Below are 115,343 nucleotides of genomic sequence, written 5' to 3' on the forward strand. Positions count from 1 at the left end.
TAGTCGCCTTCCCACTTGGTCAGGGCGTCGTTTTCGAACCACAGGGTCAGGTTCTTGCGCTGGGTGGTGCCGAGGCGGTCGACGCGCTGGGTCGAGGTGTAGTCCCAGCGGTTCTGATGGAACGGGTCTTCGATCGACGGCGTGCCGATCAGCACCTGCACCTGCTGCTTGCTCATGCCGGTCTGGAGCTGGTCGACGGCGGTCTTCTCGAGCAGATTGCCCTGGTAGATCGGCTGCTTGTAGATGATGCCGCAGCCAGCGGTGAGCAGGGAGATCGAGAGAACGAGCAGGAGCTTACGCATCGTATGAGGGTCTGCGGCAGTCGAAGGCAACGGGGCCGATGATACACTGAAGCCAGACCTCACCAAGGGCGGATCGCAGCGTCGGCAACCCCCGCGCGTTCATCCGCCATTCCGGCCCGCCCGCTCCGTCCGCCCAGTGCGCAGCCCTCGCGGCGACGGCCAGCCGGTCAACACCTCCGGTCCGGCCCGTGCCGGGCCGCACAGCTCAAGGGAAGTACCCATGGAATCGCAGGACCTGCGCAACGTCGGCCTCAAGGTCACCCACCCGCGCATGCGGATTCTGGAACTGCTCGAGCAGGCCAAGCCGCGGCACATGACCGCCGAAGACATCTACCGGATGCTGCTGGAAAAAGGCGAGGACATCGGCCTGGCCACGGTGTACCGCGTGCTGACCCAGTTCGAGTCGGCGGGGCTGGTGCTCAAGCACAACTTCGAGGCCGGCCAGTCGGTGTACGAGCTCGATCGCGGCCATCACCACGATCACATGGTCGATATCGAAAGCGGCAAGATCATCGAGTTCGAAAGCCCGGAGATCGAGGAATTGCAGCGCAAGGTCGCGGCCAAGCACGGCTACGAGATCGAGGAGCATTCGTTGGTGTTGTATGTGCGCAAGAAGCGGTGAGATTTGGGATTTGAAAGCCGGGATTTGAAAGCTGGGATTTGAGATTCGGGATTCGGGATTTGGGATTTGGGATTGGTTGAGCCCGGGAGTCGCGATTCGGGATTTTGGGATTGGTTGAGGCCAAGAGTCGCGCTTCGGGATTGGTGAGAAGCCAGGATGGATCGCGGTTGCTGGTGGTTTGAAGTTGCCGGTGATTTGAATCGAAATGCACGAAGGCCCGCCAATGGCGGGCCTTTGCTTTTTTGTGGGGTGTGAAGAGCCTTTAGCGCCATCCCTCCAGGCCGTCATTCCCGCGAAGGCGGGGATCCAGAGGCTTCAGCGTCATCCCACCAGACCGTCATTCCCGCGAACATGGGAATCCAGTGACTTCAGCGTCGTCCCACTAGGACGTCATCCCCGCGAGGGCGAGGATCCAGAAGCTTCAGCGTCATCCCACCAGGACGTCATTCCCGCGAAAGCGGGCTCTGCTTTACTTCGGCGAAGCCGAACATCCAGAGACTTCAGCGTCGTCCCACCAGACCGTCATTCCCGCGAACGCGGGAATCCAGTGACTTCAAACGTTCTCGCACGAAAGGCCCTGGATGTTCGGCTTCGCCGAAGTAAAGCAGAGCCCGCCTTCGCGGGAATGACGGTAGGAAGGAGCGAGGCGGCTGGTGGGGCGCTGCTTCGGCTGCCTTGTGAAATATGCGTCTGTGGAAATGCATGGCCTGCGACGTAGGACAGCTAGCGGAGGGCCTTGCGCAGCGATGGAGCAGCGGAGTGCAGGGCTTGCGCAGCAGCGGAGCGGCAGGTCTTGCATAGCGGCAGAGCAAGAGCAGTAGCAGAGCTAGGCCGCTACGCTCTGACCGATTCCCGAATCCCGGCTCTCAACCCACATCCGCCAGCAACCGCTTGGCCGCCGCGCGCACTTCCTTGGTCAGTTCGACGCCGCCGAGCATGCGCGCCAGTTCCTCTTCGCGCTGCTTGGCCGCGAGCACCTGCACGGCGCTCTGGGTGACGCCTTCGCTGGCGGCCTTGCTGACCCGGTAGTGGGCGTGGCCCTGGGCGGCGACCTGGGCCAGGTGGGTCACGCACAGCACCTGGCGGCTGGCGCCGAGCGCGCGCAGTTTCTGGCCGACGATCTCGGCCACCGCGCCGCCGATGCCGGAGTCGACTTCGTCGAACACCATGGTCGGCACCGCGTCCATGCCGAACGCGGCCACTTCGATCGCCAGCGAGATGCGCGACAACTCGCCGCCGGAGGCGACCTTGCGCAGCGCGCGCGCGGGCTGACCGGGGTTGGCCGCGACCAAAAATTCGATGCGTTCGCCGCCGTTCGGATCGGGCCGGTCTTCGTCGAGCGGTTCGATCGCGACGTCGAAACGGCCGCCGCCCATGCCCAGTTCGCCGATCAGTTCGGTGGTCTTGGACGACAGTGATTTGGCCGCGTCGCGGCGGGCCTTGCCGAGCACGTCGGCGGCCTTGCGCCAGCCCTTGCGCGCGGTTTCGATTTCCAGGTCCAGCGTTTCCAGGCGCACGCCGGCGCCGCGCAGCATCTCCAGCTCGGCGGCGATGCCGTCGCGGGTCGCGGCCAGTTGTTCGGGGGCGATGCGGTGCTTGCGCGCCAGTTCGTGCAGGCGGCCGATCCGGCTTTCGATCTGTTCGAACGCGGACGGGTCCAGGTCGAGGTCGTCGCGGACCCGGTCTAGCAGGACCAGGGCTTCGTCGATCTGGATCGCGGCGTTGTCGAGCATGGCGTCGACCTCGCCCAGGCGCGGTTCGTGCTCGGTCACGCGCTGCAGTTCGCCGCGCACCTGCTGCAGGGTGCGGGTCAGCGAGGGGCCTTCGTCGCCGCCGATGCGCGCGAACGCGGCTTCGCAGGCGGCGATCAGGCCGGCGGCGTGGGCGTGGCGGCGATGGTCGGCGGTGAGCTTGGCCAGCGCCTCGGGGTCGAGCGCTTCGCGTTCGAGTTCGCGGTGCTGGTGTTCGAGCCAGCCGATCCGGTCGGACACGTCGCCTTGCGCCATCAGCGTGTCGCGCTCGCGCAGCAGCGCGCTCCAGGCGCGCGCGGCGGCCTCGACCGCGCCGCGCGCGGCGTCGGTGCGTCCGTAGGCGTCGAGCAGGGTCAGCTGGCTGGCCTTGGCCATCAGCGCCTGGTGTTCGTGCTGGCCGTGGATTTCGACCAGACGCCCGGCCAGTTCGCCGAGCTGGCCCAGGGTGACGGGACGGCCGTTGACCCAGGCGCGCGAACCGCCGTCGGCGCGGATCACCCGGCGGATCTGGCAGACCGGCGTATCGCCGTCGCCGGTTTCGTCGAGTTCGTTGTCGCGCAGCCAGTCGGCGGCTTGCGGGGCGTCGTCGAGGGTGAAGTCGGCGACCAGTTCGGCGCGGTCGGCGCCGTGGCGGACCACGCCGCTGTCGGCGCGCAGGCCCGACAACAGGCCAAGGGCGTCGACCAGCAGCGACTTGCCGGCGCCGGTTTCGCCGGAGATCACGGTGAGGCCGGGTCCGAAACTGAGTTCGGCGGCGCTGACGACGGCGAATTGCTTGAGCGAGAGGTGGGCGAGCATGCGGCGGCGATTGTGCCTTGAGCGAGCGGGGCTGGGAATGGGAGCGGCGGCGGGGGCGAGCGTAGGAGTGGGGTGGATCATGGGGTGAGACTGGGGCTGAGGGTGGGCTGGCTTGGGTTTGCGGGTCGGTCCTCGTTGGTTTTGTCAGTCAGGGCCTTGTTGGTTTTTGCTGGACGGGCCGCGTTGCTTTTGCTCGTCACTTCCGCGAATGACGAGCAAAAGCAAAAGGCGGGCCTCGTCAGATTGCAGACCGATCGCGTCATGCTCTTTACGATTCCCGATTCCCGATTCCCGATTCCCGATTCCCGAAGCTTTCCCCCAATCCCGAATCCCGAATCCCCAATCCCGGCTTCCAACCAACCCTTGCACCTTCCCCCACCGGCGCTTATATCCACACTCATGAACCGCCGCCCCGATCCCAGCCTTGACCCGCGCGCGCGCCAATTGCTGCGCACGCTGATCGGCCGCTACATCCACAGCGGCGAGCCGGTCGGGTCGCAGACTCTGGCCAAGCACGCCGGGCTGGACGTCAGCGCGGCGACCATCCGCAACATCCTTGGCGATCTGGAAGACGCCGGCCTGCTCAGCGCGCCGCATGCCTCGGCCGGGCGCATCCCGACCTCGCAGGGCTATCGCCTGTTCGTCGACTCGCTGCTGCAGGTGCGGCCGCTGCCGGAAGGCGATCTCGCGCGCCTGCGCAGCGAGCTGCCGTCGGGCACCGGCACCCAGGCCCTGCTCGGCAGCGCCTCGGAACTGCTGTCGGCGATGACCCACTTCGTCGGCGTGGTCAGCGTGCCCAAGCGCGAGCAGTTCGCGTTCCGGCGCATCGATTTCGTGCCGCTGGACGCGCAGCGGGTGCTGGCGATCCTGGTCTTCGCCGATCAGGACGTGCAGAACCGCATCATCCAGACCCGCCGTCCGTACGAGGCCGGCGAGCTGGAGCGGGTCGGCAACTACCTCAACGCACATTTCGCCGGCCGGCCGGTCTCGGAGATCCGCGACGTGCTGCTGCTGGAACTGCGCAACGCCCAGTCCGAAATGCAGACGCTGCTGGCGCAGTCGGTCGAACTGGCCGAGCAGGTGCTGATTCCGGACAACGACGACATGGTCCTGGCCGGGCAGACCCGGCTGATGGGCGTGCAGGAGCTGGCCGATCTGGACCGGCTGCGCGAGCTGTTCGAAGCCTTCGCGCGCAAGCGCGAGATACTGCAACTGCTCGAGCGCACCGTGCGCGCGCCGGGCGTGCGCATCTTCATCGGCGAGGAAACCGGGCTGGCGCCGCTGGAAGGGGTGTCGCTGGTGACCGCGCCGTACACCTCGGGCGGTCGCGTGCTCGGCGTGCTCGGGGTGATCGGGCCGACCCGGATGGCCTACGACCGGGTGATCCCGGTGGTGCAGGCGGCGGCCGACGCGCTGGGCAATGCGTTCGGGGCGCCCGACGCCGAATAAGGCCGGGCCTTCGCGTCTGTGGGGCGGGCCCGTGTAGGAGCGGCGCGAGCCGCGACCGCGAATCCCGTCTTCCCGCGCAGGATTGGTTACGTCGGGTAACCCTCACGGCATGCCCAGGCTGGCGCCGGGTTTGTCGTGGCGCGGTCGCGGCTCGCGCCGCTCCTACAGGGGGCGGCCCCACGATCGACGCAGCGGCTGGCATCGCCTTGGGCGCACCGCGATTGTCCCGAAACGCCCCCGCTCGCCGCAACTGAGCGCCGATCCCGCACGATCGCCGCAGATCCCGGCACTTGAATGGTCCGGCCGCGGCCCCATAGCTGGCCTGTCGCGGAAAAACCGCCAGGACCCAGCATGAGCCAAAACGACCCCAATCCCGAACTGAACCTCGACGACCAAGCCGCCCCGGCGAGCGCCGAGCCGACCGAGGTCGAGAGCCTGCGCGCCGAGTTGACCCGGCTGCGCGAAGACTCGCTGCGCGAACGCGCCGAACTCGACAACCAGCGCAAGCGCGTGGCCCGCGATATCGACATGGCCCGCAAGTTCGCCAACGAGCGCCTGCTCGGCGACCTGCTGCCGGTGATCGACAGCCTCGAAGCCGGGCTGAACCTGGCCGGCGGCGAGCCCAACGCGCTGCGCGAAGGCATGGAACTGACCCTGCGCCAGCTGCTCAAGGTCGCCGGCGACAACGGCCTGGTCGCGGTCGACCCGGTCGGCCAGCCGTTCAACCCCGAGCACCATCAGGCGATGAGCCTGGTGCCCGCGCCGGGCGTCGCGCCGAACCACGTGGTCCAGGTCTACCAGAAGGGCTGGCTGCTCAACGAGCGCCTGCTGCGTCCGGCCCTGGTCGTGGTCAGCCAGGACTGAGCGGAACCCCGTAATCGCAAGCGGCGGGACGGCCATCGGCCTGGCCCGCGAAGTTCACCAGACGTTAAAGGGCAGGGCACGGGCGCTTGAACTGCCCGGCACCGAGCCCCAGATATCGCACATCGGCGGCCTGCAGCAATCGCGCCGCCCCCAACATTGAAGCATTGAGAGAGGGAGCAACATCCATGGGCAAGATCATCGGCATCGACCTGGGCACGACCAATTCCTGCGTTTCGATCATGGAAGGCGGCAAGGCCAAGGTCATCGAAAACTCCGAAGGCGACCGCACCACCCCGTCGATCGTCGCGTTCACCAAGGACGGCGAAGTCCTGGTCGGCGCGTCGGCCAAGCGCCAGGCGGTCACCAACCCGAAGAACACCTTCTACGCGGTCAAGCGCCTGATCGGCCGCAAGATGACCGACGCCGAAGTGCAGAAGGACCTCGGCCTGGTGCCGTACGCGATCGTCCCGCACGACAACGGCGACGCCTGGGTCGCGACCCAGGACGGCAAGAAGATGGCGCCGCAGCAGATCTCGGCCGAAGTGCTCGGCAAGATGAAGAAGACCGCCGAAGCCTACCTGGGCGAGCCGGTCACCGAAGCGGTCATTACTGTGCCGGCCTACTTCAACGACAGCCAGCGCCAGGCGACCAAGGACGCGGGCAAGATCGCCGGCCTCGAGGTCAAGCGCATCATCAACGAACCCACCGCGGCCGCGCTGGCCTACGGCATGGACAAGAAGGGCGGCGACCGCAAGGTCGCGGTCTATGACCTCGGCGGCGGCACCTTCGACGTGTCGATCATCGAGATCGCTTCGGTCGACGGCGAAATGCAGGTCGAAGTGTTGTCGACCAACGGCGACACCTTCCTCGGCGGCGAAGACTTCGACAAGCGCGTCATCGACTACTTGGTCGAAGAGTTCCAGAAGGACCAGGGCATCGACCTGCGCAAGGATCCGCTGGCCCTGCAGCGCCTGAAGGACGCGGCCGAGCGCGCCAAGATCGAGCTGTCGTCCTCGCAGCAGACCGAAGTCAACCTGCCGTACGTCACCGCCGACGCGTCGGGCCCGAAGCACCTCAACATCAAGCTGACCCGCGCCAAGCTGGAGTCGCTGGTCGAGGATCTGGTCAAGAAGACGATCGAGCCGTGCCGCATCGCGCTCAACGACGCGGGCCTGCGCGCCAGCGACGTGGCCGAGGTGATCCTGGTCGGCGGTCAGACCCGCATGCCCAAGGTCAGCCAGGCCGTGGCCGAGTTCTTCGGCAAGGAACCGCGCAAGGACGTCAACCCGGATGAAGCCGTCGCCGTCGGCGCCGCGATCCAGGGCGGCGTGCTGGCCGGCGACGTCAAGGACGTGCTGCTGCTCGACGTGACCCCGCTGAGCCTGGGCATCGAAACCCTGGGCGGCGTATTCACCAAGATCATCGAGAAGAACACCACGGTGCCGACCAAGGCCTCGCAGACCTTCTCGACCGCCGAGGACAACCAGTCCGCGGTGACCGTGCACGTGCTGCAGGGCGAGCGCGATCAGGCCCGCTTCAACAAGTCGCTGGCCCGCTTCGATCTGTCCGGCATCGAGCCCTCGCCGCGCGGCATGCCGCAGGTCGAGGTGTCGTTCGACATTGACGCCAACGGCATCATCCACGTCAGCGCCAAGGACAAGAAGACCAACAAGGAACAGAAGGTCGAGATCAAGGGCGGCTCGGGCCTGTCCGAGGAAGAGATCGCCAAGATGGTCGCCGACGCGGAGGCCAATCGCGAGGAAGACCAGAAGTTCCAGGAACTGGTGCAGGCGCGCAACCACGCCGACGGCCTGATCCACATGACCCGCAGCACGATCAAGGAGCACGGCGAGAAGTTGCCGGGCGACCAGATCGGCCGCGCTGAAGCCGCCATCTCGGAGCTGGAAACGGCGATGAAGGGCGACGACAAGGGCCAGATCGAAGCCAAGTCGAAGGCGCTGGAAGAGGCCGCGCAGTCGCTGTTCGCGGCGGCCAACGCCGGTCAGCCGGGCGAAGGCGCCCCGGCTGGCGACAGCGGCGCATCGGCGAAGGCCGACGACGTGGTCGATGCGGAGTTCACTGAAGTGAAGGACGAGAAGAAGTAAGCCGAGAATCGGGAATGGGGAATCGGGAATGGCGGCGCGATCTGACGTGTGGTTCGCCCAGTACCCGGTTCCCCGTTCTTGTATCCGTAGCGGGCGACAGCCGTCCTGACGCGTCGCCCGTTTTTGATTTGACGATTCCCGACTCCCAATTCCCGATTCCCGAACCCAGCCCATGAGCAAACGCGACTACTACGAAGTGCTGGGCGTTGCGCGCAACGCCAGCGACGACGACCTCAAGAAGGCCTATCGCCGCTGCGCGATGAAACATCACCCGGACCGCAATCCGGGCGACGCGGCCGCCGAGGCCGCGTTCAAGGAGTGCAAGGAGGCCTACGAGATCCTGGCCGACGCCAACAAGCGCCGCGCCTACGATCAGCACGGCCATGCCGCGTTCGAGCACGGCAACGGCGGCGGCGCCGGCGGTCCGGGGTTCTCGGACATGGGCGACATTTTCGGCGACATCTTCGGCAATATCTTCGGAGGTGGCGGCGGCGGTGCGCGCGGTCCGCGTCGCGGCGCCGACATCGGCTACGTGATGGAGCTGTCGCTGGAGGAAGCGGTCGGCGGGGTCGAGAAGCAGATCGAAATCCCGACCCTCGACGCCTGCGACACCTGCAACGGCACAGGTTCGGCCGACGGCAAGGTCGAAACCTGCGGCACCTGCAAGGGCCACGGCCAGGTGCGCATCCAGCGCGGCATCTTCTCGATGCAGCAAAGCTGCCCGCACTGCAACGGCAGCGGCAAGACCATCGCCAACCCTTGCGCCGATTGCCACGGCCAGGGCCGGGTCGAACGCACCAAGACCTTGCAGGTCAAGATTCCGGCCGGCGTCGACAACGGCGACCGCATCCGCCTGACCGGCGAAGGCGAGGCCGGCCCGACCGGTTCGCCGCCGGGCGACCTGTACGTGGAAGTGCGCGTGCGCGAGCACGAGATCTTCCAGCGCGACGGCGACGACCTGCATTGCGACGTGCCGATCCGCATCTCGCAGGCCGCGCTCGGCGACACCATCCGGGTGCCGACCCTCGGCGGCGAAGTCGAGTTGCGCATTCCCTTCGAAACCCAGAGCGGCAAGCTGTTCCGCCTGCGCGACAAGGGCGTCAAGTCGGTGCGCAGCCGCAAGACCGGCGACCTGTACTGCCGCGTCGTGGTCGAGACGCCGGTCAATCTCACAACGGAACAACGCGAGCTTCTGGAGAAATTCGAAGCGACGTTCGTGGGTGAGGGGGCGCGAAAGCACTCGCCACGGTCCTCCACCTTTCTGGACGGGGTCAAGGGATTCTGGGATCGGATGACCTCCTGATCGCGGCGGCGCGCATCGCGCCCGACGCGTCGCGCGAGAGGCGCGACGCGTGTTCGGACAAGGGGGCTTCGGCCCCCTTTTTCGTGGGCGGCGCCTACGTTTTTTCGCGTCCGTCGACACCGCGCGTCGGCCGCCCGGTTCGCGGCCGCGCACCCGCGATCGGCGCGCCGCGACGCCCGGGTTTGCGCTCGCCGTGATCGCCAACTCCGGCACGCCGGGGATGTGGTAGAACGTTTGCGCGCCGACGCTCGGCGCGACGGCGCCGGTCCGCGATCGCGCGGCCGTCCACCACGCAGGGCTGTCCAACAGGAATGGGGGAAGAAAGGATGCGCATCGCGATGCAGCGGCTGTCGGCCGCGGTTTGTCTTGCACTCATCGGCGGCGCGGCGTTCGCGCAGAGCGCGCCGCCCGATCGCGCCGCCGCCGCGCCGGCGGCCAGCGCCACGCCCGCCGCGGCCGCCGTCTCGGACGACCCGATCCGCCGGGAGCGTTCGTATCTGAGCTACACCGTGCAGGCCGACGGCAGCTACGTCGAGCAGCACGAAACCGCGTTCAAGGTGCTCGATGAACGCGCGATCGAATACGCCAAGCACGAATCGATCGGCTACAGCGCCAGCATCCAGACCCTCGACGTGATCGAGGCCTACACCCGCAAGGCCGACGGCCGCCGCATCGACGTGCCCAAGTCGAACTTCCAGGTCGAGACCAACGACGGTCGCGAAGGCGGCGGACCGGCATTTTCGGATGTGGCCACCACCAGCCTCGTGTTCCCCGACGTCGCGGTCGGCGACACGGTGGTGCTGAATTACCGGCTGGTCGGCAAGAAGGCGATGTTCGACGGGCATTTTTCCGACATCACCAGTTTCTCCGACAACGCCTACATGGGCGATCTGCGGATCAAGATCGACCTGCCCGCCGGGCTGTGGACCCAGCAGCAGACCTTCGGCAAGCTCAAGCAGGTGCGCGACGAAACCGTCGGCGGCCGTCACATCGTCGAGTGGACCTACCAGAACCTGAGCCCGGTCAAGCGCGAATCCGACCCGGCCACGATCTTCGATCTCGAACGCTACAACGGCTACGCCCTGTCGACCTTCCGCAGCTACGGCGACATCGCCAAGGCCTACGGCGAACGCGCGCTGCCCAAGGCGGTGCCGACCGCGCGGGTGCGCAAGCTCGCCGACGAAATCGCCGCCGGCAAGACCGACCAGCGCGCGGTCGCGCAGGCGCTGTACGAATGGGTGTCGACCAACATCAACTATGCCGGCAACTGCATCGGCCTGGGCGCGGTGGTGCCGCGCGATCAGGAGTTCGTGCTCGACAATCGCATCGGCGACTGCAAGGACCACGCGACCTTGCTGCAGGCGCTGTTCGCGGCCAAGGGCATCGAGGCGACCCAGGCGCTGATCAACGCCGGCAACGTCTACACCCTGCCCAAGGTGCCGGTGGCGTCGAGCGTCAACCACGTGCTCAATTACCTGCCGGGTCTGGACCTGTACGTCGATGCGACCGCCAAGGGCATTCCGTTCGGCGAACTGCCGGCGCAGATCGCCGGCAAGCCGGTGCTGCGCGTGGACCGGCCCGAACTCAAGGCGTCCACGCCGGGCTTCGTCAAACTGCACAACCGCCAGCGCATGGAAACCCGCCTGACCGTGCTCGAGGACGGCTCGATGAAGGGCACGGTCGAGGTCGAACTCAGCGGCATGCCGGCCATCTCGATGCGCGCGAGCCTGCGCGAGCTCAGCGCCGACGACGCCAAGGACATGGTCAAGAACGTGTTCAAGCGCGGCGGCCTGCAGGCCGAAGGCAGCTTCACCCAGGACGATCCCAAGCCGCTGCGCGGCGAGCATCGTTACCGCGCGCAGTTCGAGGTCAAGCAGGCCTTGCCGGTGCCCGGCGCGTTCGCGCTCGGGCCGAGTTTCTTCAGCCCGATGCCGGTCAGCGCGCTGGTCGGCAGCGGCACCGCGGAAATCGACAAGGACGAAGGCGACGGCACCTGCGGCGGCGGACGTTCGGAGGAAACCTATCGGATCGAATTCCCGGCGACGATGAAGGTGATCGCGGTGCCGCCGAACCTGAGCCTGGAGTCCGGCGGTTCGCGCTACACCGCGACCTATACGCTCAAGGGCAACGTGCTCGAAGCCAGCCGGGTGATCGAGGACGCGACCCTGGGGCCGGTCTGCACCGCCGATTACAACCGCGCCTATCAGGCGTTCGCGAAGAAAGTGCTGCCCAATCTCAAGGCGCAGTTGGTGTATCAGTAAGCCATGGCGCGCAGTTACGAATCCTTGCGGCCGTTGCTGCAGCCCTGGGGCGAACTGCGCTCGCAGCCGGCGTCGCAGTGGCAGGGCGACATCGCCCTGCCGCCGACGCTGGAGGCGTTCTACCGCGAACTCGGCCCGTGGGGCGAAACCCTTCACGAGTCGGTCGGGCCGATCGGGCTGAGCCTCGACGCCGGCGGCAACCCGGTCGACATCCCGCCGCTGCACAAGCTGTGGTCGTTGCAGGCGGGGTATCGCTGGCATGGCCTGAGCGGTGAACGCTTGCCCGCGTGGAAGGACGAATGGCTGACGGTCGCGATGGAAGGCGGCAATCCCTTCATTCTCGACATGCGCAGCGGCCAGGTGCTGTTCGACCTCGTCGGCGGCCCGTGGTCGCCGCGACCGATCGCCGACGACCTGGCCACCGCGTTCGGCGCGATCGCCACGGTGGCCAATGCCTATACCGCGCTCGGGGACGAGGCATTGGACGAAGACGACGACCTGCGTCCGCAGGCGAGGGCGCGGGTGCGCGATGCGCTCGCCGATTTTCTCGATGGCCACCGGCGAGGTGCCGACGCCTTGCTCGCGGCCTGGCGCTGGTACGAATAAGGACGTTTCGATGCGCTGTGCGATGCCGTTGATAGCGCTCGTCGCCGCCGGCCTGCTGGCTGGCGCCGGCGATGCGCGCGCCGCCTGCCTGGGCGATACGCCGGTCGCGACGGCCGGCGCGTTTTACCGCGATCACTACACCTTCTGGAACGACCCGCTGCCGAGCTTGGAGCGGATCGTCTCGGCGCGATTGCTGCGCCTGCTGAAGCAAGACCGCGCCTGCGGCGACGGCGGCGAAGTCTGCGCGATCAATGCCGATCCCTGGCTGGACGCGCAGGACGGCGAGGCGCTCGATCCCCGGTTCGTCGCGCAGGGCCAGAACGTGGTGCAGGTGCGCTATCGGTTCGTGCTCGGGGACGCACAGCCGTCGCAGCCGCAAGTGGCGCGCCTGCGGCTCGCGCGCGAAGGCGGTTGCTGGCGGGTCGACGATCTGGTCGGTCCGAACGGCGGCTCGCTGCGCGACGCGCTTGCGCGTTTTCACGACGGCACGGGTAGCCACTAAGCGCGGCCGCGGCGAGCTTATCGGCATCGTCGATGCGCGAATCGCGCGCCATGCGCGCGCGGATATGTGAGCCGGGCGAAGTCCGAGCTTGTCGCCGCCGGATTGCGCCGCTAGCCTGATCGCATGAGCGAAATCACCCGACTGTTGATACACGGCGCCTCCGGCCGCATGGGCCAGGCCTTGCTGCGGCTCGCCGCCGAACGCCAGGACCTGCGCGTGGTCGCCGCCTATTCGCGTTCGCAGCCCGCGCAGCGGGTGATCGACGGCGTGCCGCACTTCGCCGTCTCCGAATTGAACGGCGCGCCCGAGTTCGACGTGGCGATCGATTTCAGCCTGCCCGACGGCTTCGACCCGGTGCTCGCGCTGTGCGCGCAGCGCGGCAAGGCCCTGGTCTCGGGCACCACCGGCCTGAGTTCGGCGCAGAACACCGCGATCAACGACGCCGCCGCGCGCATCGCGGTGGTGTGGGCGGCCAATTACAGCCTCGGCGTGGTGGTATTGACCGAACTGGTGCGCCGCGCCGCGGCCGCCTTACCGGGCTGGGACTGCGACGTGATCGAGGCCCACCACACCCGCAAGCTCGACGCGCCGTCGGGCACCGCGCTGCACCTGGGCGCGGCCGCCGCGATCGGTCGCGGCGACGAGCCGCATTACGCCAGCCTGCGCGCCGGCGACATCGTCGGCGAACACACCGTCCAGTTCGCCGCGGCCGGCGAGCGGCTGGAACTGATCCACCGCGCCAGCAACCGCGACATCTTCGCGCGCGGCGCGCTCGAGGCGGCGCTGCGCGTCGCCCATCAGGCGCCGGGGCGTTACGGGCTGGCGGAGCTGATGTTTCCGAATCTCTGAACGGGGCCGCGGGCGGTAGCGCGGCGGCAGAGCAAATCCCCTCGATCCCCCTCTACAAAAGGGGGAAGAACAGCAGGGCTGTCGCTAATTGGGGCTTGTTCGCCCACTGAAACGGCCCCGTTACCGCTCTGCTTAGAGCCACAACGCCCTGGCCGAAGCGATATTCCGGCCCATTTACCGAACCCCAAGACGCCTCCTCCCGTTGAAAAATGGGGGCAGGGAGGATTTGCTTCCAAGCCACCCCGACCTGAACACCCCCACCAAACCACCGCCCAAACCTGAAGCGCCGCCACGCCCCAACACCCGAATTGCCGCCTGCGGCCACATTGAGGCTGGCGCCCGAGGCCCATCGCCGCTAGAATTCCGGCTCGCCTGAATCCCGCACGCCGGACCGGTCCCGCACCGCGTCCGTGTTTTGCTGCAAGTCGGTTTTGCCGATGTCGCGCACGGGATCAGATCCTTTGGCAGCCAAGGCGATCCCCCCGTGACCCAACCCGCAATCCTCGCACTCGAAGACGGCACCGTGTTCGAGGGCGTTTCCGTAGGCGCGCCCGGCCTCAGCGTCGGCGAAGTCGTATTCAACACCGCGATCACCGGCTACCAGGAAATCCTCACCGATCCTTCCTACGCCCGTCAGCTGGTCACGCTGACCTACCCGCACGTCGGCAACACCGGCATCACCGCGCAGGACGACGAAGCGCATCAGGTCTGGGCCTCGGGCCTGATCGTGCGCGACGTGCCGCGCCGCCCCAGCAACTGGCGCAGCACGATCGCGCTGCCGCAGTGGCTGGCCGATCGCGGCGTGGTCGCGATCTCCGACATCGACACCCGCAAGCTGACCCGATTGCTGCGCGACACCGGCGCCCAGAACGGCGCGCTGATGGCCGGCGAGATCGACGTCGCCAAGGCGATCGAAGCCGCGCGCAAGTTTCCGGGCCTCAAGGGCATGGACCTGGCCAAGGAAGTCTGCACGCGCGAACGTTACGAGTGGACCGAAGGTCAGCTCGACCTCGACCGCAACGCGTTCGTGAATGCGCAATCGCGTTTTCATGTGGTTGCGTACGACTTCGGCGTCAAGCTCAACATCCTGCGCATGCTCGCCGAGCGCGGCTGCCGGGTGACCGTGGTGCCGGCGCAGACCTCGGCCGCCGAGGTGCTGGCGCTCAAGCCCGACGGCGTGTTCCTGTCCAACGGCCCCGGCGATCCGGAGCCTTGCGACTACGCGATCGCGGCGATCAAGGAATTCCTCGCGCAAAAGATCCCGACCTTCGGCATCTGCCTGGGCCATCAGCTGCTCGGCCTGGCCTCCGGGGCCAAGACTCTGAAGATGAAGTTCGGCCACCACGGCGCGAACCATCCGGTCCAGGACCTCGACAGCGGCCGGGTGATGATCACCTCGCAGAACCACGGCTTCGCGGTCGATGAAGCCAGCCTGCCGGCCAACGTGCGCGTGACCCACCGCTCGCTGTTCGACGGCAGCAACCAGGGCATCGCCCTGACCGACGCGCCGGCTTTCAGTTTCCAGGGCCACCCAGAAGCGAGCCCGGGCCCGCACGATGTGTCGCCGTTGTTCGACCAGTTCGTGGTGTCGATGGAACAGGCCAAGGCCGCCTGATGAGCGCGGCGCCGGCCACGCCGACGCGTCGACGCCGCTGGCGTTCGCGTGCATTGGCGTTGCTGGCGTTGCTCGGCGCGTATCCCGCCTTCGTGATGATCGCGGTCTACACGCAATGGTTCGCCGCCGATCTTCCCGGCGGACGCAACGGCCCGGCCGATGCTTACCGGCATAGCCTGGCCAGCGCGATCGTGGCCTACACCTTGTCGCCGCGGTGCGTCGACTGGGTGACCGCGGTGATGGAGCGGGGTGGACAAGGCAATGCGAGCCGGGCGATGGACGCCCACAACAACCGCATCGGCGCGCGCCTGGGCGCCGCCGCTGAAAACTGGACCGCGATGCAGCGCGAGGTTCGCGCCGCGGTCGACCACGGCGCGATCGATGCGCGATCGCCCGAGCAAATCACCTGGCGCGCGCCTTCATCCTGGCAGGACCGGCTGTACTGACATGACATCCCTACGATTGCCGCAACGTCGGATCGGAGCCATGCGGTGGGCCGGTCTGCTGATCGGCGCGCTGGCGATGAGCCAGGCTGCGGCCGCCGAGCCGTCGGCGGCGTCCGAGGCCGCCCGTAGCGATCGACTGGCCGACCTGATCGTCAGGATGATTCCGCTCGGCCCGCAGTTCGATGCCGCGGCCGCGGCCGATCCGCGTTGGCCCTTGCAATCGATCGCGGCCGAGGATCTCGAGCCGCAGTGGTTGAGCTGCGCTCGCGAGAAATTGTCGACGCGCGGCTACCGCGAATTCAGGCGCGCGGAAATGGCCGATTACGCGAAAACGTATCCGCAGTTGGTCGATGCCGACCTGGCGGTATTGTCGGCCGGCGCCGCCGATGTCTTCGCGAAGCTGTCCGATCTCGCGATCGAGGCAGGCAAGAAACATCCGGGTGCATCCGATTCGAAAGCGCTGTTGCAACAAGTGATCGCGACAACCGATCCGCGGCAACACGAGGCGGTCACCGCGTTCGTCTCGCGCGATGAACATCAGCTGCTGCGCCGTTTGACCGGCATCGAATCGGTCTACGGCAACTTCCCCAACGCGAAAGAACTGTTCGGCGATGGAATCGTGCAGGGCGTCATGCGCGAGGCGGTCGAAAGCTGCCAGATACCGAAATACTTATTTTCACGGCCCGCGAGCGGATGAGCGATGTGGCGCGCGCATGAAAGATGCCGCGACGAATGATTCTCCCGAGCGGTCGCTCCAACCAAATAGCCATTACGAGTAACTACCGATGCCCAAGCGTACCGACATCAAAACCGTCCTGATCATCGGCGCGGGTCCGATCGTGATCGGCCAGGCCTGCGAGTTCGACTACTCCGGCGCGCAAGCCTGCAAGGCGCTGCGCGACGAGGGCTACCGCGTGGTCCTGGTCAATTCGAATCCGGCCACGATCATGACCGACCCGAACATGGCCGACGCGGTCTACATCGAGCCGATCAACTGGCAGACGGTCGAGAAGATCATCGCCAAGGAAAAGCCCGACGCGCTGCTGCCGACCATGGGCGGGCAGACCGCGCTGAACTGCGCGCTGGACCTGGCCGATAACGGCGTGCTGGAGAAGTACAACGTCGAGCTGATCGGCGCCAAGCGCGAAGCGATCCGCATGGCCGAGGACCGCGAGCTGTTCCGCGTGGCGATGAAGGAGATCGGCCTGGAATGCCCGAAGGCCGAGGTCGCGCGCACCTTGGAAGAAGCGATCGACATCCAGACCCGCGTCGGCTACCCGACCATCATCCGCCCCAGCTTCACCCTGGGCGGCAGCGGCGGCGGCATCGCCTACAACCGCGAAGAGCTGATCGATATCGTCACTCGTGGTTTGGAGCTTTCGCCGACCACCGAAGTGCTGGTCGAGGAATCGGTGCTGGGCTGGAAGGAATTCGAGATGGAAGTGGTCCGCGACACCGCGGACAATTGCATCATCGTGTGCTCGATCGAAAACTTCGACGCGATGGGCGTGCACACCGGCGACTCGATCACCGTCGCTCCGGCGCAGACCCTCACCGACAAGGAATATCAGCGCCTGCGCGATGCCTCGATCGCGGTGCTGCGCAAGATCGGCGTCGACACCGGCGGCTCCAACGTGCAGTTCGGCATCAACGCCCAGAACGGCCGGGTGGTGGTGATCGAAATGAACCCGCGCGTGTCGCGTTCTTCGGCGCTGGCGTCGAAGGCCACCGGCTTCCCGATCGCCAAGATCGCGGCCAAGCTGGCGGTCGGCTACACCCTTGATGAGCTGCGCAACGAAATCACCGGTGGCGCGACCCCGGCCTCGTTCGAGCCGAGCATCGACTACGTCGTCACCAAGATCCCGCGCTTCGCGTTCGAGAAATTCCCGCAGGCCGACGCGCGCCTGACCACGCAGATGAAGTCGGTCGGCGAAGTCATGGCGATGGGCCGCACCTTCCAGGAATCGCTGCAGAAGGCGCTGCGCGGTCTGGAAACCGGCAAGGTCGGCCTCGACCCGACCGGCCTGGACCTGGGCAACGAACTCGACCTGGTCAAGCTGCGCCGCGAACTCAAGGAACCCGGTCCGGAGCGCATGTTCCACATCGGCGATGCGTTCCGCGCCGGCATGAGCGTCGAGGACGTGCATGCGCTGTCGTTCGTCGATCCGTGGTTCCTGGACCAGATCGAGGAATTGATCGCGACCGAGGGCGAGATCGCCGAGGCCGGCCTGGGCGCGCTCGACAAGCCGCGCATGCGCGCGCTCAAGCGCATGGGCTTTTCCGATGCGCGCATCGCCCAGCTCACCGGCACCGACGAAACCGCCGTGCGCACCCTGCGCCGCGCGTTCGGCGTGCGTCCGGTGTACAAGCGCGTGGACTCCTGCGCCGCCGAGTTCGCCACCACCACCGCCTACATGTACTCGACCTACGAGGACGAGTGCGAAGCCAACCCGAGCAACCGTGACAAGATCATCGTGCTCGGCGGCGGCCCCAACCGCATCGGCCAGGGCATCGAGTTCGACTACTGCTGCGTGCATGCCGCGCTCGCCCTGCGCGAGGACGGCTATGAAACCATCATGGTCAACTGCAATCCGGAAACCGTGTCGACCGACTACGACACCTCCGATCGCCTGTACTTCGAACCGCTGACGCTCGAGGACGTGCTGGAAATCGCCGACCTCGAAAAGCCCAAGGGCGTGATCGTGCAGTACGGCGGCCAGACCCCGCTCAAGCTGGCGCGCGCGCTGGAAGCCAACGGCGTGCCGATCATCGGCACCTCGCCCGACAGCATCGACCTGGCCGAAGACCGCGAGCGTTTCCAGAAGCTGGTGCAGGACCTGGGCCTGGCCCAGCCGATCAACCGCACCGCGCGCAATCCCGATGAAGCGCTGATGCTGGCCAACCAGATCGGTTATCCGATGGTGGTGCGTCCGAGCTACGTGCTCGGCGGCCGGGCGATGGAAATCGTCTATTCCGACGCCGACCTGACCCGTTACATCCGCGACGCGGTCAAGGTGTCGAACGATTCGCCGGTGCTGCTCGACCGCTTCCTCGACAACGCGGTCGAGGTCGACGTCGACATCATCGCCGACCGCGAAGGCCGGGTGCTGATCGGCGGCGTGATGGAGCACATCGAAGAGGCCGGCGTGCACTCGGGCGACTCCTCGTGCTCGCTGCCGCCGTATTCGCTCAGCGCCGGCACCCAGGAAAAACTGCGCGAGCAGGTCGTGGCGCTGGCCAAGGCGCTCAAGGTGGTCGGGCTGATGAACACCCAGTTCGCGATCCAGACCGATGCGCAGGGCAACGACACGATCTTCCTGATCGAAGTGAACCCGCGCGCCTCGCGCACGGTGCCGTTCGTGTCCAAGGCCACCGGCATGGCGCTGGCGAAGATCGCCGCGCGCTGCATGGTCGGCCAGACCCTGGCTTCGCAGGGCGCGCTGGAAGAAATCGTGCCGGACTACTATTCGGTCAAGGAAGCGATCTTCCCGTTCGCCAAGTTCCAGGGCGTCGACCCGATCCTCGGGCCGGAGATGCGCTCCACCGGCGAAGTGATGGGCGTGGGCAAGAACTTCGGCGCGGCGATGGCGCGCGCGCAGGAAGCCGGCGGCATCAAGGCGCCGCCGGTCGGCAAGGTGTTCATCTCGGTCCGCGACCCGGACAAGCTGCGGGTGCTGCCGGTGGCGCAGGAACTGCTGCGCCGCGGCTACAGCCTGGTCGCGACCAGCGGCACCCAGGCCTTCTTCGCCGAACACGGCGTGAGCTGCGAATCGGTCAACAAGGTCACCGAAGGCCGCCCGCACATCGTCGACCTGATCAAGAACGGCGAGATCGTCTACATCATCAACACCACCGAAGGCCGTCAGGCGATCTCGGACTCGTTCTCGATCCGCCGCGAGGCCCTGCAGCAGCGGGTGACGTACTCGACCACGGTGTCGGGCGCGCGCGCGCTGGTGGGCTCGCTGGACTATCGCGGCAAGGGCCCGGTGTGGTCGTTGCAGGAGCTGCATGCGCAGATTGGCGCGGCGTAAGGGGCCACGCGCGCGCTCAGACCGTCATTTGCGCGTTCGCGCGAATGACGGACTTGGGATGTCGCGCTGAAGTCTCTGGGTCCCCGCCTTCGCGGGGATGACGGTCTTGCTTCGCGAGGATGACCGCTTTAGATGGACGTGGTTATGGCATCCCATAACCGTTTCCACCGCGGCATGGACCGGCTCTGCAATTTAACTTGCCGCGTCGCCCCCAGACCGTCATTCCCGCGAAGGCGGGAATCCAGAGACTTCAGCGAGTTCTCTCCAGAACGTCATTCCCGCGAAGGCGGGAATCCAGTGCCTTTCGTGCGAGAACGCTCGAAGTCACTGGATTCCCGCCTTCGCGGGAATGACGGTCTGAAAGAGTGGGTTAGGTTTCAGCGATGCCTTGACATCCGCCCGAATCCCAGCGCCCGACCCAGCCCCATCCCTCCCGGGATGCCTTCCGCCCAGGTTCCCGGCACAATGGGGCCAACCCAGCATTCAACATGCCGGCGTCCGGCCGAAAAGGACGCGTTACCGAGGAAGCAAGGAATGAGACCACCCATCACGGCCCAGGGCGCGCAGCGTTTGCGCGCGGAGCTGGAAGAACTCAAGTCGGTCAAGCGGCCGGCGGTGATCAACGCGATCGCCGAAGCGCGCGCCCACGGCGATCTCAAGGAGAACGCCGAGTACCACGCCGCGCGCGAGCAGCAGGGCTTCATCGAAGGCCGGATCAAGCAGCTCGAAGCCGAGCTGTCGCACGCCCAGGTCATCGACATCAGCACGCTCAACGCCGGCTCCAAGGTCGTGTTCGGCGCCACCGTCGAGCTGATCGACGTGGACACCGAGGAAGAGCGCAAGTACCAGATCGTCGGCGACCTGGAAGCCGACATCAAACTCGGCCTGATCGCGATCTCCTCGCCGGTCGCGCGCGCGCTGATCGGCAAGAACGAGGGCGACAGCGTCGTCATCGACGCGCCGGGCGGCACCCACGAGTACGAAATCGTCGGCGTCAGCTACAGCGCCGGATGATCAGCCGGCGTTCGCGCATGAGCCGTCAGCCATGAACAGCGTCACCGTGCTGTTGCCCGAGCGCGCGCGCTTCGGCGGCCAGCGTCTGGGCGAAACCTTCGGGCTGCGGCTCGGCCGCGCCGACCGCAGCGTCGAGGCGGCCGATCAGGCTGCTCGCGTGTTCGACATCCTGCCGCGCGGCTGGCCGATCGCGGCGGTGTCGCGGCAGCGCGATGTCGGCGATGCCGCCTACGGCGCGTGGCTGCGCGCCGACCCGGCCTATGTGCGGCCCGACATCAACGGCGCGCGCCTGCTCGCCTACGGTCAGGCGCTGTCGTTGAGCGAGCGCGACAGCGCGGCGTTGCTGCCGGCATTGCGGCCTTTGTTCGGCGACGCCGGTTTTCCGATCGACGCGCCGCACCCGAGCCGCTGGTACCTCGCGTTGCCGCGCGAAAGCCGCTTGCCGAAATTCGCCTCGCCCGAACAGGCGCTGGGCGAGGACATGTTCCAGCACCTGCCGGGCATGGACAACGAAGGCAGCGAAGGCCGCCGCTGGCGTTCGCTGCTCAGCGAGGCGCAGATCGTCCTGCACAACCATCCGCACAACGCCCAGCGCATCGCCGCCGGGCTGGCGCCGATCAATTCGCTGTGGTTCTGGGGCGGCGGCGTGCTGCCCGATCACGTGCGCACGAATTACCAGCAGGTCTACAGCGACGACGAAGGCCTGACCGCGTTCGGCGCGCAGGCCGGCATCGCCGCCACCGCGCTGCCGCCGCAATGGCCGGCGGGCGAGGGCGAACGCCTGTTCGACCTGCGCGCCGCGCGCGACCTGACCGTGGTGCAGCGCGATTGGCTCGAGCCGATCGCGCGCGCGCTCGATGCGGGAACGCTGGAGCGCGCGGTGCTGGCGTTCGCCGACGGCGAGCGTTTCGAACTGGCGCGTTCGCAGCGCTGGCGTTTCTGGCGCAAGTCGCTGCGCTCGCTGCAAGCTTGAGCAAGCCATGACGTTGTTGCGCATCTATCCATCGGCTCCGCATTGGCCGAACGCGGGCCGTTTGCGTTCGGGCGGACGCCGATGAAACCGGTCGCGCGCCTGCGCCGCCGCGAAGTCGCCGATGCCGGGTTGTGGCCGGATTCGATCCCGCCGCTGCTGCGCCGGGTCTACGCCGCGCGCGGCGCGAATTGCGTCGAGCAGGCGCAGCCGCGGCTGGCGCAGTTGCTGCCGCCCGACGGCATGCTCGGGCTCGACGCCGCGACTGAATTGCTCGCCGATGCGATCGCCGCCGATCGCCACATCCTGGTGGTCGGCGATTTCGACTGCGACGGCGCCACCGCCTGCGCGGTCGGCGTGCGCGGCCTGCGTCTGCTCGGCGCCAGGCGGGTGTCGCATGCGGTGCCTAACCGGATCGTGCACGGCTACGGTCTGTCGCCGGCGTTGGTGGAGGAGTTGGCGAAGCTCGAACCGGATCTGTTGGTCACCGTCGATCACGGCATCGCCTGCCATGCCGGCATCGCCGCGGCGCGCGCGCGCGGCTGGAAAGTGCTGGTCACCGATCACCATCTGCCCGGCGAACACTTGCCGCCGGCCGATGCGATCGTCGATCCAAATCAGCCCGGCGATGGGTTTCCGAGCAAGATGCTCGCCGGCGTCGGGGTCATGTTCTACGTGCTGTTGGCCTTGCGCCGGCGGCTGCGCGAAGCCGGCGCGTTCGGCGCCGACAGCGTGCCGGATCTGAGCGTGCTGCTCGATCTGGTCGCGGTCGGCACCGTCGCCGATCTGGTGCCGCTGGACGCGAACAACCGCGCGCTGGTCGCCGCCGGCCTGCGCCGTCTGCGCGCGGGCCAGGGCGGCGCCGGATTGCGCGCCTTGATCGAAGTCTCGCAACGCGATTACCGGCGCTTGACCGCGGCCGATATCGGCTACGCGGTCGCGCCGCGCCTCAACGCCGCCGGGCGGTTGGAGGACATGGCGCTCGGCATCGAATGCCTGTTGACCGAAAACGCCGCGCAGGCGCGCGATATCGCCTCCACCCTCAACGAGATCAACGCCGAACGCCGCGCCGTGCAGCAGCAGATGACCGACGAAGCGCAGGCCGCGTTCGCGCGGGTGTCGATCGACACGCAGGCCGCGCCGATGGCGCTGTGTCTGTTCGACAACGACTGGCATCCCGGCGTGGTCGGTCTGGTCGCGTCGAAGATGAAGGAACGCCTGCACCGGCCGGTGATCGCGTTCGCCCCGGCCGAACCCGGTAGCCGGCAATTGCGCGGCTCGGCGCGTTCGATTCCCGGTTTTCATATCCGCGATGCGCTGGCCGACGTCGCCGCGCGTCATCCCGATCTGATCGAACGCTTCGGCGGCCACGCGATGGCCGCCGGTCTGTCGCTGCGCCTGGACGCGTTCGACGCCTTCCGCGATGCGTTCGAACACTGCGCGCGATTGGCGCTGACCCCGGAACTGCTGCAGGCCGACGTGCTCAGCGACGGCGAACTGCACGCGGCCGAGTTCGATCGCGCGCACGCCGAATCGCTGCGCGACGGCGGGCCGTGGGGCCAGGGCTTCGCCGAACCGCAGTTCGACGGCGAATTCGAAGTGCTGTCCTGGCGCGTGGTCGGCGAGCGCCATCTCAAGCTGGAACTGGGCCGCGACGGCCTGCGCCTCAACGCGATCGAGTTCGGCGGCTGGGACGGCAACACGCCGCCGCCGTGGGTGCGCATCGCCTATCGCCTGGAGCCCGACGACTATCGCGGCGGCACGGCGGTGCAACTGGTGGTCACGCATCGCGAAGCGTTGTAGGCGAGTTTCGGCGAGGGCGCCTGGATGCGCGCTGATCGGTACGCACGCGCGGATATCGCTGCGCGATTGAATGCACGGATTTGCGACCTGGGTCGGTTTTAACCGGCGCCATGGCCTCCGGCGTGGCCGAGGACGCGCGCTTTATGCGTTGGTTTGGGCGATTTCGTCGTGCCGCGCAGCGTGGCACGTCCTCAACCCAAGGAGCACGGGACGATGTCCGATCCGAATCCCAAAGTACCCAAGACCTCGATCTTCGACAGCATCGGCGGTGCCTTCAATCGATGGACCACGCGGTTCGAAGCGAGCGCGCGCGATCCCGATTCGATGCTCAGTTCGTTCACCCGTCACCATCGCGACGACGGCAATCAGTTCGAACCCGCGCACGGTGTCGAACGCAACAACGCCGCGCCGCTGGCGACGCCGTCCACCGCGCCGGGCGCCGTGGCGCCGCGCGCGGCGATGCCCTCGGCCGCGCCGCACACCATGCCGCCGATCGGGCCTCGCATGTATGCGCGAGTGGGCAATCCCTTCGACGAATCGTTTACCGCGCCCGAACACGATGCGCCCATCGCCACGTCGTCGACGACGCGCGATGCCGTACCCGATACGCGCGCGGCGTCGACCGCGTCGAGGGGATTCGCCATGGACGGCGTGAACGCGGTGTTTCCGCGCCACGACCTCGCGCCGCCCGGCGCGTCGTCCTCTTCGCCCGCGCCGCCGCGCGCGGCGAGCCTGGACCCCACCGTCGCCGCGGCGATCATGCGCGACGGATATGCCGACCGCAGCGAGGCCGATCTGAGCGGCTGGAAGCGCGTCGGCGACGCCGAACTGCTGGCGCATGGCCTGAATCCGAAAGATTTCCACGATACCGCCAGTGGCCTGCGCGCCGATCTGTACCGCAAGGACGATCAGTTCGTGCTGAATTTTCGCGGCACCGACAAGGGCAGCGACTGGATCACCAACGTCGGCCAGGGCGGCGGTTTCGGCAGCGCGCAGTACGACGGCGCCGTGCAGTTGACCCAGCAGGTGCAGAAGGCATTGCCCGATGGCCTGCACGCGGTGGTCGGCCATTCCAAGGGCGGTGGTCAGGCCTATCTGGCCGCGCAGGTGTGCAACGTCGAATGCGTGGTCGCCAATCCGGCATGGCCGAACCGCGCCACCTTGCTCAAGCACAGCCTCGCCGCCGACAAACTCGAGCAAGGTCCGGCGACCACCGAACTGGTGGTGAAGGGCGAGCCGCTGCACGGTCTGCAATCGCTGGGCTTCGTGCCGCTGTTGCGGCCGCACGGCGTCAAGATCGAACTGGACGGCCCTCCGTTCGCGCCCGGACCGCATCCGGTCCTGAGCCGGCACGTGCGCGGGTTGGAGCAGGATTTCGATCAGGCCGAGTTGATGCTCAAGGCCATGGATTTCGGCGGCCACCAACTGACTCAGCACGGCATGAAGTCGGTCGTCGACGCGACGCTCGATCGCCGAGCCGGCGAGTTGGCGGAACTGGCGCGGTCGAAAGGCCTCAAGCAGGTCGATCACATCGTCAAGGCCGAGGGCCCGGACGGCGGCGGTTTCCTGGTGCAGGGCGAATTGAAAAATCCGGCGTCGTTGCAGGTGAAGTTCAGTGGTTCGGTGCCGAGCGCGAGCGAAGTGAACGAGATGATGAGCCGGGTCAATCGTGAGATCGCGCCGGCGCCGGCGCAGGGCGCGCATGAAGCGGAGCAGGCGGTGAGGGTCGGGCGGCCGCCGGGGCTGTAGCGCATCCCGTCGGGACCGGCGGTCATCGGCGGTGCGTACCGGTTCGTGCACTCGCGCGCGTTTCATGGCCTGTGCCGGATCGGTTTCGCGCCGCGCGCGCTTGCGTACGCCGCACGCCGCCGCTAGCGTGTGGCCGGTCCGCGCTGCGCGCGCCAAGCACCGAAGACCGCCATGACCTCACGCCGCCGTTTCCTGCAAAGCTCTGTGCTGGCGGCGTCCGCCGCGGCCCTGCCATCGTTGGCCGCGTCCGCGCGTGACACGACACCGGGTGCGGTCAAGGGCGCGGACACCGCGCCCGAGTCGATCAAAAGCGCGAATACCGCGCCCGGTGCGATCAAAGGCGCGCGCGTGGTTTCGACCTGGGACTTCGGCGTCGGCGCCAACCAGGCCGCCTGGCCGGTGCTCGCGGCCGGCGGTTCCGCGCTCGACGCGGTCGAAGCCGGCGCGCGCTGGGCCGAGGCCGATCTGTGCAACAGCACGGTCGGGCGCTGCGGCAACCCCGATCGCGACGGTGTGCTGACTCTGGACGCGAGCATCATGGACGGCGACGGCCGCTGCGGCGCGGTCGCCGCGCTGGAGGACATCGCCCATCCGATCAGCGTCGCGCGCCGGGTCATGGAATGCACTCCGCACGTGTTGCTGGTCGGCGCGGGCGCGCAGCAGTTCGCGATCGAGCAGGGATTCCCCAAGCAGCCGCTGCTGACCGACAAGGCGCGCGCGGCCTGGAACGAATGGCGCAAGACCTCCAAGTACCAGCCGCAGATCAACGCCGAACGCCTCGATAACGCCAGGCCCGGCGACAAATCCAATCACGACACCTTGGGCATGCTCGCCATCGACGCCAGCGGCAAACTCGCCGGCGCCTGCACCACCAGCGGCATGGCCTGGAAAATGCACGGCCGGGTCGGCGACAGCCCGATCATCGGCGCCGGCCTGTACGTCGACAACGAAGTCGGCGCCGCCACCGCGTCGGGCGTCGGCGAAGAAATGCTGCGCAATGCCGCGAGCTTCCTGGTGGTCGAACTGATGCGCCAGGGCCGCAGTCCCGATGAAGCCTGCCGCGAAGCGATCGATCGCGTCGTGCGCAAGCGCCCGCAGGCCAGCAAGACCTTGCAGGTATGTTTCCTCGCGATCAACAAGCACGGCGAAGTCGGCGCGCACGCGCTGCATCGCGGCTTCGTCTACGCGGTGTGCGATGCGGGCCAGCGCGACGCGCTGCTCGACTCGCGTTCGGTCTACACGACCCAGCAGACGTGAGCGCGGCGATGAGCGCGCGCGTGCTGGAAATCTCGGCCAATTCCCTGGGTTCGGCGCTGGCCGCGCAGGCCGGCGGCGCGGATCGGGTCGAACTGTGCGAAAACCTCGGCGAGGGCGGCACCACGCCGTCCTACGGCAGCATCGCGGTCGCGCGCGATCGTTTGCGCATAGCGCTGTATGTGCTGATCCGGCCGCGCGCCGGCGATTTTCTGTTTGACGAATCCGAATGCGCAGTGATGCGCGCCGACATCGAAAACTGCGTGCGCCTGGGCTGCGACGGGGTCGTGATCGGCGCCCTTGATGCGCGCGGCGATATCGATACCGCGCTGTGCCGCGAACTGATCGCCGCGGCCGGGCCGCTCGGCGTGACCTTTCATCGCGCCTTCGATGCGGCGCGCGATCAGTCGACCGCGCTGGAAGCGGCGATCGGCCTGGGCTGCGAGCGCATCCTGACCTCCGGCGGCGCGAACGACGCCTGGAGCGGCGCCGACCGCATCGCCGCCCTGAGCGAACAGGCCGGTGGCCGCATCGCCTTGATGGCCGGCGCCGGCGTGACCGCGCACAACATCGTCGCGCTCGCGCAGCGCGCGAAAGTGCATGAGCTGCATGCCTCGGCGAAAGCGCCCCGACGCTCGGCGATGGCGTATCGCAACGAGGCCCTGGCCGGCCTGTCGCCCGACTGGGTGCAAAGCGACGCGCAACGGGTGGCCGAGCTGGTGGCCGCCTTACGCGGCTGATCGCGGTCGATTCGCGCAAGACGAGCGAGACGATGGGCTACGAATACGACGCGATCCCGAACGATGTCGATGACTATCGGCGGCGGCGCGACACGCTGCCGCTCGAATTCGAATCGTTGCCGACATTCAATCGTAGCGTCGGCGCCCATGAAGTCTGGCTCAGCGATCCGCAGCGGCCCGAGGGCGGCTGGGAGGAAGTGCAACTGGTGTTCGGCCAGGACGGCGTGCGCCTGACCTGCATGACCGCGTTGAGCGCGTCGGTACGCCAGGATTTGCGCGTCGTGCTGGCGTCGATCGGCGGCGCGGGCGGGGCGCGTTATGTCGACGACGACGGCGAGCCGGCTGCGTTCTGATTCGGGGTATCGGCGTTTGCGCCGTGTCCTGGCTTGGTCGATGGCGAGAGGTTGGGGCGGAGGTGGGGAAGGGCGCGGATCGTCCGCTCGAACCGCCAGGGCTGAAACCCCGCCAATTTGCGATCGATCCCCGCGCGATCGAGGCGCATCGCCAGCGGCGCCCGGCCGCGCCAGTCATCGCCCGCGCCATGCTGCGCCGCACTCACGGACCGGCCATGCATCACGAATCGGCGCGGGGCGGTCCCGATCGCGGACGCCGCGCGATCGGGACAGATCCCGGCCCGGGCCCTACGCCAGATTCGGCAAAACAATCACTTAGCGATTCTTCTCGCGCCTCGGGCGCTTTCGGGCCGGCTCGGGCCTGCCGCATAGCACAGGATCATTGCTGCGCCGCGTCATGCATCGGCCACCCCTCTGTGGTTAATTTAGATCGATCCAATTTGGGGATTGGATGTGCCAGGGCCGCTCATGATCGCGGTCCGGGCGTCACAACTTAGATCGAGTTAAAAGCTATTCGGGGCCAGGGACAGGTCGCTCGCAGTCAATTTTTAAAAGGGGAGCACCGCCAAGATGAGCCATTCCACTGTGCGACGCAGCGCGCTGACCTGCGCCTTGCTGTCGGTCCTGTTCGCGCCGCATGCGCGGGCCGCCGATGCGCAGCCCGATCCGTCCGCCGATCGATCCCTCGCCGAGCAATCCCAGGCTGAGCCGGCGCCGTCGTCCGATCAGGCCGGCAATGCGCGCAAGCCGACCGAGATCGACAAAGTCACCGTCACCGGTTCGCGGATCAAGCGCGCCGAAATCGAAGGCCCGGCGCCGGTATTCACCATCACCGCCGCGCAGATCGAGAAAGAAGGCTTCAACACCGTCTACGACGCGCTGACCACGCTGACCGAAGCGATGGGCACGGTCGAATCCGATATCGCCTGGGGCCAACACACGGTCAACGCCAGCCCGCTCAACCTGCGCAACATGGGCCCGGGCCGCAGCCTGCTGCTGATCAACGGCCGCCGCGTGGTCGATTACCCGCTGCCGTACCAGGGCAAGAGCAACTTCGCGAACTTCAACAACATCCCGACCGCGATCGTCGAGCGGATCGAAGTGCTGGCCAGCGGCGCTTCGGCGATCTACGGCTCCGACGCGGTCGCCGGTGTGATCAACGTCATTCTCAAGAAGGAATTCCAGGGCGATCAGGTCAAGATCCGCGGCGGCACCTCGACCCGCGGCGGCCGCGACGCGATGGACCTGTCTTGGGCCGGCGGCCGCAGCGGCGACAACTGGTCGGTGACTTACGCGCTGCAGTATTTCAAGCGCGAAGCGTTGCCGGCGGGCGAGCGTCCGTTCATGGATTCGGATTTCGATGCGCCGCCGCGTTCGCTCAATCCGCAGGACCGCACCACCGGCATCCTGCCGTCGACCGGCATCCGCATGCTCAACACCGACACCGGCATGCGCCTGGCGCCGCCGCCGGGCGCCTGCGACCAGTTCGGCGGCGAGTTCTTCCTGCAGAACCGCCGCACCTACAACCGCAACAGCAACACCATCAACAACACCGGCTGGCAGTGCGGGCAGAGCGCGGTGTTCCAGCACTGGACCTTGCGCAACGGCAGCGAGGACCGTTCCGGCTATCTGTACGCCAATTACGATTTCGAAAACGGCATGCAGGGCTGGGCGACCCTGGGCGTGTGGAGCTCGCGCGGCACCAACATGACCTTCATGCCGGCCTGGAGTTCCAGCGGCAGCTATTTCGATCGGGGCGTCGGCGCCAATCTGGACCTGGTGCGTTACTTCACGCCGCAGGAAATCGGCGGCGCCGAAAACGGCTACACCCATTCCGATGAGTTGTCCTGGGACGCGTCGGCCGGCCTGCGCGGCAAGTTCGGCGATCGCTTCGACTGGGATTTCAGCATCGGCCGCGCCGAATACCGCGTCGACGAAAAATTCCCGGCGGTGCTGACCGCCGAGGCCGACCGGTTCTTCCTCGGCGCCAATCGCGACCGGGTCGACCAGGGCCGCTTGTGGAACCCGATCTCGCCGCAGGATTACGCCTCGATCACCACCCGTGGCAAGAACCGCGCCGAATCGTGGCTGACCTCGGCCAACTTCATCGTCAGCGGCGATCTGTTCGAAGGCTGGGCCGGTCCGATCGGTTTCGCCGGCCAGCTCGAAGCGGCCAAGCAGGGCTATCGCCTCGCGCCGGACGCGAACACGCTCGGCGACGATCGCCGGTACGAGCAGACCGCCAACATCGATCTGGGCTCGGGCTCGCGTAATCACTACGCGGCCGGCGTCGAGTTCAAGATTCCGTTGTTGAAGTCGTTGACCGCTTCGGTGGCCGGTCGTTACGACAAGTACGACGCGGTTTCCGGGGATGCGGCCAGCACCTACAACGCCGGCCTGGAATGGCGGCCTTTCAGCAATCTGCTGGTGCGCGGCACCTACGCGACCAGTTTCCGCGCGCCGGACATGCATTTCGTCTACGCCACGCCGAGCACCTCGGTGTCGGACCAGACCGATTACCTCAACTGCCTGCGCGCCGGCCAACAGGGCAATTGCACCTGGGATTCGGGCTTCAAGGTCGAGGACGCGGAGATTTCGCGTCAGGGCACGCCGAACCTGAAGTACGAAACCGGCAATTCGTGGACCGCCGGTTTCGTCTGGGACATCGCCGAGGGTCTGTCGGTGTCGACCGACTACTGGCGGATCGAACTGGAAGACGAGATCGACGACATCGGCGCCGACGACGTGCTGCTCGACGAGGCCTACTGCCTGACCGGCAAGACGCCGACCGGCGAACGCCGGGTCAGCCCGCCCAGCTCGGATCGCTGCAAGCTGCAGCTCAGCCGCGTCACCCGCGGCGCCGATCCCGATGGCGCCGGTCCCTTGCTCGGCCCGGTCACCGAGATCCGCACCGGTCCGATCAATCGCGCCGCGCGCAACGTCGAGGGCATCGATGCCTCGCTCAAATACCGTTTCAGCACCGCGCGCTGGGGCGATTTCAGCGTCGGCCTGAACTACACCAACCTGCTCAAGCTGGAAACCCAGAGCGACGGCAGCGCCGAGATGGAAGACAAGCGCACCGACGAACCGCGCAGCAAGTTCCGCGGCAGCGTCAACTGGCAGCGCGACAAGTGGAATGCGACCGTCTACGCCGACCGCGTCGGCAGCGTGCCGAGCGTGCGTTTCGGCGGCTGCCGCGAATTCGCCGACGGCTACGTGCCCAGCTCGGACGATTGCGTGGACAACGACGCCGCCAGCCCGACCTTCGGCCAGAAGACCGGTAAGTACTACGGCCGCGTGGGACCTGCGATCACCTGGAACCTGAGCGCGGGCTATCAGATCACCGACAAGGCCAAGGTCAACGTCTACGTCAGCAACGTGTTCGACGAAGTCAACGAAGACAAGGACCCGTACAAGAAGGACTTCGCCTTCATCGCCGACCGCATCTTCAGCCCGGTCGGCCGCGAAGTCGCGATCGAGTACGTGCTCGACTTCAATTGATCGATCCGCCCGCTGCGATGCTTGCCATCGCAGCGGGCTTTCTCCTCTCACTGGCAGGGCAAAGGCAACGATGACTCGCAATCCGGCACGGCGCAGGCATGACTTGGTTTCGGTGATGGGCGCGCGCGCGCGGCCGCTCGGCGCGGCGTTGACGTTCGCGCTCACCGTGGCCCTGGCCGCGGCGAGCGCGCAGGCCGTCACGCCCGCGCGCGATCCGGTGCGCGAGGTCAACACCTTCATCGGCAGCAAGGACGACGGCAACACCTTTCCCGGCGCATCGGCGCCGTTCGGCCTGATCCAGGTCAGCCCGATCGGCGATCACTACACCGGCTGGCGCTACGACGATCCGAAGATCCGCGGCTTCGGCCATTCCTTCCTGTCCGGCGCCGGTTGCTGGGAGCAGGGCGGCCAGTTGTCGGTGTTGCCGACCACCGGCGAAATCGGGCCGGGCAAGCGTTTCGACACGAAGGAGTTCAAGTCCTTCGACCAGAAAAACTATGCATCGAGCTACAGCCACGACGGCGAAGTCGGCGAGGCGGGCTATTACAAGGTGCGTCTGACCGGCGAAGCCGGCGGCGACATCGAGGCCGAAGCGACCGCGCTGACGCGCGCGGCGGCCGAGCGCTACACGTTCCCCGCCGGAGCGAAGCAGGGCACGATCCTGGTCAACACCGGCCAGGCCAACGAGCGGCATATGGTGATCGGCAGCACGGTCCAGGTGATCGGCGATCGCGCGGTCGAAGGCAGCATCACCACCAAGAGTTTCTGCGGAGGCCAGCAGTACACGACCTGGTACCGCATGGAATTCGACCGGCCGTTCGCGAGCCACGGTACCTGGGACGAAACCGGCGGCCATCCCGGCGGCAGCAACAGCATGCAGGGCGACACGCGGCCGCACGGCGCGTGGTTCACTTTCGATACCGCCAAGGGGCGCGCGGTCACGGCGATCAGCGCGATCTCGCACGTCGACGCCGAAGGCGCGCGGCGTAATCTGCGCGACGAGGCGATGAAGAACGGCAAGGCGCTGAGCTTCGATGCGATGCGCAAGCAGGCGCAGGCGGTTTGGCGCAAGGAACTCGATTCGGTGCGCGTCACCGGCGGCAGCGGCGACGACCGCACCGTGTTCTACACCGCGCTGTACCACTCGCTGCTGCAGCCGTTGACCGGCAGCGACAGCGACGGCCGTTATCGCGGCTACGACACCCAGATCCACAAAGCCGAGGGCTGGACCTATTACGAGTATTTCTCGCTGTGGGACACCTACCGTTCGCAGAACCAGTTGCTGGCGATGCTGCGTCCGCAGCGCGCGCGCGACATCGCGAACTCGGTGCTGAAGATCCACGAGCAGAACGGTTGGCTGCCGCGCTGGGGCTATGCGAATTTCGACAGCAACGTGATGACCGGCGACCCGGTCACGCCGTTCCTGGTCGATCTGTGGCGTTTCGGCGCGCTCGAAGGCCGCGAGCAGTCGGCGTATGCGGCCTTGCGCGAGAATGCGTACGGCACGCCGCCGGCCTTGGTGCGCAGCCAGGGCCGCGCCGGCAATCCGAGTTATCTGAAGAACGGTTTCGTCCAGTACGACCGCGCGTTCCCGGCCAAGAGCATGGACGTGGACCCGCATCACGGCGGCTCGTCGACGCTCGAATACGCGCTGGCCGATTGCTCGCTGTCGCAGATGGCGCAGGCGCTGGGCCACAAGGACGACGCGGCGACCTTGCGCGCGCGCGGCGGCAACTGGCGCAAGGTCTGGGACAGCGACGCCGTCGACGCCGAGCTGGGTTTCAAGGGCTTTCCGCGTCCGCGCCTGGACGACGGCGGCTTCTATTCGGAAACCGACGGCCGCTACAGCCCGCGTTCGCATCACGGCTTCCACGAAGGCACGGCCTGGCAATACCAGTGGCTGACCCAACAGGACGTGCCCGGCGTGGTCGCGGCGATGGGCGGCGCGGAACAGACCGGCAAGCGCCTGGATGCGTTCTTCGCTTACGACGCGCTGGTCGCCGATCCGCTCAACGCGGCGCGCAAGCAGTGGGTGGTCGGGCCGTACAGCTATTACAACCAGTACCGCTACAACCCCAATAACGAACCCGATCTGCACAGCCCGTGGATGTACACGCTGATCGGCCAGCCGTGGAAGACCGCGACCGTGCTGCGTTCGGCCCAGGCCTTGTTCACCAACGCGCCCAACGGCGTGACCGGCAACGACGATCTGGGCACGATGTCGGCCTGGTATCTGTTCAGTGCGATCGGCCTGTACCCGGCGGTGCCGGGCAGCGGCGAATTGCTGCTGCACACGCCGCGGTTCGAGAAGGTCGAATTGGACCTGGGGCAGGGCAAGACCTTGATCATCGAAGCGCCGGGCGCGGATGGGCGCGCGCTGCAGTACGTGCAGGGCGTGAGTTTCGACGGCAAGGCGCAGGACAAGGTCTGGCTGGATTGGTCGGCCTTGCGCGATGGCGGGCGTTTGCATTTCGCGCTGGACAAGAAGCCGGCGGTGGGTGGGTGGGGTACGCAGGCGGCGAGTCTGCCGGTGTCGGCGTGTGCGTCGGTGCAGTGAGGCGATGACCATGACGGCGACCACAACCGCAACCACTAGCGTAACTATCTTGCCGATAGCGTCGAATCTCCCAGGTCGTCATTCCCGCGAACGCGGGAATCCAGCGACTTTCGTGCAGATCGCGTCAAAGACACTGGATGCTCGGCTGACGCCGAGTAAAAGCGGAGCCCGCGTTCGCGGGAATGACGGCAGGAAGTGGCGCGGCTTTCCGAGCGCGAACGCTTCGGACAACCGATGAAAATCACTCTGGCGAAGCTGCGACTTTCGAAGCTGCGACTGGCCGTAACCGGCCTGGTCGGCGCGGCGATCGGTTTCGCGCCGCTGGCTCATGCCGCTGGCGACGTCGCCGGTGCGCAAGCCTCCACCGGTGCAACGCAAGCAGCGAGCACGCCCGAGCTGGTGCCACGCCCCGCCCAAGTCCACCGCGCCGACGGCGAATTCGTTCTCGACGCCAGCACCACGCTCTACGCCAACAACGCCGAGGCGCGCGCGGTCGCCGCGCTGTTCCGCGATGAACTCGCCCGCGTCCAGGGCCTGGAACTGAACCTGCGCAGCGGCGCGCCGCGCGCGCGTAAGCATCAGGTCGATCCCAGCGGCTACGTGCAATTCGTCGCCGAGCCGGTCGCGGCCGGCGCCAATGCGAAGGCGAACGAACGCTACACGCTGGATGTCACCGCCAACGGCATTCGCCTCGCCGGATCGCCGGCGGGCCTGTTCTACGGTTACCAGACCTTGCGCCAGCTGCTGCCGGCGACATCCGGCGAACGCGCGTTGCGGGTGCCGGCGCTCAGCATCGACGACCAGCCACGCTTCGTCTATCGCGGCATGCACCTGGATGTCGGCCGTCATCTGTACCCGGTCGATTTCATCAAGCGCTATCTCGACCTGATGGCGCGCTACAAGCTCAACACCTTCCATTGGCACCTGACCGAGGACCAGGGCTGGCGCATCGAGATCAAGCGCTATCCCAAGCTCACCAGCGTCGGTTCCAAGCGCAAGGAAACCGTGCTCGGCCGCAACATCGATCCCTACGTCGGCGACGGCAAGCCCTACGGCGGCTTCTACACCCAGGACCAAGTACGCGACGTGGTCGCGTATGCGCGCGCCCGCCACATCATGGTGATCCCGGAAATCGAGATGCCGGGGCATTCGCTCGCCGCCTTGTCCGCGTATCCCGAACTGGCCTGCACGCCCGGGCCGTTCGAGGTCGGCACCAATTGGGGCGTGTACGACGACATCTATTGCCCGTCGGAGGCAACCTTCAAGTTCCTGGAGAACGTGCTCGACGAAGTGGTCGCGCTGTTCCCCGCGCCCTACCTGCACGTCGGCGGCGACGAAGCGCCGAAGACGCGCTGGAAGAGCAGCGAGGTCGCGCAGGCGGTGATGCGCCGCGAGGGGCTGAAGGACGAGCACGAGCTGCAGAGCTATTTCATCCAGCGCATGGAGAAGTTCTTGCATTCGCGCGGCAAACGCATCATCGGCTGGGACGAAATCCTCGAAGGCGGCCTCGCCGCCGATGCGACGGTGATGTCCTGGCGCGGCGAAGCCGGCGGGATCGCGGCCGCGCAGCAGGGCCACGACGTGATCATGACCCCGACCCAGTGCTGCTATTTCGATTACGGCCAGGGCCCGGCCGAGCACGAGCAGTGGAACCTCGGCGGCGAACTGAGCCTGGACAAGGTCTACGCCTACGACCCGGTGCCCCAGGTGCTCGATGCGGCGCAGGCGCGGCATGTGCTGGGCGTGCAGGGCAATGTCTGGAGCGAATACCTCAAGACCCCAGCGATGGTCGAGTACATGGTGGTTCCGCGCATGCTCGCGCTGGCCGAGGTCGCGTGGACGCCGCAGGCCGATCGCGACTACGCCGATTTCCAGCATCGCCTGCGCGCGCAGTTGCCGCATCTGGATCGCGAACAGGTCGGTTATCGGATTTCCAAGCCGCTCGGTCTGGACGATGTCGTGCAGGTGCAGGAAAACGGCGAGCCCGCGCATTACACCCATCGCTACATACTGACGGCCTCCGCACCCGGCGCGAGCATCCACTACACCGTCGACGGCAGCGAGCCCGACGAGCGCTCGCCGGTCTACCAAGGCCCGATCGAACTCGAGGTGCCGCTCGACGGCAGCCGCAGCCTGCGCACGATCACCGTGCTCGAAAACGGTCGCCGTAGTGGGGTGCACAGCGCCAGCGTGCGTTATCGCAGCTATCGGCCGGCGACCGCGAAACCGAAACGCGCGAGCATGGGACTGAGTTATCGCCTGTACGACGGCCTGTATTCGAGCCTGGACGAATTCGAACGGGCGGCCACGCCGCAGCAACGCGGCGCGGCCACCGACTTCGCGGTCGACCGCTTCGGCCGCAGCCGCCGCTTCGGCCTGCAGTACGAGGGCTATGTCGAAGTCCCGGCCGACGGCGTGTATCGCTTCGCGATCCAGGGCGACGACCGTTCGGCGCTGTACCTCGACGGCGAGCCGTTGATCCGCAACGACAGTTACGACCAGACCATGCAGGCCTCGGTGCCGCTGCGGCGCGGTTGGCATCGTCTGCGGGTGGCTTGGTATCAGCGCGAAGGCGGATTGAACCTGCGCGTGCAATCGGCGGCGCCAGGGCAGGCGCTGCGGGAACTCGATCTGCGCGGGGCGGTGCATTGAACGCGCTCGCGCGCGAGCGCAAATCGGAAGGAGTGGGCGGTATTTTTTTTATGTCGTAGTTTAGATCGATCCAAATCAATAACCACAAAAGCAACCTTGGCCGAGGGTTCGGCCGCGATCGGGAGGGGTCACAGGTGAACCAACAACACACGCATTCCAGCCGCCGGCAACGGGTCCGGCGCGACGCATTGACCGCGGCGATGCTCGCCGCCTTGTATCTGCCGTTCGCCGCGCAAGCGCAGGACGCGGCGCCCGCCGCGAGCGGCGAGGTCAAGGCGATCGACAAGATCACCGTCACCGGTTCGCGCATCAAGCGCGCCGAAATCGAAGGCCCCGCGCCGGTCACGGTGATCACCACCGAGCAGATCAAGCGCGAAGGCTTCGCCAACGTGTACGAGGCGCTGAGCTCGCTGACCGAAGTCACGGGCTCCGTCCAGGCCGACGTCAACAAGGGCCCCACGCCCAACGCCAGCCCGCTGAACCTGCGCAACCTCGGCCCCGGCCGCACCTTGCTGCTGATCGACGGCCGCCGCGTCGCCGACTACCCCTTGCCGTACGAGGGCCGCGGCAACTTCGCCAACTTCAACAACATCCCGATGTCGGCGGTGGAGCGGATCGAAGTGCTGGCCAGCGGCGGCTCGGCGATCTACGGCTCCGACGCGATGGCCGGCGTGATCAACATCATCATGAAGAAGAACTTCAACGGCGACGAAGTTCGGATCAAGGGCGGCACCACCACCCGCGGCGGCGGCGACTCCTACGACCTGTCGTGGACCGGCGGCCGCACCGGCGAGAAGTGGAGCGCGACTTACGGCGTGCAGTTGAGCGGTCGCGAAACCATCTTCGCCGGCCAGCGCGGCTTCCTCGCCTCCGATCTGGAGCCGGCCGCCACGGTCAAACCGCTGGTCAACGATCCCTGGCCGTGGGTGTGGGGCGTTGAGCTGATCGACACCGCCGCCAAGCGCCGAGTCACCCCGCCGGCCGGCGCCTGCGACCGCTTCCAGGATCTGCCGCTGCACAACTTCCTCGGCAACGACGGCAACGCGCCCGAGTTCCCCGGCTACAGCTGCTCGCAGTCGCGCGGCAATTCGCTGTGGAGCCTGCGCAACGGTTCGGACAATCGCTCGGGCTTCGGCAATTTCACTTACGACTTCGACAACGGCATGCAGGCCTGGGTCAGCGCGTCGCTGTGGGACAGCGACGGCGAGTCGCGCCAGGACGAAGCGCTGCGCTTCGAACTCAACCGCGGCGGTGCGTTCTACGATCAGAACACCGGCCGCAGCTATCAGGCGCGTCGCGCCTTCACCGTGCCCGAAGCCGGCAGCCGCGATCCGTTCCTGTTCAACACCAGCGAACGTTCCTGGGATCTCGCCGCGGGCCTGCGCGGCCGCTTCGGCGAACGCTTCAACTGGGACGCGACGGTCGGACGCACCGAGTACAAGGTCGACTTCAGCTTCCCGGGCATGCTGCAGGGCGCGGTCGACAACTATTTCCTCGGGCCGCAACTGGGCACCAATAACGGTTTGCCGGTGTACGCGCTGGATCAGAACAAGTTCTGGTCGCCGATGTCGCCGGACACCTTCCGTCAGCTCACCACGCGCGGCAAGAGCAGCGCCGAGTCGTGGATGAACCAGGCTCAGTTCGCGGTCACCGGCGATCTGTTCGAACTGCCGGCCGGCGCGGTCGGTTTCGCCGGCGTGATCGAAGCCGGTTCGCAGGGCTATCGCCTCAACCCCGATCCGCTGACCTTCGGTGCGAACAAGCTCTACGACCAGCCCGGCGGCACCAACCAGGGCGGCGGCGAACGCAAGCGCTACGCGGTGGGCGTCGAGTTCAAGCTGCCGGTGTTCAAGACCCTGGACCTGACCACGGCCGGCCGCTTCGACCGTTACGACGACGACGCGCGCGAGGAAAGCAATTTCACCTGGAACGCCGGCATCGAGTGGCGTCCGATCGAAAGCCTGCTGCTGCGCGGCGCGTACAACACCACCTTCCGCGCGCCGGACATGCATTACCTGTTCGCCACCAGCGGCACCGGCACCCAGGAAGACACCGACGTGAGCACCTGCGTCAACCGCGGGCTCGGCCCGGATTGCGGTTCGCAGGCCTTGTACTACCGCCACAACATCGCCCGCACCGGCAACCTCAAGCTCGACAGCGAAACCGGCAAGTCGTGGAGCGCCGGTCTGGTGTGGGACGCGAGCGACAACCTGTCGTTTAGCGCCGACTACTGGCGCATGACCATCGACAACCAGGTCCGCGATTTCGACATCGCCGACATCCTCGATCTGGAAAGCCAGTGCCGCAACGGCCGCACGCGCCGCGCCAGCGACCGCATGCAGGTCACTCCGGGTTCGTCGACCTGCGCCGATATCGTTTCGCGCGTTACCCGCAGCGCGCCGGGCACCAATTCCTTCGGCGTGGCCGATCCGAATTATCCGTTGGGGCAGGTGGTGTCGGTGTTCAGCGGCCCGATCAACATCGCCTACCGCGAAGTGGCCGGCGTCGATCTGACCGCGCGCTACAAGATTCCGGCGACCCGCTTCGGCGATTTCAGCTTCCAGTTCAACTACACCAACCAGCTCAAGAACAACGAACAGCGCGATCCGGGTTCGCCGATGCAGGAGAACCGCGACAAGGAAGTGCGCACCTTCGCCCGCGCCAGCGCCAGCTGGAGCCGCGGCCCGTGGAACGCGACCTTGTTCGCCAACCGCATCGGCCACGTCAACGGCGACAGCTACAACGAGTGCGCGCCGATCCTGCCGGGCCAGACCGACACCACCTGCCACAGGGTCGGCAAGCTCAAGGCGCCGGTGTATTTCAACCTGAGCGCGGGTTACCAGCTGACCGAACAGGCCCGGGTCAACCTGTACATCGACAACCTGTTCGACGAGGCCGATTACAAGGACCCGTACAAGAAGTTCTTCGCCTACGCCAACGAGCGGGTGTTCTCGCGAGTGGGGCGTGAAATCTCGGCGGAGTTCGTCTACAAGTTCGATTGAGCAATGGTTTGATTGAGGCAATGGTTCGATTGGGCCCGATGGTTCGATCGCGCCGTGTGGTTCGATCGGCCTGGGTGGATCGAACAGGTTGGATCGAACCGCCGCGATCGATCGGATGGGATCGATCGCGGCGACTTCTTCGTATCGAGCGAGCGGGCCGCCCGGGCCCGTTTGATCGGCGGCAAGCCCCGGGCCGCGGTCGTCGCATGCGCTCCCTCCACGCGCATGCGGCGGTCGCGGCGCGGACCTCCCGGGCAAGGCGGTGTTACCCCCGCGAGCGCGTTGCAATGCGCTTGCGGGGTTTTCCGAATCTCGGAGAGGGGGCGCGGGGATCGCGCTCCCGCTTTTTTGGTTTGCTCAGGTAGCGCGCGGTTGGGCGCCGGTTCTTGAGTACTTCGTGTTGTTGGTTTCCTAGTTTGTCGAAATTTTCGTCGTTGTCGTTATGGCGTTGTCGCGGCTTGCGCCGCTCCTACAGGTAGGCCATGTAGGAGCGGCGCAAGCCGCGACAACGAATCGTCAACGACCGTGCAACCCGTAATCACCGCGCAACCCGCAACATCCACTCTCACGGTACCCGCATGCCCATCGCCCGATCCTCATCCGATTCCGTCTCGCGCCTGCGCAGCCTGGCCGCGATCGCGTTGATGCTGATCGCCGCGCTGGCGGCCTACGGGGCGCAGGCCGCGCCGCTGCATTCGCAGCTCTTGCATCAAAACTGGCAATTCCGGCTGGTGCCGGGCGATCCGCAGGCAGCAAAGCAAAAGCCGGCGACCGACTGGCATCCGGCCCAGGTGCCCGGTCATGTCCACACCGATCTGCTGGCGGCGAAGCTGATCGAGGATCCTTACGTCGGCGCGCGCGAAGCGCAGCTGCAATGGATCGGCCTGTCGCAATGGGAATACCGCAGCCGCTTCGACGTGGACCGCGAGACCCTGGCGCGCAAGCACGTCGAGCTGGTGTTCGACGGCCTGGACACCTTCGCCAGCGTGCAGCTCAACGGCGTCGACCTGCTCAAGGCCGACAACAGTTTCCGCACCTGGCGCGTGCCGGTCGACGGCAAGCTGCGCGAGCGCGGCAACGAATTGCGGGTGGTGTTCGACTCGCCGATCCGGCGCCTGCTGCCGCAGGTGCAGGCGATGCGCAATAAGATCGCCGGCAACTATCCGTCGCCCTACGGCGACGAGCCGCGCGATGCGATGACCGCCAATTTCGTGCGCAAACCCGGTTATCACTACGGTTGGGACTGGGGCCCGCGCTATGTCACCGCCGGCATCTGGCGCGGCGTGCGGCTGGAGAGTTGGGATCGCCTGCGCGTGGCCGATCTGCATGTGCAGCCCAAGACGATCAGCCAGCAACGCGCCGATACGGCGGTCGAACTGGAGATCCACAGCGCCAGCGCCGCGGCGGCGACGGTCGAGATCGAATACGCCGGTCCCGACGGTCGCGCCGAAACGCTGAGTCAGCCGGCCCAGCTCAAGCGCGGTCGCAATCTGGTGTCGATCCCGTTGAGCATCGAACGCCCGCATCTGTGGTATCCGGTCGGCTACGGCGAGCAGGCGCTGTACTCGTTCAAGGCCACGGTGCGCGACGGCGACGGCGTACAGGCCGTCGCCCAGCGCCGCACCGGCCTGCGCAGCATCCAGCTGCGCCGCGACAAGGACGCGAACGGGCAGGGCTTCGCCTTCGTGGTCAACGGCATCGAGGTGTTCGCCAAGGGCGCCAATGCGATTCCGTTCGATGCGTTTCCGGCGCGGGTCACCCGCGAGCGGCTGCGCCGCGACCTGCAATCGGCGCGCGACGCCAACATGAACATGATCCGTAATTGGGGCGGCGGTTATTACGAATCCGACGATTTCTTCGAACTGACCGACGAGCTGGGCCTGATGGTCTGGCAGGACTTCATGTTCGGCGGCGGCATGCCGCCGGGGTACGACGCGACGTTCCGCGCCAACGTGGTCGAAGAGGCGCGCGATAACGTGCGCCGCCTGCGCAACCATCCCAGCATCGTGCTGTGGTGCGGCAACAACGAAGAAGAAACCGCGTGGAAGGATTGGGGCCACGGCAAGAAACTGATCGAGGCCGATCCCAAGTTCGCGCAGACGGTGTGGGACGGCTATGTCGCGCTGTTCGGCAAGGACCTGCGCGCGGTCGTGGCCGAACACGGCGCGGGCGTGCCGTACTGGTCGAGTTCGCCGAGCAACGATCTGGCCGAAAAGGCCAACGATTCCAACAACGGCGACAAGCATTACTGGGACGTGTGGGGCGGCCCGGCGCTGCCGGCGACCGCGTATCTCGACGAAACCCCGCGTTTCATGTCCGAGTACGGCCTGCAGGGTTGGCCGTCGCTGCGCACCATCGCCGCGTTCGCCAAGCCTCAGGAGCAGGGCATCGATGCGCCGGTGATCCGCGCGCATCAGAAATTCCTCGCCGGCGACGGCAATACGCGGTTGCTCAAATACATCCGCGGCGAGTACGGCGAGCCGCGCGACTTCGCCGATTTCGTCTACCTCAGCCAGCAGGTGCAGGCCGAAGGCATCGAACTGGCGGCGCTGCATCATCGCGCCTCGCGGCCGCGCACCATGGGCTCGCTGTATTGGCAATTGAACGATGTCTGGCCGGGCGCGTCGTGGTCCAGCCTGGATTACTTCGGCCGCTGGAAGCCACTGCATTTCCACGCCAAGCGCTTCTTCGCGCCGTTGACGATCGCGCCGCTGCGCAGGCCGGGTCGCGATGGCGGCCGCACCGAGTTGAGCCTGTTGAACGACAAGACCACCGCGGTGCAGGGCGAATGGCGCCTGCGGGTGATCGATTTCGACGGCCGCGTGCATCGCGACGAACGCAAGCCGGCGAGTCTGGCCGCGCTGGCTTCGACCCGGATCGGCGAATGGACCGACGCGCAACTGCTCGGCGACGCCGACCCGCGTCGCACCGCGGCGGTGTTCGATCTGATCGTCGACGGCCGTCCGGTGGCGCGGCGCGCGGTGTATTTCGGGGAGGCGCGGACCCTGGCGTGGCAGGATCCGAAGCTGCGTACCGAGCTGCGTCGCGAGGGCGATGGTTATCGTCTGAGCGTGCATGCCGATGCGCTGGCGCGCGCGGTGTGGGTCGATTTCGGCGATCAGGATGTGAGCCTGGACGACAATGCCTTGACCTTGCTGCCGGGAGAGACGGTGGAGATCGCGGTGCGATCGAAGGCGGATCTGGCCAGTCTGCGGCGGGCGTTGAATGTGCGGTCGTTGTATCGGCCGTGAGGCGAGCGCTTGGGGTTTCTTGAGGCGCAGTCTGGTGGCTGCGTCTTGCTTTGATCGATGGCGGCGCGATCGGGCTGCTTGAAGATGATGTGGCGTTGCGGGCGAGAGCAAATCCCCCGCGCTGGATAGTTCTGCCTTGACCTCGATGTTGCGTCGGGCGCTGGCCCCCTTTTTTAAAGGGGGCGAATTGGCGCGCTTGTTCTGAGGGAACGAGGGGACGCGCTTCGTTGCGGTGCTTGGGAGCCCGCGTCCCCACCGGTCCAATTCCCCCACAACGAAGTTCCCCCCCCCCCCTTTAAAAAAGGGGGGGCAGGGGGATTTGCTCTTACGCCCCGAGCCCACAACCCAAGCCCAAGCTTGCAAGCCCCAGGCCACTCCACCAATCTGCCCACTGCGGCATCCGCCCCCGCAAGGAAGCCCGCTCAACCCTTTTCGCGCCCCGGCGCGTTGAGAGTCTCAGCCCGCACTCACAAGGAAGAGGTCCCCGGTGAAATCACCGTTCTCGCTCGCCGCATTCGCCGGTGTGCTGCTCAGTCTGCCGCTGGGTCTGGTCGCGCTCGCGCAGGCCCAGGTCCATGGCCCGATCACCGCGCCGCGGCTGCCGCCGCTGCTGATCGTGCGCGACGCGGCAAAGCCGATCGAACTCGAGTCGGCCCGGGTCGACGGCGAAGTCGCCGGCGGACTGGCGCGCACCTCGATCGAACTGGTGTTCCGCAACCCCAACGCGCGCGTGCTCGAAGGCGAGCTGCAATTCCCGCTGCGCGACGGCCAGCAGGTCGCCGGATTCGCGCTCGACATCGACGGCGCGTTGCGCCCGGCGGTGCCGGTGCCCAAGGCCAAGGGCCGGCAGGTGTTCGAGACCATCGAACGCCGCGGCGTCGATCCGGCGCTGCTGGAACAGACCGCCGGCAATCAGTTCAAGCTGCGGATCTATCCGATTCCCGCCCAGGGCACGCGCCGGGTGCGGCTGGAACTGAGCGAGTCGCTGAGCCGTCACGACGGCGAATGGAAGTACGAATTGCCGCTGGCGTTCGCGGCGCAGGCGCGGCATTTCGATCTGGCGATCCGCGCCGCGCAGAAACCCAAGGTCGAGGGCTTGGCCAGCGGCGTGCAGATCAGTTCGCGCGGTGGCCGTTACACCGTCAGCTTGAACCAGCCGCCGGTCGGCAACGCCCTGAGCCTGAGCATCCCGGCCTCGGCCACGGCGCGCGCCTACACCCAGGATGTCGCGGGCGAGCGCTATTTCCTCGCCGAAGTGCCGGTGGAAGGCGCCCGTCAGGCGCGCGCGTTGCCGAAGTCGATCGGCCTGCTGTGGGACAGCTCGGCCTCGGGCCGCAAGCGCGACAACGCCAGCGAACTGGCCTTGCTTGATCGTTACTTCCGCGCCTCAGGCACGGTGCAGGTCAGCCTGATCCGTTTGCGCGATCGCGCCGAACCGGCGCGCAATTTCGCGGTCAGCGGCGGCGACTGGTCGGCGTTGCGGCGCGAATTGCAAAGCACGGTGTACGACGGCGCCACCGATCCGGGCGGTTGGGAAGCGCAGGCCGGGATCGAGGAGTACCTCGTGGTCAGCGATGGGCTGTTCAATTACGGCAAGCGGAGTTTCCCGAAACTGCTGCCGCGGCAGCGTCTGTATGCGCTGAACTCGGCCGGCGCCAGCGGCGATGGCGCGCGACTGAGCGCTCTGGCGCAGGCCAATGGCGGCCGCCTGATCAGCTGGCAGCGCGCCGGCGAACTCGATCGCGCCGCCGACGCCTTGCTCAACGAGGGGCCGCAGTTGCTCGGCGTGAGCGCGCTGGGCGCGAGCGAGGTGGTCGCCGATTCGCCGTTCGCCGATGGCGGACTGCTGCGGATCGCCGGCCGGCTGAGCGACGCGAAGGCGCAGCTGACCCTGCGTCTGCGCGATGGCCGCGGCGAGCGCGAACAGACCGTGGCGATCGATGCCGGCAGCGATGCGAGCGGCTTTCCGGCCGGGCTGTGGGCGCGTTATTCGATCGCCGCGCTGCAGGCCGATCCCGACCTCAACCGCGCCGCGATCGCGCGCCTGGGCCAGCGCTTCGGCATCGTCACCGCCGAGACCTCGCTGATCGTGCTCGACGATATCGCCGACTACGTGCGCTACGACATCGCTCCGCCGGACCGGCTCGACGAATTCAATCGTCTCAAGACCCGGCAGGCCGCCGAACTCGATGGCGCGCGCAAGGCCAACCTGGACCGGGTGGCCGAGATGTACCAGCAGCGCCTGGATTGGTGGCAGCGCGACTGGCCCAAGAACGCGCCGCCCAAGCCGGCCGAGGATCTCAAGCTCAGTCTCGCCCGGCGATCGCGCGAGGAACTTTCGCAGCGTGCGTCCGCCCCGGCGATGACGATGGCGCCGCCTCCGCCGCCCGCGCCGATGGCCGCCGAGGCCGCGCCGATCGCGGCGGATGCGGCCGCGGGAGCGCTGGAGCTCATCACCGTCACCGGCTCGCGGGTCAGCGATGAAGACCTCGCCAAAGTCGAGGCTGACGGTGGCGCAAGCTCCAGCACTCGCGCCAGCATCAACCTGCAACCGTGGCAGCCCGATTCGCCGTACGCGCGCCGCCTGCGCCAGGCCAGCGCCGACCAGGTCTATGCCATCTACCTGGACGAGCGCGATTCCAATGCCGGCAGTACCGCGTTCTATCTAGACGTCGCCGATGTGCTCAGCGAAAAGGGCGAGCGCGATCTGGCCTTGCGGGTGCTGTCGAATCTGGCCGAGATGGATCTGGAGAACCGCCACATCCTGCGCGTGCTCGGCTATCGGCTGATGCAGGCCGGCCAGCCCGCGCTGGCGGTGCCGGTGTTGCAGCAGGTGCTGCGCCTGGCCGAGGAAGAGCCGCAGAGCTTCCGCGACCTGGGCCTGGCCTATGCCGCGAACGGGCAGTACCAGCAGGCGGTCGACAGCCTGTACGAAGTGGCCTTGCGCGACTGGGACCAGCGCTTCCCGGGGATCGAGGAAATCGCCCTGGCCGAGCTCAATGCCATCGCCGCCGCGCACCCGGGCCAGGTCGACACGCGCCGCATCGATCCGCGCCTGAGCCGCAACCTGCCGTTGGACCTGCGCGTGGTGCTGAGCTGGGACAGCGACAATTCCGACATGGACCTGTGGGTGACCGACCCGAACGGCGAAAAGTGCTTCTACAGCCACAAGCTGACCTACCAGGGCGGGCGCATCACCAACGATTTCACCGGCGGCTACGGCCCGGAGGAGTTCTCGCTGCGCAAGGCCAAGCCCGGCAAGTACAAGGTCGAGGCCAATTTCTACGGCGACCGCCAGCAACTGGTGACCGGCGCGACCACGCTGAGCCTGTGGCTGAGCACCGGCTTCGGCGGTCAGCGCCAGAACGACCAGCGGGTGACCCTGCGGCTCAAGGACCAGAAGGAAGTGGTGCTGGTGGGCGAGTTCGAGGTCAAGTAACGACCGCCCCCGGTAGGAGCGGCGCGAGCCGCGACCGCGCCACGGCAGACCCCGGCACCGGCTTGGGCTTGCCGTGGCGGTCGATCGCCATGGCAAGCCTGCGCGGGCCCGCGGGGTTCGCGGTCGCGGCTTGCGCCGCTCCTACAGGTAGGCCATGGGGGTAGGGCGGCTACGCGAGCCGGTCGCGGCTGCTAGAATTAGCGGTTCTTCCGCATAGCAAGCACCGGACATGATCGAACTCAATCCCGTCCGCCAGCGCATCGCCGACCTCAAGGGCCGGCTGGATTCGCTCAGGGGGTATCTTTGACTACGACGCCAAGGTCGAACGTCTCGAAGAAGTAAACCGCGAGCTGGAAAGCCCGGATGTGTGGAACGACTCCGAGCGCGCCCAGGGCCTGGGCCGCGAGCGCGCCGCGCTGGAAAAGGTCGTCAACGGCATCCGTACCCTCACCGAGGGCCTGCTGGGCGGTCTGGAACTGCTCGAACTGGCCGAGATGGAGGACGACGAGTCCACCGCGCTGGCCGTGGTCGAGGACGTCGAACGCTACGCCAAGGAAGTCGAGAAACTCGAATTCCGCCGGATGTTCTCCGGGCAGATGGACTCGGCTTCGGCCTTCGTCGACATCCAGGCCGGCGCCGGCGGCACCGAGGCCCAGGACTGGGCGGAAATCCTGCTGCGCATGTACCTGCGCTGGGCCGAATCGCGCGGCTGGAAGGCCGAGCTGATGGAAGTCAGCGGCGGCGACGTCGCGGGCATCAAATCGGCCACGTTCCGGGTCGAGGGCGATTTCGCTTACGGCTGGCTCAAGACCGAGACCGGCGTGCATCGCCTGGTGCGCAAGTCGCCGTTCGACTCCGACAACCGCCGCCACACCAGTTTCACCTCGGTGTTCGTGTCGCCGGAAGTCGACGACAAGATCGTCATCGACATCAACCCGGCCGACCTGAAGACCGACGTCTACCGCTCCTCGGGCGCCGGCGGCCAGCACGTCAACAAGACCGAGTCGGCGGTGCGCATCACCCACGTGCCCAGCGGGATCGTGGTGGCCTGCCAGACCGAGCGCAGCCAGCACGCCAACCGCGACCGCGCGATGAAGATGCTCGCGGCGAAGTTGTACGAGCTGGAAATCCAGAAGCGCAACGCCGAGCGCGACGCGGTCGAGGCGACCAAGTCCGACATCGGCTGGGGCAGCCAGATCCGCAACTACGTGCTCGACCAGAGCCGGATCAAGGATCTGCGCACCGGCATCGAACGCAGCGACACCCAGAAGGTGCTCGACGGCGACCTGGACGAATTCGTCGAGGCCAGCCTCAAATCGGGCCTGGAAGCGGGTTCGAAACGCAACGACGCGGTGTAAGCCGCGTCGGTTCGGGTGGTGGGGCGGTCGCGGCGTCTTCGGCGCCGTGTCCGCGGCGGGGTGATTCCCACCGGCTCTGATCGGGCTCGCGGTGCATCGGCTTCGCGGCTCATCGGGTTCACAGCACATGGGTTCACAGCACGCCGGGCTCGCAGCAGGAACCGGTATGGGCATTGAGCGATTCGCCGCATCGCTCGCGGCACGAACGGTTCGGGCCACGAGTTCTGCACCCACCGGTTCGCCGCGCCCTCTCAAGTCGTCATCCCCGCGAAGGCGGGGATCCAGAGACTTCAGAGTCTTGCCGCGGTGAAGCCCTGGATCCCCGCCTTCGCAGGGATCACGGGCAGGCAGGGCGCGCGATGTGTTCGAAAGGCCGATCAGCACGACAACCCGCCCAGCAGCACCGCGGCGGTCAGCAGGAGAAAGCGCCAGCCAGCAGGACCGCGCCGCCCAGCGGCTCTCATCGCGCTGCAGTGGCATGAACCGGCTTGGCTGGCGAAGCCCCGAACAACCCGCGCGGCCTGAGCGAACCCATCACCGCAATCGCCCGACCGCTTGACCACCGCATCCGTCCCAGTTTCCGCACCACCGCCACCCGCCCGCGCAAGCGCGCACCGTGCGACTTCAGTAATCTTCCTTCCTCACGCTTTCTCAAGCCCCGGCCAGACCCCAAGACCATGACCGACGACAACCTTCCGCCCATCGACGAGAACCATCTGATCGCGGAGCGTCGCGCCAAACTCAAGGCCTTGCGCGGGGAGGGCATCGCGTTCCCGAACGACTTCCGCCGCGGCGACTACACCGGCGACCTGCAGGCGCAGTATGCCGACGCCGAGCACTGGAACCAGGAATCGCTGGACGCCGAGGCCCGACGCGCCGTTGTCGCCGGCCGGATCGTTGCCAAGCGGGTGATGGGCAAGGCCAGCTTCGTGCAGATCCAGGACGAATCCGGCCGCATCCAGTTATTCCTGCAAGCCAATGTGCTTGGCGCGGCTTACGACGCATTCAAGGGCTGGGATCTGGGCGATATTGTTGGCGCCGAGGGCCCGCTGACCCGAACCAAGACCGGCGAACTGTCGATCAAGGCCGATTCGCTGCGCCTGCTGACCAAGTCGCTGCGTCCGCTTCCTAGCAGTTGGTTCGGCCTGACCGACGTCGAACAGCGCTACCGCCAGCGCTATGTCGACCTGATCGTCTCGCCCGACGCGCGCGACGTGTTCGTCAAGCGCTCCAAGATCATCCGCGCGATGCGCGCCTGGCTCGACACCCGGCGCTTCCTGGAAGTGGAAACGCCGATGATGCATTACATCCCCGGCGGCGCCGCGGCCAAGCCCTTCGTCACCCACCACAACGCGCTCGACTTGGAGTTGTACCTGCGCGTCGCGCCGGAGCTGTACCTCAAGCGCCTGGTGGTCGGCGGCCTGGAGCGCGTCTACGAGATCAACCGCAACTTCCGCAACGAGGGCGTGTCGACCCGGCACAACCCCGAATTCACCATGCTCGAGCTGTACGAGGCCTACGCCACCTACACCGAGATCATGGACCTGACCGAATCGGTGATCCGCCACGCCGCGCAGGAAGTGCTCGGCAAGACCCAGGTCGAGTGGGACGGCAACGCGATCGACCTGGGGCCGGGCTTCCGCCGCTGGTCGATGACCGAGGCCGTGCTCGAGCACAACCCGGAGATCAAGCGTGAGGACCTGCGCAACCTGGACGCCATGCGCGCCCACGGCGCGCGCCTGAAGGTCGCGGTCAAGCCGTCCTACGGCTGGGGCAAGCTGCTGCTGGAAATCTTCGAAAAGACCGTCGAACACACCCTGATCCAGCCGACCTTCATCACCGACCATCCGGTCGAGGTGAGCCCGCTGGCGCGCGCCAACGACAACGATCCGGAGCTGACCGACCGCTTCGAGCTGTTCGTCGGCGGCAAGGAACTGGCCAACGGCTTCTCCGAGCTCAACGATCCCGAAGACCAGGCCGCGCGGTTCCTGGCCCAGGTCGAGCAGAAGGACGGCGGCGACGACGAGGCGATGCATTTCGACGCCGATTACATCCGCGCGCTCGAGGTCGGCTTGCCGCCCACCGGCGGCCTGGGCATCGGCATCGACCGGCTGGTGATGCTGCTGACCGGCTCGTCCTCGATCCGCGACGTGCTGCTGTTCCCGTACATGCGCCCGGAAGCCTGAGTGCAACGCCCGCGCCAGACGACGCGGCCCGATCGCCTGGGCCGCGCGGACGCCAGAGCGGCGCGCATCAACGTGGGTTAACCTGTACGCCGGCCAGCTCGCGCTGGCCGTTTTCGTTATATGTTTACGTGTAAACCGTGACGAGCTGCGCGCAATTGCGCGTCTGGCTCATACGCATCCCGACTCAGGCATGACCGGTCGGGACTTTCGGCGGCTGTCACAGGCATTGCGGCGGAGTATGCTCGCAGGCCGGTCGCCATAGGGGGTGGCCTCACTACGGGTATCGGTGTGAACGTCGTTATCGTCGATGACCAGACATCCGCGCGGACGATGCTGCGCCACATCATCGAGGACATCGCGTCCGAGCTGTCGGTGCACGATTTCGGCGAGCCCGAAGCCGCGCTGGCCTGGTGCGAAAGCCATCAGCCCGATCTGCTGCTGCTCGATTACCGCATGCCCGGCATCGACGGCCTGGAGTTCGCGCGGCGTTTCCGCCGCCTGCCGATGCACCGCGACATCCCGATCATCCTGGTCACCGTGGTCGGCGACGAACCCGTGCGCCAGGCCGCGCTCGAAGCCGGGGTGATCGATTTCCTGGTCAAGCCGGTGCGCCCGCGCGAACTGCGCGCGCGTTGCCGCAACCTGCTGCAGCTGCGCCAGCAGTCCGAGAACGTCAAGCAACGCGCGCTGTCGCTGGAGCAGCGGCTGCTGTCGAGCATGCACGAGGTCGAGGAGCGCGAACGCGAGACCCTCTCAAGGCTGGCGCGCGCGATCGAGTTCCGCGACGCCGGCACCAGCGCCTACCTGGAGCGCATGGCCCACATCGCCGGGCTGATCGCCGAGCAGCTGGGCATGTTCGAGGACGAGATCCGGGTCATCGAGATGGCCGCGCCGCTGCACGACATCGGCAAGATCGCCATCCCCGACGCGGTGCTGATGAAGCCCGGCCCGCTGACCGAGGAGGAGACGGCGATCATGCGCCGCCATCCCAAGATCGGCTACGAACTGCTCAGCGGCAGCCAGAACCGTTTCATCCAGGCCGGCGCCCTGATCGCTTTGCGCCACCACGAGCGCTACGACGGCAGCGGCTACCCGGACGGGCTGGTCGGGGACGAAATTCCGCTGGAAGCGCGGATCGTGGCGGTCGCGGACGTGTTCGACGCGCTTATTTCGCCGCGTCCGTACAAGAAAGCCTGGGACGTGGACGCCGCCCTGGGGTACATGTACGCCCAACGCGGGCGCTTGTTCGACCCGCGATGCGTGGACGCGCTGATTCGCAGCCGCGCCCGACTCGACGAAATCTGCCAACGCTATTCGACGAGTTCGACCCGCCCCGGCTTGGAGTAGCCGATGGATGCCGTCTGACGCTTGTTCAAGCAGCGCCTTTCGAATCGCCCGGACAGCGAGCACGGGCGGGCATCGATGCGGAAGCGGACTCGATCGGCACGTGGGCAGGGATGGACATGGCGGGCTCCTGGAAGGTTGAGTGCGGGCGGTGGACCTACGTCGCGATGCCGCGCCTGATCTGAAGAACGTCCAGACCAGGTTTTGCGCTTGAATCGAGGCGATCGTCGACGCACGAAAAAGGCCCTTTCGGGGCCTTTTCGCCAACGCTGGCTTACGCTCGATTATTGCGACGCGATTACTTGGGCGCGTCGCGCAGTTCGCGGCGCAGGATCTTGCCGACGTTGGTCTTGGGCAGTTCCTTGCGGAACTCCACGTACTTGGGATGCTTGTAGCCGGTCAGGTTGAGGCGCGCATGCGCCTTGACCTCTTCGGCGGTCAGGGCCTGGTCCTTCTTGACGATCACCACCTTGACCGCTTCGCCGGACTTGTCGTCGGGCACGCCGACCGCGGCGACTTCGAGCACGCCGGGCATCATCGCGATCACGTCCTCGATCTCGTTGGGGTACACGTTGAAGCCCGAGACCAGGATCATGTCCTTCTTGCGGTCGACGATATAGAAGTAGCCCTTCTCGTCCATCCGCGCCATGTCGCCGGTGTGCAGCCAGCCGTCCTTGTCGATGACGTCGTCGGTTTCCTTCGGCCGCTGCCAATAGCCCTTCATTACCTGGGGGCCCTTGATGCACAGCTCGCCGACTTCGCCCACGCCGAGGATGTTGAAGTTCTCGTCCTGCACGCAGGCGTCGGTCGAGGAAATCGGCAGGCCGATCGCGCCGTTGTAGGCCGGCAGGTCCATCGGGTTGATGCAGGCCGCGGGCGAGGTCTCGGTCAGGCCGTAGGCCTCGATCAGGGTCACGCCGGTGACTTCCTTCCAGCGGTCGGCGACCGAGCGCTGCACGGCCATGCCGCCGCCGAGGGTCAGGTGCAGCTTGGAGAAATCGACTTCGGCGAAACCGGGCGTGTTGAGCAGGCCGTTGAACAGGGTGTTGACGCCGGTGATCGCGGTGAACGGGGTGTTCTTGAGTTCCTTCACGAACGCCGGCATGTCGCGCGGGTTGGTGATCATGTGGTTGAGGCCGCCGAACTTCATGAACACCAAGCCGTTCGCCGTCAACGCGAAGATGTGGTACAGCGGCAGCGCGGTGATGATGATTTCTTGGCCGAGCTTGGCGTTGGCGCCGACCCAGGCCGAGGCCTGCTGCATGTTCGCGACCAGGTTGCGGTGCGTGAGCATCGCCCCCTTGGCGACACCCGTGGTACCGCCGGTGTATTGCAAAAACGCGATGTCGTCAGGCGAAATCTCCACCTGCGGCAGCTTGTGCATCTGCCCGAGGGTCAGCGTGTCGCGAAACCGCACCGCGCCCGGAATGTCGTACTCGGGCACCATCTTTTTCACGTACTTGAGCACGAAGTTCATGATCGGGCCCTTGAGCCCGCCGATCATGTCGCCCAGTCCGGTGGTGATGACCTGCTTGATCGGCGTATCGGCGACCACGCTCTGCACGGTGTCGCCGAAGTTGTCGAGCACGAAGATCACCGACGCGCCCGAGTCCACCAACTGGTGCTTGAGCTCGCGCGCGGTGTACATCGGATTGGTGTTGACCACGGTCAGCCCGGCGCGCAGCACGCCGAAGGTCGCGATCGGGTACTGCAGGCAGTTGGGCATCATGATCGCGACGCGATCGCCCTTCTTGAGCTTGAGCTCGCCGAGCAGGTAAGCGGCGAATTGCGCGCTGAGCCGGTCGATGTCGCCGTAGGTCAGGACCTTGCCGAAATTGGAGAAAGCGGGGCGGTCGCGGTATTTTTCGATCGCGTTTTCCAGCACCGACACCACCGACGGAAATTCCTCCACGTCGATCTGCGCGGGCACGCCTTGCGGATATTGGGCAAGCCACGGACGTTCCAAACTCATCGCGATCCCCTCTTTAAATCGCTTCGCCGATACTGGCCGCCGGCTTGCTGTGTGCGCCGCCGTACGGTGTTCGCTCGATTGGAGCATAGGCTCTACTGGCTGGCAAGGCGGTGGCGCGCGCGCGGCCGGGGATGCTGTCCGCGGCACCGCGAACCTGTCACGATGAGCGCCGATGCGGCGACCCGAACGGTCGTGCGAAGACAGGACGTCGGCCCGCTGGGGCCGGTACGCAGAGGGTTCCGATGGGGTATGCACAGACAATCGCCCGATTTTTCGCGCCGGCCGGCCCGCGAGGGACGTGGATGGGCGCGACCGGTCGATCGGCCGCTCGCCGGCCCGCGCCGCGCGCGCTGTGGCTGCTGGGCCTGCTCGCGCTGCTGCTGAGCGCCTGCGGCGAACAGGCGCCGCCCGAACAACGCCTGCGCGCGACCGTGCAGCAGATGCACGAGACCATCCAGCAACGTGATCCGAGCGCGCTCGAGGATTTGCTGGCCAAGGATTTCGTCGGCACCAACGGCCTCGACCGGCTGGGTGCGCGGCGCATGGCGATGGCGCTGTTCCTGCGTTATCGCAACGTCGGGGTCAAGCTGGGGCCGTTGAAGGTGCAGATGAAACCCGGCCACGCCACGGTGAGTTTCACCGCCGCGTTGACCGGCGCGGCCGGGACGATTCCCGATGCGGCGCAGATTTACGACGTGCAGACCGGCTGGCGCGAAGAGGGCGGTGAGTGGCGGCTGACCTCGGCGCGGTGGACGCCGGTGCTGTAATTGCAGGGCCGCGCAGCCGTTGCCGATGCGGCGCGACGCGGCCGCATCGTGCGGGCCTTATGCGACCGCACCGTGCGGTCCTTCTCCCGCGAGCGTGAGAAGGTGCCCGAAGGGCGGATGAGGGGCGCAGTTACCGGCTCCGCGCCGGACCAACGTCCCGATGGAGATGTCCCGTGATCGCCAGCCATCTCGACCGCTCCCTGTAGGAGCGGCGCGAGCCGCGACCGTCATGTCGGAGTTCGCGCCGTAAATACTTGAGCCCATCTCGATCCGATCGAAAGCAATCTGCCCGGTCCGTCGTTGCGACGATCGCTTCCTGTAGGAGCGGCGCAAGCCGCGACCGCGGGGCCGCCGATGGCTTCGTTGCTGGCCGAAGGCTGTCTTGACCGCCTGTTGGCGGTTTGCGCTGTTGTTGCGGATTCGCGGTCGCGGCTTGCGCCGCTCCTACAGTGCAATACGTATCGCGCGTCCCGGATTGCCGGGCTCGCGGCCCTCACCCCAACCCCTCTCCCGCAAGCGGGAGAGGGGCTTTAGAGCCGATCAGGCGGTCTTTTTCGCAGCCAACTGGCGCAGCACGTAATGCAGGATGCCGCCGTGGTGGCTGAGGCCAAGCGCTTGCGAACCGTCAGGTTCGCGCTTGGCCGAAGGCCGGCGGCGAGAGCCGCCGGCGGGGCTTCCGCTCGACACGCAGCCGATCAGGTCGCTTTCTTCGCAGCCAACTGGCGCAGCACGTAATGCAGGATGCCGCCGTGGTGGCTGAGGCCAAGCGCTTGCGAACCGTCAGGTTCGCGCTTGGCCGAAGGCCGGCGGCGAGAGCCGCCGGCGGGGCTTCCGCTCGACACGCAGCCGATCAGGTCGCTTTCTTCGCAGCCAACTGGCGCAGCACGTAATGCAGGATGCCGCCGTGGCGGAAGTACTCCACTTCCTTAGGCGTCAGCAGCAACACCTTCACTTCGAACGTCTGCTCGCTGCCGTCGGCCTTCCGGGCCACCACGGTCGCGGTCTTGGACTTGCCGTCGTCCAGACCGATCACGTCGATCGTTTCCGAACCGTCCAGACCATGGGTCTGCGCGTTCTCGCCGTCCTTGAACTGCAGCGGCAGCACGCCCATGCCGACCAGGTTGGAGCGGTGGATGCGCTCGAAGCTTTCGGCGATCACCGCCTTGACGCCCAGCAGGTTGGTGCCCTTGGCCGCCCAGTCGCGCGAGGAACCGGTGCCGTATTCCTTGCCGGCGAACACCACCAGCGGCACGCCGTCGGCCTTGTACTTCATCGCCGCATCAAAGATCGCCAGCTTCTCGCCCTGGCCGCCGTTCTTGCCGAAGTACAGCGTGTTGCCGCCTTCCTCGCCACCGAACATCAGGTTCTTGATGCGGATGTTGGCGAAGGTGCCGCGCACCATCACGTCGTCGTTGCCGCGGCGCGAACCGTAGCTGTTGAAGTCCGCCGGCTGCACGCCGCGCTCCTGCAGGAAGCGGCCCGCCGGCGAATCCTTCTTGATGTTGCCGGCCGGCGAGATGTGGTCGGTGGTGATCGAATCGCCGAACACGCCCATCACCCGCGCGCCGTGCACGTCGTCGATGCTGCCGACGTCCATGGTCATGCCGTCGAAGTAGGGCGGGTTCTTGATGTAGGTCGAGGCCGCGTCCCACTGGAACGACTCGCCGTCGGGCGAGGCGATCTGGTTCCAGCGGGTGTCGCCCTTGAACACGTCGGCGTAGTTCTGCGCGAACAGTTCCGGGCCGACGGTCGCGGCGATCATGTCGCCGATCTCCTTGTTGGTCGGCCAGATGTCGCGCAGGTACACGTCCTTGCCGTCGCTGCTCTTGCCGATGGGTTCCTTGGTCAAATCGATATTGACCGTGCCGGCGATCGCGTAGGCGACCACCAGCGGCGGCGAGGCGAGGTAGTTGGCTTTGACTTCCGGATGCACGCGGCCTTCGAAGTTGCGGTTGCCCGACAACACCGAGGCCACCACCAGTTCGTTCTCGGCGATGCCCTTGGACACTTCGTCCGGTAGCGGGCCGGAGTTGCCGATGCAGGTGGTGCAGCCGTAGCCGACCACGTAGAAACCCAGCGTTTCCAGGTCGGCGAGCACGCCGGCCTTGCGCAGGTAATCGGTGACCACCAGCGAGCCCGGGCCGAGCGAGGTCTTCACCCACGGCTTGGACTTCAGGCCCAAACGCGCCGCGTTGCGCGCAAGCAAACCGGCGCCGAGCATCACCGCCGGATTCGAGGTGTTGGTGCACGAGGTGATCGCGGCGATCACCACCGAGCCGTCGCACAGTTCGGCGTCCTGGTCCTTGATCCGGATCTTCGACACCGGCTTGGCGGCCAGATGATCGGCCTGCGGCTGGGCGCCGCCTTCGGCCTTCAGTTCCTCGATCGCGCAGCCGACCTTGGACTTGCGGTTGGCGATCAGCGGGCCGAGGTTGTCGGCGAAGTTGGTGTGCACGTTTTCGAGCAGCACGCGGTCCTGCGGGCGCTTGGGACCGGCCATCGACGGGCGCACGTCGCCCAGGTCGAGTTCCAGCGTCGCCGAGTAGGTCGCGTGCGGCTGGCCGGGTTCGTGCCACAGGCCCTGAGCCTTGGCGTAGGACTCGACCAGTGCGATCTGTTCCTCGCTGCGGCCGGACAGGCGCAGGTAGGTCACTGCTTCGGCGTCGATCGGGAAGATGCCGCAGGTCGCGCCGTACTCGGGCGCCATGTTGGCGATGGTCGCGCGGTCGGCCAGCGGCAGGTGCTGCAGGCCGTCGCCGAAGAACTCGACGAACTTGCCGACCACGCCGTGCTTGCGCAGCATCTGGGTCACGGTCAGGACCAGGTCGGTCGCGGTCGCGCCCTCGGGCAACTGGCCGGTCAGCTTGAAGCCGACCACTTGCGGGATCAGCATCGACGAGGGCTGGCCCAGCATCGCCGCCTCGGCCTCGATGCCGCCCACGCCCCAGCCGAGCACGCCGATGCCGTTGATCATGGTGGTGTGGCTGTCGGTGCCGAACACGGTGTCCGGGAACGCCTGCAATACGCCGTCGACCTCACGGCCCATGACCACGCGCGCCAGGTTTTCCAGATTGACCTGATGGACGATGCCGGTATTGGGCGGCACCACCTTGAAGTTCTCGAACGATTTCTGGCCCCAGCGCAGGAAGCTGTAGCGCTCCATGTTGCGTTCGAACTCGATCTTGCCGTTGAGGTCCAGCGCCTGCGGGCTGCCGAACACGTCGACCTGGACCGAGTGGTCGATCACCAGTTCCGACGGGATCAACGGGTTGATCTGCGAGGGCTTGCCACCGAGCTTGCTGACCGCGTCGCGCATCGCCGCCAGGTCGACCACGCAGGGCACGCCGGTGAAGTCCTGCAGCACCACGCGCGCCGGCATGAAGGCGATTTCCTGGTCGGGTTCCTTCGAAGCGTCCCATTGCGCGACCGCTTCGATGTGGTCCTTGCCGACCGTCATGCCGCCGTCTTCGTGACGCAGCAGGTTTTCCAGCAGGATCTTCATCGAATAGGGCAGGCGGCTGATGTCGTAGCGCTCACCCAGGGCCGGCAGGCTGAAATAGGTGTAGTCGCGGCCGTTGACGGACAACTGGCGGCGGGTGGAAAACGAGTCGCTCATGCGGTGAACTCCTGTGGAGATGCTGGCTCGCGCCTCGCGCCGGGCGAGGATCTGCTTGCGGTGGAGCGGACGGCGCAATGCGTGGCGGGGCGGTGAGCCCGATTATCCACCACTTGTCGCTGCAACTTTGTGCACGGCGTGTCGACGAATGCGCGCGCGGACGCTCGGCCTCGCCGCGCCGAGGTCATTTCGCCACGCCCTGCCAGGTGGTTTTAAGCATTTGCAGAAACTCTTCCGCCGCCGCGGACAACACAGCGTTGCGCCGGCGGACGATGCCGATGGTGCGCGAGACCACCGGGTGCTCGAGCGGGCGGGTGACCAGGATGGGGTGCTCCTGCTGCGGCGTCGCCATCCGCGGCAGCACCGAGATGCCGACGCCGGCCTCGACCATGCCCAGCGAGGTCGACAGATGGGTCACTTCGTAGAACCAGCTGAGTTTCAGGTTCTCGCGGGCGAGGGCGCCGTCGAGCAGGATGCGGTTGCCGCTGGTGCGGTGCACCGTGATCAGGCGATGGCTGGCCAGGTCGTTCCAGCTCACCTTGCGCTTGCGCGCCAGCGGGTGGTCGCGCCGGCAGGCCAGCACGAACGGGTCTTCGACCAGCACGTCGAAGTTCAGTTCCGGGTCGGAGGCGCCCATGAAGTTGATGCCGAACTCGACTTCGCCGCGTTCCACCGCCTGCAGGCCGTCGGTGGCGGGCAGGTCGAGGATGCGGAACCGCACCTTGGGATGCTCCTCGTGGAAGCGCGCGATCACGCTGGGCAGGAAATAGAACGCCGCGGTCGGCAGGCAGGCGATGGTGACCTGGCTGCCGCGTCCGTCGTCGATGCCGCGCGCGGCGAACAGCGAGCCGTCGAACTCTTCGAGCATGCGCCGCACCAACGGCAGCAGGTTTTGCCCGACCGCGGTCAGCGACACGCTGCGCGTGGTGCGTTCCAGCAGCGGCGCGCCGACCGCTTCCTCCAGTTTCTGGATGCGCCGGCTCAAGGCCGGCTGCGAGATGTGCAGCGCTTCGGCGGCGCGATGGAAGCTGCGGGTCTCGCTGACGGTGAGGAAAGCGCGCAGGTCGAGGATTTCGCAATTGATGCTCATAGTGGATCAATCCTTCGAAAAATAGCATTTCTCAGATAAATCACGGCGTGCCAGCATCGCATCACTGGATCGCATTGATCCGATACAGGTATCAATCCGTGGGGCCTATGTCCAGCGACCTGCTAAGCGTGCCTTGCGTCCTGATGCGGGGCGGAACCTCCAAGGGGCCGTTTTTCCTGGCCGACGACCTGCCGGCCGACCCGGCCTTGCGGGATGCCTTTCTGCTCGATGTGATGGGATCGGGCCATCCGTTGCAGATCGACGGCATCGGCGGCGGCAATCCGCTGTCGAGCAAGGTCGCGATCGTCGGTCGCGCTTCGCGCATCGACGCCGACGTGGACTATCTGTTCGCGCAGGTGCGGGTCGACCAACGCGTCGTCGACACCACGCCCAACTGCGGCAACATGCTCGCCGCGGTGGCGCCGTTCGCGATCGAGGCCGGATTGGTCCAGGCGCGGCATCCGCAGACGCAGGTGCGCATCCACAACGTCAATACCGGCAAGGTCGTGGTCGCGACCGTGCAGACGCCGGGCGGCCGGGTGAAGTACCGAGGCGATACCGTCATCGCCGGCGCGCCGGGCGCGGGAAGCCCGATCTCGCTGGCCTTCCTCGATGCGGCCGGAGCCCGCACCGGCCGCCTGCTGCCCACCGGCCACGCCAGCGAACGCATCGACGGCGTCGACGCGAGTTGCGTCGACTGCGCCATGCCGATGGTGCTGGTGCCGGCCCAGGCGCTGGGCTTGCGCGGCGACGAAGCGCCGGCGCGTCTGGATGCCGATGCGGCGCTGCTGCGGCGCCTGGAGAAGATAAGGATCGAAGCCGGCCACCGCATGGGCATCGCCGACGCCGCCGAGCGGGTCATTCCCAAACCGGTGCTGCTGTCGCCGCCGATGCATGGCGGCACGTTGCAAGTGCGTTATTTCATGCCGCAACGGTGCCACAGCGCATTGGCGATCACCGGCGCGGTCGGCATCGCCACGGCTTGCGCCACCGAAGGAACCGTGGCGCAGGCGATGTTGCGCGAGCGCGATCTGGCCAAGCCGATCACGCTCGAGCATCCCAGCGGCACCTTGGAAGTGCGGCTTGAACGCACGGCCGCGGGCGATGCCATCGCCAGCGTGGTGCGCACGGCGCGGCGCCTGTTGGAGGGCCGCGTGTTCACCTCGCTGGTACCCGAGTGCGGGGCCGCGAGTATGTAGATATCGACGGCCCGAACCACGACAGTGAGGGGGCCTGCGGATCGGTTTTCATGAGGCACACGACATCCTGGGAGGGATCGATGTTCAGCAAGAAATTCATAGCCGCCGCCGCTGCCGCCTTGGTAGCGGCCGCCGCGGCGCTCTCCGGCTGCGGCCAGGGCGACATCGTCGGCGGCGAACGCAGGCCGGTGCGCATCAGCGTGGGGTCCTACAACCTCAACAACCTGCCGTTCTTCGTCGCCGACGCCAAGGGCTATTTCGCCGAGGCCGGCGTGCACGTGCGCACCGAGAACTTCGCCCAGGGCGGCTCGAAAGTGTTGCAGGCGCTGGTGGCCGGTTCCACCGACGTGGCGGTGGGGTTCTACGACCACACCATCCAGATGCAGGCCAAGCGCAAGGATGTTTCCGCGTTCGTGCTGTTGTCGCGCAATTCCGGCCTGGTGCTGGCCGGGCGCAACGACACGCGCTTCGATCCGAAGCAGCCGCAGACCATCCGCGGCCTCAAGATCGGCATCACCGCGCCGGGTTCGTCGTCGGATTTCTTCGTGCGCCATTTCCTCTCGCGCCACCGCATCGACGAAAACGCGGTGTCGATCATCGGCGTCGGCTCGGGCGCGGCCGCGGTGGCGGCGTTGCAGCAGGGCAAGGTCGATCTGCTGGTGAATTACGATCCGGCCGCGACCTTGATCGAGGCGCGCGGCATCGGCCGCATCCTGATCGACGCGCGCAGCGACGAGGGCGCGCGCGAGGTCTACGGCGGCCTGTATCCGACCTCGGTGCTGTACGCGCAGAGCGCGTTCCTGCAAAAGCATCCGCAGGTCGCCGAGCGCATCGCCCGCGCCCAGCTCAAGGCGCTGCGCTTCATCGAGGACACGCCGCCCGAGCAGATCGTGGCCGCGCTGCCGGACCGTTATGTCTCCGGCGATCGCGCCGCCTACGCCAAGGCGGTGGCGCGCGCCAAGGCGATCTTCTCGCGCGACGGCCGGTTCGTGCCGGCGGATCTGCAAACGCCGCTGGCGGTCCTGCGCGAATTCGATCGCAGCGTCGCCGCTGCCCAGATCGATCTGAGCAAGACCTACACCAACCGTTTCGTCGACGACGCGCACGCCGCGTCGTCGCGCTGACCGATGGGAGGGCACGTCATGGCCACCACCGCCACGGTGCGACAACTGCACCAAGACCCGGCCGGCGCGAACGCCGCCACCCTGGTCGCGATCGAAGGCATCACCATGTCGTTCGGCGACTTCACCGCGGTGCGCGACGTCGATATCGGCGTCGGCGACGGTGAATTCCTCGCCATCGTCGGCCCGACCGGCTGCGGCAAGAGCACCATCCTCAATGCCGTCGCCGGGCTGCTGACGCCGGCCCGGGGCCGCATCGCGATCGACGGCAAGCCGGTCAAGGGCGTGCAGGAAAGCGTGGGCTACCTGTTCCAGCAGGACGCGTTGCTACCGTGGAAGACCGCCTTGCAGAACGTCGAGCTCGGCCTGCGCTTTCGCGGCGTGGCGGCGGCCGAACGCGAGGCGAGGGCGCGCGCCTGGCTGGCGAAGGTGGGACTCACCGGGTTCGAGGCGCGCTATCCGCATCAACTCTCCGGCGGCCAGCGCAAACGCGTGCAGATGGCGCAAGCCCTGATCGTGGAGCCCAAGGTGATCCTGATGGACGAGCCGTTCTCGGCCCTGGACATCCACACCCGGCACCTGATGCAGAACGAACTGCTGCGCTTGTGGCAGGAACAGCGCCGCTCGGTGATCTTGATCACCCACGACCTGGAAGAGGCGATCGCCCTGGGCGACCGGGTGGTGGTGCTGTCGGCCGGTCCGTCCAGCCGCGTGGTCGAGAGTTTCCACGTTCCGCTCGATCGGCCGCGCGACGTCGCGGAAATCAAGCTCGACCCGTGTTTCATCGACCTGTACCGCGACATCTGGGCCTGCCTGCGCGGCGAAGTGGAGAAGACCTATGCGCAACAACGTGACTGACCGCATCGTGCAACTGCTGCTGGTCGTGGTGCTGTTCGGCGGCTGGCAGGCCGGCGTATCGGCGCAGATGATCGACCCGTTCTTCTTCCCCGCGCCGATGGCGATCGCGTGGCAGGCCTGGGAGTGGCTGTCCGACCCGGGGTTCTACCAGCACGTCGGGATCACCCTGGCCGAGACCGGGCTGGGCTATGTGATCGGCACGACCCTGGGCGTCGCCGGCGGCGTCTGGCTGGGCTTGAGCCGGCGTTCGGCGCGGATTCTCGATCCCTTCATCAAGGGCTTCAACGCGATTCCGCGCGTGGTGCTGGCGCCGATCTTCGTGCTGTGGCTGGGCCTGGGGCTGTGGTCGAAAGTGGCGCTGGCGGTGACGCTGGTGTTCTTCACCACCTTCTTCAATGCGATGCAGGGCGTGCGCGAGGTCAATCCGACGGTGCTGGCCAACGCGCGCATTCTCGGCGCCGGCCGTAGCGATCTGCTGCGCCACGTGTATTTCCCGGCCGCGGCGAGCTGGATCCTGTCCTCGCTGCGCACCTCGGTCGGCTTCGCCGTGGTCGGCGCGATCATCGGCGAATACCTCGGCGCGTCGGCGGGACTGGGCTATCTGATCGCCCAGGCCGAGGGCAACTTCAACGCCGTCGGCGTGTTCGCCGGTATCGCGATCCTGGCCGTGTTCGTGCTGATCATCGACGCCTTCCTGGATATCGCCGAGAACCGGCTGATCGCGTGGCGTCCGAACGCGGCGCGCGAAAGCGCCTGAGCCCGGCCCGCGCGCCGGCCCCGCCGCGGCAGCGCGCCGCGGCGGACATCCACCTCCCTTAGCCGCGGATCTGTCTTGCGACACGAATCCTGGCGCGCAGCGCCAGCGGCGCCTTGTTGCCTGGAGAAAGCTCGTGACGAATCGTTTTGGCTTGCATCCGATCGCATTGGCGATGCTCGTCGCCGCCGCGAGCGGCAGCGGCGAAGTCGCCGCCCAGACCCGCGGGCAGACGCCCGACGCCGCCGAACTGCTGCAACTGGTGCAGGCGCAGGCGGCCCGGATCGAACGGCTGGAGCGGCGTCTGGCCGCGGTCGAAGGCGTGGCTTCCACGACCGATGCGCCGGCGCCCGCGTCGGCGCCCGAAGCCGCCGGCTTGGCCGCGCGCCTGGACAAGCTCGAACAGGCCCATGGCAAGCAGCCTAGCGTGAGCTGGAGCAAGGGCGCGCCGCAATTCACCAGCGCCGACGGCCGCGCCGTGTTCCGGCCGCGCGGCCGCGTGTTTCTGGATGCCTCCAGCACCGGCGGCTCCGATTTCGCCGGCCGCAACCTCAGCGGCACCGAAGTGCGTTCGCTGCGCCTGGGCGCCGAGGGCGCGTACGGCGGCATCGGCTGGGTCCTGGAAGGCGACTTCGCCGACAACGGCGTGAGCTGGAAGTCCGCCTACGTCAACTTCGCCCACACGCTGTTCGGCCAGAAGTCGGAATTGACCGTCGGCAATCGGCTCAACGATCGCGGCATCGACGGTTCCAGCAGCACCTCCAACACGCCGTTCCAGGAGCGCAACGTGGTCGGGACGCTGGTGCTGCCGCAGCGTGGGCTGTTCGGCGTCGGGCTGACCGAACGCGTCTTCGGCCGCGGCTGGCACGCCAGCGTGTCGGTGGCGGGCAACGATCTGGACAACGCCGGCGACGGCAACGACAGCCTGACCTGGGCGGCGCGCGCGCACTGGAATCCGCTCAAGCGCGAGCGCGCGGTCGTGCACCTGGGGGCTTGGGCGTTTCACGAGGACATCGCCGCGGGATCGGCCGGCGTGGTACGCGCCGCGGCGATCGGCGGCCACTTCAACGACGAGGTCAAGATCGCGCCGGGCAGCGTGACGGGCGCCGAACGCGGACGCGGCCACGGCCTGGAGCTGGCGACGGTGGCCGGCCCGTTCTGGAGTTCGGGCGAATGGGGCCGGCGCCGGATCGAAGGCCTGGACCGCCGCGGCAACTACGCCGCCGACTACGACGCCTATGCCGTCTCCGCCGGCTGGTTTGTGAGCGGCGCCGCGCCGGCCTACGTGGCCGACACCGGCACCTGGGGCCGGGTCAAGGTCGAACGCCCGGTCACCGCCGGCGGACACGGCGCCTGGGAGCTCAAGGCCCGTTACGAAAACGCGGACTTCCGCGATCTGCCCGGCGGCGGCGCCGGCCATGCCTGGACGGTCGGCGCCAACTGGTACCTGAACGACTACAGCCGGCTGATGCTGGATCTGGTGCGCTGGCAGACCGACAACCGCAGCGGCAAGTACCTCGTCGCCGATGAGGGATACACGCTAAATACCCGTCTGCAATTGGTTTTTTGACCGCCGCGGCCGGCGTTCGCAAGCCCGCGGAACCGCTGGTGTCGCCGCCGGTATGCCGGCTCAGGTATGTATAATGCGTACATACCTGCTGGAGCCTGCCCATGGAAGCGACCGTCGCCGAACGAGGCCAGATCACCCTTCCCAAATCGGTGCGCGATGCCCTCGGCCTGACCAAGGGCACGCTGCTGAAGGTCGAGCTGGACGGCAGCCGCATCATCCTGCGCAAGAGCGTGGACGACGCGATCTCCAAGGCGCGCGGCAAGTTCGCCCTGGACGGCTTCGACTCGGCCGCGGACGCCGAGCGCGCGATGCGCGACGAGGAATGAGCCGGTGATCGCGGTCGACTCGCCGGTCCTGATCGAACTGCTGAGCGACGGCCCGCAGGCCGACGCGGTCGAGGCCTGCCTGCGCCAGAGCCTGGTCGGCGGTCGGGTCGTGGTCTGCGACGTCAGCCTGGCCGAGATGTGCGCGGCGCTGCGCGGCGGCGCGCAGGTGCAGGAGGCGCTGGAAGAAATGGGCATCCATTTCAGCGCGCTGGAAGCCAAGTCGGCGTTGCGCGCGGGCGAGATGCACCGGCGCCACCGCCAGCGCGGCAACGGGCCGCGCGGCTTCGGCGGCTTTCTGGTCGGCGCCCACGCCTTGCTCCAGTGCGACGGCCTGATCACCTGGAACGACACGTTTTACCGCGACTACTTCAAGGGCCTGAAGCTGATCGTGCCGCAAGCCTGAGCCACGTGACACCCGGTCGCTTCGATCGTTTCGCCCTGACCGAGCCGATTACCCAATCCGTTTACGCAGTTCGTTTCAGCCAGCCGGTTTTTACCCAGCCAATCTTTACCCAGATTTTTTCCACCCAGATTTACGCGGAGAATTGTTCATGTTGGAAGCCTATCGCCACCACATCGCCGAGCGCGCCGCGCTGGGCATTCCGCCGCTGCCGCTGACCGCTCAGCAGACCGCCGAGGTTATCGAGCTGCTGAAGAACCCGCCGGCGGGGGAGGGCGAGTTCCTGCTCGACCTGATCACGCACCGCGTTCCGGCCGGCGTCGACGACGCCGCCAAGGTCAAGGCCTCCTACCTGGCCGCGGTCGCCTTCGGCACCGAGCACAACGCGCTGATCAGCCGCGCGCGCGCGACCGAACTGCTCGGCACCATGCTCGGCGGCTACAACATCCACCCGCTGATCGAACTGCTCGACGACGCCGAAGTCGGCGCGGTCGCGGCGCAGGCGCTCAAGCACACCCTGCTGATGTTCGACGCGTTCCACGACGTGCAGGAAAAGGCCGAGAAGGGCAACGCCAACGCCAAGAGCGTGCTGCAGAGCTGGGCCGACGCCGAATGGTTCACCAGCAAGCCCGAAGTGCCCGAAAGCCTGACCGTCACCGTGTTCAAGGTGACCGGCGAGACCAATACCGACGACCTGTCGCCGGCGCCCGACGCGACCACCCGTCCGGACATCCCGCTGCACGCGCTGGCGATGCTCAAGAACAAGCGCGACGGCATCGAGCCGGAAGAAGACGGCAAGCGCGGTCCGGTCGCCTTCATCGAATCGCTCAAGGACAAGGGCCACCTCGTCGCCTATGTCGGCGACGTGGTCGGCACCGGTTCCAGCCGCAAGTCGGCGACCAACTCGGTGCTGTGGTTCACCGGCGAAGACATCCCCTTCATTCCGAACAAGCGCTTCGGCGGCGTGTGCCTGGGTTCGAAGATCGCGCCGATCTTCTACAACACCATGGAAGACGCAGGCGCCTTGCCGATCGAACTCGACGTGTCGCAGATGAACATGGGCGACGTGATCGAACTGCGTCCCTACGACGGCAAGGCGCTCAAGAACGGCGAAGTGATCGCGCAGTTCGCGCTGAAGTCCGATGTGTTGCTGGACGAAGTCCGCGCCGGCGGCCGCATCCCGCTGATCGTCGGCCGCGGCCTCACCGCCAAGGCGCGCGAAGCGCTCGGCCTGCCGACCTCGACCCTGTTCCGCCTGCCGACCAACCCGGCCGACACCGGCAAGGGTTACTCGCTGGCGCAGAAGATGGTCGGCCGCGCCTGCGGCGTGCCGGAAGTCGATGGCAAGCAGCCGGGCATTCGTCCGGGCACCTACTGCGAGCCGAAGATGACCTCGGTGGGTTCGCAGGACACCACCGGTCCGATGACCCGCGACGAATTGAAGGACCTGGCCTGCCTGGGCTTCTCGGCCGACCTCGTCATGCAGTCGTTCTGCCACACCGCCGCTTACCCGAAGCCGGTCGACGTCAAGACCCATCATGATCTGCCGGCCTTCATCAGCAACCGCGGCGGCATCGCCCTGCGTCCGGGCGACGGCGTGATCCACTCGTGGCTCAACCGCATGCTGATGCCCGACACCGTCGGCACCGGCGGCGACTCGCACACCCGTTTCCCGGTCGGCATCTCGTTCCCGGCCGGCTCCGGCCTGGTCGCGTTCGCCGCGGCCACCGGCGTCATGCCGCTGGATATGCCCGAGTCGGTGCTGGTGCGTTTCTCCGGCGAAATGCAGCCCGGCGTGACCCTGCGCGATCTGGTCAACGCGATCCCGCTGGCCGCGATCAACAGCGGTCTGCTGACCGTCGCCAAGCAGGGCAAGAAGAACATCTTCTCCGGCCGCATCCTGGAAATCGAAGGCCTGCCGCAGCTCAAGGTCGAGCAGGCGTTCGAACTGTCCGACGCCTCGGCAGAGCGCTCCGCCGCCGGTTGCACGGTGAAGCTGGATAAGGAACCGATCATCGAGTACCTGACCAGCAACATCACCCTGCTCAAGTGGATGATGGCCGAAGGCTACGCCGACCCGCGTTCGCTGCAGCGCCGGATCAAGGCGATGGAAGGCTGGCTGGCCAACCCGCAGTTGCTGGAAGGCGACGCGGATGCCGAGTACGCCGCGGTCATCGACATCGACCTCAACCAGATCGTCGAGCCGATCGTGGCCTGCCCGAACGACCCCGACGACGTGAAGACCCTGTCGGCGGTGTCCGGCGCGGTCATCGACGAAGTCTTCATCGGCTCGTGCATGACCAACATCGGCCACTTCCGCGCGGCGGCGAAGCTGCTGGAAGGCAAGCGCGATATCCCGACCCGTCTGTGGGTCGCGCCGCCGACCAAGATGGACGCGTCCGAGCTGACGAAGGAAGGCCACTACGGCACCTTCGGCACCGCCGGCGCGCGCATGGAAATGCCGGGCTGCTCGCTGTGCATGGGCAACCAGGCGCAGGCGCGCGAGGGCGCGACCGTGTTCTCCACCAGCACCCGCAACTTCCCGAACCGTCTGGGCCGCAACACCAACGTGTACCTGGGTTCGGCCGAACTGGCCGCGATCTGCTCGCGTCTGGGTCGCATCCCGACCCGCGAGGAGTACATGGCGGACGTCGGCGTGCTCAAGGCCGACGGCGACAAGATCTACCGCTACATGAACTTCGATCAGATCGAAGACTACAAGTCGGTCGCCGACACCGTCGCCGCGGCCTGAGTCGGCGCGACGGCAAGCACGTACAAAACCCCGGCTGCGGCCGGGGTTTTTGTTTGCCGGTGCGGTTGCGCCGATGGCTTTGGCGTTGCTTGAATGCAGGGCGTTGCGGCTTCGCTCGTCACACCCGCGAAAGCGGGCTCGGCGTTACTTCGGCGAAGCCGAATATCCCCGGCTTCATCCGGTCATGACGCCGAAGTCTCTGGGCATGTAGACCTGGATCGCGTCGATCAAGGCGAGCGAGTGGGGGATTACGCCCCATCCGTTCGTCATCAACCCACTCCGATAAGGATTTCGCTAATGAACCGATGCTCGCGCCGTCTCGTATCCGCCGCCGTGTTGGCGACGCTCCTGGCCCTGCCGCTGGCGGCGGCCGCCGATGACGAAAATTACCGCGACGCGGCGGAAGTACAGGCCGAACTGGTCAAGGTGCTGACCTGCCAGGCCGATCGCGCCGAATACGAACGACTGGGCAGCGCGCTGACCCCGATCTATTACGAAAAGCCGGCGCAACCGGCGCTGGCGGGATGGAGCCTGGTCAAGGACGAAAATTCCTTCGTCGCCGTGATGAACCTGCCCAAGCCGGTGACCGTCTACGGCCATGCGACCACCCAGGTGATGATGGCGGGCCAGGGCCTGCTGGCGGTGCTGGACGGCGACCACGTCGATGCCTTGTCGGCCGAACTCAAACTCGCCCCGAGCACCGAACCGCTGGCCAAGCACATCCGCACGCGCACCGTGCGGGTGCAGCCGATCGGCGACGGCATCGAAGCCACGATCGTGCAGACCGTCAGCACGATCACCACCCACCCGGGCAAGACCATGGTGGGTTGCGAATACCGGATGAATTACTGAGGCGGGCAGGGCGGGCGAGCCTCGCCTGCGGGCGCTGCGTTTATTTCGGTCATGAATTGCGGCCGCGAATCACGCCATCGGGCGTCGGCTGTATGGAGTTCGTTGCGGTCGCGAATTGAGATCACGCAGCCAAGACGAACTTGCGCAATCGGCGGAGTGTCGCGGTCGCGGCTCGCGCCGCTCCTACAGTCGCTCCACCCGAATCGCGATGCGGCTGGATAGCCCCCCTGTAGGAGCTGCGTAAGCTGCGACCGCGAATCACGCCATCCGGCGTCAGCTACATGGAGTTCGCTGCGGTCGCAAATTGAGATCGCGCAGCCAAGACGAAGTTGCGCAATCGGCGAAGCGCCGCGGTCGTGGCTCACGCCGCTCCTACAGTCGATTCATCCAATTACGATGCGGCCCGACAGCCCCCTGTAGGAGCGGCGCAAGCCGCGACCGCGAATCACGCCATCCGGCGTCAGCTACATGGAGTTCGTTGCGGCCACGAATTGAGCTCACGCAGCCAAGACGAACTTACGCAATCGGCGAAGTGCCGCGGTCGCGGCTCACGCCGCTCCTACAGTCGATTCATCCAGTTACGATGCGGCCCGACAGCCCCTTTGTAGGAGCGGCGCAAGCCGCGACCGCGAATTACGCCGCACGGCGTCAGCTCGGGCACCTGCCGCCGAGCCCTCAGCCCAGCCGTTCCTCGATCGAATCCACTATCGCACGCCGCCGCAGCAAAATGTCCCAATAGCTGCCGCCCAGCTGCCGCCACAGCACCGCCGAGCGCACCGACGCCAGCAGCACCGCGCGCACTTCGGCGACTACGCCGGGCTGGCCGAGGTAATGCGGGTTGCCCTGCACCAGCACGCGCGGGCGCAGGTGGCTCAGGGTGTCGGCGTAGAGCCCGCCCAAGGCCGCGATCACGTCCGGATGGCTGCTGCCGAGGCGATGCGCGGCGGTGGCCTGGTCGTGGATGCTGCGCAGGACCTTGTCGGTCATCGCCTGATCGCGCACGAAGCGCCGCTCCAGTTGCAGCACCGCCATCGCCAGGCGCGGCAGGTGTTCGTCGCTGATCCGGTTGACCAGATAGTCCTGCAGCAAGCTCAGGCCCGGGCGCAGGTTGGCGGCGCCGCCGTAGACCGCGGCGGTCGAGGACGCGTCGATACGGAACACCGAGTCCAGGCAGGTGCCGAGCACGGCCGCGTTGGCTTGGCCGGTATCGGCGATGCGCCGCACCTGGGCCAGCGCCTGGGCGAGGCCGGCGAGGGCGAGAACGCGTTCGGAAAGATCGGCCATTACGAGCTCGCGGTAAGAATAGAGGGGGAGGAAAGCGGCCGGTCGCAGGCCGGCGCGTCGGTCGTGGCGATCACCGCGCCGCCGAGGCAGACCTCGCCGTCGTACAGCACCAGCGACTGGCCCGGGGTGACCGCGCGCTGCGGTTCGCGGAACACGACATCGAGGGTGCCGTCGTCGAGCACCGTGACCTCGCAGTCCTGATCGGCCTGGCGATAGCGGGTCTGCGCGGTGCAGGCGAAACGTGCCGCGGGCGGGGCGCCGGCGATCCAGTGCGCGCTCTCCGAACGCAGCCGCTGCGAATGCAGCCACGGGCTGTCGCTGCCCTGGTCGACATACAGCACATTGCTGGCCACATCCTTGCCGATCACGTACCACGGCGCCGGCTCGAACCCGCGCACGCCGCCGATGTTGAGACCTTCGCGCTGGCCGAGAGTGAAGTAAAACACCCCGGCATGAGTACCGACCACGCGCCCGTCCGGGGTGCGGATCTCGCCTTGTTTCGCCGGCAGATAGCGCGACAGGAACTCGCGGAAATCGCGTTCGCCGATGAAGCAGATGCCGGTGGAATCCTTCTTCGCCGCGGTCGGCAGCGCGGCCATGCGCGCCATCTCGCGCACATCGCGCTTGAGCAGTTCGCCGAGCGGAAACTTGGTCGCCGACAGCTGCGCCTGACCCAGCTGGTGCAGGAAGTAGCTCTGATCCTTGCCGCGGTCGAGCGCGCGCAGCAGGCGGAAGCGGCCGTCGGCGGCCTGATCGACCCGCGCGTAATGGCCGGTCGCGATGTAGCGCGCGCCCAGTTGCTGCGCGGCGTCGAGGAAATGCTTGAACTTGATTTCGCGGTTGCACAGCACGTCCGGGTTCGGCGTGCGCCCGGCGGCGTATTCGGCGACAAAATGCTCGAACACCCCGGCCCAGTACTCGCCGGAGAAATCGCGGAAGTGGATCGGCAGGCCCAGCCGGCCGGACACCGCGACCGCATCGCGGCGGTCGTCCTCCGCGCGGCAATCGCCGCTGCCATCATCGGCCCAGTTCTGCATGAACAAACCCGACAGGGCTTCGCCGCTGTCGCGCAGCAACAGCGCGGCGACCGAGGAATCGACCCCGCCCGACATGCCCACGATGGTGTCCGCCGACCCTGCCATGACGGTCACAGCGGTTCGGGCGAGACCATGTGCTGCACCAGGTCCAGCGAATGGCGGCGTCCGCCCAGGTAATCGGCGACGACCTGCCAGACCAGCGGGCCGCGGTGCTGCGGCGCGCGCGCCTGCAGTTCGGCCGGGGTCATCCACAGCGCCTGCACGATGCCTTCGTCCAGCGCCCGCTCGGCGTGGTGCCGGACCGGTTCGGCGGCGAAGGCGAAGCGCAGGTAATGGCGGCCGCCGGAGCCGTCGGGCTGCAACGGTGCTTTCCACTGATAGGCGCCGATGAAGGCGGTCAGGCGCACGTCCCAGCCGGTTTCTTCCAGGGTCTCGCGCAGCGCGGCGTCGAGCAGGCTTTCGTCGGGCTCCAGGTGCCCGGCGGGCTGATTGATCACCAATTGCCCGCCGACTGTCTCTTCGACCATCAGCAGGCGGCCGCCCTCGACCACGATCGTGGCGACGGTGACGTCGGGTTGCCAGAAACGTCCTTCGCGGTAGCTCACGTCAGAACTCGTCCTTGCCGGGCGTGAGCAGGGCTTCCATCTGGTCGGCGGCGCGGACCACGTAGTCGATCGCGTCGTCCAGATCGTCCTGGGCCGCGCCGGCATCGAGCTTGACCACGAACACCGCGACCCCGTCCTGCTTGACCCAGCCGCCCATCTTGCTCAGATGGCTGTCCTCGAGCAGGCGGTTGGCGACATCGGCCGGAAAGTCCTGGTCGGCGGCGCGGTAGCCCGGCGACCAGACCTCGCGCACCTGCAGCTTGCCGTAGCTCTGGGTGCTCGACAGCACGTAGGCCATCTGGCTGCGGTCGCCGTCCAGGCCGAAAGTCAGGACGAAATCGCCGTCCTCGTCGACCTGGTACTTGTAGCCCAGCGCGTCGAGCTGCTGGCGGATGCGCGCATCGCCGGCCTTGGAGGCGTTGGCGTCGGCTTCGACCCGGGCCGCGTCGCCGCGGTCGGCCTTGGCCTCGACCTGGCTGGCTTGCACCTGCTTGGCCTGCGTTTGCTTGGGCGCCGTGCTGGCGGCCGGTTCGGCGGCGGCGAAAGCGGCCACCGGCGACAGCGCGAGCAGGGCGACGGGCAGCAGACAGCGGGGCAGGCGCATGTGGGTCCTTGAATTCAACGGCGGCGGCGCAACTAAGTCCGACGGCTCCGACACAGATGGCGGCGCTGCGGCATTTTGCAATGCGGCCGTGCGGTGCGTCCATGTCGTCACGCGGCCGCCACGCGCCCGCGCCATTCCCACCCCACGCCCGGATCGGGGCAGCGGTCTATAATCGTCCGATGGCAAAACAGACCGAACACGAACACAGTCACGGCGTGCTGGTGGAAACCGGCAAGCCCGAAGTCGCCCGTCCGCCGCTGTATTCCGTACTGCTGCTTAACGACGATTACACCCCGATGGACTTCGTTGTCGAGGTCCTGACCCGCTTTTTCCCGATGAATGTCGAAAAAGCGACCCAGATCATGCTCCATGTGCATACCCGCGGCCGCGGCGTATGCGGGGTTTTCACCCGCGAAGTGGCCGAGTCCAAGGTCGCCCAGGTGAACGAATTTTCAAGACTGCATCAACACCCCTTGCTGTGCACGATGGAAAGGGCCTAAAAGGGAGCTGTCGCACCCGTTGGGGCGGGGCATGGAAAAGCCGGCGAGCGCCCCCACGTAGCGTGCATACGTTCTGGAGGCTACGCCCCATGTTCAGCAAGGATCTCGAATACAGCATCGGCCAGTGCTACAAGCGCGCCCGCGAGGCGCGCCATGAGTACATGACGGTCGAACATCTGCTGCTCGCACTACTCGACAACCCCTCGGCCGAAGCCGTGCTCAAGGCGACCGGCGCCGACTTCCTGCGCCTGCGCAGCGACCTGGAGCAGGCCATCGCGACCTCGGTCCAGGTCCTGCCAGACGATGTCGACCGCGACACCCAGCCCACCCTCGGGTTCCAGCGGGTGCTGCAGCGCGCGGTCTACCACGTCCAGTCCTCGGGCAAGAAGGAGGTCACCGGCGCCAACGTGCTGGTGGCGATTTTCGGCGAGAAGGACTCGCACGCGGTCTACTTCCTCAACCAGCAGGACGTGGCCCGGCTCGACGTGGTCAATTACCTGTCGCACGGCATCGTCAAGCACAGCGCCGAGGACGGGCAGGGCCACCACGAGGAAGAGGCCAAGCCGCCGGAAGGCCCGGACAGCGAAGGCAAGTCCGACGCCCTGGCCGAGTTCGCCAGCAACCTCAACCAGCTCGCCCGCGAGGGCAAGATCGACCCGCTGGTCGGGCGCGGCGACGAAGTCGAGCGCACCATCCAGGTGCTGTGCCGCCGGCGCAAGAACAATCCGCTCTATGTCGGCGAGGCCGGCGTGGGCAAGACCGCGATCGCCGAGGGCCTGGCCAAGCGCATCGTCGACGGCGAAGTGCCCGAGGTGCTGCGCAACGCGACCATCTTCGCCCTCGACCTGGGCGCGCTGGTGGCCGGCACCAAGTACCGCGGCGATTTCGAAAAGCGCCTCAAGGCCGTGCTCGCGCAGCTCAAGAAGCAGCCCGAGGCGATCTTGTTCGTCGATGAGATCCACACCATCATCGGCGCCGGTTCCGCCAGCGGCGGCACCATGGACGCGAGCAACCTGATCAAGCCGGCGCTGTCCTCGGGCGAGCTGCGCTGCATCGGTTCGACTACGTTCCAGGAATACCGCGGCATCTTCGAGAAGGATCGCGCGCTGGCGCGGCGCTTCCAGAAGATCGACATCGTCGAGCCGACCGTGGGCGAAACCTACGAAATCCTGCAGGGCCTCAAGCCCAAGTACGAATCGCACCACGGCGTGACCTACGCCGACGAGGCGTTGCAGGCCGCGGTCGACCTGTCGGTCAAGCACATCGGCGACCGGCTGCTGCCGGACAAGGCGATCGACGTGATCGACGAGGCCGGCGCGCGTCAGCGTCTGCTGCCCGAGTCGGCGCGCAAGGCGGTGATCGACATCGAGGAAGTCGAGATGATCGTGGCCAAGATGGCGCGCATCCCGACCAAGCAGGTCTCGGCCAACGACAAGGACGTGCTGCGCAATCTCGAGCGCAACCTCAAGATGGTGATCTTCGGTCAGGACCCGGCGATCGAGACGCTCGCCTCGGCGATCAAGCTCGCGCGCTCGGGCCTGGGCAATCCGGACAAGCCGATCGGCAACTTCCTGTTCTCCGGCCCGACCGGCGTGGGCAAGACCGAGGTGACCAAGCAGCTCGCGCTGCAACTGGGCATCGAACTGGTCCGCTTCGACATGTCCGAGTACATGGAGCCGCATTCGGTCAGCCGTCTGATCGGCGCGCCTCCGGGCTATGTCGGTTTCGACCAGGGCGGCCTGTTGACCGAGAAGATCGTCAAGACCCCGCACTGCGTGCTGTTGCTCGACGAGGTCGAGAAGGCGCATCCGGACATCTTCAACATCCTGTTGCAGGTCATGGACCGCGGCACCTTGACCGATACCAACGGTCGCGAAGCCAACTTCAAGAACGTGATCGTGGTGATGACGACCAATGCCGGCGCGGCGCAGGCCTCGCGGCGTTCGATCGGCTTCACCAAGCAAGATCACTCCACCGACGCGATGGAGTCGATCCGTAAGGCCTTCACCCCGGAATTCCGCAACCGCCTCGACGCGGTGGTGCAGTTCCAGGCGCTGGGCTTCGAGCACATCCTGCGGGTGGTGGACAAGTTCCTGATCGAGCTGGAAAGCCAGTTGCACGAGAAGAACGTGACCCTGACCGCCACGCCGACCGCGCGCGACTGGCTGGCCCAGCACGGCTTCGATCCGCTCATGGGCGCGCGTCCGATGGCGCGCGTGATCCAGGACAAGATCAAGCGTCCGTTGGCCGACGAACTGCTGTTCGGCAAACTGATCGACGGCGGCCGGGTCACCATCGACGTCGCCAACGACGAGTTGGTGGTCGAGGCGCATGCCGAGCCGGAGAAGCTGTTGCCGGCGACGGTGTGATCAAAGTGCCGCCGCTTGCGGCGGCGTGAGAGAGGCGGCCTTCGGGCCGCTTTTTTCGTTTCTGAAGAGGTGTCGCGCGGTATGGGTCGCTATCGTCGCGGGGTTCGCAACGAAGGTGATCTGACGGTTGCGATGCCTTTCGTTACTACGCGATGTTCGATCTTGATGGCCCGTCTGACGGCATCGAGCCGGGATGGCCGCGTGCTGCAGCGCGCAACATCGCGCTGCGGTCGAACGCACGAAACGCGTTGTGCGTCGCAACTGCCGTATCTGTCCGCGCATGCGACCTGTCGGTTCTGCCAGGGCTTGCCAGTGCAAGGCGAGGCCGGTGCTAGCGTCCAGTCGCCCGCGGAGTGCGGGCGGCGGCCCGGTTGGCCGCTTTCACTGGAAACAGGAGTCCGATTCGATGAAGAAACGCTCTCTAGCGGCCTTGGCCGCGTTCGTGTTCGGCTGCGCCGTGGTCACCACCGCGATGGCCGCCGATGCCTGCGACACCTGCTGGGTGCGCTACAACAAGTGCCTCACCACCGACGTGCAGAACTGCGAGTACCAACTCTCGCAGTGCCTGAGCCGGTACGGCTGCCCGAATCCGCCGTGGTGAGCCGCGCGTTCGACGCGGCGCGCCGTACCTATCGTCCAGGATGCATGGATAAGGAGGTTGCATGAAGTCCCGCAAGACCCTGTTCGCGGCGTTGGCCGCGTTCGCGTTCTCCGCCTCGGTGGTCGCGGCGGTTCCGCCGCCGTTGAACCCGTGCAAGCAATGCCGCGCGCAATATCAGAACTGCATGAACAACGGCGGCCTCGACGGCAGCCGCGATTGCGAAACACCTTTCAGCCAATGCCTGATCTCGGCGGGCTGCCCGCTGGAGTGAGGTCCGCGCGCGGGTCCGGCACGGGCCCGCGCGTTTCGCGCCCTGTAGGGCCGATCGCGCTCGCGTTCGCACGGGTACGAAAAAGGCGGCCTTGCGGCCGCCTTTTTACTTCATACACTCGCCGCGCTTGTCAGGCGGCGAGCGCGACGGCGCGGGCTCAGCGCTGACGACGGTAACGGTCGTAGGCGGCCTCGTCGATCTTGTCGACCTTGCCCACGTCGCAGGTGGCGCGCGCGGTCTTGACCACGCTGCCGTTCGGGCACAGGCGGTTGGCCTGCTGCTCGCTGGAGATTTCCATCTTGTTGGTGGTGGTCAGGTCCGAACAGGTCTGACGGAAGCCGACGCGATAGAACTCGCTGTCGTGCTTGACCACGATGAACTGCGCGCCGGCGCGCGAGATCTGCGAGCTGTCGCCCAGATCGACGCAGGAATCGAGCGTGGCCGCGGACGCTGCGGTCGCGGACAGGCTCAGCAGACAGGTAAGGGTGACGGTACGTAGCAGCGACATTGGGGGCGTCCTCGATGGGGCTGGCTCGGATTGAGCTTGCCGCGAAATCTAGACGCATCGCACGCGGATGGAATCTGGAAGAAGTCGCTATGACCTTCGTCACTGTATGCGATCGGCTGTAAACCATCGGCCCGTTGCCTGCATCGTGCATTGTTGCGGGCCAGATGCGAGTGGCCGGATTTTCGCATCGGTGAATGCGCGATGTTTGCCGAAACGGTCGAGTCGCGCGCTGTTCGCGTGGATGGCGCCGTCGTCGCGGCCGCATGGATGCGACGGCGGGCGAAAGCGCTTCGTGACCGGTTCGGCGGTTCGATACGCGCGCTCGGTTTTTTTCGTCGTTGGCCGGGCGTCGTTGCGATCGTGCGGCGCATCGGCATGCCGCAGTGCAGCTCGATTCGCCCGCCTTGCCGGTGCTAGCGTGCGACCGGCCCGCAAAGCGCGGGCGGCCGTCCTGAGCGACGGTTCGAACGATCCGGAGACGATCATCATGAAACTGTCCAGACCCGCGTTGGCGGCGCTCGCCGCCTTCGTGTTCGGTTGCAGTGCGTTTACCACCGCGAGTTCCGCGGTCAGTCCGTGTCAGGTCTGTTACGACCTGTACAACCGATGCATACAGCTTGGCCAACTCGATTGCGACTACCAGCGCGACGACTGCCTGCGCCGCAGGAACTGCCCCCTGCAGTAACCGTCCCGTTCGCTCGCACGCATCGGGATTCGCCACTGCGACCGCGTTCGCGGCGCAGCCACTCAGGCCGGGGCCGCGGTCCCGCGCCGATCCATGGAAAAGGAGCACCACATGAACTTGCGCAAGCTCACCCTGACCGCCGTCGCCGCCTTCGTCTTCGCCGGCTCGGCCGTCGCCGCCCATCCGCCGCTCAATCCCTGCCGCGAATGCCGCATCGCCTACAACGTGTGCATGAGCGAAAGCGGCGGACCGGAAGACGACATGGTGTGCGAAGGCGACTTCAGCACCTGCCTGATCTCGGCCGGCTGTCCGCTGGAGTAAGCGTCGACGGCGCTCTATCCGCCGCTGTCCCATGGCAGGGATCGTCCGCGCTCCGCGGGATGTGAACGCAGTGGGCGCCGGGTCACGAGCCCGGTGGGTGATCGGGCTCAGGCTCGCCGGTCCGCGACCGATCGTTGCGGACCGGTGGGCGCGCTTGCCGCGTCATTCAAGGAACAGGGTGGTTCACCATGACCTTGAAGCATCTGTCGCTGAGCGCATTGGCCGGGTTCGTGTTCGCCGGCTCGCGGATCGCCAGCGCGGACGCCGCGCCGCTCAATGCCTGCACGGCCTGCTGGCGGGCCAGCCTGCGACCGCTGCACCCTGACCACCGCGGCGACTGCGAGACCAGGCTGCTCGCCTGCCGGCGCCGTAACAACCGCCCGTTGCCAGGGGCGCCGGCGCGCCCGGCCGAGGTCGGGAGGCAGGCATGAAAAAGGCGGCCAATGGCCGCCTTTTTCGATAGTTACCGCGATTACTTCATGCGGTAGGTGATGCGGCCCTTGGTGAGGTCGTAGGGCGTCATCTCCACCTTGACCTTGTCGCCGGTCAGGATGCGGATGTAGTTCTTGCGCATGCGACCCGAGATGTGGGCGATGATTTCGTGCCCGTTTTCGAGACGCACACGGAACATGGTGTTCGGAAGAGTTTCCGCCACCGTGCCCTCGAATTCGATCACGTCGTCTTTTGCCATGTGGTTCTCAAGGAGGAGTCGCGATGTCGCGAGGATGGGCGTCGCGCGCCCGCGAAGCCGCACATTCTGCCACGGCAGTGGCCCAGGCGCAAAAAACCGTTAACCGGCCCCGAGCGCCGCCGATCGCCGACGGCGTGGCCGGGCGCAATGGCAGGCTGCGCGGTGCTCAGGCGCCTGCGCGCGGCTCGTCGTCGACCGCCGGCTCGGCCAGCGCGCGGGCGGGGTAGTCGCCGAAATGCGCGGTCCACGGCGCCGGCGCGAACCCCGGCAGCGCGGTCAGGCGCTCGACCTCGGCCAGGAATTGCGTCCGCGGCATCGACACCGCGCCCAGGCTCAGCAGGTGCGGATTCTCGACCTGGCCGTCGAGCAGCGGCCAGCCCCAGGCATGCAGATGCCGGGCCAGTGCCGCGATCGCCACCTTGGAGCCGCCCGGGCGCGCGCTGTACATACTCTCGCCGAAGAACATCCGGCCGATCGCGATGCCGTACAGGCCGCCGACCAGCGTCGTGCCGTCGTAGACCTCGATCGAATGCGCATGCCCGAGCCGGTGCATGCCGACATAGGCCTCGCGCAGCTCGGCGTTGATCCAGGTGCCGTCCTGGCCCGGCCGCGGCGCCTGCGCGCAGGCGGCGATGACCTGTTCGAACGCGGTATCGGCGCGCACCACCCAGTCGCTGCGGCGCAGCCCGCGGCGGAACTTCGACGCCAGCCGCACCGCGTCGGTGCGGAACACCGTGCGCGGGTCGGGGCACCACCACAGCAGCGGGTAGCCGTCCGACGGCCACGGGAAGATGCCGTGGCGGTAGGCGTTGAGCAGGCGTTCGGGGCGGAAATCGCCGCCGACCGCGAGCAATCCGTCCGGCTCGCGCAGCGCCTGTTCGCCCGGCGGGAACGGCGCGGCGGGGTCGGGGGGCAGCAGGAAGGGGAGGCGGCGCATGGGGGCGGAGATTCGGGATTTGGGATTCGGGATTGGTAAAAGCGCGATCGGCGAGGAAGAGGCAGGCGTAGCAGAAGGTAGTGCGTTTCTCGCCGAATCCCCAATCTCGAATCCCTAATCCCCTCGCTTGAACGGCGAATGCGCCCCCAACGTCTGCGCATAGCGCCGGACCGAGGCCGCCTCGTCGCGGCACCACGGTCGCAGGGCGTCGCGGAAGCCGGGGTGGGCGATCCAGTGGCGGCTGTGCACGAAGCTCGGCAGGAAGCCGCGGGCGAGTTTGTGTTCGCCCTGGGCGCCGGGTTCGAAGCGGGCGAGGCCTTCGCGCAGGCAGTAGTCGATGCCCTGGTAATAGCAGGTTTCGAAGTGCAGCCCGGGCAGGGTGACTTCGCTGCCCCAGTAGCGGCCATACAAGGTGTCGCCGCCGCGCAGGCACAGGGCACCGGCGATCGCTTCGCCGTCGCGTTCGGCCAGGAAGATCACCAGCGACCGCGGCATCTCGCGGGCGAGGTGCTGGAGGAACTCCAAGGTCAGCGCGGCGTGGTTGCCGTACTCGGCGAAGGTGGTCAGGTAGAAGCGGTGCATCGTCGCCAGGTCGTCGGCGCTCGCATCGCCGCCCTCGACGACGCGGAACGTCACCCCGGCGCGCGCGACCTTGGCGCGTTCCTGGCGGATGTTCTTGCGGTGCTTGTGATCGAACGCGGCCAGGAACTGCTCGAAGTTTTCCCAGCGCTTGCCGTCGGCATCGGGCAGGTTGCGCCAGTGGTACTGCACGTCGATGCGCGGCAGCCAATCGCCGTCGGCCTGGCCGCCGTCGAACAACGAATCCTCGTCGTGGGTATGGAAGTTCACATGCGCCGACGACAGCTTCTGCCGCGCGCACAACTGCGCCATCGCCGCGATCAGCACCCGCCGGTGGTCGTCGTCGCGCGCGAGCAGGCGCGGGCCGGTGACCGGCGAGTAGGGCGCCGCCGCGAGCCATTTGGGGAAATAGTCCAGACCGTGCTGTGCGTAGGCGTGGGCCCAGGCATGGTCGAACACGAATTCGCCGTGCGAGTTCTGCTTCAGATACGCCGGCATCGCCGCGATCAGCGCATCGCCGTCCCACACGGTCAGGTGATGCGGCGCCCAGCCCCAGTCCTCGCGCAGGCAGCCGTGAATCTCCATGCCATGCAGGAAAGCGTGGGCGATGAAGGGATTGGTGCCGTCGTGCAGGGCATCCCACCGCGCCGCGTCGATGTCGCCCAGCGAGCCGAGCAGTCGTATCGATAGCGCGTCGTCGCGCGTGCTCACGGCGACGGGTCGGATTGCGCGGGGTCGGTTGGCGCGAGTTTGCGTCGGTAGACCTCGGGATCGTGCCGCTGCATATGCTGATCGGGCTGGCTCAATGCAGTGAAGCCGAGCCCGGCATACAAACCTTGCATGTCGCGGGTGACCAGATGCCAGCGGCGCAATCCTTGCAGGCGCGGATCGGCCATCAGCGCGGCGACCATCGCGCGAGCGTGGCCGTGGCCGCGGTGCGCCGGCAACACGAACACGTCGGCCAGATAGGCGAAGGTGGCCTGGTCGGTGACCGCGCGCGCGAACGCGACCATCTGTCCGTGCAGATGGCCGCTGTAGCAAATCGAATGATCCAGCGCGCGCCGCAGGGTCGGCGCCGGGATGCCCGCGGCCCAGTAGGACTCGCGGGCGAGGAAGTCGTGGATCACGGCGAAATCGAGATCGCCGGGCTCGCCGCTGATGCGCAGCGATTCACGACCGTCGGCCATCAGGCGTCCTTGTCGAGAAACTTCTCGGCGTCCAGCGCGGCCATGCAGCCGAATCCGGCCGAAGTGATGGCCTGGCGGTAGACCTGGTCGGCGACGTCGCCGGCGGCGAACACGCCTTCGACCGAGGTGCGGGTGGCGTTGCCGTCCAGGCCGGTCTCGATGGTCAGGTAGCCGTTCTTCATCGCCAGCTGGCCTTCGAACAGGCTGGTGTTCGGGGTGTGGCCGATGGCGACGAACAGGCCGTGCACGGCGAGGTCGCGGACCGAGCCGTCCTGCACCGACTTGACCCGCACACCGGTCACGCCAGCGTCGTTGCCGAGCACTTCGTCGACGGTGTGATGCCATACCGGTTCGATCTTGCCGGCCTGGATCTTGGCCTGCAGCTTGTCCTGCATGATCTTCTCCGCGCGCAGGGTGTCGCGGCGATGAATCAGATAGACCTTGCGGGCGATGTTGGACAGGTACAGCGCTTCCTCGACCGCGGTGTTGCCGCCGCCGATCACCGCCACGTCCTGGTCCTTGTAGAAGAAGCCGTCGCAGGTCGCGCAGGCGGACACGCCGCGGCCCTTGAATTCGTCTTCCGACGGCAAGCCGAGGTACTTGGCGGTGGCGCCGGTGGCGATGATCAGCGCATCGGCGGTGTAGTCGCCGCTGTCGCCCTTGAGCCGGAACGGACGCTTGGACAGATCGGCGGTGTGGATGTGGTCGAACACGACTTCGGTATCGAAGCGTTCAGCATGCGCCTGCATGCGGGTCATCAGATCCGGACCCATCAGGCCGTGCGCGTCGCCGGGCCAGTTGTCGACTTCGGTCGTGGTCATCAGCTGGCCGCCTTGCTGCAGGCCCGTGATCACCAGCGGCTTGAGGTTGGCGCGGGCGGCGTAGACGGCGGCAGTCCAGCCGGCCGGGCCGGAACCGAGGATGACGACACGGGAGTGCTTCGAAGGGGTCATGTATATAATCGCGGGCAGTTGGGAATGCGCTGAGCGCAGAAAGAATCCTCAGCTTCGGCCATACGCCGGCGTGTAGAAGATTCCGGAACAGGGCATAGCTTGGAGGCGCGGTCCCGGCAACACAAGGCGTATCGCGAGGATGCAACGGTGCGTGCCACGGCACGAGGTCGGCGCTGCGAGCGAACCGCCAAAGCGCACGCTGGCGTATTGCCGGGCGATGGTCGTACAAAGGCCGCCGGATCGGCCTGCGCTAGGAGGCACCGATTCGACAAAAGGCGTTCGTTGCAACGACTCGCCGGCCACACGCTTTCGACGCGACTCCCATCAGACACAGCGGCCAAGCTCAGCGATTCCAAGTCAGATCCCAAGTCAGACGCGACACTTCCCCCACACGACACTCAAGACAACATGGCCAGGGGCGCCGCGCATGCGGCGTTTTTCCAGGCCGCACCGGAGATTGCAATGCGTATCGGCGTACCGAAGGAAACCAAGACTCTCGAAGGGCGCGTCGCGCTCGTTCCGGCCGCGGCCGGCGACCTGGTCAATCGTGGCCACGAGGTCTGGCTGGAGCAGGACGCGGGCATCAAGAGCGGCTTCAAGGACGCCGAATACACCCGCCTGGGCGTGAAGATCGCGCCCGACGCGGCGGCGCTGTACGAAAAGGGCGAGCTGATCGTCAAGGTCAAGGAGCCGATCGCCGGCGATCTGCAGCACCTGCGCAAGGATCACCTGCTGTTCTGCTACCTGCATCTGGCGGCCGAGCCGACCCTGACCAGGCAGTTGCTCGACATCGGCCTGACCGGCGTCGCCTTCGAGACCGTCGAGCTGCCCAACGGCGACCTGCCGCTGCTGGCGCCGATGTCGATCATCGCCGGCAAGATCGGCGTGCAGGTCGGCACCCACCTGCTGCACCAGCCCATGAGCGGCAAGGGCAAGCTGCTCGGCGGCCTGCCGTCGACCGAGCGCGGCAAGGTCGTGGTGTTCGGCGCCGGCCAGGCCGGCGGCGCGTCGGCGGCGCTGGCCGCGGCCGGCGGCTCCAACGTGACTGTGTTCGAAATGCGCCAGGACCGCATGGAACAGATGATGCGCCTGGGCAACAACGTCACCACCTTGTTCCCGTACGTCGACGTGGTCGCGCGCGAAGTGGCTTCGGCCGACCTGGTGATCGGCGCGGTGCTCGTCACCGGCGCGCGCGCGCCGCACGTGCTGACCCGCGAAATGCTCAAGGGCATGGAAGACGGCAGCGTGGTGGTCGACATCTCGATCGACCAGGGCGGCTGCTTCGAGACCTCGCGTCCGACCACCTGGAAGGAACCGACCTACGTCGAAGAGGGCGTGACCCACTTCTGCGTGACCAACATGCCCGGCGCGGTGCCGCAGACCTCTTCGCAGGCGATCTGCGCGGCGATCCTGCCGTGGGTCAACAAGCTGGCGGCCGGCAACGAATGGCGCAACAACCCGGCGCTGGTGCGCGGCATCAATGTCGAAGGCGGCAAGCTGATCCATCCGGCGCTGCAGGGCATGAAGCTTTAACAGCCGGGATTAGGGATTCGGGATTCGGTCAAAGCCGGTCTCGATCTGACGCAGGGCGGCGGTGGGCGGGGCTTGATGCTACCGTTCGCTGGCCGCCCTTCGTTTTTGTGCCGGGGCGAGTTGGATAAGGCTGCGGGGCGGGCGGGGACCGGGTCGCCGGACGGCGCCTGGCGCCGACACGCCGATTGCAGCCCTTTCCTGTATATTCAACGACTAACGAAACCATCCTAAGGCAGCACATCACGGTGGCGTCCGCTCCCACAGCCAGTCGCAAGAAGGCCAAGCCACCCGAAGCGGTGAAAAACGCGCCGTCCCCGAAGCGCCAGCGCCTCATGCGCGACATCGCGCTGATCGTGATCGCGCCGCTGCTGCTGTACCTGCTGGCCAGCCTGGTCACCTTCTCGCCGAGCGACCCGGGCTGGTCGCATTCGGGCTCGATCACCGCGCCGCTGCACAACCTCGGCGGCCGGGTCGGCGCCTGGATCGCCGACGTGCTGCTGTACCTGTGCGGCTATGTCGCGTTTCTGCTGCCGGTCATGCTCGGCGCGATCGCCTGGATCGCCCTGTTCGGCATGGACACCGACGGCGATGGCGAGGCCGATCTCGGCCCTGCGCTGCGCCTGATCGGCATCGTCGGTTTCCTGGTCTCGGCGACCGGTCTGCTGCAACTGCGCTTCGGCCCGGCCGAGGATTTTTCCGCCGGCAGCGGCGGTATCCTCGGCCAGTTGGTCGGGCGTTCGCTGTACTCGGGCTTCGGCCCGGTCGGCGGCAATCTGTTCCTGCTCGCGCTGCTGCTGATCTCGGTGACCCTGGCCACGGGCATCTCGTGGTTCGCGGTGATGGACAAGCTGGGGCAGTGGACCCTGGCGCTCGGTCCGGTGCTGAGCAAGCTGTTCCGCCGCGGCAGCCAGCAGGCGACCGAATGGCGCCAGACCCAGGTCATGCGCGAGGAACGCGAGGAAGCGCGCAAGGTCGACACCGAACTGCGCTCCAAGCGCGAGAAGGTCAAGATCGAACCGCCGCCGGCGCCGGTGGTGGAAAAGAGCGAACGCGCCAAGCGCGAGACCCAGATCCCGCTGTTCAACACCGGCGACGGCAGCGGCCTGCCGCCGCTGGCGCTACTCGACGATCCCAAGCCGCAGCCAAAGGGTTACAGCGAAGAAACCCTGGAAACCCTGTCGCGGCAGATCGAATTCAAGCTCAAGGATTTCCGCATCGACGCGCAGGTGATGGGCGCCTATCCGGGCCCGGTCATCACCCGTTTCGAAGTGCAGCCCGCGCCGGGCGTGAAGGTCAGCCAGATCAGCTCGCTCGACAAGGACATCGCGCGCGGCCTGTCGGTCAAGTCGGTGCGCGTGGTCGACGTGATTCCGGGCAAGTCGGTGATCGGCCTGGAAACGCCGAACACCACCCGCGAAATGATCTTCCTGTCCGAGCTGCTGCGCTCGAAGGAATACGACAAGTCCGGCAGCCCGCTGACCCTGGCGCTGGGCAAGGACATCGCCGGGCGGCCGACCGTCGCCGATCTGGCGCGCATGCCGCATCTGCTCGTCGCCGGCACCACCGGTTCGGGCAAGTCGGTCGCGGTCAACGCGATGGTGCTGAGCCTGCTGTACAAGGCCTCGGCGAAAGAACTGCGGATGCTGATGATCGATCCGAAGATGCTGGAACTTTCGGTCTACGAAGGCATCCCGCACCTGCTCGCGCCGGTCGTCACCGACATGAAGGAAGCCGCCAACGGCCTGCGCTGGTGCGTGGCCGAGATGGAACGCCGCTACAAGCTGATGTCGATGGTCGGCGTGCGCAACCTGGCCGGTTTCAACAAGAAGGTCCGCGACGCCGAGGAAGCGGGCCAGCCGATGATGGACCCGCTGTTCAAGCCCAATCCGGACCTGGACGAAGCGCCGCGCCAGCTCGAGACCTTGCCGTTCATCGTCATCTTCATCGACGAATTCGCCGACATGATGATGATCGTCGGCAAGAAGGTCGAAGAACTCATCGCCCGCCTGGCGCAGAAGGCGCGCGCGGCCGGCATCCATTTGATCCTGGCCACCCAGCGCCCGTCGGTCGACGTGATCACCGGCCTGATCAAGGCCAACATCCCGACCCGCATCGCGTTCCAGGTGTCGAGCAAGATTGACTCGCGCACGATCCTCGATCAGTCCGGCGCCGAGACCCTCCTGGGTCACGGCGACATGCTGTACCTGCCGCCGGGCACGGCGATGCCCGAACGCGTGCACGGCGCGTTCGTGTCGGACGAGGAAGTGCATCGCGTGGTGGAACACCTCAAGGCGATCGGCGGCCGCCCGGATTACATCGAAGGCGTGCTCGACGAAGTGCAGACCATGGGCGACGGCACCGTGGTCGGCGCGACCGGTCTGCCGGAAACCGCGAGCAGCGGCGGCGACGAATCCGACCCGCTGTACGACGAAGCGGTGCGCATCGTCACCGAGACCCGCCGCGCTTCGATCTCCGGCGTGCAGCGCCGCCTGAAGATCGGTTACAACCGCGCCGCGCGCCTGATCGAGGCGATGGAAGCGGCCGGCATCGTGACCCCGCCCGAGCACAACGGCGACCGCAGCGTGCTGGCGCCGCCGCCGCCGAAGTAGTCGGGCCTCCTGTAGGAGCGGCGTAAGCCGCGACTGCGCATCCAGGAGTCGCCGCGAACACCCCGCGGCAGCCACGAAACACCGGCTGCGCCGTGTCAAAGCCGGCCCAGGCAGAGGTGCAGCGGCCGGCCTGGGCGAAACGCACGCTCAGCCGCGCTTAAGCGCGTCGATACCGCGTTCAGGCTCGCCTGTTCACACTGCCGCCATCGTCATTGAGGAGCTTCCCGTGAACCGTCTCGTCCGCCATGCCGCCATCGCGCTCTCGCTGTCCACGGCCTTGTTCGCCGGTGCCGCCACGGCCGGCGCGCGCGAGGACCTGGGCAGCTTCACCCGCGGCCTCAAGGGGCTCGACGGCCAGTTCGCCCAGCAGGTGTTCGACACCAACGGCAAGCTCAAGGAATCCTCGAGCGGCCAGGTCGCGCTGTCGGCGCCGCGCCTGTTCCGTTGGGAATACACCAAGCCGTACCCGCAGCTGATCGTCGCCGACGGCAAGAAGGTCTGGGTCTACGAGCCCGACCTGCAGCAGGTCAGCGTGCGCCCGCAGGGCGTGGAGGAACAGAACAGCCCGCTCGCCGCATTGATTGACCCGAGCAAGCTCGACGCGATGTTCGTGGTCAAGGACAGCGGCAGCCGCGGCGGTTTGAACTGGCTGGCGCTGGAGCCCAAGACCCCGGGCGATGCCAGCTTCCGCAACGCCAAGCTCGGCTTCAACGCCGGCGGCCTGGCCAAGATGGAAATCGTCGACGCGCTGGGCCAGAAGACCGAGATCAGCTTCAGCGGCTGGAAGCGCAATCCCAGCTTCCCGGCGACCACCTTCAAGTACGCGCCGGCCAAGGGCGTGGATGTGATCGGCGAGGGCTGAGGCGCGGGACATCGCGCAGCGAATAAAAAACGCGGGCTTCGGCCCGCGTTTTTTTTGCCTGAAGTTCGCGTTGGATAGCGCGCGAAACAAACGTCCGCGCGCGCATGCCTCAAGGCGTCAACGATTTCTCGTAACGGATCGTGGTCAGGCCGCTGTTCCATTCTTCATCGGGATAGCGCGCCACCTCGACGTAGCCCAGCGCGAGGTACAGCCCCTGGCTGGCTTCGTTGAAGGTGTCGGTCTCCAACGCCGCCAGCGCGATGCCGTCGGCGCGCATCCGCGCTTCCAGCCGGGCCATCAGGGCGCGCGCGACTCCGCGTCGGCGGCCGGCCGCGGCCACGTGCAGCGAATCGACGAAGCCGGCCTCGCGGTTGCCGAAACCGATCACCGTGCCGTCGAGTTCGGCGACCAGAAACCCGGGCAGGGCCGCATCGACGAAGGTCTCGGCCACGCGCCGTCGATGGTAGTCGTCGATCGCCGCGGCGGTCAGTTGCGGGCGCCAGGTGTCGGCGAAGGTTTCGGCGAGTATCGCCAGCACAGCGGCGCGGTCTTCGGGGCGGGCGGGGCGGATCGTGACAGGCGCAGAGGACATGGTCGGGTTCGGTCGGGTGCCGTTGCTTGGCTGGCGCAACTGGATGCGATTGTAGGCGCGATGCATTGCGCGCGCGTCGATGGGCGGCGCGCGCAAGTCACCGCCTCATCGCGGCGGCTCATGCGCCGCGGCAGGGACGGTCGTTATCCTGAGGTTCCAGACCCGGCAATCGACAGGGACGGCCAGTGCGATGAACCGCGCCGCATTTTTTTGGAAGATCCGCGAACGCTCCGAGGCATGGTTGACCGCGATGCATTGGACACGCGACGAATTGCTGGTGATCACGGTGGAATTCGAGGACTGGGACCAGGGCTTTCTTCGGCGCCGGGTCGAATTGCATTGCCACTCGCCGACGCAGGCGCATTGCCAACTCGGCGGGGTCCGCGAGATCGCGTGCGATTCCAGTCATCCCTTGTTGCTCAGTCACCAGGGACCGCAGTCGCAGTTGTTCTTTTTCAGTGTGGCCGCTTCGGTCGGTGAGGTCTATCTGGCCGCGCATGCGGCGATCGCGTCGGCATCGCAAGGCTGGCGCGATCCGGGCAGCGTGCTGTGCTATCCGGCGGAGCGTTTCGAGCGCCTGCTGGCCAGCTGCAACGGCATGCTCGCGCGAGGGCCGGACGCGGTGATCCAGGCGCTGGCGCAGGCGTTGAGCGGCTTGTTGCGGGTCAATGTGGTGCCGGCGGATCCGTTGGCGGGAAACGAGCAGAAGGTGGTGTTGACTCTGGACAAGCGCTGGGTCGTCTGCGATTCGGTGGAAGCGATCGAGCTGGACGACTGAAGCAGGTTCAGACGCGCGCGCCGCGTCGCTTGCCGGCGCTGGCACGCTTGCGCACCGATGATGCGGCCGGCTCGAGTTCGGCGCGCAAGCGCGGCGCCCGCTCGCGGATGTAATCCCACAACCGATTCGCCACTGGCCCCTGCGGTCGATCGCTGCGGCGCGCCGCGACCAGTTCCTCGGTGCCGCCGGGCAGATGACGGCCGGCGATGGAATGCAGGCGGCCGTCGTGGAGTTCGCGCTCGATCAGGAACCGCGGCAGGTGGCCCCAGCCCATGCCGTGCAGGATCACTTCCTTCTTCATCGATTGATCGGCGACCACGCACTGGTGCGCGCCCTCGATCATGAAGTAGTTGATGTCGGGCGAATGGCGCGCGGTGTCGCGCATGACGCATTGGGTGAAGTCGCGCATCTGCGCCGGGGTGATCGCGCGGGTGATCGGAAACGGCAGCAGGCCCGGTGCGACCACCGGCAGCAGCGGGACGTTGCACAGGTCGATCCACTCCAGGCGCGGGTCGGTCTTGTCGATGCGGTGCACGATCAGGTCGGCGTCGCCGTCGAACAAACGCTCCCACGGGCCGGTGACCGCTTCGAAATGCAGGTGCAGGCGGGTGCCGGGGCATTGGCTGAAGAAGCCGCTGAGCAGGGCGAGCAGCTGCGGGCGCGGGCACAGGTCGCCGATCACCACCCGCAGCTCGCTTTCCTCGCCCATGGCCAGTTGCGCGGCGTGGGAGCGCAGTTGTTCGGCTTCGCGCAGCAGCGCCTGGGCGCGGCGATGCAGCGAGCGGCCGGCGTCGGTCGGCTGCACGCGGTAGCCGCTGCGGTCGAGCAGGCTCAGGCCGAGCTGGCTTTCCAGCCTGGCGACCGCGGCGAACACCGCCGGGTGCGAGCGATGCAGCACGCTGGCGGCGGCCTGGAAGCCGCCGGCGCGAATCACCGCATCGAAGCATTGCAGGTCGTGCAGGGTGAAGGCGCTCATATCCGGTTTTCTTACAAGGTATGTGCGATCTTTGTAATATCAGTTCGGGTCGGCCGCAATCACTCTATGGCCACGGCAACCGCCGTTGCAGAGGCGACCCGACCGGCGAGATCCGGCGCGGCGCTTCCAAGCCCCGTATCGAGAAGCGCCGATCATGAACGAATTGCCCTTTGTTACCGCCGGCGACGGCACCCGTATCGCCTACCGCATCGACGGCGCCAGCGACCGGCCGGTACTGATGCTGTCGAATTCGATCGGCACCGACTTGCGCATGTGGGATGGGCAGATCGAGGCGCTGTCGCGGCACTATCGCGTGCTGCGTTACGACACCCGCGGCCACGGCGGTTCCGGCGTTCCGCTCGGAGCGTATTCGCTGGACCGGCTGGGTCGCGATGCGATCGAACTGCTCGACGCCTTGAACATCGACCGCCTGCATTTCCTGGGCCTGTCGCTGGGCGGCTTCATCGGCCAGTGGCTCGCGGTGCATGCGCCGGAGCGGATCGATCGGTTGATTCTCAGCAACACCTCGTCCTATCTCGGCCCGGCCGGCCAGTGGGACGAACGCATCGCCTCGGTGCTGAGCGCGACGGATATGGGCGAGACCGCGCAGATGTTCCTCGGCAATTGGTTTCCGAAGAGCATGCTCGACGCCGGATCGCCGATCGTCGAAACCTTCCGCGCGATGCTGCTGGCGACCGACCGCCAGGGGCTGGCCGGTTCCTACGCCGCGGTGCGCGACGCCGACCTGCGCCGCACGATCGCCCTGATCGAGCGTCCGACCTTGGTGATCGCGGGTCAGTACGACACCGTGACCGCGGCCAGTCACAGCGATGCGATCGCGGCGACGGTGCCGGGCGCGAAACTGTTGGTGCTGCCGGCGGTGCATCTGAGCAATGTCGAGTTCCCGCGGGAATTCGTGGCCGCGGTGCTGGAGTTTCTTGCGGCTTGAGCACGACATGCATGGCGGGCTGCGTCGTCGGCTGCGATGCGCGCGCCGATGTCGCACGGCTGGATCGGGCGGATTCGCGATTCGGTAAATAGTCAGCCGCTGGCCGATCCGCAGCCGGCCGGAACAAGATCAAACCGCGGTCACGTCGTCGTCCGGCTTCCGCTCACCGCATCGAAAATCGATGTCGCGGCCTTTTGTCCACCGCCGCCGTTAACCGGCCCCGGCGTTGCAGCCGCGCTGCCCGGCGCCTGCGGCGGAAACCACAGCGCCCGGCTGAGCCAGCCGCTGAGGAAGCGGCGTAGCGCCGGATGCGCGCCGGCGAGGTTGCGGTAATAGTCGACCCGGCCCTGGCGATAGCGCGCGTACAGCGCGGCCTGGTCGGTGCGTTGCAGCGCGCCGAGGGTCTGCGCACCGAAGCGGCCGTCGGCGCTCAGCGGCGGGCCGAGCAACTGTTGCAGCAGCGCGATCGCGTGGAAGCCGGCGTTGACGTAGAAGTCGAACACGATTTCGGCCAGGAACTGCAGTTCGATCGCGTCGGCGTCGATCGGGTCCCAATAGATCTTGCGGTAGATCGCCCCGGCCTGCGCGGCATCGAGCGCGCGCAGGTTGGCCAGGGTCGGCTCCAGGCCGAGCAGGGGATGCGCGTAGTGCTGGAAGGTGCTCAGGGTGATGCCCAGGTTGGTCGCGCCGCCGGGGTCGGCGGGGTCGTCGACCCAGCCGCCTTCGAACTTGAGCAACTGCGGGAGGTACAGGTCGAAATTCGCCATCCGTCGGGCTCCGCTCGGCATAGGAAGGGGTGACCGCGGCGGGCGGTGCGGCTTCGCCGCCGCCGGTGCGTGGCACGCATACGGCTATCAACGCGGCTGCCGCGGAGGTGTGAGTGCGAATGTCGGCTCTGAGCGAGCGGCGCACGTCGGCCAAGAGGACGGTCATGCCGATGCCCGGCGGCCGATCCGGCCCAGCGCAGGGCACCGCTATGGCTCCGGACCGCGATCGCCGACCACGGCGAATTACGCCCCGTGCCGGCCCGGACCGCGACCGCGAGAGCGCCCCCGGCCGCATCCGGCAAACCCCGTTCGCATCCGGCCGCGGCCGATCTTGTTATCGTGTCCGACCCCGCGAACGCGTAACTGGACCCATTCCCGCAGTGGCCCGCCGTACCACCCCGACCGCCGCCGACGCCCCCGACCTGCTCAGTGTCGATCGCGACGGCCTGCGTCCGCTGGCCGAGCGCATGCGCCCGCGCAGCCTGGACGAAATGGTCGGCCAACGCCGGCTGCTCGCGCCGGGCTCGGCCCTGCGCCGCGCGGTCGAATCCGGGCGCGTGCATTCGATGATCCTGTGGGGCCCGCCGGGCTGCGGCAAGACCACCCTGGCGCTGCTGCTGGCTCATTACGCCGATGCCGAGTTCAAGGCGATCTCGGCGGTGCTGTCGGGCCTGCCGGAGGTGCGCCAGGTGCTGGCCGAGGCCGCGCACCGCTTCGCCGACGGCCGCCGCACGGTGCTGTTCGTCGACGAGGTCCACCGCTTCAACAAGACCCAGCAGGACGCGTTCCTGCCGCATATCGAACGCGGCACGATCATTTTCGTCGGCGCGACCACCGAAAACCCTTCGTTCGAACTCAATTCGGCGCTGCTGTCGCGTTGCCGCGTGCACGTGATGGAGGCGGTGTCGCCCGACGACATCGCCCAGACCTTGCGGCGCGCGTTGCAGGACCAGACGCGCGGCCTGGGCGAGCAGACGATCCGGGTCGAGGACGAACTGCTGATGCAGATCGCCACCGCCGCCGACGGCGACGTGCGGCGCGCGCTGACCCTGCTGGAAATCGCCGCCGAACTGGCCGCCGACGAAGACGGCGCGATCACCGCCGGCACCCTGGCGCAGGTGCTGGCCGACCGCACCCGCCGCTTCGACAAGGGCGGCGAGCAGTTCTACGACCAGATCTCGGCGCTGCACAAGTCGGTGCGCAGTTCCAATCCGGATGCGGCGCTGTACTGGTTCGCGCGCATGCTCGACGGCGGCTGCGACCCGCATTATCTGGCGCGGCGGCTGACCCGGATGGCGGTCGAGGACATCGGCCTGGCCGATCCGCGCGCCCTGCAGATGTCGGTGGACGCCTGGGACACCTACGACCGGCTCGGCAGCCCCGAGGGCGATCTGGCCCTGGCCCAGGTGGTGATCTATCTGGCGAGCACGGCCAAATCCAACGCCGCCTATGCCGCCTTCAACGCGGCCAAGCGCGACGTGGTCGAGCACGGCACCCAGGACGTCCCGCTGCACCTGCGCAATGCGCCGACCAAGCTGATGAAGCAGTTGGGGTATGCGAAGGGCTATCAGTACGACCACGACGCCGACGGCGGCATCGCCCTGGACCAGACCGGTTTTCCCGATGCGATGGGCGAGCGGGTGTATTACCAGCCGGTCGAGCGCGGGCTGGAGATCAAGCTGCGCGAGAAGCTGACCCGCTTGCGCGCGCAGCGCGAGCAGGCGCGTGGCGAGGGCGGCGAGCGCGAGTGAATCCGCGATCGCGCCGCGGCGACGAAGTCTGCGGAAGGGACTGAAGTCGCTGCCAGAAAAAACTTTGGACTTGCGGCGCGGTTCGCATCGACGCTGCATCATCGATACCCGCACCGGCGCCATTCGAACCAATCAGGGGAGCCATCCGATGACCCGCACCGCCTTGTTGCAATTGCTCGCCGTCGGCCTGGGCGGCGCGTTCGGCGCGATGCTGCGCCACGGCGCCAATGGGCTGTTGCCGCGCGCGTCCGCGCCTTGGCCGGCGTTGTCGACCCTGTGCGTCAACGTGATCGGTTGCCTGTGCGCGGGGTTGCTGCTGGTCTGGCTGGGGCAGCGCGACGACGCGGATTTCTGGCGCGCGCTGCTGCTGACCGGCGTGCTCGGCGGTCTGACCACGTTCTCGGCGTTCGGCGTGGATCTGCTCGCGCTGCTGCGCGCGGCGCGTTACGACTGGCTGGCGTTGACGATCGCGGCGCACGTCGGCCTGGGCCTGCTGGCGATCGTGATCGGCTGGCGGGTCGGGCAATCGCTGTGGCCGAAGGTCTGAGCTCGGGAGTCGGCGTTCGGAAACCATGCATCGGTTCCCGGCCGTGTCATCCGCATGCGCCGTTGTGAGCCTGGCTCACTCCAGCGTCGGATTCGGCCGCAGCCGGGTCATCCGCAGCACTTCGTCGCTGGGCGCCTGCGACTTGTTGGCCAGCACCTGCTGCAGCGATTCGACCTCGGCCCAGACCATATGCTGCAAGGCCTGCAACAAGGTGGTGCCGGCGTCCGACAGCGACAGCCGTCCGTCCTGGCTCAAGGCCAGGCCGTCCTCGATCAACGCATGTTTCATATGGCTGGTCTCCGGCTGCACCCCGCGTTGCAAGCCCACCAGCACGCTCAACAGAGCATGTTCCCGCAATGACACCTTGAACAAAGCCGCTTCCCCTCTCGCCTAAGGCGCACAGGTCTTTTGTGTGCCGATAATCACGATATGGGAGCCGATGTGATGACACCTTTGACAGGCATCGATGCACGCTGAAGTGGTGTTTTGTGAGGGCTGACGGCATGCTGGGCAGGCCGTGCGGCGTCCGGCCCGATGCCGCCAGGTCGAGGCCAGTGCCTTTCTGGCGTTGTAACTGTCACCTCGATCGCGCATCTTCGCCGCACCCGCCCCGATCGCGGAACCTCGCCCCGGCCTAGCCACCAGGAACTGGAACACCATGCTGATCTACGACCGCGTCGTACCGTTGAACCGCCACACCCATCGCCGTCTGCGCCTGCGCACGGCCGCGCACAATGCCCGTTTCGCCGCCCAGCTCAATTCGGTGCCGCTGACCACGGTCGAGTTCCCGCACGCCGCCTCCGAATACACGATCGTGTTCGCGCGCCTGGAGAACGGCGACTTCCTGCCGGCGGTGGTGGTCGGCCTGCGCAACCAGCACAACCTCTACGTCGACGAGAATTCGCGCTGGAAGCGCGGCTACGTGCCGGCGTTCCTGCGCCAATACCCGTTCATGCTGGCCGAGGACCGCGACAGCGGCACCCTGACGGTCTGCGTCGACATGGCTTACGACGGCCTGTCGGAAGAGGACGGCGACCTGCTGTTCAAGGAAGACGGCGAAGACAGCGAGAACCTGGCGCGGGCGATGGGCTTCCTGTCCGACTTCCACAACGAATTCAAGCGCACCGCGGCGTTCACCGCGCGGCTGAAGGAGCTGGATCTGCTGGAACAGCGGGTGATCCGTTTCGGCGGCGAAGGCGAGCAGCGCGAACTCGGCGGCGTGTATGTGGTGTCCGAAGAGCGCCTGCTCAAGCTGGGCGATGCGGTGATCCCGGACCTGCTGCGCTCCGGCGCGCTCGGCTTGATCTATACGCACCTGGTGTCGATGCAGAACCTCGAGCGTTTGTCGGTGCTGGAGCAGGAAGACACGGCGAAGGCCGCGGCCGCGACGAGCGCTGCGAGCGCAAACGGCTCCGCGAATTGAACGAACCCGCGAGTTAACCTCGGTCGCTTTTGCCGTTGCATTTCCCCCCTTTGGAAAAGGGGGGCAGGGGGATTCGCTTTTGCTCCCAAGCGGCGCAGCCCCAAGATCAAGATCAAAAGCAAATCCCCCGCATCCGCTGCGCGGATGCCGCCCCCTTTGATAAAGGGGGGCAACTGCCTGCTTCGCGGGTCTGCAGAGCGCGAACGGCACCGCGAGTTAACCGCGACCGCTTTTGCTGTTGCATTCCCCCCCTTTGGAAAAGGGGGGCAGGGGGGATTCGCTTTTGCTTCCAAGCGGTGCAGGCCCAAGATCAAGATCAAAAGCAAATCCCCCGCATCCGCTGCGCGGATGCCGCCCCCTTTGATAAAGGGGGCAACTGCCTGCTTCGCGAGTCTGGAGAGCGCGAACGACCCCGCGAGTTAACCGCGACTGCTTTTGCCGTTGCATTTCCCCCCCTTTGGAAAAGGGGGGCAGGGGGGATTCGCTTTTGCTCCAAGACGGCGCGAGCCTCAAGATCAAGATCAAGATCAAGATCAAAAGCAAATCCCCCGCATCCGCTGCGCGGACGCCGCCCCCTTTGACAAAGGGGGCAGAGGGGATTCGCTTTTTGCTTCCAAGCGGCGCCAGCCGCAGGGCTGCTCGAACACGACGCCAAGCACCGCCCCGCGCACATGTCACTGCCACAAATCGGTAATGCCGAATTCGCTGTGCGCATCGACGCTGTTGCAAGTTGCGCGCCGCCACAGCAGCAGTCGATCGATGCAATCGTCGTGCACAGTCGCGTTGCGGATCGTCCGTCGCGAAGTTCAGCCTCGCATGCTGTCGCGAGCGATCGGCACAGACGAATTATCCGAATCGAATCGATCGATGATGTTGCATATTCGCAACGTCACCCTGATCTGGCCAGTCGCGCATACGCAATCGTTCCGCGCATAAACACAAGAAAGAACCCGCGCAAACCAACGCTTCGACCGTTTGCGCACGCGTCTTAAAACCCTGTATCCAACCCGCAACTACAACTCGCAACATTTCTCACCTGTGTGATACCGCTCATCTCGCAATGAGATGACAAGTGATCCAGTGCGTAATTGATGCGTCATCGCAACAACTTGTGACGTTCGCTGACCGCGATTGACAAGCACATGACCAAGTTTATGTGCCTTGTCATGTAGCAGTTCCAACACCGTCACATAGCGAACCTACCTTTGCGCGGTCTGCCGACCGGTACTCGGGACGGCGCAACAGGGATGGTTTCGGCTCGATGTCTCTACGCCTCATCGCAGCCGTCGGACTGAGCTTGCTCGGACCGGCGCGCTTACACGCGCAGGAAACCTCGACGACGGCGCCCGCCGCCGCGCCGATCGCTCGCTTCGACGTGATGGCTTATCAGGTGCTCGGCAACAGCCAGCTGAGCAATCTCGATATCGAAAAGGCGGTGTACCCGCATCTGGGGCCGCAGCGCAGCGAACAGGACGTCGAGGCCGCGCGCGCCGCGCTGCAGGCCTTGTACGACCACAAAGGCTTTCCGACCGTAAGCGTCGTGATCCCGGAGCAGGATGCATCGACCGGTCTGGTCACGCTGCAAGTCAACGAGCAGAAAGTCGGCCGGCTGCGGGTCAATGGCGCGGATTATTTTTCGCCCGACGACATCGAGCGCGCCGCGCCGTCGCTGGCGCAGGGCCAGGTGCCGAATTTCAAGGACGTGCAGCGCGATATCGTCGCCCTGAACCAATGGCCCGATCGCCGCGTCACCCCGGAGATCAAGGCCGGCGCCACGCCGAACACGGTCGACGTCGACCTCAACGTCGAAGACAGCCTGCCGCTGCACGGCTCGCTGGAACTCAACAACCGCAACAGCGCCAACACCACCGAGCAACGCCTCGCCGCGAGCCTGCGCTACGACAATCTGTGGCAGCGCGGCCACAGCGTCAGCCTGTCGGCGCAGCTCGCGCCGCAGCGGCGCGAAGACGCCGAAGTGTTCTCGGTCTCGTACCTGGCGCGGTTCGGTGCCTCGCCTTATTCCTTGCTCGGTTACGCGGTGCGCAGCAAGAGCGATATCGCCGTGGTCGGCGATCTCAACGTGATCGGTAATGGCACCCTGGCCGGCCTGCGGCTGATGCGCTCGTTCGCCGCGCGCGAAGGTTTCTTCCACTCGCTGAGCCTGGGCCTGGACTACAAGGACTTCAACGAGAACCTGGTGCAGGGCGCGGACCGCGGTTCGGTGCCGATCGAATACCTGCCGATCAGCGTCAACTACAACGCCGACTGGGTGAAAGAACGCTCGGTCAGCGATCTGGCGCTGTCGGCGGTGTTCAACCTACGCGGGGTCGGCGACGGCCGAGCCGCGTTCGACGCCAAGCGTTATCAGGCGCAGCCGAATTTCTTCTACCTGCGCGCCTCGGGCTCGCACACCTGGAAATACAGCAACGACGCGCAATTGATGCTGCGCCTGCAAAGCCAGTTCGCCGGCGAGCCCTTGATCAGCAACGAGCAATTCAGCATCGGCGGCCTCGACAGCGTGCGCGGCTATTACGAATCCGAATCGCTCGGCGATCTGGGCGCGGCGGCGACGCTGGAAGCACGCACGCCGTCGTTCTCCGATTCGCTCGGCGATGCCTTCCAGGAATTGCGCCTGCGCGCGTTCGTCGATGCCGGTTATGCGCGCATCAACGATCCGCTGCCCGATCAACTGCGCAGCGAGACCCTGGTCAGCGCCGGCTTCGGCGCATCGCTGAAAGCCTTCGGTCATTTCAACGGCTCGGTCGATGTCGCCAAGCCGCTGTCCAGCCCCAACGGCCGCGACCGCAAGCCCGATGGGGTCGAAGTCGGCGTGCGCCTGTGGGGCGAGTTCTGATCTTGCAACACCGGTGCGTCGCCCTCGCGGGCGTCGCGACCTGTCGTTTTGCCGGCCGCATGCAGGGCCGAACTACACTTACTGGGGATGTGTCGTGAACCGATTGCGCGTGATGCTGGCCACTGTGTTGTTGTTGCTCTCGCTGCCGGCGATGGCGGCCTCGTGGTGGGACGGTAAATGGAACTACCGGGCCAAGGTCGATCTCAACACCACCTCGGCCGGCGCCGGCGTGAGCGAGCCCGGCGGCCGCACCCAGGTGCTGGTGCGCCTGCATTCGGGCAACTTCAATTTCGCCGACGCCAAGGAAGACGGCAGCGACGTGCGCTTCATCGCCGCCGACGACCGCACGCCGCTGAAGTACCACTTCGAGAAATACGACGGCCTGGTCGATCAGGTCGCGCTGGCCTGGGTCGATCTGCCGGACCTGCAGGCCAACGCGGCGGCGTCGATCTTTGTTTACTTCGGCAACCCCGAAGCGACCCCGGGCGGCGACGCCAAGGGCAGCTACGACGCCGACAGCGTCGCGGTGTATCACTTCGCCGATCAAGGCACCGCCGGTAACGATCAGACCGCCTACGCCAACAACGCGCAGCCGCCGTTGACCCTGGCGCAGGCGGCGTTGATCGGTTCGGGCCTGCAGATGAACGGCCAGGCGCCGTTGAACGTGCCGGCCTCGTCGTCGTTGAACATCACCGCCGCGCAGGCGCTGACCGTGTCGGCGTGGATTAAACCGGCCGCGGCGAATGCGAGCGGTGTGATCGTGTCGTTGCCTGGCGCGCTGAGCTTGCTGCTCGATGCGGGCGTGCTGTACGCCGAAGTGCCGAGCGCCGCTGGCGTGCTGCGCAGTTCGGCCGGAGCACCGCTGAAGGGTGATGGCTGGGCGCACGTCGCGGTACGCGCCGGCGACAACAAGGTGACCGTGTACCTCAACGGCGCGCCGGTCGGCGAAGTCGCCGCGGCCTTGCCGGCGGCGAATGCGGGCCTGACGATCGGCGGCGAGAAAGCCGCCGACGGCGGCGCCGCGCGCGCCAATTTCATCGGCCTGATCGATGAAGTGCAGGTGTCGAAAGTCGCCCGTCCAGTCGGCCTGATCCAGGCCGCCGCGCACAGCCAGGGCCTCGACGCGCGCCTGCTTACGTTCCAGCCGGTCGAACAACGCTCCGGCGACGGCGGCCACAACTACTTCGGCATCCTGTTCAGCGCGCTCACCGTCGACGCCTGGATCGTGATCGTGATCCTCGGCTTCATGGCGGTGATCTCGTGGTGGGTGATGATCGGCAAGGGCGTGTTCGTCAACACCACCGCCAAGGCCAACGAACGTTTCCTGCAGGCGTTCCGCAAATACGCCGGCGAGTACCCGCTGCACGACATCGCCTGGGTCAAGGGCGCGCAGGATCACGGCCCGCTCAACGGCGAGAAATCCAATCTCGCGCGCTTGCTCGAGGTCGGTCTGGAGGAACTGCGCAACCGCGTCGCCGCCGGCGGCGGACGGTCGGTGGTGCGCACCCAGTCGATCGCCGCGATCCGTTCCGCGCTCGACGCCGCCGCGGTGCGCGAAGGCCAGCGCTTGAACAAGATGATGGTGCTGCTGACCATCGCGATTTCCGGCGGCCCCTTCCTCGGCCTGCTCGGCACCGTGGTCGGCGTGATGATCACCTTCGCCGCGGTCGCCGCGGCCGGCGACGTCAACATCAACGCGATCGCGCCCGGCATCGCCGCGGCGCTGCTGGCGACCGTCGCCGGCCTGGCCGTCGCGATCCCGGCCTTGTTCGGCTACAACTACCTGCTCAGCCGCACCGAAGCGATCGGCGCGGACATGCAGGTGTTCGTCGACGAACTGGAAAAACGCATCGCCGAAGACTATGCCGGCGACGCGCCGCTGCCGTCGCAGCTGACCCGCAGCGTGTCGACGGAGACGCTGCCGTGAAGGTCCAGGGCAAGAAACCCTACGACGACATCAACATCACGCCGATGCTGGATCTGGCATACGTGCTGCTGGTGATCTTCATCATCATGACCACCGCGGCGGTGCAGGGGATCAAGGTCGACCTGCCCAAGGCCAGCGCGAGCCAGCCGCTGTCGGTGCCCAAGACCAAGGTGATCGCGATCGACAACGCCGGCCAGCTCAGCATCGACGCGGTGCCGGTCAGCATGAGCGAGCTCGAACAGCAACTGCGCAACGCGCTGGCCAACGACGCCGAACTGCCGGTGATCCTGCGCGGCGATCGCGCGGTGCAGTACGACAAGGTCATGGCGGTGCTGGACCTGTGCAGCAAGCTCGGTATTTCCTCGATCGGTCTGGCGTCGCAGCGCCAGGCCGCCGGTTGAGCGGGCGGGGATCGTGAGCCGTTCCTACGGACAACCTTCGCGCTGGTCGCGCGCGCTCACCGTGGTCGGCGCGCTCGGCGTGTTCGCGGTGCTCGCGTGGCTGGTGTGGTCGCTGATGCAGGACGCCGGTCCGACCCAGAAGCGCATGCCGCCGCGCATTACTCAAGTGATCCTGCCGCCGCCTCCACCGCCGCCGCCTCCGCCGCAACCCGACAAGGTGCCGGAGGAAGAAAAACTGGTCGAGAACACGCCGTTCGAATCGATCGATCCGCCCAAGGACGACTCGGCCGATCCGCCCGGTGATCCGCTTACCGCCGACGCCGGACCGGGTTCGAACGAATTCGGCCTGACCCCGGGCAGCGGTGGCGGCGGCACCCGCATCGGCGGCAAGGGCGGTGGCGGCAATCCGTATGCCGGTTATGCCGCGATGGTCCAGCGCAACGTCCAGCAATACCTGCAGCGCGACGAGAAAACCCGCAAGGGTCGTTATTCGGCGACGGTCGCGATGTGGCTCAACGCCGACGGCACGATCCAGCGTTCGCAGGTGCTCACCTCCACCGGCAAGCCCGAACTCGATCGCGCCATCGTCGCCGCCTTGCAGGGCCGCGCGCTGCCGCGGCCGCCGCCGGACCAGATGCCGCAACCGATCAACCTGCGCATCGGCGCGATTTCACCGGGCTAGCGCTGTGAGCGCGCCCGAATGTTTGTCTTCGTCTCATCGGGAACCACCATGACCGTACTGTCCAATCCGCATCGCCGCTTCACGCTGAGCGCATTGACGCTGGCGCTGGCCGCGCTGTGCATGACGCCCGCCCTGGCCGCGCCGCCGGTCGACGCGTCCAAGATCAGCCCCGAAGTCACCCTCAAGCTCATCGACTTGCTGGTCGCCAAGGGCGTGATGACGCGCGAGCAGGCCGACGATCTGATCGCCGAGGCGAGCGCCAGCGCCGCGTCCAAGCCGGCGACGGCGGTCGCCGCGCAGCCCGCGTACCAGACCGCGCCCGGCGCGGTGGTCGTGCCGTATATCCCCGAAGTCGTGCGCCAGCAGATCAAGGACGAACTGCGCGCCGAAGTCACCCAGCAGGCCAAGAGCGAAGGCTGGGCGGCGCCGAACGCCTTGCCCGAATGGACCCAGCGCATCAGCGTCTACGGCGACCTGCGCGCGCGCGCCGAGGACGTGCTCAACGACGGCGAGAACTACAACGACTTCCCGAATTTCGGCCTGCTCAACGCCGGCAGCGGTTACGACGTCAACGATCCGCTGTCCAACCCGCTGCCGACCGTCAACACCACCAAGAACCGCGGCCGCATGCGCATGCGCGCGCGCCTGGGCGTGCATGCGCAGATCGCCGACTGGGTCGAGGCCGATCTGCGCATGGCCACCGGCAGCGACCGCAGCCCGGTGTCGACCAACCAGACCCTCGGCGCCGGCGGCAATCTGTCCAAGTACTCGCTGTGGCTCGATCGCGCCTACCTGCGGCTCAAGCCGACCGATTGGCTGAGCGCCGACATCGGCCGCGCTCCCAATCCGTTCTGGACCAGCGAGCTGTTGTTCGACACCGACCTGGGCTTCGACGGCGTGGCGGTCAAGACCGAGTTCGATCTGGGCCCGGATTTCCATCCCTACGTCAACGTCGGCGCGTTCCCGATCTTCAATACCGATTTCGATTTCGGTTCGACCCAGCGCGCCGACAAGGCCAGCAGCCGCGACAAATGGCTATACGGCGTGCAGGCCGGCGCGGACTGGAAATTCAGTGATGAGGTGAAGTTGAAATTCGGCCTGGGTTATTTCCTGTTCGATCACATCAACGGCGAGCGCTCGTCGCCGTGCATCGCGCCGACCTCCAAGGACGTGTGCGACACCGATCTGTCGCGGCCGCAGTTCCAGCAGTTCGGCAACACCATGTTCGCGATCCGCGACATCGTGCCGGCCTCGGGCGCGCCCGACGGCCCGCAGTTGCAGTATTTCGGTTATGCCAGCGAATTCGGCGTGGCCAACCTGCACGCGGCGCTGGAAATCGCCAGCTTCGATCCGGTCAAGATCGTGATCGAGGCTGATGTGGTCAAGAACCTCAAGTACGACGCCAAACGCATCCAGGCGCTGGGTCCGCTCAACAACTTCAAGCCCAACATCGAACCGTTGCAGCACGACGGCGGCGACAGCGGCTACTACGTCAACCTGCTGGTCGGTCAGCCCAAGATCGCCAAGGCCTGGGACTGGAACGCGAGCATCGGCTACAAGCGTCTGGAATCGGACGCGGTGCCCGATGCCTTCACCGATTCGGATTTCCACCTGGGCGGCACCAACGCGCGCGGCTTCATCGTCGGCGGTTCCCTGGGCCTGGCTCGCAACACCTGGCTGGGACTGCGCTGGCTCAGCGCGAACGAGGTGACCGGTGCGCCGTATTCGGTGGACGTGGTCCAGCTCGATCTGAGCACTGAATTCTGAGCACGGGAGCGATGAAGATGCGTCTGCGTCCTGAGCGTTTGTGTGGGTCTGGTTCGATCGGGTTCGATGCGGTCGTGTCGACGGCTGCCGGCACGGCGGCAATTGTTCATGCTGCGGCCGGTCCGACCGCGGGCATGGCGCGCATGCCTGTCGCGGGCCGATTGCTTCGCCGCGCGATCGCGCACGGTCTGTCGTTGACGCTGCTGCTGTGTTTAGCCGTCCCGGGAGCCCAGGCGCAGACCGCCAACGAAACGCGCCTGCGCGATGCGCTGCGCGACACCGGCGCGCGCCTGCGCACCGCCGAGGCGGCCCTGGCTGCGCAGCAGGCGGCGACCGCCTCGGCCGAGCGCGAGCGCGATGCGCTCAAGGCCCAGGCCGCGAAGCCCGCGGCGCGCGACGACGGCGCACGGCTGGCGGCGTTGCAGCGGCAGATCGAGCAGAACGCGGCCGCGTCCGAACAAGCGCGCGCGAGCGCCGGCAAATGGCAGGCGGCGCAGCAGCAGGCCGCGCAGCTGGTGCAACACAAGGAGGCCGAGCGCATTGCGCTGGCCAAGCAACTCGACGCCGCGCTGGCGCAGTCGGCGCGTTGCGCGACCGGCACCCAGGCGCTGTACGACACCGGGCGCGAACTGGCGGGGCTGTATCGCGATCCGGCCTTCATCGCGTTCGTGCGTTCGCGCGGTTTTGGCCCGCTCGGGTTCAATCGCGTCGAGAAAGAGAATCAGGTGCGCGCGCTCGAGGACAAGCTCGATCGTCAGCGCGATGAGCTGGCGCAGTGCGCGGGCGATGCGGGTGCGCGCGGGGCTGGTACGAACGCCAATGCGTCCGTGGGTGTGGACGCCGGTGCGGCGGTGGAGCGCGACGGCATGGCTGGCGACAGGATCAGCGATACGGGCAAGTCGGGCGGCGGATGAGCTTTCGACGCGCCCTCGTCGCAGTCGTGATGCTGGCCGCCGGGTCGGCCGGCGCGCAGCAGCGCCTGCTGCCGGCCTCCAAGCCGGCCACCGCGCCGTGCGTGCAGGTGCGTATCGGCAACGACGAAGCGGGGCGCTGGTCGTGTCTGAATCAGGCGCTCAAGGCCGAGGTCGACAAGGTCGCGCCGGTGATCGCCGACGAGCCGCCCGGCGACCGCATCGCTCCGATTGGCCTGGGTCTGGCGACACCGGCCGCGACCCGACAGCGGCTCGGCGACCAGTACGGCCGCTCGGTGCTACCGCAGCGTCCCGCGCGCCACTTCGCGCCGCCCGCGTTGAAGCCGGTGCGTTGATCGTCATGACCACGTCCACCTCACCCGCCAGCGATCCACTTTTCCCCCCTTTGCAAAAGGGGGGCTGGGGGGGATTCGCTTTTGCTTTGAGCGGCGGGGCGGAAGGTTCGCAACAACAAGAGCAACAGCAAAAGCAAAAGCAAAAGCAAATCCCCCGCGTCCGCTGCGCGGCCGCCGCCCCCTTTTTCAAAGGGGGCAACAGCGAGTTACCGCAGGTACAACAGCCGCCGCAGCTGCACATGATGACTGCGTCAGCTGCACATGATGGCTGCGCTCACATCACCTGCCAGCGATCTGCTTTTCCCCCCTTTGCAAAAGGGGGGCTGGGGGGGATTCGCTTTTGCTTTGAACGGCAGGACGAAAGGTCCGTAACAACAAAAGCAAAAGCAAAAGCAAAAGCAAAAGCAAAAGCGAATCCCCCGCGTCCGCTGCGCGGCCGCCGCCCCCTTTTTCAAAGGGGGCAAAAGCTGCGCGCGCCGGGCTTGGGATGGCGGCCGCTCATGAGCAAGCGTAACGACCACTCGGGTTGCTCTTTCGCCCAAGTTGAAATGCGCTCGCAGCAGCAGCAGCAGCAGCCGCAGCCGCAGCCGCAGCCGCAGCCGCAGCCGCAACTGCAACTGCAACTGCAACTGCAACCGTCATCACCGTCTTCAGCCACACCACAAACCCCACCACCCGATCCCCACCGCCGCGAAACCTCCGCCGCGCCGTCACGCCGTATGCAAAGGAAGCCGTCATGACCCGCAAGCCCGTTCGTGGTTTCCGTACCAGTCCGCTGCGCGTGCTCGCGCTAAGCGCGGCGATCTCGATGGCCTTGATCGGCGGCACGGCGCAGGCCGATCCCAATCCGTTCGCGCGGCGCGGGCTGGATCCGTCGGCGCAGGCGGCGCGCGCGGCGCAGCAGCAAGGGCTGCAATCGGTGCGCGCGCAGCAGGCGGCGCAGAAATCGCTGGCCGCGTTCGGCCGCGCCGCGCAGGTGCGCAGCGCGCTCGACGCGGCGCAGGTCGCCGCGCGCGCCGCGGCGGCGGCTTCGCAGATCGGCAACAACGTGCCCAACGGGCTGGGCGAGGGCGGCCTGAAGATCGCCGCGGGCGTGCGCATCGAACCCGGCGCGATCCTCGCCAACGACCCGCGCCTGGGCGGATCCAAGCTCTGGCTCGGCGCGAAGACTCCGACTCAACGCGTCGACGGCGCCGACACCACGGTCACCATCGAACAGACCCAGAAGAAAGCCATCCTGAGCTGGGAAAGCTTCAACGTCGGCAAGCAGACCACGGTCTATTTCGATCAGCGCGGCGGCAACCAGAGCGGCGGCAACGACTGGATCGCGCTCAATCGCGTCGACGATCCCAGCGGCCGACCCAGCCAGATCCTCGGCCGGATCAAGGCCGAGGGCAGCGTGTACCTGCTCAATCGCAACGGCGTGGTGTTCGGCGGCGGCAGCCAGGTCAATACGCGCTCGCTGGTGGCCTCGTCCTTGAACCTGTTCGACAACGACGTCGCCAAAAGCAACCGCATCTTCATCAACGAAGGCATCCAGCGCGCCAGGCAGGACACCCAGGACGCGTTCGTGCTGACCTCCGAACGCGTCGACTACAGCGGCAGCGGCGCGTTGCCGGGCCAGCCGGGCGACATCAGGATCGAAGCCGGCGCGCAGATCAAGACCGCGGCCGGCGGCTATGCGCTGATCGCCGCGCCGAACATCAGCAACGCCGGCAGCGTGCAGGGCGAGGACGGGCAGGTGCAGATGGCCGCGGTGATCGGCGCGCGCGCCGGTCAGCCCAGCGGCGGCAACGACCTGCGCCTGCGCTACGGCGACATCGGCACGGTCGCCGGCACCGACCCGGCCGCGCTGGGTTACGGCCGCTTCGACAACACCGGCATCATCGCGAGCAAGCGCGGCGAGGTGACCCTGACCGGTCACGATATCCGCCAGGACGGCTATGTCGGCACCACCACCGGCGTCAGCCGGCCCGGCAAGATTTCGATCGTCGCGGCCAACCACACCCGCGCCAGCGACGCCAACACCGCCGCCGAACTCGCCGACCGCATCGGCGGTTCGCTGAGTTTCGGCCGCGATTCGGCGACCGTGATCCTGCCCGAACGCGACGGCGAAAACACCACCTCCGCGCCGAGCGCCGACAAGGCGTTCCAGCCGCCGAGCGCGACCTTGGCCGGCGCGCAGATCCGCTTCCAGGAAAATTCGTTGGTGCTGATGCCCGGCGCCAAGCTCGATCTGGTCGGCATGGACGTGCTGCGTCAAGCCGGAGTCAAGCCGCCGCCGGGACGCATCCTGCTCGAACACGGCGCGACCCTCAACGTCGCCGGCCTGACCGATGTGCAGCGGCCGATGTCGGACAACTACGTCACCATCGAACGCATCGGCGAAAACGAACTCGCCGATTCGCCGCTGCTGCGCGGCGGCGGCCTGTTCCGGCAGAAAGTGCAGCTCGACATTCGCGAACACGGCGTCACCGACGACGGCCGCGCCTGGGTCGGCAGCCCCTTGCTCAACGCCGCCGGTTACGCCGATCAGGTGCCGCGCAAGATCGACCAGATGCTGGTCGACGGCGGCTCGATCAACGTCATCGGCCGCGAGTTCGTCGCGCGCTCGGGCTCGACCATGGAGCTCGGCGCCGGTTACGTGCATTACCTCGGCGGGATGGTCGAATCGCGCCGTCTGCTCGGCGCCGACGGCCGCCGCTACAGTCTCGCCGATGCCGATCCCAGCCAGAATTATCTTGGTTTCGCCGACGCCTACACCCTGGACCATCAGCGTTGGGACGTGCAGGAAGTGTTCGGCTCGCCGCTGGGCGGACGCGAACGCCGCTACGAGTCGGATTATCTGGAAGGCGGCGATGCCGGCAGCTTGAGCATCCGCTTGAAGCAGGATGCCAGCGGCGGCGCCAACGGCGTCGAAAGCGGGCTGCTGCTCGCCGGCGACATCCATGCCGAGGCCGAATCCGGCCGTCATCAGATCGAGCGCGGCGAACTCGCGCGCGGCGGCGTGTTCAAGCTGTCGGTCGACAACGGCCCGTTCACCGATTGGCGCCTGCAATCGGCGCGCAGCGAGGACGCGCCGGCCGGGTTCGGCATGAACACGGCGTTGCCGCAGACCTTCGCCAGCGACGGTTCGCGCGTCACCACCTTGTCGACGCAGCTGCTCAACGCGGCCGGCTTCGGCACGGTCGAACTCAACGATCCGCGCGCCCACATCGACGTCGCCGCCGACGCGCAGTTGCAGGTGCAGGCCGGCGGACGCATCGCCCTGAGCGGTTCGCGCATCAACGTCGACGGCGGCCTGCAGGCCGAATCGGGCGATATCGTGCTGTCGGCCGCGGCCGAATTCGACAACCAGCTCAAGGCCGGCGAACGCCGCGGCATCACCGTGGGTTCGGGCGCGCGCCTGTCCACGCGCGGGCAATGGGTCAACGACGGCGACCGCATCGCCGAACAACGCAGCGGCGGCGCCAACATCGACGGCGGCAGCATCCGCCTGAGCACGACCTCGCGTTTGCAGAACAGCGGCGGCGAATTGCGCGACGCCAGCGGCGCGATCGTGCTCGAACGCGGCGCGGAGCTCGACGTGTCCGGCGGCGGCCGCATCCTGCCCGACGGCAGCCTGGCGCAGAAGGACGGCGTGCCGCTCGGCCGCGGCGGCGACATCGCGCTGCTGACTTACCAGCCGGCCGCGGGCGACGAGAATTCGCTCAACGGCAATCTGCCGGCGTCGTTCCATGCCGCCGACGGCGAAGCGGGGCAGTTGCGCTTCCAGGACGCGACCGTGCGTGCCGGTGGCCTCGCCGGAGGCGGGCGTTTGAGCCTGCAGGCGCGCGATGTCCAGATCGGCGGCGCGGCGGCCGACGATGCGCGCACCCTGCAGCTCGACGCAGGCTTCTTCGAACAAGGCGATTTCGGCAGCTACGACCTGATCGCCCAGCACGATGCGACCATCGCCGCGGACACCACCGTGCGGGTCTCGCAACGCAACTTCGTGCCTGACCGCGAAGCGCTGCGCTTGTTGCCGACCGGCGGCGATCTGTATGCGGGCCTCAACCTCGACGGCCGCGGCGCCAACGGCGCCTTCGGCCTGATCGACACCTACCATCGCCCCGCCGCGGATTTCGCCCTGGAAGCCGGCGCCGCGACCGGCCGCACTTTGCCCAACCACCCGCAACTGGGACAGCTGCGCGACACCTTGCTGCTCGACGAAGGCGCGCAGCTGCAGCTCGACGCCGGCGGCGATGCGCGCCTGGGCTCGCGCGGCCAGCTCACTGTGCTGGGCGGCGTAACCGCGCACGGCGGCAGCATCGCCTTGTCCGGCGACACCTCGGTGCAGGGCTTGTCGCCGTCGCACAGCCCGGCGCCGATCGATTACTGGCGCGGCTCCAAGTCGGTGTGGGTCGGCCAGAACGCGGTGCTGGACGTGTCCGGCGTGGCCTTGCTCGATCCGTTCAAGACGCCGTTGCCGCAGGGAGGCGCGGTGCCGCGCGACGGCAGGCTGCTCGACGGCGGTCGCATCACATTGAGCAGCGACAGCGGTTACGTGGTGGTCGAGCAGGGCGCGCAACTGGATTTGTCCGGCGCGCGCGCGGTGTTCGATCTGCCGGCCAATAGCAATGGACTCGGTGATGCGCCGTTGGCGCCACGTACGGTATGGAGCGATGGCGGCGATCTGGTGCTGTCGTCCGCGGCGGGTCTGTATTTCGATGGCGATATCCATGCCGCCGGCGGCGATGCGCAGGCGCGCGGCGGCAGCGTGCAGTTGCTGGCCGCGCAGAGCACGCGTCCGCTCGACAACAGCGGCGGCCGCGCGCCGCTGGCGACCAGCGCGATCGTGTTCCATCAGGACGGCAGCCGCTTGAACACGGCGGCCAAGCCCGGCGAAGCGATCGAACCGGGCGCGGCCACGCCGTCGGGCAAGATGTATTTCGCCGCCGATCGTCTCGATGGTTCCGGCGTCGACACCTTGCGGGTCGGCATCGGCGAGGACGGCTTGCCGCAAGGCCCGTTGGTGGCCCCGGTGGTGTTCGACGGCGCGGTCGACCTGTCGTTGTCGCGCGCCTTGATGATGAACGCACGCGCGTTCGTCGCCGGCGACGCCAGCGGCGAAGCGAAGTTGTCGGCGGCGTACGTGTCGCTGCAAGGCCTGTTGCCCGGCAGCGAGCGCAGTCGCGCGCTGGCCGAACCGGGCCATCCGGGCGATGCGCGCCTGTCGGTCGAGGCCGGTTTCATCGATATCGGCGGCCGCGTGACCTTGCAGAACTTCGGCGAAGCGCGATTCGCCAGCCGCGGCGATCTGCGCCTGCACACGCCGACCGAATACCAGAGCGTCGCGGTGGCCGGCGAAACCCGCCAAGTTCCCGGCGAACTGCTGACCTCGGGCGATCTGACCTTGTCCGCCGCGCAGGTATATCCGGCCAGCGGCGAGACCTTCATCGTGCGCGCGCTTGGCGCGCGCAACGGCGCCGGCGCCACTGCGCCGCGCGACGAAACCACGATTCGCATCGTAGGCAACGGTAATGCCGCGGCGCTGCCGCTGTCGGCCGGCGGACGGCTGTTGTTCGACGCCAGCCATATCGAACAGGCCGGCGTGGTGCGCGCACCGGGCGGACGCATCGTGCTCGGCGCAGGCGCGGCCACCGATCCGGACACGCTCGCCTTGTTCGGCGGTCTCGCGTTGACGCCGACCCAGAGCGTGAAACTCGGCGCCGGCAGTCTCACCTCGGTGTCGCTCGACGGCCGCGTGCTGCCTTATGGCAAGACCGTCGACGGCCTGCAATGGAACGCCAGCGATATCGAAGTCAACCTCAACGCGCCGTCGGCGCGGCAGGTGCGCATCGACGGCGCCGATCTGGCCCTGGACGAGGGCGCGCGCGTTGATCTGTCCGGCGGCGGCGATCTGCAGGCGTTCGAATGGATCGCCGGCACCGGCGGCAGCCGCGATGTGCTGTCGGCGGTCGGCACCAGTTACGCCGACGGCGGCAGCGGCAGCGCGACCTATCTGTATCCCGATCAGCGCGGCGTGTATGCGGTCGTGCCCGGCGTGCAGTCGCCGCTGGCGGCGAGCGATCCGCTGCTGAGCCAGGGCCAGGTCGGCGGCGAAGTCGGCAAGTCGGTTTATCTCAGCGGCGTGCAGGGTCTCGCCGACGGCGTCTACACCTTGCTGCCGGGCCGTTACGCGACCTTGCCCGGCGCGTTCCGCGTGGTTCAGCGCAGCGGCGGTCAGGACAGTTTGAGCAGCCGCAACCTGACCGCGCCCGACGGCACCCAGGTGGTCGCCGGTTATTACGTCGATTCGCTCAGCGGCGCGCGCGATGCGCGCAGCAACCGTTTCGAAGTGCAGTCGCGCGAGGTCTGGGGCCGCTATTCGCAGTACCAGCTCAGCAGCGCGAACACGTTCTTCGCCGCGCGCGCGGCCAAGGCCGGGTCGATCGCGCCGAACCTGCCGCGCGATGGCGGCCAGCTGGTGCTCAGTGCGCAGCGCGCGCTGGAACTCGGCGCGCGCCTCGACGTGGCCGCGGCGGCTGGCGGCGCGGCGGCGCAGGTCGACATCGTCGCCGACGCGATCCAGATTCGTGGCGATGCGCAGGCCGCACGCGACGGTTATGTGCAGCTCGACGCCAATCAACTCAGCGCGCTCGGCGCCGGCAGCCTGTTGATCGGCGGCGTGCGCAGCCAGACCGGCGAGGGCACGCGCCTCGACGCGCGCACCCGTGATCTGATCGTGTCCAACGATGCCTCCGCGCCGCTGCAAGGCGCCGAGATCGTGCTGGTCGCGCGCGCCAGCGACGGTACGCAGGGCGTGCAGATCGAAGACGGCAGCGTGATCCAGGCGCGCGGCCAGCTGGCCGGCGCCAGCGATCGCCCGCTGCTGATCGGCGCGGTCGCCGACAGCGCCAGCAACACCGCCGCGGTCAGCGGCGACGGCGCATTGCTGCGCGTGTCCAACGCCGGCGCGGTCGACGTGCAACGCCGCAACGTGCCGGCGTTCGAACAGTCGCGCGGCCTGCTGCGGGTCGGCGAACGCGCGAAGCTCGACGGCGGCGCGTCGCTGACCCTCGACAGCACCGGCCAGGCCGTGGTCGACGCCAGCGCCTCGCTCGGCGGCCGCGACATCCAGGCCAACAGCGGCCGCATCGCCTTCACCCAGAACGACGGCGACTACGACGGTTTCGTGATCGGCCGCAACACCTTGAACCAATTCGCCGCGGCCGAGCGGGTGAGCCTGCGCAGCTACGGCGACATGGCGTTCTTCGGCGACATCTCGGTCGATACCGATCGTCAGCTCAGTCTCAGCGCCGGCCGCTTCGTCGGCGACGGCGGCACGGTGACCCTGCGCGCGGACCGCCTGAGCCTGAGCAATGATCTGGGCGCGGCCAGCACCGCCAATGCCGACGCATCCGGCAGCGGCGTGTTGCAACTGCGCGGCGGCGAGGTGGTGTTCGGCGGCGGCGACAAACGCTTGCTCGGCTTCGGCGCGGTCAGCGTCGATGCGAACCGTTCGATCGCGGTCCAGCAACGCGGCAGCTTCGATTTCGGCGCGGCCTCGTTGGGCCTGCGCTCGCCGCTGATCCAGGCCGATGCGGGCGCCGACAACACCCTGCGAACGACCGGCGCGATCGCGCTCGCGCGCAGCGCCGGCGATGCCGGCAGCGCGCGTCCGCAGGGCGGCGCGATCGGGCTCGACGGCGCCAGCATCAGCGGCAATGCCTTGATCCGCGCGAATTCCGGCAAGGTCGGCCTGCATGCGCGCACGGGCGATCTGCGCCTGGACGACGGCACGGCGATCGACACCTCGGCGGTGCCGAAGGCGATCTTCGACCAGACCGTGTACTCGCCAGGCGGCCGCATCGAACTGCAGGCCGATCATGGCGCGATCCATTTGGCGAGCAACGCCAGCCTCGACGTATCGGCCGACGCCGGCGGCGGCGATGCCGGCGAACTGCGCATCGTCGCGCCCGAACGCGAGGCCGAACTGCTCGGCGCGCTCAAAGGTTCCGCGCCGAAGGGCCGCGGCGGCCGCATCGACATCGATGTGGGCGCCGCGCTCGACCTGGACGGCCTGTCGCAGCGCTTGAACGACGGCGGCATCAATCAGCGCGTCGCGGTGCGCACCCGCAGCGGCGATCTGGCGCTGTCGGCCGGGCATACGCTGAAGGCGCGCGAGATCAGCCTGACCGCCGACGGCGGCGCGGATGCGACGACGCGCGATGCGGACAACGGAAACGTCCGCATCGCCGGCACGCTGGATGCCTCGGGCACGTCCGGCGGCAAGATCGAACTGTGGGGCCGCCACGGCGTCGAAATCGACGGCCGCTTGCTGGCCAACGGCAGCGCCGCCAACAAGCGCGGCGGCGAGGTCAAGATCGGCACCGGCGGCGTCAGCGACGGCACGCTCAACGCCGATTACGGTTATCAGAACGTGCGCGGCGAAGACGCCGGCATCATCCGGATCGGCCGCGACGCGCTGATCGATGTGCGCGGCGGCAGCGCCGGCGGTCTGTCCGGCGGCCGCGTCGATCTGCGCGCGCCGCTGCTGCAGGGCGGCGATGTCAACGTGGTGATCGAAGACGGGCAGGGCATCGTCGGCGCGCGCGAAGTCGGGCTGGAAGCGTATGCGGTCTGGAGCACCACCGACGCCCACGACGACAGCACCGCCGGCAAGCATTTCGACGGCATCGTCGATCCGGCCGGCTGGTACGACGCGCAGGGGCAACTGCTGCCGGGCACCTGGACCGACGCCAGCGGCGCCGTGCTGGCGCCGCCGACCACGCCCGAACAACTCAAGCAGTACCTCAACCGCCACTTCTTCGCGCCCGATCAGGCCAACCGCGCGCATCAGACCTTCTACGGTTACGTCGATGGCGACACCGAGGCGCATCAGTCCGGCACCTTGATGGGCTTCGTGCGCAATCCGGGCTTCGCCTTCGGCGATCGTTTCGCCGGCGTCGCCAACTTCCGCGCGCGGCCGGGCGTGGAACTGCGCAATCCCGATCCGGCCATCAACGGCGGCGCGATCCGGGTATTGACAAACTGGAACCTCAACTCCGGCGAACTGGGCAACCTCGACTTCCGCTACAACGGCGCCGCGCCGGTGCTGACCTTGCGCGCGGACGGCGATGTCGAAGTCGCCGCGACTATTTCCGACGGCTTCTACAACTACAACGCTAGCGGCGGCGGCGCGGTCGGTTCGTATCCGGTCTCGCATCAGCGTTACACCGACGCGCTCAGCGTGATCGATCCGATCGCCTACGACTACCTGCCCGAACCGGTGCAGTACGACGGCGATTCCGAAGAAATCGGCCAGTACTACGGCCAATACGACGAACTGCTGAAAATGCTGACCGATCCGGTGCCGGAACTCGACGACGTGTTCGGCCCGGGCACCAGCTTTCTCAAGGCGATCGAACAGTTCCTGCTCAGCGGCCCGGTCGATCCCGATCCGCCGATCCTGGGCCCGGCGCCGCCGACTTCGCCGTCGGGTTACGGCGATTACGTCAGCGGTTATCGCGATTACCTGTTGCGTCTGACCCAGCAGGTGTTCGACCCGGGCATCATTCCGACCGTCAACGAACGCCCGGTGTTGCCGGTGCTCGGACCGGTGCCGGCCGCGGCCGACCGCACCCCGAGCCTGCAGGCCTCGGCGCTCAAGCCGATGCCGTTCGCCGACAAGATCCTCGCCGGCGGCGACAGCAGCAGCTACCGCTTCATCGCCGGCGCGGATTTCTCCAGCGTCGCGCCCGGCGTAGTGCGCGGCGACCAGAACGCCGACCTGAAGTTCGACGGCCACACCACCTTGCTGCAGAACGGCAAGCGCGAACTGCTGATGCCGAACATGGTCCGCACCGGCACCGGCGCGATCGATCTGGCCGCGTCGCGCGACATCCGTTTCGCCGATCGCGACGCGCCGGCCAGCGTCTACACCGCTGGCCGACCGGGCGAGGGCACCAGCGCCGATCGTTCGCGGCCGACCGTGGACTCCAACCAGTCCGCCTCCAACACCGCGCTCGACGTGATCGTCACCGGCCCGGTCAATCCCGAAGCGGCCGGCGATATCGGCCTGCGCGCGGGCCGCGACATCGTCGGCAACCGGCAGATCTACGACGACGCGGCCGGCAGCCGCAGCGGCAACGCCGGCAGTTATCTGGGCCAGTACTGGTGGCCGTGGATGCAGACCGGCAACGTGCTCGCCGACGATCAGCGCACGCTGCTGTCGACCTCGATCAACTTCGGCGGCTTCGCCCAGGGCTTGCTCAGCGTCGGCGGCGACATCGACATCAGCGCCGGCCGCGACATTCGCGAAGTGTCGGCTTCGGCGCCGACCACGTGGATCAAGGACGGCAACGCGCTGCGTGTGTTCGGCGGCGGCGACATCCGCGTCGACGCCGGCCGCGATCTGCTCGGCGGCGATTTCTTCGTCGCCAAGGGCGAGGGCGAAATCTACGCCGGCGGCCGCATCGGTTCGGCCTTCGATCTGGACGCGCTGGTGTTCATCGACAACATCTCCGCCGTTGCCAGCCGCATGCGCAGCGCGGTCGCGCCGATTCTGGCGATGCAGGACGCGAATTGGCGGGTCACCGGCGCGCAGGACGTGGAAATCGGCCGGGTGCTCAATCCGTCGTATGCGCGCCTGCCCGAGAACATCGCCGATTCGCAGTCCTATGGCAGCGACACCCAGCTCAGCGTGACCTCGGTGGCCGGCGATCTGTCGTTCGATACGCTCAGCCTCGGCGATGTGCTGTTCGCTTACGGTAACCGCAGCACCTCGCGCGCGCAGGCGCCGTACGAGATCCACGACAACCCGATCTTCGCCCAGGTGCTGCCGTCACGGCTGTCGCTGAGCGCGGCCGCGGGTAACCTGAGCCTGCACAACGGCGGCCAGCTGTTCCCGTCGGCGAACAGCCAGCTCAGCTTGCTGGCCGGCGGCGACCTGCATCTGCTATCGGATCAGTTCCCGCTGGTCGACACCTTGCGCATGCTCGATATCGATCCGGACTGGATGCCGTCGCCGTTCCGGCAATTGGCCAGCCTGCCGGGCGAGACCGCGTTCGATTACGCCTTGATCGATCGTTTCGAACCCGATCGCAACCAACGCGCCAACCTGCATCAGGGCGACGCCGAGTTGGTGAGGATCTACGCGCTCGGCGACATCCTCGGTGGTATCCAGAGCGAACGCTCCAGCCTCAACACGCTGCGCATCGATCTGCCCAAGCCGGCCACGGTGCGCGCCGGCCGCGATATCGTCGACCTGGATTTCCGCGGCCAGAACTACCGCGCGTCCGACGCCACCCGCATCCTCGCCGGCCGCGATCTGTATTACCGGCCGCTGGCGCGCGGCAATGGCGCGTTCAAGACCTCGCAGTCGTGGTTGCAGATCGGCGGGCCGGGTACCTTCGAAGTGCAGACCGGTCGCGACCTGGGGCCGTTGACTTCGGCCAACGAGGCCTACGCCAACAACCAGCTCAAGCCCGACGGCGGCGGCATCCGCAGCATCGGCAACCGCGACAACGCCGGCTTGCCGTTCCAGGGGGCGGACCTGGTGGTGCGCTTCGGCGTCGCGCCGGGCGTGAAAACGCGCGCGTTCGCGCAGCGTTATCTCGATCCGTCCAGCGCCGATGCTGCGTCGTACTCGGCGTTGTTGATCGCTTACATGCAGCAACTTCGCCAAGACGAACTAGCCCGCAACGGCGCGGCCGGCGACGCGCCCGCGCTCAACGCCGATCAGGCCTGGCAGGCGTTCGCGCAGCAACCCGAGGCGGTGCAGCAGCGCCTGGTCGACAAGGTCTTCCTCGACGTGCTCAAGCGCGCCGGCCGCGACAACAAGGACCCGGCCAGCGCCGAGTTCGGCAAGTACGCCGCCGGTTATCGCGCGATCAACACCTTGTTCCCGGCGGCGTTGGGCTACACCGCCAACCAGCTCGAAGGCGGGCAGAACGGCGCCGAGAAACCGGTCTCGACCGGCCAGCTCGACATGCGCGGTTCGACCTTGCAGACCCAGCAGGGCGGCGACATCCGCATCCTCGGCCCGGGCGGCGACATCCAGATCGGCAGCGTGGCCGCGCCGCCGATGGTGGTGAACAACCAGGGCGCGGTGGTGATCGGTCCGAACCAGCAGGGGATCCTGACCCTGGACATCGGCGATATCGGCCTGTTCGCCGATCGCAGCGTGTTGCTCGCGCAGAGCCGCATCTTCACCCAACGCGGCGGCGACCTGCTGATCTGGAGTTCCAACGGCGACATCAACGCCGGCAAGGGCGCCAAGACTTCCTCGGACAAACCCCCGGTGCGTTACGTGTGCGACATCGACCACAACTGCCGGATCGACGCCAAGGGCCTGGTCAGCGGCGCCGGCATCGCGACCTTGCAGACCGTGCCCGGCGCCAAGGCCGGCGACGCGGTGCTGGTCGCGCCGCGCGGCACCATCGACGCGGGCGACGCCGGCATCCGCATCAGCGGCAACCTGATCGTCGCCGCGCAGACCGTGGCCAATGCCGACAACATCCAGGTCGACGGCGATTCGATCGGCATCCCGGTCGCGCGCGGCGTCGACACCGGCGCCTTGTCGGCCG

The 115,343-nt window shown here is 67.2% G+C and carries 82 protein-coding genes and 1 pseudogene (2 of these 83 cut by a window edge); 63 read left to right on the forward strand and 20 right to left on the reverse strand.

Going from position 1 to position 115,343, the window contains the following annotated elements; all coding sequences use genetic code 11:
• Positions 1 to 302 carry the 5' portion of an outer membrane protein assembly factor BamE gene (locus IEQ11_RS11190; protein WP_046656499.1) on the reverse strand. 100 nt of this gene lie to the left of the window's left edge, so only the first 302 of its 402 coding nucleotides appear in the window; the start codon lies at positions 300 to 302; its stop codon lies off the left edge, out of view.
• A 220-nt stretch (positions 303 to 522) separates the two neighbouring features.
• Between IEQ11_RS11190 and fur the strand changes: the two genes are divergently transcribed.
• Positions 523 to 924 carry a ferric iron uptake transcriptional regulator gene (gene fur, locus IEQ11_RS11195; protein ID WP_036102979.1) on the forward strand — a complete coding sequence of 134 codons (402 nt, stop codon included), beginning with the start codon at positions 523 to 525 and terminating at the stop codon, positions 922 to 924.
• Between the two features lie 866 nt (positions 925 to 1,790).
• Here the strand turns inward: fur and recN are convergent.
• A complete protein-coding gene (gene recN / locus IEQ11_RS11200) occupies positions 1,791 to 3,473 on the reverse strand; it encodes a DNA repair protein RecN (protein WP_191823422.1) in 1,683 nt (560 codons plus the stop codon).
• A gap of 399 nt (positions 3,474 to 3,872) precedes the next feature.
• Here recN and hrcA point away from each other — a divergent pair, with 399 nt between their 5' ends.
• The 28 genes from hrcA (at position 3,873) to rpfG (ending at position 50,680) form a co-directional block, all read left to right on the forward strand.
• Complete coding sequence (hrcA, locus tag IEQ11_RS11205) at positions 3,873 to 4,922, forward strand: heat-inducible transcriptional repressor HrcA (RefSeq protein ID WP_036102975.1); 1,050 nt, start codon at positions 3,873 to 3,875, stop codon at positions 4,920 to 4,922.
• Between the two features lie 351 nt (positions 4,923 to 5,273).
• Positions 5,274 to 5,786 (forward strand): nucleotide exchange factor GrpE, encoded by a 513-nt coding sequence (gene grpE, locus IEQ11_RS11210; protein ID WP_036102972.1) that lies wholly within the window; start codon positions 5,274 to 5,276, stop codon positions 5,784 to 5,786.
• A gap of 185 nt (positions 5,787 to 5,971) precedes the next feature.
• Positions 5,972 to 7,891, forward strand: a complete 1,920-nt coding sequence (gene dnaK, locus IEQ11_RS11215; RefSeq protein ID WP_036102970.1) for a molecular chaperone DnaK — start codon at positions 5,972 to 5,974, stop codon at positions 7,889 to 7,891.
• A gap of 172 nt (positions 7,892 to 8,063) precedes the next feature.
• Positions 8,064 to 9,194, forward strand: a complete 1,131-nt coding sequence (gene dnaJ, locus IEQ11_RS11220; protein ID WP_036102968.1) for a molecular chaperone DnaJ — start codon at positions 8,064 to 8,066, stop codon at positions 9,192 to 9,194.
• 326 nt (positions 9,195 to 9,520) lie between these two features.
• Positions 9,521 to 11,455 (forward strand): DUF3857 domain-containing transglutaminase family protein, encoded by a 1,935-nt coding sequence (locus IEQ11_RS11225; RefSeq protein ID WP_191823421.1) that lies wholly within the window; start codon positions 9,521 to 9,523, stop codon positions 11,453 to 11,455.
• Positions 11,456 to 11,458: 3 nt separating this feature from the next.
• Complete coding sequence (locus IEQ11_RS11230; RefSeq protein WP_191823420.1) at positions 11,459 to 12,061, forward strand: hypothetical protein; 603 nt, start codon at positions 11,459 to 11,461, stop codon at positions 12,059 to 12,061.
• Positions 12,062 to 12,071: 10 nt separating this feature from the next.
• Positions 12,072 to 12,563 (forward strand): DUF3828 domain-containing protein, encoded by a 492-nt coding sequence (locus tag IEQ11_RS11235; RefSeq protein ID WP_191823419.1) that lies wholly within the window; start codon positions 12,072 to 12,074, stop codon positions 12,561 to 12,563.
• Positions 12,564 to 12,686: 123 nt separating this feature from the next.
• Positions 12,687 to 13,412 (forward strand): 4-hydroxy-tetrahydrodipicolinate reductase, encoded by a 726-nt coding sequence (gene dapB / locus IEQ11_RS11240; RefSeq protein WP_191823418.1) that lies wholly within the window; start codon positions 12,687 to 12,689, stop codon positions 13,410 to 13,412.
• A 484-nt stretch (positions 13,413 to 13,896) separates the two neighbouring features.
• Complete coding sequence (gene carA, locus IEQ11_RS11245) at positions 13,897 to 15,027, forward strand: glutamine-hydrolyzing carbamoyl-phosphate synthase small subunit (RefSeq protein WP_191823417.1); 1,131 nt, start codon at positions 13,897 to 13,899, stop codon at positions 15,025 to 15,027.
• Positions 15,027 to 15,473, forward strand: a complete 447-nt coding sequence (locus tag IEQ11_RS11250) for a DUF6973 domain-containing protein (RefSeq protein ID WP_046656507.1) — start codon at positions 15,027 to 15,029, stop codon at positions 15,471 to 15,473. The genes carA and IEQ11_RS11250 overlap by 1 nt, the downstream gene beginning before the upstream one ends.
• Positions 15,409 to 16,170, forward strand: coding sequence for a hypothetical protein (locus IEQ11_RS11255; RefSeq protein ID WP_191823416.1), 762 nt, complete (start codon positions 15,409 to 15,411; stop codon positions 16,168 to 16,170). Before IEQ11_RS11250 ends, IEQ11_RS11255 begins: the two co-directional genes overlap by 65 nt.
• A gap of 88 nt (positions 16,171 to 16,258) precedes the next feature.
• The gene (carB, locus tag IEQ11_RS11260; protein ID WP_057921526.1) at positions 16,259 to 19,504 is read left to right on the forward strand and encodes a carbamoyl-phosphate synthase large subunit; all 3,246 of its coding nucleotides are present in this window, start codon (positions 16,259 to 16,261) and stop codon (positions 19,502 to 19,504) included.
• Between the two features lie 534 nt (positions 19,505 to 20,038).
• Positions 20,039 to 20,518 carry a transcription elongation factor GreA gene (greA, locus tag IEQ11_RS11265; protein ID WP_036102956.1) on the forward strand — a complete coding sequence of 160 codons (480 nt, stop codon included), beginning with the start codon at positions 20,039 to 20,041 and terminating at the stop codon, positions 20,516 to 20,518.
• A 31-nt stretch (positions 20,519 to 20,549) separates the two neighbouring features.
• On the forward strand, positions 20,550 to 21,491 hold the full coding sequence (locus IEQ11_RS11270) for a hypothetical protein (RefSeq protein WP_057921527.1): 942 nt from the start codon (positions 20,550 to 20,552) through the stop codon (positions 21,489 to 21,491).
• 81 nt (positions 21,492 to 21,572) lie between these two features.
• Positions 21,573 to 23,291: a single-stranded-DNA-specific exonuclease RecJ gene (recJ, locus tag IEQ11_RS11275; protein WP_191823415.1), complete on the forward strand. Its 1,719-nt coding sequence runs from the start codon at positions 21,573 to 21,575 to the stop codon at positions 23,289 to 23,291.
• A gap of 213 nt (positions 23,292 to 23,504) precedes the next feature.
• Positions 23,505 to 25,040: a Tle-like phospholipase domain-containing protein gene (locus tag IEQ11_RS11280; protein WP_191823414.1), complete on the forward strand. Its 1,536-nt coding sequence runs from the start codon at positions 23,505 to 23,507 to the stop codon at positions 25,038 to 25,040.
• A 171-nt stretch (positions 25,041 to 25,211) separates the two neighbouring features.
• Entirely contained in the window at positions 25,212 to 26,297 is a 1,086-nt protein-coding gene (locus tag IEQ11_RS11285) for a glycosylasparaginase (RefSeq protein ID WP_191823413.1), read from the forward strand.
• A gap of 8 nt (positions 26,298 to 26,305) precedes the next feature.
• Positions 26,306 to 27,034: a copper homeostasis protein CutC gene (locus tag IEQ11_RS11290; protein WP_191823425.1), complete on the forward strand. Its 729-nt coding sequence runs from the start codon at positions 26,306 to 26,308 to the stop codon at positions 27,032 to 27,034.
• Positions 27,035 to 27,066: 32 nt separating this feature from the next.
• Positions 27,067 to 27,387, forward strand: a complete 321-nt coding sequence (locus IEQ11_RS11295; RefSeq protein WP_191823412.1) for a hypothetical protein — start codon at positions 27,067 to 27,069, stop codon at positions 27,385 to 27,387.
• Between the two features lie 570 nt (positions 27,388 to 27,957).
• Positions 27,958 to 30,888 (forward strand): TonB-dependent receptor plug domain-containing protein, encoded by a 2,931-nt coding sequence (locus IEQ11_RS11300; RefSeq protein ID WP_096414406.1) that lies wholly within the window; start codon positions 27,958 to 27,960, stop codon positions 30,886 to 30,888.
• 115 nt (positions 30,889 to 31,003) lie between these two features.
• A complete protein-coding gene (locus tag IEQ11_RS11305) occupies positions 31,004 to 33,445 on the forward strand; it encodes a GH92 family glycosyl hydrolase (RefSeq protein ID WP_191823424.1) in 2,442 nt (813 codons plus the stop codon).
• Positions 33,446 to 33,679: 234 nt separating this feature from the next.
• The gene (locus IEQ11_RS11310) at positions 33,680 to 36,097 is read left to right on the forward strand and encodes a family 20 glycosylhydrolase (RefSeq protein ID WP_191823411.1); all 2,418 of its coding nucleotides are present in this window, start codon (positions 33,680 to 33,682) and stop codon (positions 36,095 to 36,097) included.
• 134 nt (positions 36,098 to 36,231) lie between these two features.
• Complete coding sequence (locus IEQ11_RS11315; RefSeq protein ID WP_191823410.1) at positions 36,232 to 39,099, forward strand: TonB-dependent receptor plug domain-containing protein; 2,868 nt, start codon at positions 36,232 to 36,234, stop codon at positions 39,097 to 39,099.
• A 578-nt stretch (positions 39,100 to 39,677) separates the two neighbouring features.
• Positions 39,678 to 42,350, forward strand: coding sequence for a beta-mannosidase (locus IEQ11_RS11320; RefSeq protein ID WP_191823261.1), 2,673 nt, complete (start codon positions 39,678 to 39,680; stop codon positions 42,348 to 42,350).
• A 487-nt stretch (positions 42,351 to 42,837) separates the two neighbouring features.
• Positions 42,838 to 45,789, forward strand: coding sequence for a VIT domain-containing protein (locus IEQ11_RS11325; protein WP_247024799.1), 2,952 nt, complete (start codon positions 42,838 to 42,840; stop codon positions 45,787 to 45,789).
• Between the two features lie 229 nt (positions 45,790 to 46,018).
• Positions 46,019 to 47,147 (forward strand): peptide chain release factor 2 gene (gene prfB / locus IEQ11_RS11330; RefSeq protein WP_096414411.1). Its coding sequence is split into 2 segments (ribosomal slippage): positions 46,019 to 46,093 and positions 46,095 to 47,147, totalling 1,128 coding nucleotides; the frame shifts between segments, so codons are not numbered across the junction.
• A gap of 677 nt (positions 47,148 to 47,824) precedes the next feature.
• A complete protein-coding gene (lysS, locus tag IEQ11_RS11335; protein ID WP_191823262.1) occupies positions 47,825 to 49,333 on the forward strand; it encodes a lysine--tRNA ligase in 1,509 nt (502 codons plus the stop codon).
• Between the two features lie 258 nt (positions 49,334 to 49,591).
• On the forward strand, positions 49,592 to 50,680 hold the full coding sequence (rpfG, locus tag IEQ11_RS11340) for a cyclic di-GMP phosphodiesterase response regulator RpfG (protein WP_046656519.1): 1,089 nt from the start codon (positions 49,592 to 49,594) through the stop codon (positions 50,678 to 50,680).
• A 295-nt stretch (positions 50,681 to 50,975) separates the two neighbouring features.
• On the opposite strand, the gene IEQ11_RS11345 is transcribed toward rpfG, so the two are convergent.
• On the reverse strand, positions 50,976 to 52,649 hold the full coding sequence (locus tag IEQ11_RS11345) for a long-chain fatty acid--CoA ligase (protein WP_096414413.1): 1,674 nt from the start codon (positions 52,647 to 52,649) through the stop codon (positions 50,976 to 50,978).
• Between the two features lie 302 nt (positions 52,650 to 52,951).
• Here IEQ11_RS11345 and IEQ11_RS11350 point away from each other — a divergent pair, with 302 nt between their 5' ends.
• Complete coding sequence (locus tag IEQ11_RS11350; protein WP_191823263.1) at positions 52,952 to 53,416, forward strand: nuclear transport factor 2 family protein; 465 nt, start codon at positions 52,952 to 52,954, stop codon at positions 53,414 to 53,416.
• Between the two features lie 850 nt (positions 53,417 to 54,266).
• Here the strand turns inward: IEQ11_RS11350 and acnA are convergent.
• Together acnA and IEQ11_RS11360 are read right to left on the reverse strand one after the other, a co-directional pair.
• Complete coding sequence (acnA, locus tag IEQ11_RS11355) at positions 54,267 to 57,032, reverse strand: aconitate hydratase AcnA (protein ID WP_191823126.1); 2,766 nt, start codon at positions 57,030 to 57,032, stop codon at positions 54,267 to 54,269.
• A 184-nt stretch (positions 57,033 to 57,216) separates the two neighbouring features.
• Positions 57,217 to 58,122: a LysR family transcriptional regulator gene (locus IEQ11_RS11360; protein ID WP_036102937.1), complete on the reverse strand. Its 906-nt coding sequence runs from the start codon at positions 58,120 to 58,122 to the stop codon at positions 57,217 to 57,219.
• A 107-nt stretch (positions 58,123 to 58,229) separates the two neighbouring features.
• On the opposite strand from IEQ11_RS11360, the gene IEQ11_RS11365 reads away from it, so the two are divergent.
• The 9 genes from IEQ11_RS11365 to IEQ11_RS11405 all read left to right on the forward strand — a co-directional run bounded on the left by IEQ11_RS11365 (position 58,230) and on the right by IEQ11_RS11405 (position 67,954).
• Complete coding sequence (locus IEQ11_RS11365; protein ID WP_191823125.1) at positions 58,230 to 59,321, forward strand: 4-oxalomesaconate tautomerase; 1,092 nt, start codon at positions 58,230 to 58,232, stop codon at positions 59,319 to 59,321.
• A gap of 80 nt (positions 59,322 to 59,401) precedes the next feature.
• Positions 59,402 to 60,445 (forward strand): ABC transporter substrate-binding protein, encoded by a 1,044-nt coding sequence (locus IEQ11_RS11370; RefSeq protein WP_057921541.1) that lies wholly within the window; start codon positions 59,402 to 59,404, stop codon positions 60,443 to 60,445.
• Positions 60,446 to 60,463: 18 nt separating this feature from the next.
• Positions 60,464 to 61,300 (forward strand): ABC transporter ATP-binding protein, encoded by an 837-nt coding sequence (locus tag IEQ11_RS11375; protein ID WP_046656522.1) that lies wholly within the window; start codon positions 60,464 to 60,466, stop codon positions 61,298 to 61,300.
• The gene (locus IEQ11_RS11380) at positions 61,281 to 62,057 is read left to right on the forward strand and encodes an ABC transporter permease (protein WP_057921542.1); all 777 of its coding nucleotides are present in this window, start codon (positions 61,281 to 61,283) and stop codon (positions 62,055 to 62,057) included. The genes IEQ11_RS11375 and IEQ11_RS11380 overlap by 20 nt, the downstream gene beginning before the upstream one ends.
• Before the next feature lie 172 nt (positions 62,058 to 62,229).
• The gene (locus IEQ11_RS11385; RefSeq protein ID WP_191823130.1) at positions 62,230 to 63,624 is read left to right on the forward strand and encodes an OprO/OprP family phosphate-selective porin; all 1,395 of its coding nucleotides are present in this window, start codon (positions 62,230 to 62,232) and stop codon (positions 63,622 to 63,624) included.
• Positions 63,625 to 63,725: 101 nt separating this feature from the next.
• Positions 63,726 to 63,950 carry an AbrB/MazE/SpoVT family DNA-binding domain-containing protein gene (locus tag IEQ11_RS11390; protein ID WP_046656523.1) on the forward strand — a complete coding sequence of 75 codons (225 nt, stop codon included), beginning with the start codon at positions 63,726 to 63,728 and terminating at the stop codon, positions 63,948 to 63,950.
• A gap of 4 nt (positions 63,951 to 63,954) precedes the next feature.
• Positions 63,955 to 64,353, forward strand: coding sequence for a type II toxin-antitoxin system VapC family toxin (locus tag IEQ11_RS11395; protein WP_036102927.1), 399 nt, complete (start codon positions 63,955 to 63,957; stop codon positions 64,351 to 64,353).
• A gap of 148 nt (positions 64,354 to 64,501) precedes the next feature.
• Positions 64,502 to 67,102: a bifunctional aconitate hydratase 2/2-methylisocitrate dehydratase gene (gene acnB / locus IEQ11_RS11400; RefSeq protein ID WP_191823124.1), complete on the forward strand. Its 2,601-nt coding sequence runs from the start codon at positions 64,502 to 64,504 to the stop codon at positions 67,100 to 67,102.
• Positions 67,103 to 67,399: 297 nt separating this feature from the next.
• Complete coding sequence (locus IEQ11_RS11405; protein WP_191823123.1) at positions 67,400 to 67,954, forward strand: hypothetical protein; 555 nt, start codon at positions 67,400 to 67,402, stop codon at positions 67,952 to 67,954.
• A 675-nt stretch (positions 67,955 to 68,629) separates the two neighbouring features.
• Here IEQ11_RS11405 and hflD read toward each other — a convergent pair.
• From hflD to IEQ11_RS11425, 4 genes are read right to left on the reverse strand one after another with little or no spacing between them, the layout of a single operon-like run.
• A complete protein-coding gene (hflD, locus tag IEQ11_RS11410) occupies positions 68,630 to 69,238 on the reverse strand; it encodes a high frequency lysogenization protein HflD (RefSeq protein WP_191823122.1) in 609 nt (202 codons plus the stop codon).
• A complete protein-coding gene (gene mnmA / locus IEQ11_RS11415) occupies positions 69,238 to 70,380 on the reverse strand; it encodes a tRNA 2-thiouridine(34) synthase MnmA (RefSeq protein WP_191823121.1) in 1,143 nt (380 codons plus the stop codon). The genes hflD and mnmA overlap by 1 nt, the downstream gene beginning before the upstream one ends.
• Positions 70,381 to 70,385: 5 nt before the next feature.
• Positions 70,386 to 70,880: an NUDIX hydrolase gene (locus tag IEQ11_RS11420; RefSeq protein ID WP_036102920.1), complete on the reverse strand. Its 495-nt coding sequence runs from the start codon at positions 70,878 to 70,880 to the stop codon at positions 70,386 to 70,388.
• A gap of 1 nt (position 70,881) precedes the next feature.
• Positions 70,882 to 71,484, reverse strand: coding sequence for a YbjN domain-containing protein (locus IEQ11_RS11425; protein ID WP_191823120.1), 603 nt, complete (start codon positions 71,482 to 71,484; stop codon positions 70,882 to 70,884).
• A gap of 179 nt (positions 71,485 to 71,663) precedes the next feature.
• Here IEQ11_RS11425 and clpS point away from each other — a divergent pair, with 179 nt between their 5' ends.
• The 4 genes from clpS to IEQ11_RS11445 all read left to right on the forward strand — a co-directional run bounded on the left by clpS (position 71,664) and on the right by IEQ11_RS11445 (position 75,225).
• The gene (clpS, locus tag IEQ11_RS11430; protein WP_036102919.1) at positions 71,664 to 71,984 is read left to right on the forward strand and encodes an ATP-dependent Clp protease adapter ClpS; all 321 of its coding nucleotides are present in this window, start codon (positions 71,664 to 71,666) and stop codon (positions 71,982 to 71,984) included.
• Positions 71,985 to 72,073: 89 nt separating this feature from the next.
• Positions 72,074 to 74,353, forward strand: coding sequence for an ATP-dependent Clp protease ATP-binding subunit ClpA (gene clpA / locus IEQ11_RS11435; RefSeq protein WP_046656527.1), 2,280 nt, complete (start codon positions 72,074 to 72,076; stop codon positions 74,351 to 74,353).
• Between the two features lie 406 nt (positions 74,354 to 74,759).
• The gene (locus IEQ11_RS11440; RefSeq protein ID WP_148650348.1) at positions 74,760 to 74,954 is read left to right on the forward strand and encodes a hypothetical protein; all 195 of its coding nucleotides are present in this window, start codon (positions 74,760 to 74,762) and stop codon (positions 74,952 to 74,954) included.
• A gap of 61 nt (positions 74,955 to 75,015) precedes the next feature.
• Complete coding sequence (locus IEQ11_RS11445) at positions 75,016 to 75,225, forward strand: hypothetical protein (RefSeq protein WP_057921546.1); 210 nt, start codon at positions 75,016 to 75,018, stop codon at positions 75,223 to 75,225.
• A gap of 157 nt (positions 75,226 to 75,382) precedes the next feature.
• Here IEQ11_RS11445 and IEQ11_RS11450 read toward each other — a convergent pair whose 3' ends face one another.
• Positions 75,383 to 75,733 carry a hypothetical protein gene (locus tag IEQ11_RS11450; RefSeq protein ID WP_036102916.1) on the reverse strand — a complete coding sequence of 117 codons (351 nt, stop codon included), beginning with the start codon at positions 75,731 to 75,733 and terminating at the stop codon, positions 75,383 to 75,385.
• 99 nt (positions 75,734 to 75,832) lie between these two features.
• Positions 75,833 to 76,222, reverse strand: a complete 390-nt coding sequence (locus tag IEQ11_RS11455) for a hypothetical protein (RefSeq protein WP_191823119.1) — start codon at positions 76,220 to 76,222, stop codon at positions 75,833 to 75,835.
• Here IEQ11_RS11455 and IEQ11_RS11460 point away from each other — a divergent pair.
• The 3 genes from IEQ11_RS11460 to IEQ11_RS11470 all read left to right on the forward strand — a co-directional run bounded on the left by IEQ11_RS11460 (position 76,221) and on the right by IEQ11_RS11470 (position 77,170).
• Positions 76,221 to 76,418: a hypothetical protein gene (locus IEQ11_RS11460; protein ID WP_191823118.1), complete on the forward strand. Its 198-nt coding sequence runs from the start codon at positions 76,221 to 76,223 to the stop codon at positions 76,416 to 76,418. The genes IEQ11_RS11455 and IEQ11_RS11460 overlap by 2 nt on opposite strands.
• A gap of 111 nt (positions 76,419 to 76,529) precedes the next feature.
• A complete protein-coding gene (locus IEQ11_RS11465) occupies positions 76,530 to 76,739 on the forward strand; it encodes a hypothetical protein (protein ID WP_046656529.1) in 210 nt (69 codons plus the stop codon).
• Positions 76,740 to 76,927: 188 nt separating this feature from the next.
• The gene (locus IEQ11_RS11470; protein WP_191823117.1) at positions 76,928 to 77,170 is read left to right on the forward strand and encodes a hypothetical protein; all 243 of its coding nucleotides are present in this window, start codon (positions 76,928 to 76,930) and stop codon (positions 77,168 to 77,170) included.
• A gap of 41 nt (positions 77,171 to 77,211) precedes the next feature.
• On the opposite strand, the gene infA is transcribed toward IEQ11_RS11470, so the two are convergent.
• The 5 genes from infA to trxB all read right to left on the reverse strand — a co-directional run bounded on the left by infA (position 77,212) and on the right by trxB (position 81,086).
• Positions 77,212 to 77,430: a translation initiation factor IF-1 gene (infA, locus tag IEQ11_RS11475; protein WP_031372296.1), complete on the reverse strand. Its 219-nt coding sequence runs from the start codon at positions 77,428 to 77,430 to the stop codon at positions 77,212 to 77,214.
• A 166-nt stretch (positions 77,431 to 77,596) separates the two neighbouring features.
• Entirely contained in the window at positions 77,597 to 78,367 is a 771-nt protein-coding gene (aat, locus tag IEQ11_RS11480; protein WP_191823116.1) for a leucyl/phenylalanyl-tRNA--protein transferase, read from the reverse strand.
• Positions 78,368 to 78,481: 114 nt separating this feature from the next.
• Positions 78,482 to 79,657 (reverse strand): GNAT family N-acetyltransferase, encoded by a 1,176-nt coding sequence (locus tag IEQ11_RS11485; protein ID WP_425494671.1) that lies wholly within the window; start codon positions 79,655 to 79,657, stop codon positions 78,482 to 78,484.
• The gene (locus tag IEQ11_RS11490; RefSeq protein ID WP_191823115.1) at positions 79,654 to 80,133 is read right to left on the reverse strand and encodes a GNAT family N-acetyltransferase; all 480 of its coding nucleotides are present in this window, start codon (positions 80,131 to 80,133) and stop codon (positions 79,654 to 79,656) included. Before IEQ11_RS11490 ends, IEQ11_RS11485 begins: the two co-directional genes overlap by 4 nt.
• Positions 80,133 to 81,086 carry a thioredoxin-disulfide reductase gene (gene trxB, locus IEQ11_RS11495; protein ID WP_036102909.1) on the reverse strand — a complete coding sequence of 318 codons (954 nt, stop codon included), beginning with the start codon at positions 81,084 to 81,086 and terminating at the stop codon, positions 80,133 to 80,135. Before trxB ends, IEQ11_RS11490 begins: the two co-directional genes overlap by 1 nt.
• Before the next feature lie 462 nt (positions 81,087 to 81,548).
• Here trxB and IEQ11_RS11500 point away from each other — a divergent pair, with 462 nt between their 5' ends.
• The 3 genes from IEQ11_RS11500 (at position 81,549) to lolA (ending at position 86,090) form a co-directional block, all read left to right on the forward strand.
• On the forward strand, positions 81,549 to 82,619 hold the full coding sequence (locus tag IEQ11_RS11500; RefSeq protein ID WP_036103551.1) for an alanine dehydrogenase: 1,071 nt from the start codon (positions 81,549 to 81,551) through the stop codon (positions 82,617 to 82,619).
• 296 nt (positions 82,620 to 82,915) lie between these two features.
• Complete coding sequence (locus IEQ11_RS11505) at positions 82,916 to 85,228, forward strand: DNA translocase FtsK (protein WP_233423966.1); 2,313 nt, start codon at positions 82,916 to 82,918, stop codon at positions 85,226 to 85,228.
• A 226-nt stretch (positions 85,229 to 85,454) separates the two neighbouring features.
• Positions 85,455 to 86,090, forward strand: a complete 636-nt coding sequence (gene lolA / locus IEQ11_RS11510) for an outer membrane lipoprotein periplasmic chaperone LolA (protein ID WP_191823114.1) — start codon at positions 85,455 to 85,457, stop codon at positions 86,088 to 86,090.
• A gap of 109 nt (positions 86,091 to 86,199) precedes the next feature.
• Here lolA and IEQ11_RS11515 read toward each other — a convergent pair whose 3' ends face one another.
• On the reverse strand, positions 86,200 to 86,682 hold the full coding sequence (locus IEQ11_RS11515) for a GNAT family N-acetyltransferase (RefSeq protein ID WP_191823113.1): 483 nt from the start codon (positions 86,680 to 86,682) through the stop codon (positions 86,200 to 86,202).
• Between the two features lie 250 nt (positions 86,683 to 86,932).
• On the opposite strand from IEQ11_RS11515, the gene IEQ11_RS11520 reads away from it, so the two are divergent.
• Complete coding sequence (locus tag IEQ11_RS11520; RefSeq protein WP_191823112.1) at positions 86,933 to 87,460, forward strand: hypothetical protein; 528 nt, start codon at positions 86,933 to 86,935, stop codon at positions 87,458 to 87,460.
• Between the two features lie 7 nt (positions 87,461 to 87,467).
• Here the strand turns inward: IEQ11_RS11520 and IEQ11_RS11525 are convergent, their stop codons facing one another.
• Positions 87,468 to 88,436 carry a LysR family transcriptional regulator gene (locus tag IEQ11_RS11525; RefSeq protein WP_191823111.1) on the reverse strand — a complete coding sequence of 323 codons (969 nt, stop codon included), beginning with the start codon at positions 88,434 to 88,436 and terminating at the stop codon, positions 87,468 to 87,470.
• A 154-nt stretch (positions 88,437 to 88,590) separates the two neighbouring features.
• Here IEQ11_RS11525 and IEQ11_RS11530 point away from each other — a divergent pair, with 154 nt between their 5' ends.
• A complete protein-coding gene (locus tag IEQ11_RS11530; RefSeq protein WP_191823110.1) occupies positions 88,591 to 89,385 on the forward strand; it encodes an alpha/beta fold hydrolase in 795 nt (264 codons plus the stop codon).
• Between the two features lie 254 nt (positions 89,386 to 89,639).
• Here the strand turns inward: IEQ11_RS11530 and IEQ11_RS11535 are convergent.
• Positions 89,640 to 90,152 (reverse strand): annotated as a pseudogene (locus IEQ11_RS11535) (glycoside hydrolase family 108 protein); the annotation flags it as partial.
• 380 nt (positions 90,153 to 90,532) lie between these two features.
• Here IEQ11_RS11535 and IEQ11_RS11540 point away from each other — a divergent pair.
• Complete coding sequence (locus tag IEQ11_RS11540; protein ID WP_281439941.1) at positions 90,533 to 91,903, forward strand: replication-associated recombination protein A; 1,371 nt, start codon at positions 90,533 to 90,535, stop codon at positions 91,901 to 91,903.
• A 148-nt stretch (positions 91,904 to 92,051) separates the two neighbouring features.
• Positions 92,052 to 92,450, forward strand: coding sequence for a fluoride efflux transporter FluC (locus IEQ11_RS11545; RefSeq protein ID WP_191823108.1), 399 nt, complete (start codon positions 92,052 to 92,054; stop codon positions 92,448 to 92,450).
• A gap of 75 nt (positions 92,451 to 92,525) precedes the next feature.
• Here IEQ11_RS11545 and IEQ11_RS11550 read toward each other — a convergent pair whose 3' ends face one another.
• A complete protein-coding gene (locus tag IEQ11_RS11550) occupies positions 92,526 to 92,789 on the reverse strand; it encodes a hypothetical protein (protein WP_036102895.1) in 264 nt (87 codons plus the stop codon).
• A gap of 319 nt (positions 92,790 to 93,108) precedes the next feature.
• On the opposite strand from IEQ11_RS11550, the gene IEQ11_RS11555 reads away from it, so the two are divergent.
• From IEQ11_RS11555 to IEQ11_RS11600, 10 genes are all read left to right on the forward strand, one after another.
• A complete protein-coding gene (locus IEQ11_RS11555; protein WP_191823107.1) occupies positions 93,109 to 93,873 on the forward strand; it encodes a SapC family protein in 765 nt (254 codons plus the stop codon).
• A 1,261-nt stretch (positions 93,874 to 95,134) separates the two neighbouring features.
• Positions 95,135 to 96,727, forward strand: a complete 1,593-nt coding sequence (locus IEQ11_RS11560; RefSeq protein WP_191823106.1) for a ShlB/FhaC/HecB family hemolysin secretion/activation protein — start codon at positions 95,135 to 95,137, stop codon at positions 96,725 to 96,727.
• Positions 96,728 to 96,821: 94 nt separating this feature from the next.
• Positions 96,822 to 98,654, forward strand: a complete 1,833-nt coding sequence (locus tag IEQ11_RS11565; protein ID WP_247024805.1) for a DUF2341 domain-containing protein — start codon at positions 96,822 to 96,824, stop codon at positions 98,652 to 98,654.
• Positions 98,651 to 99,055 carry an ExbD/TolR family protein gene (locus IEQ11_RS11570; RefSeq protein ID WP_036102888.1) on the forward strand — a complete coding sequence of 135 codons (405 nt, stop codon included), beginning with the start codon at positions 98,651 to 98,653 and terminating at the stop codon, positions 99,053 to 99,055. The genes IEQ11_RS11565 and IEQ11_RS11570 overlap by 4 nt, the downstream gene beginning before the upstream one ends.
• Positions 99,056 to 99,068: 13 nt before the next feature.
• Positions 99,069 to 99,737: a TonB family protein gene (locus IEQ11_RS11575; RefSeq protein ID WP_191823105.1), complete on the forward strand. Its 669-nt coding sequence runs from the start codon at positions 99,069 to 99,071 to the stop codon at positions 99,735 to 99,737.
• 48 nt (positions 99,738 to 99,785) lie between these two features.
• Positions 99,786 to 101,504, forward strand: coding sequence for a putative porin (locus IEQ11_RS11580; RefSeq protein WP_191823104.1), 1,719 nt, complete (start codon positions 99,786 to 99,788; stop codon positions 101,502 to 101,504).
• A gap of 134 nt (positions 101,505 to 101,638) precedes the next feature.
• Positions 101,639 to 102,418, forward strand: a complete 780-nt coding sequence (locus IEQ11_RS11585; RefSeq protein WP_191823103.1) for a hypothetical protein — start codon at positions 101,639 to 101,641, stop codon at positions 102,416 to 102,418.
• Between the two features lie 29 nt (positions 102,419 to 102,447).
• Positions 102,448 to 102,771 carry a hypothetical protein gene (locus IEQ11_RS11590; protein WP_247024807.1) on the forward strand — a complete coding sequence of 108 codons (324 nt, stop codon included), beginning with the start codon at positions 102,448 to 102,450 and terminating at the stop codon, positions 102,769 to 102,771.
• 5 nt (positions 102,772 to 102,776) lie between these two features.
• The gene (locus IEQ11_RS11595; protein WP_191823101.1) at positions 102,777 to 103,511 is read left to right on the forward strand and encodes a hypothetical protein; all 735 of its coding nucleotides are present in this window, start codon (positions 102,777 to 102,779) and stop codon (positions 103,509 to 103,511) included.
• A protein-coding gene (locus tag IEQ11_RS11600) for a filamentous hemagglutinin family protein (protein WP_191823100.1) crosses the window boundary here: on the forward strand, positions 103,508 to 115,343 show its 5' portion. Its footprint extends 158 nt past the window's final position; 11,836 of the gene's 11,994 nt are visible here — the first part of the coding sequence; the start codon lies at positions 103,508 to 103,510; its stop codon lies beyond the right edge, outside the window. The genes IEQ11_RS11595 and IEQ11_RS11600 overlap by 4 nt, the downstream gene beginning before the upstream one ends.

This window comes from Lysobacter capsici (genome assembly GCF_014779555.2).
Taxonomy (GTDB): Bacteria; Pseudomonadota; Gammaproteobacteria; order Xanthomonadales; family Xanthomonadaceae; genus Lysobacter; species Lysobacter capsici.

Coding starts and splice junctions, on each gene's coding strand:
- fur (WP_036102979.1), top strand. CDS start 523: ATGGAATCGCAGGACCTGCGCAACGTCGGCCTCAAGGTCACCCACCCG.
- recN (WP_191823422.1), bottom strand. CDS start 3,473: ATGCTCGCCCACCTCTCGCTCAAGCAATTCGCCGTCGTCAGCGCCGCC.
- hrcA (WP_036102975.1), top strand. CDS start 3,873: ATGAACCGCCGCCCCGATCCCAGCCTTGACCCGCGCGCGCGCCAATTG.
- grpE (WP_036102972.1), top strand. CDS start 5,274: ATGAGCCAAAACGACCCCAATCCCGAACTGAACCTCGACGACCAAGCC.
- dnaK (WP_036102970.1), top strand. CDS start 5,972: ATGGGCAAGATCATCGGCATCGACCTGGGCACGACCAATTCCTGCGTT.
- dnaJ (WP_036102968.1), top strand. CDS start 8,064: ATGAGCAAACGCGACTACTACGAAGTGCTGGGCGTTGCGCGCAACGCC.
- IEQ11_RS11225 (WP_191823421.1), top strand. CDS start 9,521: ATGCGCATCGCGATGCAGCGGCTGTCGGCCGCGGTTTGTCTTGCACTC.
- IEQ11_RS11230 (WP_191823420.1), top strand. CDS start 11,459: ATGGCGCGCAGTTACGAATCCTTGCGGCCGTTGCTGCAGCCCTGGGGC.
- IEQ11_RS11235 (WP_191823419.1), top strand. CDS start 12,072: ATGCGCTGTGCGATGCCGTTGATAGCGCTCGTCGCCGCCGGCCTGCTG.
- dapB (WP_191823418.1), top strand. CDS start 12,687: ATGAGCGAAATCACCCGACTGTTGATACACGGCGCCTCCGGCCGCATG.
- IEQ11_RS11250 (WP_046656507.1), top strand. CDS start 15,027: ATGAGCGCGGCGCCGGCCACGCCGACGCGTCGACGCCGCTGGCGTTCG.
- IEQ11_RS11255 (WP_191823416.1), top strand. CDS start 15,409: ATGCGCGATCGCCCGAGCAAATCACCTGGCGCGCGCCTTCATCCTGGC.
- carB (WP_057921526.1), top strand. CDS start 16,259: ATGCCCAAGCGTACCGACATCAAAACCGTCCTGATCATCGGCGCGGGT.
- greA (WP_036102956.1), top strand. CDS start 20,039: ATGAGACCACCCATCACGGCCCAGGGCGCGCAGCGTTTGCGCGCGGAG.
- IEQ11_RS11270 (WP_057921527.1), top strand. CDS start 20,550: ATGAACAGCGTCACCGTGCTGTTGCCCGAGCGCGCGCGCTTCGGCGGC.
- recJ (WP_191823415.1), top strand. CDS start 21,573: ATGAAACCGGTCGCGCGCCTGCGCCGCCGCGAAGTCGCCGATGCCGGG.
- IEQ11_RS11280 (WP_191823414.1), top strand. CDS start 23,505: ATGTCCGATCCGAATCCCAAAGTACCCAAGACCTCGATCTTCGACAGC.
- IEQ11_RS11285 (WP_191823413.1), top strand. CDS start 25,212: ATGACCTCACGCCGCCGTTTCCTGCAAAGCTCTGTGCTGGCGGCGTCC.
- IEQ11_RS11290 (WP_191823425.1), top strand. CDS start 26,306: ATGAGCGCGCGCGTGCTGGAAATCTCGGCCAATTCCCTGGGTTCGGCG.
- IEQ11_RS11295 (WP_191823412.1), top strand. CDS start 27,067: ATGGGCTACGAATACGACGCGATCCCGAACGATGTCGATGACTATCGG.
- IEQ11_RS11300 (WP_096414406.1), top strand. CDS start 27,958: ATGAGCCATTCCACTGTGCGACGCAGCGCGCTGACCTGCGCCTTGCTG.
- IEQ11_RS11305 (WP_191823424.1), top strand. CDS start 31,004: ATGGGCGCGCGCGCGCGGCCGCTCGGCGCGGCGTTGACGTTCGCGCTC.
- IEQ11_RS11310 (WP_191823411.1), top strand. CDS start 33,680: ATGAAAATCACTCTGGCGAAGCTGCGACTTTCGAAGCTGCGACTGGCC.
- IEQ11_RS11320 (WP_191823261.1), top strand. CDS start 39,678: ATGCCCATCGCCCGATCCTCATCCGATTCCGTCTCGCGCCTGCGCAGC.
- lysS (WP_191823262.1), top strand. CDS start 47,825: ATGACCGACGACAACCTTCCGCCCATCGACGAGAACCATCTGATCGCG.
- IEQ11_RS11345 (WP_096414413.1), bottom strand. CDS start 52,649: ATGAGTTTGGAACGTCCGTGGCTTGCCCAATATCCGCAAGGCGTGCCC.
- IEQ11_RS11350 (WP_191823263.1), top strand. CDS start 52,952: ATGGGCGCGACCGGTCGATCGGCCGCTCGCCGGCCCGCGCCGCGCGCG.
- acnA (WP_191823126.1), bottom strand. CDS start 57,032: ATGAGCGACTCGTTTTCCACCCGCCGCCAGTTGTCCGTCAACGGCCGC.
- IEQ11_RS11360 (WP_036102937.1), bottom strand. CDS start 58,122: ATGAGCATCAATTGCGAAATCCTCGACCTGCGCGCTTTCCTCACCGTC.
- IEQ11_RS11365 (WP_191823125.1), top strand. CDS start 58,230: ATGTCCAGCGACCTGCTAAGCGTGCCTTGCGTCCTGATGCGGGGCGGA.
- IEQ11_RS11370 (WP_057921541.1), top strand. CDS start 59,402: ATGTTCAGCAAGAAATTCATAGCCGCCGCCGCTGCCGCCTTGGTAGCG.
- IEQ11_RS11375 (WP_046656522.1), top strand. CDS start 60,464: ATGGCCACCACCGCCACGGTGCGACAACTGCACCAAGACCCGGCCGGC.
- IEQ11_RS11380 (WP_057921542.1), top strand. CDS start 61,281: ATGCGCAACAACGTGACTGACCGCATCGTGCAACTGCTGCTGGTCGTG.
- IEQ11_RS11385 (WP_191823130.1), top strand. CDS start 62,230: ATGCTCGTCGCCGCCGCGAGCGGCAGCGGCGAAGTCGCCGCCCAGACC.
- IEQ11_RS11390 (WP_046656523.1), top strand. CDS start 63,726: ATGGAAGCGACCGTCGCCGAACGAGGCCAGATCACCCTTCCCAAATCG.
- acnB (WP_191823124.1), top strand. CDS start 64,502: ATGTTGGAAGCCTATCGCCACCACATCGCCGAGCGCGCCGCGCTGGGC.
- IEQ11_RS11405 (WP_191823123.1), top strand. CDS start 67,400: ATGAACCGATGCTCGCGCCGTCTCGTATCCGCCGCCGTGTTGGCGACG.
- hflD (WP_191823122.1), bottom strand. CDS start 69,238: ATGGCCGATCTTTCCGAACGCGTTCTCGCCCTCGCCGGCCTCGCCCAG.
- mnmA (WP_191823121.1), bottom strand. CDS start 70,380: ATGGCAGGGTCGGCGGACACCATCGTGGGCATGTCGGGCGGGGTCGAT.
- IEQ11_RS11425 (WP_191823120.1), bottom strand. CDS start 71,484: ATGCGCCTGCCCCGCTGTCTGCTGCCCGTCGCCCTGCTCGCGCTGTCG.
- clpS (WP_036102919.1), top strand. CDS start 71,664: ATGGCAAAACAGACCGAACACGAACACAGTCACGGCGTGCTGGTGGAA.
- clpA (WP_046656527.1), top strand. CDS start 72,074: ATGTTCAGCAAGGATCTCGAATACAGCATCGGCCAGTGCTACAAGCGC.
- IEQ11_RS11440 (WP_148650348.1), top strand. CDS start 74,760: ATGAAGAAACGCTCTCTAGCGGCCTTGGCCGCGTTCGTGTTCGGCTGC.
- IEQ11_RS11445 (WP_057921546.1), top strand. CDS start 75,016: ATGAAGTCCCGCAAGACCCTGTTCGCGGCGTTGGCCGCGTTCGCGTTC.
- IEQ11_RS11450 (WP_036102916.1), bottom strand. CDS start 75,733: ATGTCGCTGCTACGTACCGTCACCCTTACCTGTCTGCTGAGCCTGTCC.
- IEQ11_RS11460 (WP_191823118.1), top strand. CDS start 76,221: ATGAAACTGTCCAGACCCGCGTTGGCGGCGCTCGCCGCCTTCGTGTTC.
- IEQ11_RS11455 (WP_191823119.1), bottom strand. CDS start 76,222: ATGATGATCGTCTCCGGATCGTTCGAACCGTCGCTCAGGACGGCCGCC.
- IEQ11_RS11465 (WP_046656529.1), top strand. CDS start 76,530: ATGAACTTGCGCAAGCTCACCCTGACCGCCGTCGCCGCCTTCGTCTTC.
- IEQ11_RS11470 (WP_191823117.1), top strand. CDS start 76,928: ATGACCTTGAAGCATCTGTCGCTGAGCGCATTGGCCGGGTTCGTGTTC.
- infA (WP_031372296.1), bottom strand. CDS start 77,430: ATGGCAAAAGACGACGTGATCGAATTCGAGGGCACGGTGGCGGAAACT.
- aat (WP_191823116.1), bottom strand. CDS start 78,367: ATGCGCCGCCTCCCCTTCCTGCTGCCCCCCGACCCCGCCGCGCCGTTC.
- IEQ11_RS11490 (WP_191823115.1), bottom strand. CDS start 80,133: ATGGCCGACGGTCGTGAATCGCTGCGCATCAGCGGCGAGCCCGGCGAT.
- trxB (WP_036102909.1), bottom strand. CDS start 81,086: ATGACCCCTTCGAAGCACTCCCGTGTCGTCATCCTCGGTTCCGGCCCG.
- IEQ11_RS11500 (WP_036103551.1), top strand. CDS start 81,549: ATGCGTATCGGCGTACCGAAGGAAACCAAGACTCTCGAAGGGCGCGTC.
- IEQ11_RS11515 (WP_191823113.1), bottom strand. CDS start 86,682: ATGTCCTCTGCGCCTGTCACGATCCGCCCCGCCCGCCCCGAAGACCGC.
- IEQ11_RS11520 (WP_191823112.1), top strand. CDS start 86,933: ATGCATTGGACACGCGACGAATTGCTGGTGATCACGGTGGAATTCGAG.
- IEQ11_RS11525 (WP_191823111.1), bottom strand. CDS start 88,436: ATGAGCGCCTTCACCCTGCACGACCTGCAATGCTTCGATGCGGTGATT.
- IEQ11_RS11530 (WP_191823110.1), top strand. CDS start 88,591: ATGAACGAATTGCCCTTTGTTACCGCCGGCGACGGCACCCGTATCGCC.
- IEQ11_RS11545 (WP_191823108.1), top strand. CDS start 92,052: ATGACCCGCACCGCCTTGTTGCAATTGCTCGCCGTCGGCCTGGGCGGC.
- IEQ11_RS11555 (WP_191823107.1), top strand. CDS start 93,109: ATGCTGATCTACGACCGCGTCGTACCGTTGAACCGCCACACCCATCGC.
- IEQ11_RS11560 (WP_191823106.1), top strand. CDS start 95,135: ATGTCTCTACGCCTCATCGCAGCCGTCGGACTGAGCTTGCTCGGACCG.
- IEQ11_RS11580 (WP_191823104.1), top strand. CDS start 99,786: ATGACCGTACTGTCCAATCCGCATCGCCGCTTCACGCTGAGCGCATTG.
- IEQ11_RS11585 (WP_191823103.1), top strand. CDS start 101,639: ATGGCGCGCATGCCTGTCGCGGGCCGATTGCTTCGCCGCGCGATCGCG.
- IEQ11_RS11590 (WP_247024807.1), top strand. CDS start 102,448: ATGCTGGCCGCCGGGTCGGCCGGCGCGCAGCAGCGCCTGCTGCCGGCC.
- IEQ11_RS11595 (WP_191823101.1), top strand. CDS start 102,777: ATGACCACGTCCACCTCACCCGCCAGCGATCCACTTTTCCCCCCTTTG.